A 113,092-nucleotide genomic window follows, 5' to 3' on the forward strand; every position below is an offset into this window, starting at 1 on the left:
GTCAGCGTGATCACCGACATGAACCTGCAGATCGCCAGCGCCGCCGAGGAGCAGAGCGCCGTGGCCGAGGAGATCAACCGCAACGTGGCAGGCATCCGTGACGTCACCGAATCGCTGTCGAGCCAGGCGCAGGAGTCGGCGCAGGTGAGCCAGTCGCTGAACAAGTTGGCGAATCACCAGCAGGGGTTGATGGATCAGTTCAGGGTTTGAGTTCCGGGCCTGCCATCTAAGGAAGGTAGGCCGCTCAGCCAGCGGCGGATAACGCTGGCGCGTTATCCACCCAACAAAAGCGCTCGCCGGGCTGTCCAATCCGCTCATCCAGATTGGCGGCTTTCGACATTGCCCGCGCGCCAGTGCAGCGGGAACATCAGGGGACTCCACACAAGAACAAACCCAGGAGTTCCGCGATGCGTTCCCATACCGCCGCCACGGCCGAGTTCGACTACTTCGCCGCCGCCGACGCCGTCCTGGCCGGCAACCTCGATGCCCTCAACGCCTGTGTCGAATGCTGCGACCGCCACGCCATTCCCGGCCGCGTCGCGCTGTTCTGGGAGGGCAAGGACGGTGACAGCGCCAGCTACACCTTCACCCAGCTGAAAGAACTTTCCGGCCGCTTCGCCAGCTTCCTGTACAGCCTCGGCGTGCGCCCCGGCGACTGCGTCTCCGGCATGCTGCCGCGTACCCCGGAGTTGCTGATCGCCGTACTCGGTACCTGGCGCCTCGGCGCGGTCTACCAGCCGCTGTTCACCGCCTTCGGACCCAAGGCCATCGAGCACCGTGTCAAGCTCGCCGGCAGCAAGGTGGTGGTCACCGACGGCGCCAACCGCGGCAAGCTCGACGAGGTCCCCGACGCCCCCACGCGGGTCACCGTCGGCGGGCCGAAGGGGCAGGGTATTCGTCATGGCGACTACAGCTTCTGGGCCGAACTGGAACGACACTCGCCGGACTTCGAACCTGTCCTGCGCAGCGGCGAAGATCCCTTCCTGCTGATGTTCACCTCCGGCACCACCGGGCTGGCCAAGCCGCTCGCCGTGCCATTGAAGGCCATCGTCGCCTTCGTCGGCTACATGCGCGATGCGGTCGGGCTTCGCGAGGAGGATTCGTTCTGGAACCTCGCCGATCCGGGCTGGGCCTACGGCCTCTACTATGGCCTCACCGGGCCGCTGGCCATGGGGCACCCGATCACCTTCTACGAAGGCGCGTTCACGGTGGAGAGCACTTGCCGCATCGTGCGCCAGTACGGCATCACCAACCTGGCTGGCTCGCCCACCGCCTACCGTCTGCTGATCGCGGCTGGCGAGGCAGCGTCCAAACCGCTCAAGGGCCGCCTGCGTGCCGTGAGCAGCGCCGGCGAGCCGCTGACGCCGGAAGTCATCCGCTGGTTCGCCAGCGAGCTGGGCGTGACCATCCACGACCACTACGGCCAGACCGAGCTGGGCATGGTGCTGGCCAATCACCACGAGCTGGAACACCCGGTGCACCTGGGCGCTGCCGGCTTCTCCATCCCCGGCCACCGCGTGGTGGTGCTGGACGAGCAGGGCAACGAGCTGCCCGCCGGCCAGCCCGGCGTGCTGGCCATGGACCGCAAGCGCTCGCCGATGATGTGGTTCGCCGGTTACCAGGACATGGAAACCAAATCCTTCGTTGGCGACTACTACCTCAGCGGCGACACCGTGGAGCTGAACGCCGACGGCAGCATCAGCTTCGTCGGCCGCGCCGATGATCTGATCACCACCTCCGGCTACCGCGTCGGCCCGTTCGACGTGGAGAGCGCGCTGATCGAGCACCCGGCGGTGATCGAGGCGGCGGTGATCGGCAAGCCGGACCCGGAGCGTACCGAACTGGTCAAGGCCTTCGTGGTGCTCTGCTCGTCCTACCGGCCGGGCGCGGAGCTGGCCGAGGAACTACAACAGTACGTGCGCAAGCGACTGTCGGCGCACAGCTACCCGCGGGAAGTGGAGTTCGTCGACGAACTGCCCAAGACGCCCAGCGGCAAGATCCAGCGCTTCCTCCTGCGCAACCAGGAGATCGCCAAGCAACGCGAAGCGGCCGAGAAAGCGGCGGCTCACTAAGTCCAGCGGAGAAACTTCATGCAGATCCAGAACAAGGTATTCCTCATCACCGGCGGCGGTTCCGGCCTCGGTGCGGCCACCGCGAAGCTGCTGGTGAGCGCCGGCGCCAAGGTGGTGCTGGCCGATATCAACGCCGAAGCCGGTGCGGCCCAGGCCGCCGAACTGGGCGAAGCCAATGCGCGCTTCATCCGCACCGACGTGTGCAGCGAGGCGGACGGCAAGGCTGCCGTGCAGCTTGCGCTGGATGCTTTCGGCGCGCTGCATGGGCTGGCCAACTGCGCGGGTGTGGCCCCGGCGGAAAAAGTCATCGGCCGCAATGGCGTGCATGGGCTGGAAAGCTTCGCCCGCACCATCAACATCAACCTGATCGGCACCTTCAACATGCTGCGCCTGGCCGCCGAAGCCATGGCGCAGAACCAGCCGGACGCCGGCGGCGAGCGCGGCATCATCATCAACACCGCCTCGGTGGCGGCCTTCGACGGGCAGATCGGCCAGGCCGCGTATTCCGCCTCCAAGAGCGCCGTGGTTGGCATGACCCTGCCGATCGCCCGCGAACTGGCGCGCTCGGGCATCCGCGTGATGACCATCGCCCCCGGCATCTTCGAGACGCCGATGATGGCCGCCATGCCCCAGGAAGTCCGGGACTCCCTCGGCGCCAGCGTGCCGTTCCCGCCGCGCCTCGGTCGTCCCGACGAGTACGCCGCGCTGGCCCGCCACATCATCGAGAACAGCATGCTCAACGGCGAAGTGATCCGCCTCGACGGCGCCATCCGCATGGCCGCGAAGTAAGCAGGAGAATTGCCATGAACGATCCCATCGTCATCGTCAGCGCCACCCGTACCCCCATGGGCGGCTTCCTCGGCGACTTCAAGGATGTCACCGCCGCCACCCTCGGCGCAGCCGCGATCCGTGCGGCCGTCGAGCGCGCCCGTCTGGGTGCCGAAGAAGTGGATGAAGCCGTACTCGGCTGCGTGCTCGCCGCCGGCCAGGGCCAGGCGCCCGCGCGCCAGGCGGTGCTGGGTGCGGGGCTGGCGCGTGGCACGCCGTGCTCCACGGTGAACAAGATGTGCGGCTCGGGCATGAAAGCCGCGATGATGGCCCACGACGCCATCCTCGCAGGTAGCGCCCGCGTCGCCTTGGCTGGTGGCATGGAGAGCATGTCCAACGCACCGTATCTGTTGGAGCGCGCCCGCAGCGGCTACCGCATGGGCCACGGCAAGGTGCTTGACCACATGTTCCTCGACGGCCTCGAGGACGCCTACGACAAGGGCCGCCTGATGGGCACCTTCGCCGAGGACTGCGCCGAGAAATACGGCTTCACCCGTGAGCAGCAGGATGACTACGCCATCACCTCGCTGAGCCGCGCGCAGAAGGCCATGAGCGAAGGCCGCTTCAAGGACGAGATCGTCGCGGTCACTGTGAAGGCTGGCAAGGAACTGCGTGCCATCAGTGAAGACGAGCAGCCGCCGAAGGCGAAGCTGGACAAGATTCCGAGCCTGAAGCCGGCCTTCCGCGAAGGCGGCACCGTGACGGCGGCCAATGCCAGCTCCATCTCCGACGGCGCCGCCGCACTGGTGCTGATGCGCCTGTCCGAAGCCGAGAAGCGCGGTTTGACCCCGCTGGCGGCGATCCGTGGCCATTCGTCCTACGCCGATGCGCCGAACCTGTTCCCGACTGCCCCGGTGGGCGCGGTTGAGCGCCTGATGCAACGCACCGGCTGGGCGATCGGCGACGTCGATCTGTTCGAGGTCAACGAAGCCTTCGCCGTCGTCGCCATGGCCGCCATGCGCGACCTGGTTATTCCCCATGACAAGCTCAACGTCCACGGTGGCGCCTGCGCCCTCGGTCATCCCATCGGTGCTTCCGGCGCGCGGGTGATCGTGACCCTGCTGTCGGCGCTCAAGCAGTACGACCTCAAGCGCGGCGTGGCCTCGGTGTGCATCGGTGGCGGCGAAGCCACGGCCATCGCGGTCGAGCGCCTGGCCTAAGGAGCGAGCCATGATTCCCAGCGAAGAAGACCTCCAGATCCGTGACGTTGCCCGCCAGTTCGCCCAGGAGCGGCTGAAACCCTTTGCCGCCGACTGGGACCGCGAGCACCGTTTCCCGGCCGAGGCCATCAAGGAAATGGCCGACCTCGGCTTCCTCGGCATGCTGGTGGCGGAGCAGTGGGGCGGCGCGCAGACCGGCCACCTGGCCTACGCCATGGCGCTGGAAGAGATCGCCGCCGGCGACGGCGCCTGCTCGACCATCATGAGCGTGCACAATTCGGTGGGCTGCATGCCCATCGCCAAGTTCGGCAACGACGAGCAGAAGCGCCAGTTCCTCGTGCCCCTGGCCCGTGGCGAGATGATCGGCGCCTTTGCCCTGACCGAGCCGCAGGCCGGCTCCGACGCCAGCTTCCTGAAAACCCGCGCACGCCGGGACGGCGACCATTACGTGCTGAACGGCAGCAAGCAGTTCATCACCTCCGGCAGCCATGCTGGTGTAGTGATCGTCTTCGCAGTGACCGATGCGGCGGCAGGCAAGAAAGGCATCAGCGCCTTCATCGTGCCGACCGAAACGCCTGGCTATCGCGTGGTACGCGTCGAGGACAAGCTCGGCCAGCACGCCTCGGACACCTGCCAAATCGCCTTCGACGACATGCGTATTCCTGCGAGCTACAGGCTGGGCGAAGAGGGGCAGGGCTACGCCATCGCCCTGGCAAACCTGGAAGGCGGGCGCATCGGTATCGCTTCGCAAGCTGTCGGCATGGCCCGCGCCGCGTTCGAGTACGCCCGCGACTACGCCCACGAGCGCGAAACCTTCGGCAAACCGATCATCCAGCACCAGGCCGTGGCTTTCCGCTTGAGCGATATGGCTACCGAGATCGCCGTGGCCCGGCAGATGGTTCACCACGCGGCCAGCCTGCGCGAAGCCGGCCTGCCGTGCCTGACCGAAGCCTCCATGGCCAAGCTGTTCGCCTCGGAAATGGCCGAGCGGGTGTGCTCCGCGGCGATCCAGACCCTGGGCGGTTACGGCTATCTGCAGGACTACCCGGTGGAACGCATCTACCGTGACGTGCGCGTGTGCCAGATCTATGAAGGCACCAGCGATGTGCAGCGACTGGTGATCGCGCGCAGCTTGTAAAGGGTTCGCCGGCAGACCCCGGCCTGTTCGTTGGACAGGCACTTCGGCAGGGCGGGGTCTGCAGGTGGCTTGTCGAGCATGACGCCTTCGCTTATGGCGGGGAGCGAAGCGATACCCATCAATGGGATCGCTCCAGGCATCAGGCGCGCTCCGCCGCCTCGCGCGCTTCGCGCGCCGTCACCTGCTGGCACAGCTCGATGATCTGCTCGCGCATCCAGCGGTTGGCCGGGTCCTGGTCGGTGCTCTCGTGCCAGTACAGGTGGGTTTCCAGCTTCGGCACGTCATTCACCGGCAGGTCGACGAAGTGCAGGCCGTGGTGGCGGGCAAAGCGCTCGGGCACGGTGACCACCATGTCGGTCTGCTGTACCACGGTGGAGGCCATCAGGTAGTGCTGCGAACGCAGGGCGATCTTGCGCTGCAGGCCCATCTTGCCCAGCGACAGGTCGACGTAGCCCAAGCCGCTGCGGCGGCTGGAAATCTGGATGTGCGCCACCGACAGGTATTCCTCCAGCGTTACCTTGTCCTTGGCCAGCGCATGGCCCTGGCGCATGGCGCAGACGTAGCGGTCTTCCATCAGCTTGACGTGGCGTACCTGCGGGTCGGTGTTCAGCGGCGCGTCGACGGCGAAGTCCAGGCGGCCGGCGGCCAGTTCCTTGGTGGTTTCGCGGCGCTTGGAGAGGAAGCTCTCGATGTGCACGTTCGGCGCCTGGCGGCGCAGGCGCTGGAACAGAGGCGGCAGGACGATGGCCTCGGTGAGGTCGGTCATGCTGATGCGGTAGGTCTTGTTCGCCTGGGTCGGGGTGAAGGTGCGGCTTTCCTGTACCGACACACGCAGCAGCTGCAGCGCGTTGCGTACCGGGCCGATGATGTTCTGCGCCATGGGCGTGGGCACCATGCCCTGCGCGGTGCGCACGAACAGCGGGTCGTTGAAGGTTTCGCGCAGGCGGGCGAGGGCGTTGGAGACGGCGGGCTGGGTAATGCCGACGATCTGTCCGGCGCGGGTCAGGTTGGCTTCGGTGTAGATCGCGTCGAAGACGATGAACAGGTTCAGATCGACCTTGCTGAGGTTCATTACCGGGGCTCCGCTTGTCATTGTTTTGGCCCGATCATACCCGAACCGACGCTCAGGTCCATACGGGTTATGAATGTTCATTGATTCGGATAATAGGCTGGGTAAATGCCCTTGGCTGTTCTAGCATCATCACCACACAAACAACCGCCGCCAGAAGGTTAGCCCCCATGGATTTCGCTTATTCCGCCAAGGTTCAGGACCTGCGTGAGCGCCTCACCGCGTTCATGGAAGCCAACGTCTATCCCGCCGAAAAGGTGTTCGAGGAGCAAGTGGCCCAGGGTGACCGCTGGCAGCCCACGCAAATCATGGAAGACCTCAAGGTCAAGGCGAAAGCCGAAGGCCTGTGGAACCTGTTCCTGCCCGAGTCCGAGCTGGGCGCTGGCCTGACCAACATGGAATACGCACCGCTGGCCGAGATCATGGGCCGCTCGCTGATCGGCTCCGAACCCTTCAACTGCGCAGCTCCCGACACCGGTAACATGGAAGTGCTGGTGCGCTACGGCTCCGAAGAACACAAGCGCACCTGGCTGGAGCCGCTGCTGCGCGGCGAGATCCGCTCCGCATTCGCCATGACCGAGCCGGGCGTTGCTTCTTCCGACGCCACCAACATGCAGGCCAACGCCGTGCGCGATGGTGACGAGTGGGTCATCAACGGCCGCAAGTGGTGGACCTCCGGCGCCTGCGACCCGCGCTGCAAGATCATGATCTTCATGGGCCTGACCAATCCGGATGCACCGCGTCACCAGCAACACTCGATGATCCTCGTACCCACCGACGCCCCCGGCGTGAAGATTCTCCGTCCGCTGCCTGTATTCGGCTACGACGACGCTCCGCACGGCCACGCCGAAGTGCTGTTCGAGAACGTCCGCGTGCCCTACGAGAACGTCCTGCTCGGCGAAGGCCGCGGCTTCGAGATCGCCCAGGGGCGCCTCGGCCCAGGCCGCATCCACCACTGCATGCGCTCCATCGGCATGGCCGAGCGCGCGCTGGAACTGATGTGCAAGCGCTCCGTCAGCCGTACCGCCTTCGGCAAGCCGCTGGCGCGCCTGGGCGGCAATATCGACCACATCGCCAACTCGCGCATCGAGATCAACCAGGCCCGCCTGCTGACCCTCAATGCCGCGTACATGATGGACAAGGCTGGCAACAAGTTTGCCCAGAGCGAGATTGCCCAGATCAAGGTCGTCGCGCCCAACGTCGCCCTGCAGGTGATCGACCGCGCCATCCAGATGCACGGCGGCGCCGGCGTCTCCAACGACTTCCCCCTGGCCTACTGGTACGCCATGCAGCGTACCCTGCGCCTGGCCGACGGCCCGGACGAGGTGCACCGTGCGGCAATCGGCAAGTACGAGATCGGCAAGTACGTACCGCGTGACGCGCTGCGCAGCAGTCACTGATCGCAACCTGCAATGAAAAAGCCCGCTGATGCGGGCCTTTTTCTTGGGCGGGACAGGGTGCTTTTCGTAGAAGCGGACTCCGTCCGGGATTGGCCTGCATCGTGCCGGACACCATCGCGGACGGTGGGGCGTCCCGCGCAGGGTGTCGGATATCGGTTGTGCAACGGTACACAGAACAAGGCCAGCTTGCGCTGGCCCTGTTCATTCACTGCTCCGGTGACGGCTCCGGCCCATCCGCCTGGCTCTGCTGCGTCAGCAACCACTCCCGGCGCGTGTGCAACTGGGCGGCGAAGGCCCGCGCAGCGGCCTCGTGGGGAAATCGCAGCGCGCGACGACCGAGACGGACCTGCCAATAGGCCCTGCCGCGAAACTCAACGGCTTCGATCCTCACCTCCAGCGCTTGCATGGATCCTCTCCTGGCTGACGATTTCCAGCGGTTCCTCGCCGGTTCTGCGCGTCTTGAGCAAGGATAGCAGTATGCCACCCGCCAAAAGGCCGAAGGTTACGCCAAGGGACAGTGCGGCGGGAACCTTGCCGATGAATCCGTGCAGGAAAATCTTCGTGCCGATGAACACCAGGACCAGCGCCAGGGCGTACTTGAGGTACACGAATCGATGGATCATCGCCGCCAGCGAGAAGTACAGGGCGCGCAGGCCCAGGATGGCGAAGATGTTCGAGGTGTAGACGATGAAAGGATCCTGGGTGATGGCGAAGATCGCCGGCACGCTGTCCACGGCGAATACCAGGTCGGCCAGCTCGATCAGGATCAGCGCCAGGAACAGCGGGGTGGCGTAGCGCACCAGCTTGCCCGAGGCGTCCGGCATCTTCACGAAGAAGTGGTGTTCGTGAATGGTGTCGGTCATGCGGATGCGCTTGCGCAGGAACTTCAGCACCGGGTTGTTGGCCAGGTCCGGCTCGGCATCATGTTTGCTGAACAGCATCTTCACGCCGCTGAACAGCAGGAAGGCACCGAATACGTACATGATCCACTCGAATTCCTTCACCAGCGCGGCGCCCAGGCCAATCATCAGCGCGCGCATGACGATGGCACCGAGAATGCCCCAGAACAGCACCTGGTGCTGGTAACGGCGAGGGATGCCGAAGAAGCCGAAGATCATCGCCATGACGAACACGTTGTCCATCGATAGCGACTGTTCGACGAGGAAGCCGGTGTAGTACTCCACCGCGCTGGTGGCGCCGAACTCGTACCAGACCCAGCCACCGAAGGCCAGGCCGCAGGCGAAGTAGCCGGCAGAGAGCATCAGGCTCTCGCGCACGCCGATCTCGTGGTGATCGCGTTGCAGGATGCCCAGGTCGAGTACGAGGAGAAGAATCACGATGGCCAGGAAGGCCAGCCAGAACCAGGTGGCGGTTCCGAGGAATGGTTCGGTTAAAAAGGCGTGCAGAGCTGTCATTTGGCCCCTCCCTTAGTGTCGTTGTCGAAAAGTGACTCCGACATGGCGGTTGGCAACCGTCAGAGGGGCCCGGCGTCACTGGCGGGAAAATAGCAGAGCGCCTGGCAGAGACAAGCGAAGGAACGTAACAAGTTCCTACAGTATTTCCAGACCGGGCGGTCAGCTTCCTTCAGACAGTCTAGACGCTGATCGCCAGGGGGATCAGTAGACCCAGACTTCGACGCGGCGATTCCTCACCCGTCCGTCATTGTCGCTGTTGGCTGCCACCGGCAGGGCATCGCCCATCCCGCTGATCTCGCGGAACATCACGCCTTCCTTGGCCAGCTCACGGCGCACGGCCATGGCGCGCAGCTTGGAAAGCAGTTCGGCGCGCGCCGGGTCCTGCTTGGGATCGCCGAAACCGACCAGCACGGCCTGCTTGTTCATCTTGCCGGCCTGCTGCAGGTAGGCGAGCAGTCGGTCGATATCGCGCTGTGCCTTGTTGTCCAGGGTTGCGCTGCCTTCGCGGAAACGGAAGTTCACCGACAGGCGCTCGGCGTCTCGCGCCAGGGCCTGATAGTTCTCCGGCATGCTGGCACGCGGTGCCATCTTCACTGCCTGTACGCGCTGGCCGACGAAGCCGCTGGTGCTGACCAGGGCCTGGCCCTTGTCACCCTGGGCGAACTGCAGCAGGGCGCGGGCCCAGCGGTTTGGCTCTTCGGGCTTCATGTAGAGGAACAGGCGGCGCGACAGTGGGTAGTCCTCGGTGGCGATCAGCGTTGTCGATGGCGGCATGGCCTGGGAGTCGCCGTCGGCAATGCGCAGCGCCTTGGCATTCTGGACGGACGACAGGCCGACGAAGCCAATGCCCTGCGGGTCCTTGCTCACTTCGGCGGACAACTGGTCGCTGGATTCGAAACGCTGGACGCCACTGGCCAGCGCCTTGCCGTGACTCGCGAGGACAAGCTCCTTGAAGGTATCGAAGGTGCCGGAGTTGTCGTCGCGGGAATACAGGCGAATGGCACCACCTCGCCCGCCAATCTCTTCCCAGGTTTTCACCTCGCCGGAAAAGATCTTCGCCAGCGTATCGGTGGTCAGTTCATCCAGTGGGTTGGCTGCATTGACGATGATCGCCAGGCCATCGATGCCGATCACCTGTTCGGCCTTGGCGCTGCGCAGGTTGCCCGATGCCGAGAGGCCTGCGACTTCGGCGTCCTTGATCGGGCGCGAGGCGGCTGCCAGCTCGGCACTGTTGTCCTTCAGGGCGAGGAAGCCGGTGCTGGAACCGTGGGCGGCCAGGTCGACGATGGCCTCCTTGCCGTCCTGGGTGCGACCGATGATTCGCTGTTCGTTCTCCGCCTTGCCCGGCTTGGCAGTGACGTCGCTGTAGCCCTCGCTGACCAGCAGGCCTTTCACCAGCTCCGGCAGCAGGTGCGCACCGATGGTGTTGGAGCCCTGGATGCGCAGTACCGGCTCGCCGCCCCGGGACGAAGGCAGAGCCGCGAACGCCGACCAGGGGAACGCATAGCAGATGAAGGCGATGGTGAGCCAGGCGATGGTCACGGGCCAGGGTTGGGCGTCGCTGGGGCTCGGCTTGTACTGCATGGGTCAACTTCCATTTGAGGCATCGTTGGCGCGGCAGATTAAGTCGGAATCATTGCACCGATATGACGCATCGCTGGGCTGCTGACTGCCTGCCGCTGCCTTCGGATATGACTGGCGGGTTGTCGGAGATTTCCGATTTCGACTCCGTGCGGGCGGGGTTATACAGATCACCTTGTGCGAGCAGGCCGGAGAGCAAAATGGACGAGATTCTCGACTTTTCGTCGCTTCTGATGAAGCTGGTGCTCATCCTGCTGGTGACGCTGATGGCTGCAACCCTGGTGGTGGCACCCGAAGCGATGGTGGAGAACGCCTTCGCGACGCTGTGGCTGGTCGCCCCGCTGTTTGTCCTGACGACACTGCTCGACCTGGCTGGCGCGCTGCGTCGCCACCCGCGGGGCCGCTATGCATCGAAGCCATTGCACGATTTTCGCTACCGTTGATCAACGCAGACCCAGAGGAAGGGTGATGGGAAAATACTTCAGGCTCATCAGGATTACCTGATAACGCCAGTTTTCCGGCCAAGCGAAACTTGCGCGGTTTTAACATCCCCGCCGGACATTAATCATGACTCACCCCCGTAGTGCACCAACGCCGGTCGGCCCCGAGCATCCTGTCAAGCTGATTTCCCTGGCTGTACACAACGCCTCTGCCAATCACTGGGGGCGCCCGTGGCGCCGGCGCACTTTGAGTGTGCTGTATCCGCGGGAGCTGACCTTCAAGGGGATCAGACTGCCGACGCAACAAGTGCACTCATGGTTGCACCTGCTGGCAAGGTCCGGGATGTTGAACCGGCGTAGGGCCGTGCCTGCAGTCAGTCCTCAAAGCGAGACGGCGAATCAGGCTCCGCTGCCGGTAGAGACGCCGCAAGCCAGTTCAGCACTGGCAGACCTGGCCTTCGAGTGGAGTTCGGAGATGATTCCGGATTTCGCACAGTTCGCCCGCTTGTCGCGATTGAAGAGAGAGCAGGAGCAGGCTTCCATAGTTGGTAGCGAGGATATGTCCGACTCCACCGGTGATCGGGAGCGGTTCGATGGCCTGCCCAGTGACGCCGATGCAGTTCTCAGCCAAGTCTCGATGGATGCCGTGTCATCGGATGTTTTGGATGCGGAATTCCTGGATCCCGTGAATAGCTCGGACACGGCAGATGAAGTGAGCAGCGAGACTACGCAACATGCGGAAGGCACTGCCGTGGAGCCAATTGAACAGCATGGCTCCGGTGGAACTGTGACGGATGAGCTGCAAGCCGTGGAATCGCCAGCTGTTACCGGCCATGAGACCGCCCCAGTTTCGGGGTCGGTGCCGATGTATTCAACGGTGGCTTCGGTGTCAGCCGCTTCCGCGACGGTGGAGGGCGTCGAGAGGATTGTGGCAGATGCCTCGGAACAGCCCGTTCGCGAAGAGTCGATACTAATCGAGCCGGACAGGCCTTTCCTGCCAGAGCGGGAAGTAGGCGCCGAGCCAATCGGCACACCGCCCGAGTCCGCCGAAGCAGAGCCTGTTCCGTCGACGTCCGTATTGACCGCGCAGCCGGATCGGCAAAACACCGAAATATCCCCCGGCATCTTCTCAGATGAGGTCGTAGTACACGCATCGCTGGCCCAGTCTCTGCCAGACGCCCCGGACATTCTGGAGCCGCTGGAGAGTCCGCACACCGAGGCCTTTGCCCACCACGAGTCCACCGTGGACGAGCGCTCTCTCGAATGGCAGTCGAATGATGTGACGGGTGGTGCCGACCTTGATGAACCTATCGACGACGCCCCCCTCGCGCCTGAGTTGGCTGTTCAGGTTCCGATCGAGTCTTCGGAGCTGTCGGTTGTTGATGCGACCGGTGCCGATGTCCCGGATGAGCCCGAACAGCAGGCATTGGTCGAGCAGGAAATTGTGCAGGTGGAGAAGTTCCCTGAGCCGGATGGTGCCAAGGTGGCGGATCTTCAAGAGGGGGCTGCAGCTGTCGAGCCTTTGTCGACCCCGATGGTGGAGCCAGCGGCGTCACCCGAATCGGCAGTGGCGGCCGGAGTTGGTGCAATGGATCTGCAGTCGCTGGACGAAGCGGTTTCCACAGTGCGAGTCGCAGCGGAGACGTTAGGGCATTTCGAGCCGGAAGAAGACACGTTGACGGAAGCCGTCCTGCCCCAGGAGAACCGGACCTCGGCAGGTCAATCCGACCACTTGATGGTGCAGCCTGCAATGGACGAGCAATCCAGTCATGGCGTTTCCGGCTGCGGCCCTGCTCAGAGCGACGTAGCCCTGGAGCCGATCATCGCGAGCCTTGAAGACGCGCTGGCGATGCTGGAGGCAGCCAGTACCAATCACGACGGCAAAAACAGCCTGCCGTGCGGCGGCAACGACGAAGAGTCCTCAGGGTCGGAGTTCCTCGTTACCACCTCGATCGATGTCGCGGCGGCGACCACTTCCCAGTCGAGCGTGGCCCCTGCAGTTCCCGCAGTCGAGCCCCAGCCACTGGCTGACAACCACCTTGAGGCAGCGGTGCTTCAGGGAGTCTTTATCCAGAAGGAAACTGAAATGACCCATGTGCACGATGAGTTACCTGAGGCCGATGTGCGGGAAACGGCTGTCCCAGTAACCTCGGTGGAGTTGCAGGAAGTGTCGGCTGTGCTGAACGTGCCTCAGCTCGAGGCGGACCCGGAAGATGTTCTCTCCGACGTCCAGAGTACCCTCAACTCCCTTGCCGGGATGGCCCAGGGACTGACCCAGCAGAAGCAGGCCGCCGGCCGTTTGCAGGAAGAGCTGGAGGAGTGGAGCACCCAGTTGCAGGAGCGCGAGCGCCTGGTGGGTGACAAGGAAGAGCGTCTGCTGCAGCTCGAGAACCACCTCAAGGAGGCCAAGGCCAATCTGGATCGCATGGCCGCCGAGAACAATCGCCTGCTGGCAGAACGCAGCGAAGCACTGAAGGAGCTGGCCCAGACAGTCGATATGCGCGACAAGGCGACTCTTAAACGTGCCGAGTCTATCCAGCTGGAGCAGCAGCGCATCGATGAGCACTCGGCCAGCCTGCGCGGCCGAGCGAGCGAATTGGATGAACTTGAAAGCGCACTCAAGCGCAAGACCGAGGAACTGGCGGTGCGGCTCAAGCAGTTGCAGAGCGCCAAGGATAAGTTCAGCACCATCGTCAAGAGTTTCAACGAGACGGTGCAGTTCAACAGCACCTTGTCGGCCATTTCCAAGACAGTGAGCGAGTAACCGAGCAGTCCGGTAGGTTGGAAAACCTGCTGGCCGAGCTGCTGTCACAGCGGGTGCGCTGTCGTATGGGCGTTGCCGAGACCCGGATTGGTCCGTTTACGTTCATTTGATTGCCATGAATACCGTTGCGGCAGCCATTCAATGACATTCTGCGGGAACGACTGCGGCGGCGATTTCTGTCGATGCGCCATGTCGCACCCGGCCCGTGGGGCCTTTGCTGCAAGGAGGAACATGGCCCGCGTAGTTCTCATCGAACCATTGCGACGTGACTTCGTCGCGCTTCGCCGGTTTCTGCTGGACCACGGTCATCAGTGTGACGTGCATTTCAAGTTTGCACGCCAAGCCTTGAGTGGCCTGGATACCAGCAGCTGTGATCTCCTGGTGGTGACCCTGGAGCTGCCCGACATCCATGGCATGGAACTGGTCACCATGCTTCGACGGGATGGCCGACTCAAGGCCACTACCCCGGTGCTGGTCTGCTCCAGCCTGGGATCGCCACTGAACATTCAACGGGCGATTCGCATCGGCGTGTCGGGGTTTCTGCTGATGGACGACCGTCCGACCCTGATCGGTCGGGCCGTCGACGCCGTTCTCGCGGGCGGAAAGGTATTTCCCGAGCACGCGCGTCTGCCGTTGGACCGTGATCCCCGACTGGAGTCCGCACTAGCACTTCCCACCCATTTGGTGGCCGTTCTCTATGGGTTACGCAGGGGACGCTCGGTCGGGGCGCTGGCCGATGTCCTGGCATTGTCGGGAGCAAGCATCGGCCAGCACAGGAGGCAACTGATGCGGAAACTGTCCGCCACGACTCTCGATGAGCTGTTCAGCATCAGCGAACAGATTGGGCTGCTCTAATGGCGGGGCGCTCGAGCTATCAGCCGGATCCTGGAGCCCAGTGGGTTGATTGTCTTGCGAGGCGTCGAATGATTCGGGTGGTCTTACATAGTTTTCCTTCGCCCATGCAGGAAATTACTGACATTCATGACGACATAGGGCTGTGAGAATCCTCCCCGCAACCTGTCCCGGTCTCAAACTATCAAGGTAGAGCGGGGCAGCCCATCGGCTCATCCAGTCGGCCTGATTGCCTCTGCTTTCGAAGCGCAATCACCATCAGATTCCAGGGCTCGTTCGCATTGTCGAGCGTTCTGTCGGGACGGTGGGGCTGACCACCCTTCAGGGTAGGACGTTTCATGACTTCAGATGCGAAGCGGTACGAAGGACATCAAGAAGAGGGCTTGTCAGCCATGACCGCCACTCAGCCGTCCGTTCAGGAAACCGCATTTCTTTCCCCAGATATCGAGGAGGATCTGCCCGGGCTCCTGTCTCCTCTGCCTGCGACCACTGAAGGCATGGTTCGTCCTTCCGTGTCGGTGGGATATATCCCAATCCAAGTGAACGCCGTGACTGGAGTTGGGGAACCGGCCGATCTCCATTCCGTGAAGGCTTTCGAAAACCTGGAGCGGGATCTCGACGATCTCGCCTCGGCCTGCTCGGGGCTGGGCCCTGTGGAGCCCAGTTGCTCCGACTCCATCGAGCCGTTGGCAATGATCAGCGACGCAGCATCTGCCTGTCCGGCGATCAATGAAGCTGAAGCCGTCACGACTCTGCTCGATTCGCTCCAACTGCCGGCATATGCGCATGACGCCGAATGCAATGTAGCTGACGCAGCAATCCTCTCGCCTGCCGGCGAGCCGGCCTTTCACTTTTCCAACGAGGAATCCTCCACCATGAATGCCCAAGCCCAATCCGTCAGCTCCGGAGTCGCAAATGCCCAGGCGCCCGTGGAGTCGGCTGTGACTGTACGTCAGTCGTCCTCCCTTGAAACCGACGGCGTACTGCACGACGTGCAGTCCACGCTCGATTCCCTGGCGGGAATGGCCCATGGCTTGTCGCAGCAGAAGCTGGAGATCGTGAAAATGCGCGAGGCGCTCGAGGAGCGTCGCCTGGCGGCGCTTGAGCGTGAGCGTCAGCTGGCCGAGCGTGAGGAACGCCTGAGCCAGCAGGAACAACGGTTGCAGGAAGAGAAGCACGGCATCGAACGTATTGCCGAGCACAATGCTGCCGTGCTCGCAGAGCGCAGCAGCGCGCTGCAGGCCCTTGCTGAAACAGTCGACAGCCGCGACCGCGCGACGACGAAACGTGCCGAGATCCTGAGCCAGGAGCAGCAAAGCATTGACCGCCAGTTGAATCAGCTACGCGCACGGGTGCAGGAACTGGATGATCGAGAGGTGGGGCTGCAACGTCAGGGCGCGGAGCTGTCCGATCGTTTCAAGCAACTGCTCGATGCCAAGGAGCGCTTTGGCGCCATCGTCAAGGGATTCAACGAAACCGTACGCTTCAACACCACCTACAGCGCTATCAGCAAGACTGTGGGAACCGGCACGGAAGAGGCCTGAGCCCGAAGCCGAGCCTGAGAATGAAATAGCCCGGCCCTTGCCGGGCTTTTCACTCAGGGTGTCACTTCAGCTGCAGCCAGATCGGCGCATGGTCGGACGGCTTTTCCATACCGCGGATGTCGTAGTCCACACCGGTATCGGCAATGCGCCCGCGCAGGGCCTCGGAGGCGAGGATGACGTCAATGCGCAGGCCGCGCTTGGGGGTGTCCTCGAAGCCGCGACTGCGGTAGTCGAACCAACTGAAGCGGTCATCCACGCTCGGGTTCTGCAGGCGGAAACTGTCCACCAGACCCCAGCCCTTGAGGCGTGCCAACCATTCGCGCTCTTCCGGCAGGAAGCTGCACTTGCCGGTCTTCAGCCAGCGCTTGCGATTCTCTTCGCCGATACCGATGTCGCAGTCTTCCGGCGAGATGTTGATATCGCCCATCACGATCAGTTGCTGGTCGGGCTGGAAGCGGGTTTCCAGCAGGTCCTGGAGGTCGGCGTAGAAGCGCTGCTTGGCCGGGAACTTCACCGGATGATCACGGCTCTCGCCCTGCGGGAAGTAGCCGTTCATCACGGTGATCAACTGACCCTGGGCGTCCTTGAAGGTGCCCCAGATGAAGCGGCGCTGGGATTCCTCGCCGTCGTTGGGGAAGCCGCGCTGCAGTTCCAGCGGCTCCTGACGGGAGAGCAGGGCGACGCCGTAGTGGCCTTTCTGCCCGTGGTAGTGCACGTGGTAGCCGAGGGCTTCGATTTCCTCGCGGGGGAACTGCTCGTCGGCGACCTTGGTTTCCTGCAGGCCGATCACGTCCGGCTGGTGGCGTTCGATGATCGCCTGGAGCTGGTGGGGACGTGCGCGCAAACCGTTGATATTGAAAGAGACGATTTTCATCCTGGGCGCCCTGGCAAAAGCACGATGCTAGCCCAGGTGGACGGACCCTGGCGACCCCGGCGAGGCGCTGCTAGGGTTTTGTGGCTGGACTCATAACCATAAGAAGAACTCACAAGAAGAGGCGTCCGCATGCCTGATACCCGCGCCGAAGTCCGTCTGCTGGACGGCAGCTACAGCCGTGAAGTCCGCTCGCTGCTGTACCACGCCTATCGTCACGAACCCACTTTTGCCTATCTGTTCGAGTCCGATCGCCCTGGATTCGACCAGCGCGTGCGAGCCACCATCCGTGAACTGGTCAACCAGCACTTCCTCGAGGAGTTGCCATCCATCGGGCTGCTGCTCGAGGACCGCTTGGTGGGCGTCGCGCTGATCGTTCCGCCGCAGCGCCGGCTGGATGTCACTGAAAGCTGGTTCTGGCGCATGCGCATGCTGCTGACCACCGGCCTGGGCTGCACCCGGCGCTATCTGGACTACCACGCCGCCGTGATTGGCTGCCTGCCGCCGGGGCCATACCACATCCTGCCGCTGATTGGCGTGCACCCGGAGTTCCAGGGCAAGCACCTGGGCGAACAGCTTCTCGACGCGCTGCATAACTGGTGCGCCGAGGATGGCGGCTCGCAAGGGCTGGTGCTGGATACGGGCAACGCACGGTACCTGGAGTTCTATAGGCGTCATGGCTACGAGGAACTCGGTGAAGTTGCCCTGGGACCGATCCGCGAGCATGTCCTGTTCCATCCGAATGCCGGGCGCGAGGCGGCAAAGGCAGCTGCGGGATAGGCCGGCGGTCAGTCGCTCAGACGTTTCCTACGCTCTAGGGTGAGGCATCGCGGGGAAAACCCGTGCTAGCATTTCGCGCCATGAGAGTTGTCCAAGGATTGCTTGGGCTGCTGCTGGTAATGGCCTTCTGCTTGCAGAGGGCGCTGGCGGTCGAAGCCCATCTCGACGTTCGTGTCACCCCCGCCAACGCTGCGCTCAAGGCCAATATCGAGGCCTATGTGGGCAGCCTTGGCGAGCGTGATCAGGCGGCCCTGCAAAGATTCCGGCGCAATGCCGTGGAGCAGGCGCAGAAGGCCGCCCAGGCTTTGGGTTACTACCAGGCGCGGATCCGTGGCCGGGTGACCGATGACAAGGTGCCCACGCTGCGGATCAATGTGCGGCCAGGCGAGCCCGTGCACCTGCGTAATGTGACGGTGCGAGTTGACGGGCCGGCCGCCAAGCTCAAGAGCTTCCGCGTTCCCGGCGGGGATTCCCTGAAGCCTGGCGCGCAACTCAACCACGGCGCCTATGAGGACGCCAAGCGGCTGATCCAGAACCAGGCTTCGCGCTTCGGTTTCTTCCGCGGGCAGTTCACCCAGCAGCAGTTGCGCATCGACCCCGAGGCGGGTGTGGCGGATATCGAGCTGGTCTACGCCAGCGGGCCGCGCTACCGGCTGGGCAAGGTCGACTTCGCCGGCGATTTCCCCTTCGACGAGGACCTGCTGCAGCGCATGGTGCCGTTCAAGGAAGGCAGCGACTACGATTCCGAGCAGATCGCCGATCTCAACCAGGCTCTGCAATCCAGCGGCTGTTTCGATGGCGTGCGGGTCGACGCTGCACCGACCAATGCCGATGGCGAGGTGGTGCCGGTGCACGTTCACCTGGAAGCGCGCAAGCCGCGCACCATGGGGCTTGGCCTCGGCTTCTCGACGGACGTGGGGCCGCGCGCACGGGCGACCTGGACCCGTCACTGGGTCAACCCGCAGGGCCACAGCCTGGGCTTCGAGGCGGAAGTTTCCGCGCCCCGGCAGAACGTCGGCGCCTGGTACGAGATCCCGCTGGACCCGCCGCTCACCGACAAGCTGCGCTTCACCAGCGGCTACCAGTACGAAGACCTGGTGGACACCGAGAGCAAGCTGCTCACGCTCGGTGGCGAGTGGCACCACAAGCTCGACAGCGGCTGGCAGCGAGTCGTCTCGCTGAACTGGCAGCGCGAGGAATACAAGCTGGGTGATGATTCGGGCCTGAGCAGCTTCCTGATGCCGGGGATCGGCTACTCGATCCTCGAAGCCGACAACAAGATCGACCCTGGCAAGGGCTACCGCCTGCAGTTCGAAGTGAAGGGCGCCAAGGAAGGTCTGCTGGCGGACGCCGATGTGGCGCACATCAACGCCATGGCCAAGGGCGTGACCAGTTTCTGGGGAGGGCAGCGCTTGCTTGGACGCATCCAGGTCGGCGGCATCGCCACCAATGACTACAGCGCGATCCCGCCGTCGCTGCGCTTTTTCGCCGGCGGCGACCAGAGCGTGCGTGGCTACGACTACCAGACGCTGTCGCCGAAGAATTCCGATGGCGACCGCATTGGCGGCCGCTACATGGTCGCCGGCAGCGTCGAATACCAGTATCCCATCGCCGAGCGCTGGCGCATCGCCGCCTTCGTCGACCAGGGCAACTCCTTCAACTCGCTGGACTTCCCCTCGATCAAGACTGGCGTCGGGATCGGCATCCGCTGGATTTCCCCGGTCGGCCCGCTGCGCCTGGACCTCGCCGATGGCCTGGATGAGGACGGCGGCATCCGCCTGCACTTCTCCATGGGGCCTGAGTTGTGAGTCGCGTGGGCTGGATGCGCGCACTGCGCTGGAGCCTGGGCGGCCTGCTCGGGCTGATTCTGCTGCTGGTTATCGCCGTGGCTGCCTTGCTCGGCACTCCAGCCGGCAGCCGTGCAGTGTTGAGCTGGGTGCCGGGCCTGAACGTGGAAGGATTCGACGGTCGCCTCGCCGGCGGTTTCAGCGCCAAGCGCCTGGAGTGGAGCGATGGTGCAACGCATCTGGTGCTCGATCAGCCGCAGATCGACTGGTCGCCCGCCTGCCTGCTGCGCATGACCCTGTGCCTGCACAAGGTGGTGGCCAACGAAGTGCTGCTGACCCTGCCGCCAAGCGAGCCGAGCGAGTCCTACGGCCCAATCGAGTTGCCCGACCTGAGCCTGCCGCTGTCGCTGGAGCTGGGTGACATCCGTATTGGTCGCTTCCTGCTGGATGGCCAGGAACAGCTGCGCGACGCCGAACTGGCGGCGCACTGGGACCGTGAAGGCCTGCATATCGACTCGATAAAGCTCGTCCGCGAAGGCCTGAATCTGTCGCTCAAGGGCTTGCTGAAACCCACGCAGGGCTGGCCGCTGGAGGCCGAGGGCACTCTCGGCCTGCCGGCGCCGGGCGAGAAACCCTGGACCCTGCGACTGCAGGCCAGTGGCGAGCTGATGGGCCACCTGAAGTTGCAGGCGCAGAGCAGTGGCTATCTGAACGGCACCCTGGAAGGTGACCTGCAACCGCTGGCGGAGAACCTGCCGGCCACCGCACTGGTGATTGCCGACGGCTTCAAGGCGGATGCCTCGCTGCCCGATACCCTGACGCTGAATCAATTGCGCCTGAACGCCAGCGGCAATCTCAAGGATGGCTACCAACTGGCCGGCGCTGCCGTGTTGCCCGCCGAGCAAAGCCCGGTGGTACTGACGCTGCGCGGCCGTGTCGACGCCCAGGGCGCGGATATCGCCGCGCTGGACCTGAGTGCCGCCAAGGACCAGCGCGTGGCGCTGACCGGCCGGCTCGACTGGAAGGATGCCTTCGCTGCCAACGCTCAGCTCGACTGGCTCGACTTCCCCTGGCGCCGCCTGTATCCGGCCATCGACGAGCCGCCGGTGAGCGTGCATACCTTCAAAGCCGAAGTGAGCTACAGCGAGGGTGCCTACCTGGGCAACTTCGATGGCGCCTTCAAGGGGCCTGCCGGCGATTTCACCCTGGCCAGCCCGGTGTCGGGCAACCTCTCGGAAGTCTTCCTGCCGTCGCTGAAACTGGTGGCGGGGCAGGGCAAGGCCGAAGGACACCTGAAGGTCGGCTTCGCCGACGCGGTGACCTGGGATGCGGCCCTCGGCCTGTCCGACCTCGACCCGGCCTACTGGCTGGAGGAGATGCCGGGCCGCCTTGGCGGGCCGCTGCGCAGCAAGGGCTCGCTCAAGGGCGAGGCGTTGAACCTTGATGCCAACCTCGACCTGCAGGGGCGCCTGCGCGGCCAGCCAGCCATTTTCAAGGCAAATGCCGTGGCGGCTGGTCAGGCGTGGAAGGTCGATGGACTGACGCTGCAACTGGGCGACAACCGCATCAGCGGGCAGGCTGCGCTGGACCAGCGGTTGTCCGGCCGCCTGGATATCGCGCTGAATCGCCTGGGCCAGTTGTGGCCGCAATTGTTCGGCAAGGTCAGCGGCCAGCTCGATCTTGCCGGCACGCTGAAGGCGCCGCAGGGGCAGCTCAAGCTCGACGGCCAGCGCGTCGCCTACGCCGACCAGGGCCTGCGCACGCTGGACCTGACCGCCTCCCTGGATGCCGCCCAGCGCGGCCGGGTCAACCTGACGGCCCAGGGCCTGCGCAGCGGCGATACGGATTTCGGCGTGCTCAAGCTGGACGGCAGCGGCGATCTCAAGCGCCAGCAGCTTGCCCTGAACCTGCAAGGCAAACCGGTGGTGCTCGACCTCGGCCTGGACGGCAACTGGAACGGCAAGGACTGGCGCGGGCGCCTCGCGAAAGGCGACATACAGAGCGGCGGACAGGACTGGCGCCTGCAGCAGCCGGCGCGCCTGGAGCGTCTGGCGGACGGGCGCATCAACCTTGGCGCCCATTGCTGGGCCTCCGGCCCGGCCAGCCTGTGCATGGAAGACCAGCGCCTGATGCCCGACCCGCGCCTGCGCATGCACCTGCGCGAGTTCCCGCTGGACAGCCTGGCGCGCTGGCTGCCGGAAGACTTTGCCTGGAAGGGCAAGCTCGACGGCGACGTGCAGCTCGACCTGCCTGGCAGCGGGCCGAACGGTTCGATCCTGATCAATGCCAATGACGGCACCCTGCGCATCAAGGAGCAGGAGGAATGGGTCGACTTCCCCTACCAGCGCCTGCAGCTGGAAAGTCGCCTGACGCCACGGCGCATCGACACCAACCTGCAGTTCCAGGGCGACAAGCTCGGCAGCCTGCAGGCCCAGGTCCAGCTCGATCCGCGCCCGAAGAACAAGCCGGTCAACGGCACCTTCAGCCTCAATGGCCTGGATATCTCTCTGGCCCGGCCGTTCGCGCCCATGGTGGAAACCCTGAAAGGCCATCTCAATGGCAGCGGGCAGATTTCCGGCGGCCTGCTGGCGCCCCGGGTGGATGGCGAACTGCGCCTGAGTGACGGCGAAATCTCCGGCGGCGATCTGCCGACGCGCTTCGAGCAGTTGCAGGTCACCGCGCGGATCGCCGGCGAGCAGGTCGACCTGAGTGGCGACTGGAAGGCGGGAGAGAACGGCAACGGCAGCCTGTCCGGACGCATCGCCTGGGCCAATGGCCTGGATGTCGACGTGAAGCTGCGCGGCAATCGTTTGCCGGTCACCGTGGAGCCTTACGCCAACCTGGAGGTCGAACCGGACCTCAGCGTGCAGATGGCGGGTGAGAAGCTCGCGGTTTCCGGTTCGGTGCAGGTGCCGCGCGGCGCCATCACCATTCGCCAGTTGCCGCCGTCCACGGTCAAGGTCTCCGACGACACCGTGATCGTCGGCGCGAAGCAGGAACCCAGGAGCGCCCTGGCGCTGAACATGGACATCGACGTCAAGGTCGGCAGCGACAAGCTGACCTTCAGCGGCTTCGGCCTGAATGCCGAACTGGCCGGCCAGGTGCACATTGGCGACAACATGGACACCCGCGGCGAGCTGCGCCTGAACAACGGCCGCTACCGCGCCTACGGTCAGAAGCTGACCATCCGCCGCGCGCGGCTGCTGTTCGCCGGGCCCATCGACCAGCCTTTCCTCGACGTCGAGGCGATCCGCAAGGTCGACGACGTGGTGGCCGGCCTGCGCCTGACCGGCAATGCCGAGCAGCCGCGCAGCGAGGTGTTCTCCGAGCCCGCCATGAGTCAGCAGCAGGCGCTGTCCTACCTGGTGCTGGGCCGGCCGATGTCCAGCGGCGAGGACAGCAACATGCTGGGCGAGGCGGCCCTGGCGCTCGGTCTGGCGGGCAGTGCGCCATTGACCGGCGAGGTGGCGCAGAGGCTGGGTATCCAGGACTTCCAGCTGGACACCGAGGGCACCGGCAACAGCACCAGCGTGGTCGCCAGCGGCCAGCTCTCCGACCGTCTCAGCCTGCGTTATGGCGTGGGCGTGTTCGAGCCGGCCAACACCATCGCGCTGCGCTACCTGCTGAGCAAAAAGGTCTACCTGGAGGCCGCTAGCGGCCTGGCCAGTTCGCTGGATATCTTCTACAAGCGCGACTTCTGAGTGCAGTCGGCAGCGTTGCTGCCGACTCTTCCGCCCTGGCCCCGCCAGCCTTCATGGCCCCTTAAGGTAGCCGGCACAGACTTCCCCCGCCGCCGGACGACGTGGCGCACAAGGGGAGAGTCATCATGCGCCTGGACCTCATCAGGACCCACCTGCTCGAATTCATCAACAAGGGCTTCCCGGCCCGTCAATTGCGCCGGCTGGCCGCGCGCGACCTGCTGCGGGGGGCCGCCGTCGGGCGCCAGGCGTCCAATGCGCTGACCGCGAGCCTGCTGGAATGGTCAGCGCTGGAGTCCGCCTCTGTGCTGGAGCGCCTGGAAAGCCGGCGCGAGGGCCTCAGCGAAACCGAGGCAGAGGAACGCCGCCAGCGCGACGGGCTGAACGAGGTCGACCAGGACCGGCCGATCGGCGCCTGGATGCACCTGTGGTACTGCTACTGCAATCCCTTCAACCTGCTGCTCACCGTGCTGGCGACCATCTCCTGGCTTACCGAGGACGTCGAGGCCGCCGTGGTGATCGGCAGCATGGTGGCTATTTCCACGTTGCTGCGTTTCATCCAGGAGAAGCGCTCCAACCGGGCCGCCGAAAAGCTCAAGGCGATGGTCAGCAACACCGCCACGGTATTCCGCAGCGCCGAGGACGATGGCCCCGCGCTGCGCGTGGAGGTGCCGATCCGTCAACTGGTGCCCGGCGATGTGCTGTGGCTGTCGGCCGGCGACATGGTGCCGGCGGACGTGCGCCTGCTGAGCGCCAAGGACCTCTTCGTCGGCCAGGCTGCACTGACCGGCGAATCCCTGCCGGTCGAGAAGTTCGCCCAGCTGCGCGATGCCCGCCAGGGCAATCCGCTGGAGCGCGACAGCCTGTGCTTCATGGGCACCACGGTGGTCAGCGGCTCCGCCCTGGCGGTGGTGATCGGCACCGGCACGCGCACTTACTTCGGCTCCCTTGCCGAGCGAGTGATCGCCAGCGATCCGACGCCGACCGCGTTCCAGACCGGGGTGAACCGCGTCAGTTGGCTGCTGATCCGCTTCATGCTGGTGATGGCGCCGGTGGTCCTGCTGATCAATGGCTTCACCAAGGGTGACTGGCTGGAGGCCGCGCTGTTCGCGCTGTCCATCGCCGTCGGCCTGACCCCGGAAATGCTTCCGATGATCGTCACCTCGACCCTGGCCAAGGGCGCGGTGGTGCTCAGCAGGCGCAAGGTGATCGTCAAGCGTCTGGACGCCATCCAGAACTTCGGCGCGATGGACATCCTCTGCACCGACAAGACCGGTACCCTGACCCAGGACCGCATCGTCCTCGAACGCCACACCGACGCCTTCGGCCAGGTGCAGGACCGCGTGCTGCAACTGGCCTTCCTCAACAGCCACTACCAGACCGGCCTGAAGAACCTGCTGGACGTCGCCGTGCTCGAACACGTCGAGCTGCGCCATGCGCTCAAGGTGGACAGCCGCTTCCGCAAGCTCGACGAGATTCCCTTCGACTTCGCCCGCCGGCGCATGTCGGTGGTGGTCAGTGAACGCGAGGACAACCACCTGCTGATCTGCAAGGGCGCGCTGGAAGAAGTGCTGGCGGTGTGCGAATCGGTGGAGACCGCCGAGGGTATCGAGCCGCTGACCGGTGCCCGCCTGGACAGCATTCGCGCGGTGGCCGACGAGCTCAACCAGGAAGGCTTGCGGGTGGTCGCCGTCGCCACTCGCGAGTTGCCGCCGACCCGCGATACCTACGGCGTGGCGGACGAGAGCCGGCTGTGCCTGGCCGGCTACATCGCCTTCCTCGATCCGCCCAAGGAAACCACCGCCCCGGCGCTGCGCGCGCTGGCACAGAACGGCGTGGCCGTGAAGGTGCTGACCGGCGACAACGAGCGGGTAAGCCTCAAGGTCTGCCGTGATGTGGGCCTGGTGGTCGAGGGTGTGCTGCTCGGCCCGCAGCTGGACGAACTGGACGATACCGCGCTGGGCGAACTGGCCGAGCGCACCACGCTGTTCGCCAAGCTCACCCCCAGTCACAAGGAGCGCCTGGTGCGCGTGCTGCGCGAGCGCGGCCATGTGGTCGGCTTCCTCGGCGACGGCATCAACGACGCTCCGGCGCTGCGCACGGCGGACATCGGCATCTCGGTGGATTCGGCGGTGGACATCGCCAAGGAAGCCGCCGACCTGATCCTCCTGGAAAAGAGCCTGATGGTCCTGGAGGAGGGCGTCATCGAAGGTCGCCGCACCTTCGCCAACATGCTCAAGTACATCCGCATGACCGCCAGCTCCAACTTCGGCAACGTGTTCAGCGTGCTGGTGGCCAGTGCCTTCATTCCGTTCCTGCCGATGCTGCCGCTGCAGCTGCTGGTGCAGAACCTGCTCTACGACCTGTCGCAGGTTGCCATTCCCTTCGACCATGTCGACGACGAGCTGCTGCGCAAACCGCAGCAATGGAACCCGGACGGGCTGGGGCGTTTCATGGTGTTCTTCGGGCCGATCAGTTCGATCTTCGACATCGCCACCTTCCTCGTGCTCTGGCATGTGTTCGGTGCGAGCTCACCCGTGCACCAGACGCTGTTCCAGTCCGGCTGGTTCGTCGAGGGGCTGATCTCGCAACTGCTGGTGGTGCACATGATCCGCACCCGGCGCATTCCCTTCCTGCAAAGCCGCGCCGCCTGGCCGCTGCTGGGCATGACCCTGGTGATCGTCGCGGTGGCGATCTTCCTGCCCATGGGACCGCTGGCGCACTCCTTCCGCATGGAGGCGTTGCCGCTGGGTTACTGGCCTTGGCTGGTGGCCATCCTGCTGGGCTACATGGCGCTGACCCAGGCGGTGAAGGGCTGGTTCGCGCGGCGCTACGGCTGGCAGTGAGAGAAACGGGACGAACGTCCGAACCCGATCACCGCTGGTCACGCGGGCATGGGGTTCAATACACTGCGGCGTCCGTCTTCTCCCGCTGTGAGTCGAGATATTGCCATCGCGAGCCGTTCGCCTGCCGTTGCTCCTGCCTGTGCGCTTCAAGCGCCTGGTCCTGCTGGGCCTGGTGCTGGCCAGCGTGCCGCTGGCTGCCTGCGAAAAGTCACTGCGCTGGGATGACGACCCGCCGTTCAGCATGCAGTTGCCCGACGGCCGCATCGGAGGTCTCTACGTCGAACTGAACCGTGCCGTGCTGGAGCGCCTGGGTTGCCAGGTGCGCATGGTCAAGCTGCCCTGGGCGCGGGCGTTGAAGGAGCTGGAGCTGGGCCGCCTCGACGTGTTGCCCGGCGCCTTCCGCAAGCCCGAGCGCGAGGTCTATGCCTGGTTCTCCGGTGCACTGTTGCCGCCCTCGCGCAACATCCTCTTTGTCCGACGCGGTTTGCCCCAGCGCGACAGCCTGCAGCAGCTGTCCGATCTGGCCGGCAGCGACTTCCGTCTCGGCGCACAGATCGATGTGTCCTACGGCGAACCCTTCCGCCAACTGATGGCCGATCCGGACTACGCCGCGCGGGTGTTCTTCAACCCAAACCGCAGCAACCTCTGGCATATGGTCGACAAGGGGCGCATCGACGGCATCATCGCCGACGAGCACAGCGGCCAGTACGAGCTTCAGCAACTGGGCCTGGCGCGGCGCATCGAACCTACGGGCGTGGTGGTGTCAGCGGAGTCGGCGGAGGTCGCGTTCAGCAAGCGCACCCAGGACGAGGGTTTCGTCCGTCGCTATGCGCAGATGCTCAAGACCCTGGTGGAAGAGGGCGAGGATCGGCGCATCCTGCAGCACTATGTCAGCAATTGACTTCAGGGCTTGCGCCAGAGGTTGATTCGGCGCGCCTTGGCTTCGTGTTCCTCGAACTGGTACTGGCCGACTTCCTCGGGCGTCTGCGCGTCGCTCTGCCGCCAGCGTGCGAGGCCGATGCTCAACTGGGCGCGGCCGATATCCAGGGTGTGGCCGCAGTTCGGGCACTCCGCCGGAGTGACCCACACCGCCGCGCGCAGGCTGCCGTCGGCCAGCGGTTCGGCGTGCTTGAGGGTGGCGCTCTTGCCCAGGGCAAGCTGCACCAGGGCTGCGCGGGAACGTTGGCCGAAGGGCTGCTCCAGTTCCGGAGCGGTCACGCCGCGCAGGTGGATGGTGGTGTCGCCACCGTCCGCGCGCTGGCAGGTCAACTGGTCGCCGCTGAAGACGGCCGTCACCTGGCATTCCTCATCCGCGTGGGCGGCGAGGGGAAGGAAGGATAGTACGAGCAGTGCGGCGGGAACGAATCGCATGGAGCCTCCGGTGGACCCCGTCAGCATAACCGCTGCGAGCGTCCACCGGAGCGCCGCTGCAGAGCTTTTACTGGATCAGCGCCATCACCTGTTCGCTGTAGCGCCCGCCGGCGGCGGCGCCGGCCGGGAAGATCGCGTCCAGTTCGAGCAGTTCAGCCTGGGTCAGCGCCAGGTTCACGGCGGCGACGTTCTCCTCCAGGTACTTGCGCTGCTTGGTGCCGGGGATGGGCACGAGGTGCTCGCCCTGGGCCAGCACCCAGGCCAGCGCCAGTTGCGAGGGTTTCACGCCCCGAGCGGCGGCCAGCTCGGCGACCTTGTCCACCAGTTGCAGGTTCTTCGCGAAATTCTCGCCGGTGAAGCGTGGGCTGGAGCGGCGATAGTCATCCTCGGCGAAGTCATCGGGGCTCTTCAACGCACCGGTGAGGAAGCCCCGGCCCAGCGGGCTGTAGGGCACGAAGCCGACTCCCAGGCGTGCACAGGCGGCCAGCACGCCGTTCTCCTCCGGGTCGCGGGTCCACAATGAGTACTCGCTCTGCAGCGCGGTGATCGGGTGGACCCGGTGCGCGCGCTCCAGGGTTTCTGCCGAGGCTTCGCTGAGGCCGAGGAAGCGCACCTTGCCGGCCTTCACCAACTCGGCCATGGCACCGACGGTTTCCTCGATGGGTACCTTCGGGTCGACGCGGTGCTGGTAGTAGAGATCGATGTGGTCGGTGCCCAGGCGCTGCAGGCTGCCTTCCACGGCCTGGCGGATGTACTCCGGGCTGCCGTTGGCGCCGCGTACCTGCGGCTGGTCCGGGGTGCGCACGATGCCGAACTTGGTGGCAAGGAAGACCTGTTCGCGCTTGCCCTTCAGGGCGCGGCCGAGCAGTTCCTCGTTGGTGTGCGGGCCATAGATGTCGGCAGTGTCGAGCAGCGTGACGCCCAGTTCCAGCGCGCGGTGCAGGGTGGCGATGGATTCGGCTTCATCGCTGCCGGTGGTGTAGAAGTCGGACATGCCCATGCAACCGAGGCCGATGGCGGAGACGATGGGGCCTTGCGGGCCCAGGCGACGGGTTTTCATGTGGGATTCTCCAGGTGAGGAAAGGGGCAGGACCATTCTTGTTGTTTGTCTGGCATGGATAAACCAGCGGATTACGGTTTAACTATTCGGTATGGATGAATAATCGGAGCGTGTTATGGACCGCTTGCAGGCCATGCAGGTCTACACCCGCATCGTCGAACTCAGGGCCTTCGGCAAGGCGGCGGACAGCCTCCAGCTGCCGCGCGCCAGCGTGACCCAGCTGATCCAGCAATTGGAGACGCACCTGGGCGTGCAACTGCTGCGCCGCACCACCCGGCAGGTGAGTGTCACCGCCGACGGGCAGGCTTACTACGAGCGCTGCGTGCGCCTGCTGGAGGATCTGGAGGAAGCGGAGAACTGCTTCTCCGACTCCCCCGACAACCCGCGCGGCAAGCTGCGCATCGACCTGCCCAGCTCGCTGGGGCGGCTGGTGGTGATCCCGGCGCTGCCGGAGTTCTGCCGGCGCTACCCGCAGATCGAGCTGGAGCTGAGCCTGAACGACCGCCAGGTGGACCTGGTTCGCGAGGGGGTGGACTGCGTGCTGCGCGCCGGAGAATTGCCGGATTCCAGCCTGGTCGGCCGGCGTATCGCCGAGCTCGAGCAACTCACCTGTGTGGGGCGCGCCTACGCGCAGGAGTTCGGGCTGCCCGAGCATCCGCAGCGGCTCGAAGGGCACTTGGCGGTGAACTATCAGTCGGCTTCCAGCGGGCGCATCTTCGACCTGGAGTTCCGCTTCGACGGCCAACTGCGTACCCAGCGGTTGCCCAGCCGGATCACGGTGAACAACGCCGATGCCTACATCGCCGCCTGCCGTGCCGGTTTCGGGATGATCCAGGCGCCGCGCTACCACTTGCGCGAGGGGCTGGCCAGCGGTGAGCTGCTCGAAGTACTGCGCGCCTGGCAGCCGCCACCGTTGCCGGTCAGCGTGCTGTATCCAGTGCGCCGGCAGATGTCGCGGCGCCTGCGGGTGTTTTCCGACTGGCTCGGCGGTTTGTTCGAGGCGGGCATCGGCTGAGCCGTCGCTCGTCGGAAAGCTGCCGGCGAAACCTGCCGCCGTCACTGTGCTGACTATGCTCAAGGCCGCCGTAGAGCGGTTTGCAGTCGCTGAAGTTGCGGCGTTTCTTTTCAACTACTCCCTGAAGGAAACGACCCAAATGAGCATCGTGAAAGCGAAAGATGGCACCGAGATCTTCTACAAGGATTGGGGCAGCGGGCAGCCAGTGGTGTTCTCCCATGGCTGGCCGCTCAATGCTGACGCCTGGGACGCGCAGATGCTGTTCCTGGTGCAGAAGGGCTACCGTGTCATCGCCCATGACCGGCGCGGCCATGGACGCTCGGGTCAGCCGGCCAATGGCAATGACATGGATACCTACGCCGACGACCTGGCGGCGGTGATCGAGGCACTTGACCTCAAGGGCGCCACATTGGTGGGCCACTCCACCGGTGGCGGCGAGGTGGCGCACTACATCGGCCGGCATGGCACCAAGCGGCTTTCCGGCGCCGTGCTGATCGGTGCGGTGCCGCCGCTGATGCTCAAGACCGCCGCCAACCCCGGTGGTTTGCCGATCGACGTGTTCGACGGCATCCGCAAGGGCGTGAAGGAAGACCGCTCGCAGTTCTTCAAGGACCTGGCGCTACCTTTCTACGGCTACAACCGGCCGGGTGTGAAGGTTTCCCAGGGAGTCATCGACAACTTCTGGCTGCAGGGCATGATGGGCGGGCACCTGGGCTTGTACCTGTGCGTCCGTGAGTTCTCCGAAGTGGATTACACCGAGGACCTGAAGAAGATCGACGTGCCGGCGCTGATCCTCCACGGCGATGACGATCAGATCGTGCCCATTGGCGCCGCCGGCCAGCGCTCTGTCGAGCTGGTGCAGAAAGGTGAGCTGAAGGTGTACAAGGGCGGGTCGCACGGCATGTGCACCACCATGGCCGACCAGGTGAACGCGGATCTGTTGGGCTTTCTCAATCGCTGAAGCCATTCGCGAGCAAGCTCGCTCCTGCAGGAGTAGCGCACAGGCAGTTGTAGGAGCGAGCCTGCTCGCACACCCACTTCTTAATGAACATGCTGGAGTGCGTTCACCAGCGTCCCCTGGGGATCGCGCACGAAGAACCGCCGCACGCCCCAGGGCTCGAGGGTCAACGCATAGACAATCTCGTGGCCGGCGGCCTGGGCACGCTGATACACCTCATCGAGATTGTCCACCTCGATGGACAGGCCTGGCACCGGCGCGCCGGAGCCCCCTTCGCTGGCCAGGCTCAACTGCGCGAGTGCGCTTTCGCCGCTGGCGAGCGTGATCAGCCAGCCGTGGTCCATCACGATCTCTAGGTCGAACAGTTCGCGATAGAAACGCGCGACTTCGGCAGGCTGGCCGGCGGCGAGGTTGGCGACGATGCGGCGGACGGTCATGGCGGAGCTCCGATAAGGACAACCGCCAGCATAGACCCTCAGTGTGCCGGGCGTGCCGGCGGCATCCGCCGACGATGGATGCGGTAGAACTGGTAGAGCACACCGACGACGAAGACCAGCAGCGCGATAGTCACCGCTGTTTGCACCGGTGGCGAATCCGGACCCTGGCCGATGGGGTTCGACGGCGGCAGGCGCGACAGCGATTCGTTGAGCGTCGGGATCATCATCAGGAAGAAGCTGAAGCTCATCGCCCCGGTTGCCAGGTACTCGCCGAGCCCGCCCAGCGCGCCGATCCGTTGCGCGTAGCTGCCGACCGTGATGGCGACCAGGCAGAGGATGCCGATGGCGTGCCCGGCATTGAAACCGCCGGTGCTGGACAGGCCGAAAGCGGTCAGCACGCCGAGGATCATGCCGTAGACGTAGCACTGGCCGACGCGGCTGCGCGGGTCGATGCGCCCCGCCTGATAGAACGCCCAGATGCCCGCGACCAGGGGCACCAGGCTGATGGCGGTATGCACGATACCCAGGGTGGAAAGGGGGTTGGCCATGACGAACGCCTCCGCAGTGAGCACAGGGACGCCACGCATCCACGAGCTGTGCCGGGGCACGGAGGGGCGGGTGTGTTGTCAGGTTAGACGCAACCCGCGTCGGAGCGGGGCCGTGGCGGATTCAGCCGACGAACGTCACAGCCGCTTGTTCAGCCAGCGCGCCAGGCGGTCGCCGCCGAACTGGATCAGGGTCACCAACGCCACCAGCAGGATGATCACGGTGAGCATCACCTGTGTATCGAAGCGCTGGTAGCCGTAGCGGTAGGCCAGGTCGCCGAGGCCGCCAGCACCGATGGCGCCCGCCATGGCCGAGGAGTTGATCATGGTCACCAGGGTGATGGTGAAGCCGGCGACGATGCCTGGCCGTGCCTCGGGCAGCAGCACGTTCCAGATGATGTGCCGGGGTTGGCAGCCCATCGCCTGCGCGGCCTCGATCAAGCCGTGGTCGACCTCGCGCAGGCTGACTTCGGCGATACGCGCAAAGAACGGCGTGGCGGCGATGGTCAGCGGCACGACCGCGGCCCAGACGCCGTAGCTGGTGCTGACGATCAGACGGGTGAAGGGGATCAGCGCGACCATCAGGATCAGGAACGGGATCGAGCGCAGCACATTGACCACGCTGCCCAGGCTCTGGTTGACCAGGCGCGCCTGGAAGATCCCACCGGGGCCGGTGGTGACCAGCACCAGGGCCAGCGGAATGCCCACCAGCAGGACGATGGCCGAGGATGCGCCGATCATCAGCAGGGTGTCGAGCAGGCCTTGCAGCAGGCGGTCAGGCATGGGTGAGCACCTCCAGGCGATCGGCAACATCGCGGGCGCGTTCGAGCAGTTGCGCAGCGCTGGTTGCGGGCGCGGCGACGCTCAGCAGCAGGCGACCAAGGGCGCGGCCCTGGATACGTTCGATGCCGCCGTGCAGCAGACTGATGCGGCTGCCCAGTGCCTGGGCAATGGCCAGCAGGTCGGGCTCCTGCTCGCGTACACCGGTGTAGTGCAGGTCGAGGATGACCTCGTCGTCCGACGGATTTTCCAGCCGCGCCAGCAGGTCCGGCGGCAGGTGCTGCTGCAGCGAGCCGAGCAGGGTGCGGCTGACTTCGTGCTGCGGGTTGCCGAAGACCTCCCAGACGTCGCCTTGCTCAACGATGCGGCCCCGTTCGAGCACCACCACGCGGTCGCAGATTTCCCGGATCACCGCCATCTCGTGGGTGATCAGCACGATGGTCAGGCCGAGGCGGCGGTTGATGTCGCGCAGCAGGGCGAGGATGGCCTGGGTGCTCTCCGGGTCCAGCGCCGAAGTGGCCTCGTCGCAGAGCAGGATTTCCGGCTGGTGCACCAGCGCGCGGGCAATGCCGACGCGCTGCTTCTGCCCGCCAGAGAGTTGCGCCGGGTAGGCGTGGCGCTTGTCCTGCAGCCCTACGAGCTGTAACAGTTCGTCCACCCGCTCGGCGATGCGCGCCTTGGGCACGCCGGCCACGCGCAGGGGCAGGGCGATGTTCTGCGCGACCGTCTTGGCCGACATCAGGTTGAAGTGCTGGAAGATCATGCCGACGCGGCGGCGCAGGCCGACCAGTTGCTGGGCGTCGAAGGCGCCGATGTCCTCGCCGTCGATCAGCACCTGGCCGACGCTGGGTTGCTCCAGGCGGTTGAGGGTGCGGATCAGCGAGCTCTTGCCGGCGCCGCTGCGGCCGATGATGCCGAACACTTCGCCACGGCGGACGGAGAGTTCGATATCGCTCAGTGCCTCCACCGGGCCGTGGTGGCCGGCGTAGGTCTTGCCCAGGCCGCGCAGGGCGATGTGCTGGGTGGCGAGTTCGAGGTTACGGTTGAAGCTGACCATGGTGGGGGCCTGTTCTGGAGTTCGGAGAAGGCTGGTTGCCCTCTCCCTTCAGGGAGAGGGCTGGGGATAGGGAAAAAGCTCCGCCTCGGCTTCGCAGAAGAAGACATTTACCCTTACCGATGAACGTCGGCGCTCTCACTGCCAGCCGGGTTGGTAGAGCGAGCCATGGGCCTTGTCCAGCGCGGCGCGCACCTGCGGTGAATGCTGGTAGAGGTCGACGAATTTCTTCAGCTTGCCGTCCGGGTCCTTGTAGTCATCGCGGGTGACGAACTGGATGACGTACTCCTTGTTCTCGATACCGTCGAACAGCAGCGCGCTGTTCGGATCGATGGTGCCGGCCAGGCGGATATAGTGCGGGTAGCCCTGGGCCAGGTCGACGTCATCCAGCGCGCGCACCAGCTGCACGGCTTCCAGTTCGATGATCTGAATGTGCCTGGGGTTGGCGACGATGTCGTCCAGCGTCGCCTTGTAGCCCACTCCATCCTTGAGCTTGAGCAGCCCGGCCTTCTGCAGCAGCTGCAGGCCGCGGCCGCCATTGATGGGGTCGTTGGCGATGGCGACCTTGGCGCCCTCGGGCAGGTCGGCGATGGCCTTGTATTTGGTCGAATACAGGCCGACGTTGTTGATGATCCCCGGTGCGAAGGCCTTCAGGTGCAGCCCGCCTTCGCGGTTGGCGTTTTCCAGGAAGGGCGTGTGCTGGAAGTAGTTGGCATCGATGTCGCCGTGGTCGAGGGTGATGTTCGGCGCATTCCAGTCGGTGAATTCCACCAGCTCGACCTTCAGGCCTTGTGCGGCGGCTTCCTTCACCGCCACCTCCAGCGGAGGGGCGAAGGCGGCGGTGGTGCCCAGGCGCAGGGTATCGGCGGCCTGGGCGAGGCCGGCGGCGAGGAGGCTCAGCGAGAGGCCGAGGGTGAGCTTGAAGCGTGCATGCATGGCAACGAATCCTTATGGGGTTTAGAGCCTGACGGCCTTTTAAAGAGAGAAGGCTGGAGTCGCTCCAGTGGCGGTTGCCTGGCGATAGCTCGCGCCGACGTGCCGCGCGGGCAGTCGGGCGCGGCCGGCGCCGAAGAGTTTTTCCCGCAGGGTGCCGGCCTCGTAGGCGGTCTTGTAGGCGCCGCGGTTCTGCAATTCGGGCACCACCAGCTCAATGAAGTCGGCGTAGCTTTCCGGCTCCACGGTGCGGGTGAGGTTGAAGCCGTCCAGGCCCGCCTCGTTGATCCAGCCCAGCAGCTCGTCCGCTACCTGCACCGGGTCGCCCACCAGCGTGGTGTAGCGGCCGCCGAGGGTGAACTGTTCCAGCAACTGGCGCACGGTGGCGTCGGTACGGGCCACGGTCAGGGCCTTGGTGGCGGACTCGATGGCATTGGTCTTTTCGTAGCGGATCGGCTCGTCCAGCGCGTAGCGCGAGAAGTCTATGCCGGTGGTGCTGGCGAAGTGCGCAAGCCCGGCCTCGGCGCTGGCGAAGCGGCGGTACTCGGCGAGCTTGTCGCGCGCCTCGGCCTCGGTCGGTGCGACGATGACGTTGATGCCCATGAACACCTTGATGTCGTCCGGCCGACGCCCCGCGTCCACTGCCGCCTGGCGGATGCGGTCCACCAGCACGCGGGTGGCTTCACGGCTCTGTGCCGAGACGAACACGCACTCGGCGTGGCGTGCTGCGAAGGCGAGCCCGCGATTGGACGCGCCGGCCTGGAACAAGAGTGGCGTGCGCTGCGGCGATGGCTGGCTGAGGTGGTAGCCCTCGACGTCGAAGAACTCGCCGTGGTGGCGGACCTTGTGCACCTTGCCCGGCTGCGCGTAGAGGCGGCGCTGGCGGTCGGCGATTACCGCGTCGTCTTCCCAGCTGCCTTCCCAGAGCTTGTAGAGCACCTCCAGGTATTCGTCGGCGCGGTCGTAGCGGCGGTCGTGGTCGATCTGCCGGTCCTGGCCCATGGCGCGGGCGGTGCTTTCCAGGTAACCGGTGACGATATTCCAGCCGACCCGGCCATCGCTCAGATGGTCGAGGGTGGAGAGGCGCCGGGCGAACGGGTAGGGTGCCTCGTAGGTGAGGTTGGCGGTGACGCCGAAGCCCAGATTTTGCGTAACGCCGGCCATGGCCGAGACCAGCATCAGCGGGTCGTTCACCGGCAGCTGGATGGCCTCCTTCGCGGTGAGCTCGATGCCGTTCTGGTAGACGTCGTAGACGCCGAGGATATCGGCCAGGAACAGGCCGTCGAACAGGCCTTTCTCCAGCAGGCGGGCGAGCTCGGTCCAGTGGCTGAGCCTGTTGAAGTCCGTCGAGCGGTCGCGCGGGTGGGTCCACAGGCCGTGGTTGATATGGCCGACGCAATTCATGCTGAAGGCGTTGAGGAGAATCTGTTTCTGGCTCATAGGGTTCCCCGGCGCGGCGGGAGCTTGCCGTTGAGGTAGTAGTTGCCCACCGCGAAATACTTCCAGCGCGCCGGGTCGTGCAGGGTGTGCACGCGTGCGTTGCGCCAGTGGCGATCCAGGCCCAGTTCGGCGAGGCTGGCGCGGCTGCCGCCCAGTTCGATCAGCTTGCTGCCGGCGAGCAGCGAGACTTCGGTGGTAATGGCGCGCGCCTCGGCCACGGCGATGGACGCGGCGGCAACGCTTTCGGCAGTCGGCTCGGCGGTGGCTGCGTCGAGCACTCGGCCGGAGCGGTCCAGCAGCGCTTCGGCGGCATGCAGGCGGATCGCCAGGCGGCCCACCTCGTTGATCGCCAGCGGATCATCGCTGGCCTTGTCCACCCCCGAATCGATCCACGGCCGTGCCTTCTCGCGCAGGAAGGTCAGCGTGTCTTCATAAGCGCCCCGAGCGATGCCGACATCGATGGCCGCGTGCAGAATCTGTGCGTAAGGGCCAACGGTGGTCGGGCGCTCGAAAGCAGCCTGGAACGAGACGATGTCGTCCTCGCCGACCTGCGCGCCATCGAACACCACGCTGCCGCTGCCGGTGGTGCGCTGGCCGAAGCCGGACCAGTCGTCGATGATCTCGACGCCCGGGGTGTCGCGCGGGATGAAGGCGAATTGCTGCAGGCCATCGTCATCGATCACCAGCGTCGGAATGCGCTGCGCATACAGCGCGCCGGTGCAGTAGAACTTGCGGCCGTGAATGCGCAGGCGGCCGCCCTCGCGCTTGAGGCGCGTGGTGCGATCATGGGCGGTACGGGTGCCGATCTCCGCCAGCGCATTGCCGAAGCGCACGCCGGCCAGCACCTCGGCGAACAGGCGGGCTTTCTGCTCGTCGTTGCCATTCACCCGCAGCAGTTCGATGGCATAGAAATGGTTCTGCGGAATCTACCCCAGTGAGCCGTCGGCGGCGGAGATGATGGCGATCACCCGCGCCACGGTGACGCGGGAGACGCCCGCGCCGCCATACTCGCGCGGCACGGTGATGCCCCACAGGCCGGAGCGGCTGAAGCGTTCTAGTTCGTCCCACGGCAGGCGCCGCTCGCGGTCGCGGGCGATGGCGCCTGCGCGGAAGTCGGCGGCCAAGGCGCGGGCGACGTCGAGGGCTTCGTCGTCGCTGCGGATGATGTGGACGGGATTTGGCTGTACGAGACTGTTCATCGGCGCTCCTCAGATCCAGGAATGTCGCGCCGGGCGGGCGCCGTTGAGGTGGTAGGCGCCAACCGCCTGGACCTTCCAGCGCACCGGGTCGTGCAGGGTGTGCACGCGGGCGTTGCGCCAGTGGCGGTCGAGGTTGAACTCGGCGAGGGTGGCGCGGCTGCCGGCCAGTTCGAAGAGCTTCTCGCTGGCGGCCAGGCTGATCTCGGTGGTCAGCACCTTGGCCTCGGCCACGGCGATGGACGCGCGGGCGGCGGACTCGTCGTCGACGGGGCGTGCGCTGACTTCGTCGAGCACATGGCCGGCGCGTTCCAGCAGCGCCTCGGCGGCGTGCAGTTCGACCTGCAGGCGGCCGATCTCGAAGAGGGTGAAAGGCTCTTCGCTGACCTGCTCGACGTTGGCGTCGATAAAGGGGCGGGTGCGCGTGCGGATGAAGTCGATGGCGTCTTCCAGGGCGTTCGCCGCGATGCCGGCATCAATGGCGGCCTGGATCAGTTGCGAGACGGCGCCCTGGATGTTCGGGATGTCGGCCAGGCGACCGTTGTGGATCACCAGCGAGTCGGCGACGGGTGCGTTATCCAGCAGCACGGTGCCGCTGGCGGTGGTGCGCTGGCCGAAGCCGGACCAGTCGTCGACGATGCGCAGGCCATCCACGCCACGTTCGACGAAGCCCATGACCGCGCGGCCGTCTTCGTCGATGGCTTTCACCGCGACCCAATGGGCGAACAGCGCGCCGGTTGAATAGAACTTCTCGCCACTGACGCGGAACTGCTCGCCGTCGCGCACCAGTCGTGCCTTGAGTTCGAGGGTGTTCCTGGTATTACGCTCGGGGCCGGCATTGCCGATGCGCCGGCCGTTGAGTACGCCGCCGAACAGCACGCGCTTCTGTGCCTCGCTGGCGACGTTGTCGATGACGTTGAGCAGGCCGAACTGGTTCTGCGGGATCTGCCCCAGAGCCGGGTCGGCGGCACAGATCACGCGGAAGACTTCGGCCACGGTGGCGTAGGAAACCTGCGCGCCGCCGTACTCGCGGGGAATGCTGATGCCGCCCAGGCCGAGGGCGGTGAAGTGTTCCAGTTCGCGCCAGGGCAGCGCGCGCTCGCGGTCGCGGGCGGCGGCTCCGGGTTTCGCCAGGCGGGCCACTTCGTGGGCGGCTTCGATGGCCTGGGCGTCGTTGCTGATACGGCGCGCCGGGAGTAGCCGGGGCGCCTGGTCACGAAGGTCCTTGGGTGCGGATTCGTTGGTCATGCGTTGCCTTCTTTTTTGCTTTTGTTGCTGCCGGTGGTATCGAGGTCTGGCGAGCTAGAGCCAGGCAAGGCGGGCAGGGACTCGGAAGTACTGTTCACTCCAGTGAATGAGCATTGCGAGTCCCTGCCCAGCGCGGCATGGCCGACGCGCAGCAGACCGTTTCCGGAGCTCGATCAGAACGCCGGCGCAATCTCGCCCTTGTAGCGGGTCAGGATGAACTGGCGGACCTCCGGCGAATTCAGCACCTTGGCCAGCTTCTGGATGCCTAGGTCCTGGATGTTGTCCGGACGCGCCACCAGGAACTCGGCGTAGAGGTCCTTGCCTTTCTCCACGATCAGCGCGCTCTTGGTGTCGATGCCTGCTTCCAGGGCGTAGTTGGCGAAGATGAAGGCCAGGTCCACCTGTTTCACGGCGCGGGCGAGCAGGGCACCTTCCAGTTCACGGATCTTCAGGTGTTTGGGGTTGTCGGTAATGTCGCGCTCGGTGGATTGCGGATTGCTCGGGTCCTTGAGCTTGATCAGGCCACTCTCGGCCAGCAGTACCAGGGCGCGGCCGGTGTTCACCGGGTCGTTGGGGATGGCCACGCTGGCGCCGTCGGGCAGTTCGGCGAGGGACTTGTACTTGGTGGAGTAGGCGCCGAACGGCTCGATGTGGATGCCCACCACCGGCACCAGGTCGGTGTGGCGGGTCTTGTTGAAGTCATCGAGGAACGGGCGGTACTGGTAGTAGTTGGCGTCGAGGTTCTTCTGCGCGAGTTGCAGGTTGGGCTGGATGAAGTCGGTGAAGACCTTGATGTCCAGGTCGACGCCTTCCTTGGCCAGTTCCGGTTTGACGAACTCGAGGATTTCCGCGTGCGGCACCGGGGTGGCGCCGACAACGAGTTTTTCCCCTGCGTGGGCGGAGAAGGCGACGACGGCCGCCAGAATGGCGATGGCCTTTTTCATGGGTGTTGCTCCTTGGCAATAGTGGGTGGGCCGTCGTGGTGTGGACGTGGGGCCTTGAGGGCAGCGGAGCCCGGCTGCCGGCGGGTGTTCTGGGTGCCGCTCCCGGAGAGGGAGTGGGCGGGGATTTCAGCGCCGGGTGTAGCGCGCCACCAGTCGGTCGCCGCTCATCTGCAGGGCCTGCACCAGCAGGATCAGCAGGGCGACGGTGATGATCATCACGTCGGTCTGGAAGCGCTGGTAACCGAAGCGGATCGCCAGGTCGCCGAGGCCGCCGCCGCCGATCACGCCGGACATCGCGGTGTAGTCCACCAGCACGATGGCAGTCACGGTGACGGCAGCGATCAGCCCGGTGCGGGCTTCCGGCAGCAGCGTGTGCCAGATGATCTGCCAGGTGCTGGCGCCCATCGCCTGGGTGGCTTCCACCAGGCCGCGGTCGACTTCGCGCAGGGCGGTTTCCACCAGCCGCGCGAAGAACGGCGTGCAGCCCACCACCAGTGGCGGGATGGCGCCGGGCACGCCCAGCGAGGTGCCGGTGACCAGCGTGGTGACCGGGATCAGCACGATCAGCAGGATGATGAACGGCAGCGAACGCAGCATGTTCACCACCACCGACAGGGCGCGGTACAGGCCGGGTTTCTCGTGCAGCTGGCGCTTGCCGGTGAGGTACAGCAACACGCCCAGCGGCAGGCCCAGCAGCACGGTGAAGGCCAGCGCGCCGCCGAGCATGGCCAGGGTGTCCAGGCAGGCCTGGGCGAGGTCGTGCCAGTCGAGGTTGCGGAACCAGCCGTCCATCATTCGCGGCCCCTGCGCAGCTTGGCGGCGCGGTGCGAAGCGCCCAGGCGGTCGCCCTGGCCGAACAGCTTGTTGCGTAGCGTGCCCTGTTCGTACTCGCGCTTGAACAGGCCGCGCGCCTGCAGTTCCGGAACAAGCAGGTCGACGATGTCGACGAAGGTTTCCGGCGCCACCAGGCTGGAGAGGTTGAAGCCGTCCACGTCGGTTTCCTCGACCCAGGCCTGCAGCTGGTCTGCCACGGTCTGCGGCGAACCCACCAGCAGCGGGCCGTCACCGCCCAGTGCGCAGTAGTCGGCGATCTCGGCGGCGGTCCACTGGCGCTGCGGGTCGGCAGCGCTGAAGGCGTCCACCGCGGACTGGATGGCGTCGCTCTGTACGTGGCGCAACACCTGGTCCGGCGCGTACTGGCCGAAGTCGATGCCGGTCCAGCCGGAGACCAGCGCCAGGGCGCCTTCGCGGTCGCTGTACTGGCGATAGTCTTCCAGCTTGGCCAGTGCCTCGGCGTCGGTCGGCGCGACGATCACGGTGAGCTGGTTCAGGACCAGCACGTCGTCGGGCTGGCGACCGGCTTCCACGGCGAGGCGTCGCAGATCGGCCACCTGGTCGCGGAGGATGTTCTTCGTCGGCGCGGCGACGAACACGCACTCGGCATTGCCGGCGGCGAAGGCCTTGCCGCGGCTGGAGGCGCCGGCCTGGTACAGCACCGGCGTGCGCTGCGGCGATGGCTGGCTGAGGTGGAAGCCGGGCACCTCGAAGTGTTCGCCCTTGTGCTCGATGGGGTGGACCTTGCGCGGGTCGGCGTAGACGCCGCTCTTGCGGTCGGCGACCACGGCGTCATCGTCCCAGCTGGCTTCCCAGAGCTTGTAGCAGACCTCCAGGTACTCGGCGGCCAGGGCGTAGCGCTGCTGGTGGTTGAGCTGCTGCTTCAGCCCCAGGTTGCGCGCGCCGCTGTTGAGGTAGGAGGTGACGATGTTCCAGCCGGCTCGGCCACGGGTCAGATGATCCAGCGTGGACATGCGCCGGGCGAACGGTAACGGGTGCTCGAACGACACCGAGGCGGTGATGCCGAAGCCCAGGTGCTCGGTGGCCGCGGCCATGGCCGTCGATCCTGCCGCGTTCGAGGGTTTTCGCCAGTTCGATCCAGTAGTGGATGTCGGTGTAGCGCGCGGCCTGCTGGTCGCGCGGGTGGCGCCAGAGGCCGGGCGAGAGGTGGCCGACGCAGTTCATGGCGAAGGCGTTGAGGCGAATCTGCTTGCTCATGGCGATGGCCTCAGTTCCAGTCGTGGCGCGGCGGACGCTTGTCGTTGAGCAGCCAGTTGCCGACCAGGTGGTACTTCCAGCGCACCGGGTCGTGCAGGGTGTGCACGCGGGCGTTGCGCCAGTGGCGGTCGAGGGCGTGGCGGGCGAGGGTGGAGCGGGTGCCGCCCAGCTCGAACAGCTTGTTGGCGGCATCGATGGCGACTTCGGTGGTCAGCACCTTGGCCTTGGCCACGGCAACCGAGGCGCGGGCCACGCTGTCTTCGTCCGGCGCCGGGCGAGCGGCGTCCATCACCCTGCCGGCGCGTTCCAGCAGGGCATCGGCGGCTTCGATGCGGATGCCCAGTTCACCGACCTGGATGATGGTCAGCGGGTCTTCGCTGGCCTTCTCCACGCCGGCGTCGATCCACGGGCGCGCCTGTTCGCGGACGAAGGCGATGGTGTCGCGCAGCGCAGCGCGGGCAATGCCGGCGTCGATGGCGGCGGTGGTGATCTGCGCGAACGGGCCGGCCAGGGTCGGCACGTCGTAGGAGCGGTGGGTAGGGAAGACGTTGAACGCCGGCACCCGCAGGCCGTCCACCAGCACGGTGCCGCTGGAGGTGGTGCGCTGGCCGATGCTGGCCCAGTCGTCGACGATCACCAGTCCCGGCGTGCCGCGCGGGACGAAGGCCAGCTGGGCGTTGCCCTGTTCGTCCAGGCCCAGCACGCCGAGCCAATGGGCGTAGAGCGAACCGGTGCAGTAGCCCTTGCGGCCGTCGAGCACGACATGATCGCCGTCACGGCGCAGGCGGGTCTGGATGTCCTGCACGGTCTTGCCGCCGGTTTCCGACAGCGCGTTGGCGAAGCGGTTGCCCTTGAGCGCGAGGTCGAAGAAGAAGCGCTTCTGTTCGTCGCTGCCCTGCAGGCGGATGTCTTCCAGCAGGCAGTAGTGGTTCTGTGGAATCTGTCCCAGCGACGGGTCGGCGGCGGAGATGATGGCGATGACTTCCGCCAGCGTGGCGTAGGACACCTCGGCGCCGCCAAAGGCGCGCGGCACGGTGATGCCCCACAGGCCGCTGTTGGAGTAGACCTCGACCACTTCCGGGGGGACTTCGCGGTTGCGGTCGCGCTCGGCGGCGCCTTCGAGCAGGAAGGCGGCGACCTTGTGGGCGACGTCGATGGCCTCGGCATCGGAGGTGATTACCTGGGCGTTCGGCTCACGGATGTCGTAGTGGGCGGATTCGGGGAGTTGGGACATGGCAGTACAGCGACCTCGGGGCAGATGAATCGGCCCGGTGTTCGGGCCTGTCTGTTCAGGTCATTGCACAAGCTGTGCCGTAATTTAAAAGTCTTTTAAATCAATAGTTTGTAGTTTTTGGTAAACAGTTGAGACGCTGGGCGAACAGCAAAGTGTTGGGCGAGTGTTGCTGTGGCAACAGTGGCGGAGCAGGGATATACCTTGGCGGATTGGAGCGGCCTGACGCCCATCGCGGATGGAGTCCGCTGCTAACGGAAGTTTCCATCGGGTGTAGCAGCGGACTTCGTCCGCGATGGTCGGCAAACCTAAACTGGTTGATCAACCCGCTCCTGGCAGACGTCGATCCAGTCCGCCGCCACCAGCTCCGCCATGCGCTGCGGCCCGATCCGCACGGCGCTGTGCACCGCGCCAGCGGCCGGCAGCACCTCGTCGAACGCCTGCAACGACACATCGCAATACACCGGCAACGGCGTCGCCAGGCCGAACGGGCAGACCCCGCCCACGGGGTGGCCGGTCAACTCCACGACTTCCTCGGCACCGAGCATCTTCGCCTTGCCGCCAAAGGCTTCCTTGAGCTTGCGGTTGTCCAGCCGCGCGTCGCCACGCGCCACGACCAGCACGGTGCGCTCGCCGATGCGCAGGGACAGCGTCTTGGCAATGCGGCCCGGCTCGACGCCGTGGGCCTCGGCGGCCAGGGCGACGGTGGCGGTGCTGGTTTCCAGCTCGATGATGGGGATGTCGGGGGCCTTTTCGGCGAAGAAGGCGCGAACCGATTCCAGGCTCATGGGGCAATGCTCCGTATCTTGCGAAAAGGTCTGAATCTAAGAAGCGCGGAGAAGACTGTCCAGCCCGGAAGGCTAGCGTCCGTGGATGAGCAGGGTTTCGATGTCCGGTACGTGCAGCGCCTGCTCGGCGTTCACCAATGCCAATCGCGCCGCGAAAATCCGTAGTTCCCGATCGGCGGCATGCACGGCGCGCATCAGTTCGCTCAATGGTACCGTGACCGAATGCAGCGGCGGGGGCGGGGCAAAGCCCTCGCCCGGCCCGTTGAAGTCGAAATGGGCGGACTGGTTGCGGCGACTGATGTCGGGCGAAGGGTGGCCGCTGTACAGGTAGGCACCCTTGCCAGCGGCGATGCGCTTCCAGCTGTGCAGGTCGCCCAGGTCGCTGCAGCACTGCGGGAACAGCACATCGAGACTGCCGATCCGCAATACATAGCCGCCGGGCAAGGGCTGGATCTGTTTCCAGTTCCCCGAGCCCGCCAGCCCCTCTTCACAGTGCAGCCGTATCAGGCGCGAAATGTCAGCATCGCTCAGCTCGGCGATACGGTGGAATGCGCTTCCCGGCCGGTAGGGCCTGAGGCTCGGATCGAAGCCGCTGGCCCTCAGATTGCGCTCATGGAAGGCCCGCCAGCTTTCCACGTGCTCCCAGTACGGCCCCTCGGTCGGCACCGGCACGGAGTCGACCAGGTAGAACAGTTCGATGACGGGAATGAGCTGGACCTGCATGGGGGCGCCCGGAGTTTTCCGAACGGCACGTTCTAATGGCGTTGGCCCTGGGCGTCCATAGCGAATTTTCCCATTTCTGCGGCTGCGGTCCTTGGCGCGACCTATGCTCAAAGCCCTCGCAGTACCCCTGAGAATATTTTTGCGTGGGCTGTCGATTCGCCGTCCTGCCCTTCGACTATTCGTCAGGAACCGGATGAAACCGGCCGCCACGCTGGCAATTACAAGAGAATGACAAGAGGAGAAAACCCATGCGTTTCATGGTGATCGTCAAAGCCACCGCCGACTCCGAGGCGGGTGTGATGCCCAAGGAAGAACTGCTCGCCGCCATGGGGGCGTTCAACGAAGAACTGGTCAAGGCCGGGGTGATGCTGGCGGGCGAAGGGCTGCACCCCAGCGCCAAGGGCGCGCGGGTACGCTTCGATGGCGCTTCGCGGCAGGTGATCGACGGCCCGTTCGCCGAAACCAAGGAGCTTATCGCCGGCTTCTGGATCATGCAGACCGCGTCGTTGCAGGAGTGCATCGACTGGGTCAAGCGCTCGCCCAATCCCTTCGATGGTGAGTCCGAGATCGAAATCCGGCAGATCTTCGAGGCCGAGGACTTCGGTGCCGAATTCACCCCTGAATTGCGTGAGCAGGAAGAGCGTCTGCGCGCCGAAATCGCCAGCAAATCCTGAATCTGGAGGATACCGCCATGTTGATGAATGCCTATCTGGTCTTCGATGGAAGCTGCGAGGAAGCCTTCCGTTATTACGCCGAGGTACTGCGCGCAGAGCTGCCGGCGCTGATGCGCTTCTCCGATGCGCCGGGTTGCGAGGACATGCCCGAGGCCTTGAAGAACCGCGTCATCCACGTCCGCCTGGAAGTGGATGGCCATGTGCTGATGGGATCGGACGCCTCGCCCCAATGCGGCCAGTACGAAGGAGTGAAGGGTGTGTCGATCACCCTGAACGTCGACAGCAAGGCCGAGGCCCGGCGCCTGTTCGAGGCGCTGGGCAAGGGCGGCAAGGTCACCATGCCGCTGGAGCAGACCTTCTGGGCCGAATTGTTCGGCGCAGTGGAGGACCGCTTCGGCGTGCCGTGGATGATCAACTGCGAGAAGGAAGCTTAAGCGCAACGGCGAGCCTGTCGCGGACGGAGTGCGCTCCTACACAAGGGCCAACCCTGGCGTAGGAGTGGACTCTGCCCGCGCTTGCCTATTCAGCTGAGATCCCGCCCGCTGCGCGGAATCGCTCCGGTGTCGTCCCGGTAAACCGCTGGAATGCCCGGTGGAAGCTGGTGACGTGTTCGTAGCCGAGGAGGAAGGCAATCTCCTGCAGCGCCATCCGGCTGGCCAGCAGATAACGCTGGGCCAGCGCCATCCGCACCTCCAGCACTATGCCCTTGAAGGTCAGCCCGTGCTCCCGCAGCCGGCGTTGCAGCGTATGTGGCGGCAGGCGCAACCAGGCGGCGGTCTGTTCCAGATCCGGTAGTGGGATACGCGCGTTCTGCAGCAGGTAATAGCGCACGTCATCCGGTAGCGCCTGACCACGTTCGAAACTGGCCAGGGTCGCCGCGCCCTGGGCTTGGCACAGCCGCGTCACGGAAGGGTTGGCGGTCGAGAAGGGGCGATCGTGGAATTCCCGTGGCATCCACAATTCGGCCCGCTCGGCATTGAAATGACAGAGGCCGGGGAAAATCTCGCCGTACAGCGCGGCATGCGCCGGCGGCGGGTAGGGCAGGTGCAACTGCATGCTGGCGCAGTTCTCCAGGTCCGGCAGGCGCTGGCACAACCAGCGCCAGGTGCTGCTCAGCCATTCCTCGCAGAGGGCGGTGCGCTCCACCTCACTGAAAGGCGGCAATTGCAGCGTCAGTCGAATGTGCTCGTCGACCTCCTCTCGGTGGGTGTGGATCGGGTGAGGCATCAGGCTCGACGGCTGGCCGAGGGAGATGTCCCAGGAGCGCCGCAGGTTGGCCGCGCTGATCAGCGCGTAGCCGATCACTCCCAGGTCATAGAGGTTGTAGCGCTGGCCCAGGCGCAGGAAGAAGTCGCTCGGGCCGAGCAGTCCGGCGGCCTGCTGCAGCAGGCGATAGTAGCGGGCGAAGTTCATCATGGTGGCTGCCGCTTCTCCGCTCGGCGGCAAGCCGAGGCCACCGAGCAGGGGAGCCACGGGTGGCAGGGCGGGGCGAGCGCGCCATTCGTCGATGAAATGGCGGAAAAGCTGACGCGCGGCGTAATCGATATCGAAGGAAGCGGTGGGCATTCGCGCGGTCAACCTGTTGTTTAGTGCTAGCGAGTTGTCATCTTGTGCTAGTCAATGGTTGAAAGTCGAGCCCTATACTGCCCCCACGGACAAGAACAACAAGGGCTTCCCATGACCGCTCCGGACCGCTTCCGCTCCTCCAATTCCCCAACCGGCCGCTTTGCCGAACTGCTGCTGCACAACGGCCGCTTCTACACCCTCGATCCCGCCCAACCCTGGGCCGAGGCCGTTGCCATCCGGGATGGTCGGTTGCTGGCAGTCGGCCTTCGCGAAGAGATGGAGCACCTGATCGGCCCGGACACCCTGGTGCATGATCTCGAAGGCGCCTTCTGCATGCCTGGCCTGCACGACATGCACACTCACCCGGACCTGGCGCTGAATCCGCGCTATGCCGACGACCTCGATGTCGGCATCGAGGACCCGACTCCGGAGCAGCTTGCCAAGGCCATTCGAGACTATGCCGACAGCCACCCGGGCGATGGCTGGGTCTACGGCCAGTACTGGGTGCGCTACACCTTCCGCGAAGCCGGGCTGAAGCCGGGCCGCGAGTGGCTCGACTCGGTGATGCCGGATCGCCCCGTGGCGCTGCTCGACCGCATGTGGGGCACCATGATGGTCAACTCCCGCGCGCTGGAACTGGCCGGCATCGACGCCAATACGCCCGATCCGCGCAATGGCTACCTGGAGCGCGACGAGCTGACCGGCGAGCCCAACGGCCTGTTGATCGACGGCGGTTACGCGCTGATCCACGCTGCCATGCCGCCGACCCCGGCCAAGGTGCTGCGCCAGTCCTACCGCGAAGGCGTGCACTTCCAGAGTTCTCGCGGCGTCACCGCGGCCAAGTACCTGCACGTCTGCGAGAACCGCCTGGATGCGCTTAAGTACCTCGATGACGCCGGCCAGCTGACCCTGCGAGTGGAAGCGGCAATCAGCTGGCAGGACGACATCTTCCCGGTGCGTCGCCGCTGGGAGCTGCTCGCCGGCGAACGCCACTACTACCGCAGTGCGCGGCTGTCGGCGAATGCGGTGAAATTCCACTTCGACGGCACCGTCGAGCCGCGCTCGTCCTTCCTTATCACGCCCTGGCCGGGCGAAGACGCCTGGCGCGGCAAGCTGAACCTGACGCCGGAGCACATCACTGACATGGTGGTGGACATGGACCGTCGCGGCATCCGCGTGATCGCCCATTGCACGGGTGATGCCGCGTCCGACGTATTCCTCGATGCGGTGGCCGAAGCGCGCCGGCGCAATGGCTTTTCCGGCGTGCGCCACCAGTGCGCGCACAGCACCATCCTGCATCCGGGCAACCTCAAGCGCTTCCGTGAGCTGGAGGTGATCGCCGAGTTCTCCCCGGCGGCCTGGTACCCGACGCCCTTCGCCAGCGGCGCGCGCTCCGGCTACGGCCCGGATCGCCTGAAGCGCATCTACGACTTCAAGGGCGTGCTGGCCGCCGGCGGCACCGCGGTGTTCGGCACCGACTGGCCGGTGGCGTCCATCGATCCCTGGCTGGCGCTGGAAACCCTGGTCACCCGGCAGAACCCGTGGAACGACGACCCTGCGTGCTTTGGCGAACCGATCAGCCTGGAACAGGCGATCCGCGTTGCGACCCTCAACGGTGCCTATGCCATGGGCCTGGAACATCTCACCGGCAGCCTGGAGGCGGGCAAGTCGGCGGACTTCATCGTCCTCGACCGCAACCTGTTCGAGCAGCCGGCGCGCAACTACATCCACCGCACCGAGGTGCAACTGACCTTCGTCGAAGGTCGCCCGGTGTACGACCGCCTCGGCCAGTTCAGCGATACCGCCCTGGCGGCGGTGTGGCAGGACGAGCCGCCGCGTATCGAAGGGGTCAACGCATGAATGCCGCGAGCATCCCGGTAACGGTGGTCGCCGGCTTCCTCGGCGCCGGCAAGACCACGCTGTTGCGCAACCTGCTGGAGCGCTGTGAAGGGCGGCGGCTGGCAGTGATCGTCAATGACTTCGGCGAGCTGAACATCGACGCCGGGATGATCGCCGAGCAGACCGAGGCCGTGTACAGCCTGGAGAACGGCTGCATCTGCTGCTCGGTGCAGGACGACCTGCTGGCGCAGCTGGAACGACTGGCGAATATGCACCCGCCGTTGGAGCAGGTGGTGATCGAGTGCAGCGGGGTGTCCGACCCGCAGCGCATCGTACAGACGCTCGGCTACCCGAAGCTGCGCAGGCGCCTGCACCTGGATGCGGTGCTGACCGTGGTCGACGCCGCCCGTCGTGAGCCGCTCGAAGGCGAGTATGCGCGGCTGGAACGCATGCAGGCGGCTGCCGCCGATCTGCTGCTGCTGAACAAGTGCGACCTGCTCGAAACCGATGAGCTGGCCGCCCAGCGCGAGCGCTTCGGCGGTGGCGCGCGGGTGCTGGAAACCATCCAGGCGCAGATTCCCGATGAGCTGCTGCTGGGCGAGCCGTCGCGCAAGCTGCGGCCCCATGGGCAGGAAGGTGTCGACCATGGCGACCTGTTCGACAGCTGGAGTTGGCAGGGGGATGAAAGCTTTGAGGGCGTGCGGCTGAAACTCTGGTTGGAGACGCTGCCGCGTGGCCTGCTGCGCCTCAAGGGACTGATCCGACTGTCTGGACAGAGGGATGCGTTGTGGCTGCAGTACGTTGGCGGGCGCTATCAGCTGCGGCCGGCGACGGCGGCCGAAGCGGCACAGGGATCGCGGCTGGTGTTCATCGCGGAAAAGGACGCAGGATTGCGGGCTGATCTTGCGGCCGGGTTATGCGGCTGCTTTTCGTAGGACAGAGCTCGACAGTTGTACCGGCAATAAAAAGCCGGCCTCAGGGCCGGCTTTTTCATGGAACAGCCGAACTCAGCGGTATTCGCAGAGGTAGGCGGTGTCCTGGGCGACTTTCAGCTGGAACTTGCTGCTGGCCGGTACGGTGAAGTTGCTGCCGCCTTCGAAGGTTTCCCAGCTGTCGCTGCCCGGCAGCTTGACGGTCAGCGCGCCGGCGACGACGTGCATCACCTCCAGCTGGCTGGTGCCGAATTCGTATTCGCCGGGAGCCATCACGCCGATGGTGGCGGGGCCTGCGGTCATGTCGAAGGCGATGGATTTGACGGTGCCGTCGAAGTACTCGTTGACCTTGAACATGGGCTTCTCCTGCTAGAGGGGTGAAAAAGGGCCCGTCAGTATGCCCAAGGGCGCAGGCTCCGTCACTAGAGCGGCGCAGGCGACCGTTCGGTCAGTGAATGGAGCCTTCTTTCAGCCGGCCACCGGCAGTGTCAGCGGCAACAGGCGGGCAGTATTGCGGGCATCCTCCAGGGCGCGGTGCGGCTGTCCCTGGAAGTTCAATCCGGCCAGGTGCAGCGCGGCATTCAGGCCCACCGGCCGCTTGAGCTGGCGGGCCTGGGCGAAGCGCTGTTTGAGGTTGACGTGAGGAACACGGGCCAGGTGGCTGTCCAGGTTCTGGCGGCGCCATTCCAGTTCCAGCTGGTGACGGTCGTAGTCGCCCCAGCTGGTCCAGCCGGCCAGGCGCGGGCGGTGCTGGGCCAGCCAGCGCTCGAATTGCGGCCAGACCTCATGCAGGGGCGCGGCGGCATCGACGTTGGCCTGGGTGATGTGGGTGAGTTCGCGACAGAAGGCGGTCAGCAGTGGTCGACGTTGCGGGCGCACGAACCGCTGGAAGTGATCCAGCTCGCGGCCGTCGGCCTCGGCCACCAGGCTGGCGCCGATCTCGATGATTTCCATTTCCTCGACCGGCCAGCCGCCTTCCTCGGTGGTGGCTTCCAGGTCGATCACCAGCCAGTGGGGCATAGTCGGTGCTCGTGGTTGGGTACGAATCGAGTATGGAAGGCGTTTGCGGGGCCGGCAAACCGCTGTGCTAGGCTGACCGGCTACCAGGACAAGGGGGATCAAGATGGCGAAAGTGGCATTCATCGGTCTGGGCGTGATGGGCTATCCCATGGCCGGGCATCTGGCGCGCGAAGGGCATGAGGTGTGCGTCTACAACCGCACCGCGAGCCGCGCGGCCCAGTGGGTCAGGCAGTTCGGCGGCAGTTCGGCGGACACTCCGCGCGAGGCCGCGCAGTGGGCTGAGTTCGTGATGTGCTGCGTCGGCAACGATGATGACCTGCGCAGCGTGGTGCTGGGCGAGGAAGGCGCGTTGGCCGGGATGCAGCCGGGCGCTGTGCTGGTGGACCACACCACCGCTTCGGCTGAGGTCGCCCGTGAACTGGCCGTGGCGGCGGCGGAGCGCGAACTGGGCTTCCTTGATGCGCCGGTCTCCGGCGGCCAGGCCGGCGCCGAGAACGGTGCGCTGACGGTGATGGTTGGCGGCGATGCGGACCTCTATTCGCGCGCCGAACCGGTGATCGCCACCTACGCGCGCATGGTGCGGCGCATGGGCTCGGTGGGCAGCGGCCAGCTGACCAAGATGGTCAACCAGATCTGCGTCGGCGGCTTGCTGCAAGGGCTGTCGGAGGCGCTGCACTTCGCCCGGAGCGCCGGCCTCGACGGCATGGCGGCCATGGAAGTGATCAGCAAGGGCGCGGCGCAATCCTGGCAATTGGAGAACCGCCACCAGAGCATGCTGGAAGGGCGCTTCGACTTCGGCTTCGCGGTGGACTGGATGCGCAAGGACCTGGGGATCGTGCTCGACGAGGCCCGCCGCAACGGCGCGCAACTGCCGGTCACGGCGTTGGTCGACCAGTTTTACGCCGAGGTGCAGGCTGCCGGAGGCGGGCGCTGGGATACCTCCAGCCTGATCACCCGTCTGCGGGACTCGTCCGAGTCCTGATCGGTCTTCTATTTCCCCGGGCGGTCGCGGAGATCGTCGTGTGCCGAGTCAGTCCGATTCAGGCGCGGAAGATGAAGTACACCGCGCCCAGCAGGCACAGCCCGGCCCATAGATAGTCGAGCTTCAGTGGCTGCTGCATGAAGTACACGCTGAACGGCACGAAGACCGCCAGCGTGATGACCTCCTGCATGATCTTCAGTTGCCCCACCGACATCACCGTGTAGCCGATGCGGTTGGCCGGCACCTGCAATAAATACTCGAAGAGTGCGATGCCCCAACTGACCAACGCCGCGATGATCCACGGCTTGCTGTTCAGGGTTTTCAGGTGGCCGTACCAGGCGAAGGTCATGAACAGGTTGGAAAGACACAGAAGAAAAGCGGTTTGCAGCCAGACCGGCATGGCAGAGGCTCCAGGGTTGGGGGCTGCGCATGAGCCTACTGGATGCGCCGCGATACAGCCAAGGGGCGGCGATCGCGGCACTGGGACGGCATGCTGTTGCTGTGAAGCTGACATCCCTGGGCCTGGTCGGGGTGAGACGGGAGTCCGAGAGTGTCCGATGGGCGAGCCGTTGCCGGAGTTTCCCGCTGATCTGGCCCGCTTGGCGGAATGCTCGACCCGCTATATGCTCGGCGGCCCCGTTCTGCTCGCCTCGGGATTGCCGCCCGCCGTGCATGTCCGCCCGCGGCGAAAGGGCTTGGCGGGCCTTGCTGGAGAGCTGCCCCCCCAAGATGCTGGCTCGCCGCGCGGTCGAAGTCGATATGTGAAGTGGCGAAGCTGCGCAAGCAGTGGCTGCTGAGCGACCAGCCCCGATGACGTCTTGATGTCGAATAGAGAGTAGATCCATGCAATGCCGTATCGGCTGTGGCGCCTGTTGCATAGCGCCGTCGATTTCCTCGCCCATCCCTGGCATGCCCGACGGCAAGCCGGCGGGTGTTCGCTGCGTGCAACTGGATGAGCGCAATCTGTGCAAACTATTCGGCGACTCGCGGCGTCCAAAGGTCTGTGCGGCCTTCGATGCGGACGCCGATGCCTGTGGCAGCAGCAACGAACAGGCCCTGCGGATCCTCACCGAGTGGGAGCGCATCACCGCCGCCTGATGTGACTTGGAAGTCACGATTTCGCGGTCCATACTGACGCCCCGATCCGCTCAAGACCGCGGATTGCGACAGGGCGCCGGCAATTGCCGACCCTACGAGACCAAGAATAAAGAGAGGTAAGACGATGCGTGGTGTATTGCGTATGACCCTGCTGGCCACTGCCGTGATGGGCTTTGCCGGTACTGCCCTGGCGGACGACTGGAAGCTGGAGAAGGAAGACGACGGTGTGAAGGTCTTCCTCAGCCCGGTCGCGGGCTCCAAGTACAAGGCCTACCGTGGCGTCGTCGATATCAAGGCCGATGTGGCCAAGATCAACGCCCTGCAGGAAGACGTGGCCGGCTCCTGCAAGTGGATCCACGCCTGCGCCGAGATGCGTCTGCTGAAGACCGAGGGCGACAATTCCTGGACCTACTCGAAGATCGACATGCCCTGGCCGGTGACTGGCCGCGACGTGGTGATCCACGTAACCACCGAGAAGACCGCCGACGGTGGCCTGATCCGTCATCTCAAGGCCGAGCCGACCTATATCCCGGAAGAGAAAGGCGAAATCCGCGTGCCGAAACTGATCGGCGAGTGGAAGCTGGTGCCCAAGGGCGCTGGCGTGACCGAGGTGACTTACCAGGTGCAGACCGAGCCGGGTGGCAGCATCCCGTCCTGGCTGGCCAACAGCTTCGTGGTCGATGCGCCGATGAATACCCTGAAGGGCCTGCGCAGCGCTGCCGAGAAGTAATCGGCGCTGTCGTTCCCTTTCGTGAAGAAGCCGCCCTCGGGCGGCTTTTTTGCTTTTGCAGGACCGAGGTGACGCCCAGTTCCTGCTCGCGAACCGAGGGGTGGGGAAGCTCGCAGCGGGGCTGTTCGCGAGCAAGCTCGCTCCTACAGAAAAGCTGTGGCAATAAAAAGGCCGCCCGAAGGCGGCCTTTTCTTTTACGCCATAGCGCTTAGCGGGCCTTGAGGTCCACGAAGTCGCGCTGGGTGGCGCCGGTGTACAGCTGGCGCGGACGGCCGATCTTGTACGGGCCGGAGAGCATTTCCTGCCAGTGCGAGATCCAGCCCACGGTACGTGCCAGGGCGAAGATCACGGTGAACATGCTGGTCGGAATGCCGATGGCCTTGAGGATGATGCCGGAGTAGAAGTCCACGTTCGGGTAGAGGTTGCGCTCCACGAAGTACGGATCGTGGCGGGCGATTTCTTCCAGCTTCATGGCCAGTTCCAGTTGCGGGTCGTTGATGCCCAGCTCCTGGAGAACCTCGTCGCAGGTCTGTTTCATGACCTTGGCGCGCGGGTCGAAGTTCTTGTACACGCGGTGGCCGAAGCCCATCAGCTTGAACGGATCGTTCTTGTCCTTGGCCTTGGCCACGAACTTCTCGATGTTCGACACGTCACCGATCTCGTCCAGCATGCGCAGAACGGCTTCGTTCGCACCGCCGTGAGCCGGTCCCCACAGGGCGGCGATGCCCGAGGCGATACAGGCGAACGGGTTGGCACCCGAGGAGCCCGCCAGGCGAACGGTGGAAGTGGAGGCGTTCTGCTCGTGGTCGGCGTGCAGGATAAAGATGCGGTCCATGGCCTTGGCCAGCACAGGGCTGATCGGCTTGGTCTCGCAGGGGGTGTTGAACATCATATGCAGGAAGTTTTCTGCATAGTTCAGGTCGTTGCGCGGGTACATCATCGGCTCGCCCTTGGAGTACTTGTACACCATGGCAGCGATGGTCGGCATCTTGGCGATCAGACGATGCGCCGAGACTTCCCGGTGCTTCGGATTATTGATGTCCAGGGAGTCGTGATAGAAGGCGGAGAGGGCACCGATTACGCCGCACATCACGGCCATCGGGTGCGCATCACGGCGGAAACCGTTGAAGAAGGTCTTCAGCTGCTCGTGAACCATGGTGTGGTTCTTGATGGTGCCGACGAACTTCTCTTTCTGCTCGGCAGTGGGCAGTTCGCCGTTGAGCAGCAGGTAGCAGGTTTCCAGGTAGTCGGACTTCTCGGCGAGCTGTTCGATCGGGTAGCCGCGGTGCAGCAGTACACCTTTATCGCCGTCGATGAAGGTGATCTTCGACTCGCAGGAGGCAGTGGACATGAAGCCGGGGTCGAAAGTGAAGTGACCCGTGGAGGTCAGGCCCCGCACGTCGACAACATCGGGACCCAGCGTGCCGGAGAGGACAGGCAGTTCGACGGGGGCAGCGCCCTCGATGATCAACTGCGCTTTTTTGTCAGCCATGATGGCCTCCTATTTATGCTTGAAATCATCTGTACGACCCCCCACGCAGGGCCCGCACCACTATAGAGAGATAAATCCGAATGTCAATTTGCACAATCGGAGAAGTTTGGCTCCTCCAAGCCCCTGTTTTGCCGGAAAAATTTGCCTGTTTACGCCTTTTATGGGGGTGCGGCAATTAGTCCTTAGGTGGAGGTCTTTCCGTTGTCATTAGGGGCCTAACTGTCTATACTCGGCGACCAGCCGCCAAGGGCCGTCCGGCCTCGCTTGATTGGTGGTTGTCACTCCCGAAGGTGATGGGTACCTGACAAGTGCACCTCCCGACAACTAGCCCTGATCCATAGAAGGGCTCTCAGTGTGAAAAAAGCCGTGAATAGCAAACGACCCGTAAACCTAGACCTAAGGACCATCCAACTCCCTATCACTGCTTACACGTCGATTCTCCACCGTATCTCCGGCGTCATTCTGTTCGTGGGTATCGCAGTGCTGCTGTTCGCACTGGATCGTTCCCTCGCATCCGAAGACAGCTTCGAGCAGGTGAAGGCGTGTCTGACCCATCCGTTGGTCAAGCTTGTGATTTGGGGCCTGCTGTCTGCGCTGCTGTACCACCTGGTAGCCGGTATTCGTCACCTCGTCATGGACGCAGGTATTGGCGAAACACTGGAAGGCGGTAAGCGTGGTTCGAAAATCGTCATCGCTGTCGCAGTGGTGCTGATCGTTCTGGCGGGGGTATGGGTATGGTAACTAACGTCACTAACTTGTCGCGTTCGGGTCTCTACGACTGGATGGTCCAGCGCGTCTCCGCGGTCGTTCTCGCGGCTTATGTTCTCTTCCTGCTGGGCTTCCTGATCGCTCACCCAGGTATCACCTACGCCGAGTGGCATGGTCTGTTCTCCCACAGCCTGATGAAGATCTTCAGCCTGTTGACGCTGGTGTCCCTGAGCGTGCACGCATGGGTCGGTATGTGGACCATCACCACCGACTACCTGACTCCGATGGCGCTGGGCAAGTCCGCGACCGTCGTGCGTTTCCTCGTCCAGGCGGTATGCGGCATGGCCATGTTCGCATTCTTCGTCTGGGGTGTGCAGATTCTCTGGGGTAACTGATCCATGGCTAGCATTCGCTCTCTTTCTTTCGACGCCATCATCGTGGGTGGCGGCGGTGCCGGCATGCGTGCCGCACTGCAACTGGCTCAGGGTGGTCACAAGACTGCCGTGGTGACCAAGGTCTTCCCGACCCGTTCGCACACCGTATCCGCCCAGGGCGGCATCACCTGCGCCATCGCTTCGGCCGACCCGAACGATGATTGGCGCTGGCACATGTACGACACCGTCAAGGGCTCCGACTACATCGGTGACCAGGACGCGATCGAATACATGTGCTCCGTCGGCCCGGAAGCCGTGTTCGAGCTGGAACACATGGGTCTGCCGTTCTCCCGTACCGAACAGGGCCGCATCTATCAGCGTCCGTTCGGTGGCCAGTCCAAGGACTTCGGCAAGGGTGGCCAGGCTGCTCGTACCTGTGCCGCGGCTGACCGTACCGGTCACGCCCTGCTGCACACCCTCTATCAGGCCAACCTGAAGAACGGTACTTCCTTCCTTAATGAGTGGTACGCAGTCGATCTGGTGAAGAACCAGGACGGTCATGTGGTTGGCGTCATCGCCATCGACATCGAAACCGGCGACACCGTTTATATCCGCTCCAAGGCCGTGGTCCTGGCCACTGGCGGTGCCGGCCGTATCTACGCCTCCACCACCAACGCCCTGATCAACACCGGTGACGGTATCGGCATGGCGCTGCGCGCTGGTGTGCCGGTGCAGGACATCGAGATGTGGCAGTTCCACCCGACCGGCATCGCCGGCGCTGGTGTACTGGTCACCGAAGGCTGCCGCGGTGAAGGCGGCTACCTGATCAACGCCCATGGCGAGCGTTTCATGGAGCGTTACGCTCCGAACGCCAAGGACCTGGCCGGCCGCGACGTGGTTGCCCGTTCCATGGTGAAAGAAGTGATCGCCGGCAACGGCGTGGGCCCGAACAAGGACCACGTACTGCTGAAGCTCGACCACCTCGGCGAAGAAGTTCTGCACAGCCGCCTGCCCGGCATCTGCGAACTGTCCAAGACCTTCGCCCACGTCGACCCGGTGGTCGCTCCGATCCCGGTTATTCCGACCTGCCACTACATGATGGGCGGCGTGGCCACCAACATCCATGGCCAGGCCCTGACTACCGATGCCAACGGCAACGAGCAGATCGTCGAAGGCCTGTTCGCCGTAGGCGAAGTGGCGTGCGTATCGGTCCACGGCGCCAACCGCCTGGGCGGCAACTCGCTGCTCGACCTGGTTGTGTTCGGTCGTGCCACCGGCCTGCACCTGGAGAAGGCGCTCAAGGATGGTATCGAGCACCGCCAGGCTTCCGAGTCCGACCTGGAATCCGCTTTCAAGCGCCTGAACGGTGTGAACGAGCGCACCAGCGGCGAAGAAGTCGCTCCGCTCAAGCGCGAGCTGCAATCCTGCATGCAGAACTACTTCGGTGTGTTCCGTACCGGCGAGTACATGCAGAAAGGTATCGCCCAGTTGGCTGATCTGCGTGAGCGTATCGCCACCGTCAAGATCAACGACAAGAGCCAGGCATTCAACACGGCGCGTATCGAAGCGCTGGAACTGCAGAACCTCCTCGAAGTGGCCGAAGCCACTGCGATTGCGGCAGAAGCCCGCAAAGAGTCCCGCGGCGCGCATGCCCGTGAAGACTTCGAGGAGCGCGATGACGAGAACTGGCTGTGCCACACCCTGTACTTCCCGGGTGAGAAGCGTGTAGCCAAGCGTGCCGTCAACTTCGCGCCGAAAACTGTTCCGGCATTCGAACCCAAGGTTCGTACTTACTAAGGGTGCCCGCCATGTTGCAAGTGAGTGTTTACCGCTACAACCCTGAGAAGGACGCTGCACCCTACATGCAGGACTTCCAGGTCGATACCGACGGCAAGGACATCATGGTCCTGGACGTGCTGGCGCTGATCAAGGAACAGGACGAGGGCTTCTCCTATCGTCGTTCCTGCCGTGAAGGCGTGTGCGGTTCCGACGGTATGAACATCAACGGCAAGAACGGCCTGGCCTGCATCACCCCCCTGTCGGCCGCTGGCCTGAAGGGCGGCAAGCTGGTTCTGCGTCCGCTGCCGGGCCTGCCGGTCATTCGTGACCTGGTCGTCGATATGCGCATCTTCTACAAACAGTACGAGAGCGTGAAGCCGTTCCTGCAGAACAAATATGCAGCGCCGGCCATCGAGCGTCTGCAGAGCCCGGAAGAGCGCGAGAAGCTGGACGGTCTGTACGAGTGCATCCTGTGCGCCTGCTGCTCGACCTCCTGCCCGTCGTTCTGGTGGAACCCCGACAAGTTCCTGGGTCCCGCCGCGCTGCTGCAGGCCTACCGCTTCCTGGCCGACAGCCGTGACACCGAAACTCAGGCGCGCCTGGCGAGCCTGGATGACCCGTTCAGCGTCTTCCGCTGCCGCGGGATCATGAACTGCGTGAACGTTTGCCCGAAGGGTCTGAACCCCACCAAGGCAATCGGTCACATCCGTAACATGCTGCTGCAGAGCGGTACTTGATCTGCGGGCCTTGCGCCCAAAGATCATGAAAGAGCGACACCTGTGCCGCCGGAACATTGTCCGGCGGTACAGTCCTTAGGACCCAAGCCCACAAAGCGGGGGTCCTGTTTTGAAAACGTATATATGACCAGCAGGGGCATCCGGGCTGGTACCCGGACTATCTGCGGGAATCGGTGGCTTGAAGTCGCTGTGTTTGACTTCGCGCCAGAGGTTCCACAGGTGGAGTCCCCTTACCGAGGGTGACCAAGCATGCACGAAAGCGTAATGCAGCGGATGTGGAACAGTGCCCATCTATCCGGTGGAAACGCTGCCTACGTCGAAGAGCTCTACGAGCTCTACCTGCACGACCCGAACGCTGTGCCAGAAGAGTGGCGCACGTACTTCCAGAAGCTTCCTGCCGACGGCAATCCTGCCCCCGACGTTTCGCATTCCTCTATCCGTGATCATTTCGTACTCCTGGCCAAGAACCAGCGCCGCGCCGCGCCTGTTTCCGCTGGCAGCGTAAGCACCGAGCACGAGAAAAAGCAGGTTGAAGTCCTGCGTCTGATCCTGGCATACCGTCTGCGTGGACATCAGGCAGCATCGCTCGATCCGCTGGGTCTCTGGGTGCGTACCGCTCCCTCCGATCTGTCGCTCGAACACTACGGGCTCACCGCTGCAGACCTCGACACTACTTTCCGGACCGGTGAGCTCTACATCGGCAAGGAAGAAGCGACCCTGCGTGAAATCATCGATGCGCTGAAGCAGACCTACTGCAGCACCATCGGCGCCGAGTTCATGCACATCGTCGATTCCGAACAGCGCCACTGGTTCGCCCAGCGCCTGGAAAGCGTCCGTGGCCGTCCGACGTATTCCGCCGACGCCCGCTCCCACCTGCTCGAGCGCCTGACCGCTGCTGAAGGCCTGGAAAAGTACCTGGGCACCAAGTACCCGGGCACCAAGCGCTTCGGCCTGGAAGGCGGTGAAAGCCTGATCCCGATGGTCGACGAGATCATCCAGCGCTCCGGCTCCTATGGCGTGAAGGAAATCGTCATCGGCATGGCCCACCGCGGCCGTCTGAACGTCCTGGTCAACACCCTGGGCAAGAACCCGCGCGAGCTGTTCGACGAGTTCGAAGGCAAGAAGCTGGTCGAGATGGGCTCCGGTGACGTGAAGTACCACCAGGGCTTCTCCTCCAACGTCATGACCACCGGCGGTGAAGTCCACCTGGCCCTGGCGTTCAACCCCTCGCACCTGGAAATCGTTTCCCCGGTGGTCGAGGGTTCGGTACGCGCCCGCCAGGACCGTCGCAAGGACGGCAGCGGCGACAAGGTCGTGCCGATCTCCATCCACGGTGATGCCGCCTTCGCGGGGCAGGGCGTGGTCATGGAGACCTTCCAGATGTCGCAGACCCGTGCTTACAAGACGGGCGGCACCATCCACATCGTGATCAACAACCAGGTCGGCTTCACCACCAGCCGTCAGGACGACGCTCGCTCCACCGAGTACGCGACCGACGTGGCGAAGATGATCCAGGCGCCGATCTTCCATGTGAACGGCGACGATCCGGAAGCGGTCCTGTTCGTGACCCAACTGGCCGTCGACTACCGCATGCAGTTCAAGCGTGACGTGGTCATCGACCTGGTCTGCTACCGCCGTCGCGGCCACAACGAGGCCGACGAGCCGAGCGGCACCCAGCCGCTGATGTACCAGCAGATCGCCAAGCAGCGCACCACCCGTGAACTGTATGCCGACGCGCTGATCGCTGCCGGCGTGCAGAGCACCGAGCAGGCCCAGGAGAAGGTCGACGAATACCGCGACGCTCTCGACAACGGTCAGCACGTGGTGAAGAGCCTGGTCAAGGAGCCCAACAAGGAGCTCTTCGTCGACTGGCGTCCGTACGTGGGGCACGCCTGGACCGCGCGTCACGACACCCGCTTCGACCTGAAGACCCTGCAGGACCTCTCCGCCAAGCTGCTGGAAACCCCGGACGGCTTCGTCATGCAGCGTCAGGTGCAGAAGATCTACGAAGACCGCGCGAAGATGGCTGCCGGCGGCATGCCCATCAACTGGGGCTTCGCCGAGAACCTGGCCTACGCCACCCTGCTGTTCGAAGGTCACCCGGTGCGCATGACCGGCCAGGACGTCGGCCGCGGTACCTTCTCGCACCGCCATGCGGCGCTGCATAACCAGAAGGACGACTCGGTCTACATCCCGCTGGCTCACCTGTTCGACGGCCAGCCGCGCGTCAGCCTGTACGATTCCTACCTCTCGGAAGAAGCCGTACTGGCCTTCGAATACGGCTACGCCACCACCACGCCGAACGCGCTGGTGATCTGGGAGGCCCAGTTCGGTGACTTCGCCAACGGTGCGCAGGTCGTGATCGACCAGTTCATCACCAGCGGCGAGACCAAGTGGCAACGTCTGTGTGGTCTGACCATGCTGCTGCCGCACGGTTACGAAGGCCAGGGTCCGGAGCACTCCTCCGCGCGTCTGGAGCGTTACCTGCAGCTGTGCGCCGAGCAGAACATCCAGGTCTGCGTGCCGACTACCCCGGCTCAGGTCTACCACATGCTGCGCCGTCAGGTGATCCGTCCGCTGCGCAAACCGCTGATCGTGATGACTCCGAAGTCGCTGCTGCGTCACAAGTTGGCCATCTCGACCCTGGAAGATCTGGCAGACGGCTCTTTCCAGACTGTGATCAACGAGATCGACAGCCTGGATCCGAAGAAAGTCGACCGCATCGTGCTGTGCAGCGGCAAGGTGTACTACGACCTGCTGGAGAAGCGTCGTGCCGAAGGTCTCGAGAACATCGCGATCGTTCGTCTCGAGCAGCTGTATCCGTTCCCGGAAGACGATCTGGCCGAGGTGCTGTCGCAGTACAAGAACCTCAAGCACATCGTCTGGTGTCAGGAAGAGCCGATGAACCAGGGTGCCTGGTTCTGCTCGCAGCACCATATGCGTCGTGTCATCGCCGCGCACAAGAAAGGTCTCAACCTGGAATACGCGGGCCGCGAAGGCTCGGCAGCTCCGGCTTGCGGCTACGCTTCGATGCACGCCGAGCAGCAGGAAAAACTGCTGCAGGACGCCTTCACCGTTTAACGCCAACGCGCAGTTGATACCGAATTTAAGGAAACACACATAATGGCTATCGAAATCAAAGCCCCAACCTTCCCGGAATCGGTTGCCGACGGCACCGTTGCAACCTGGCACAAGAAGGTCGGTGAAGCCGTCAAGCGCGACGAACTGATCGTCGACATCGAGACCGACAAGGTCGTGATCGAAGTACTGGCCGAGGCTGACGGCGTCCTGGCAGAGATCGTCAAGAACGAAGGCGACACCGTTCTCTCCAACGAACTGCTGGGCAAGCTGAGCGAAGGCGGTGCTGCCGCTGCCGCTCCGGCTGCTGCCTCGGCTCCCGCTGCTGCACCTGCTGCCGCTGCACCGGCCGCCGCTGGCGACGACAACATCCTCTCGCCGGCTGCCCGCAAGCTGGCCGAAGAGAACGGCATCGACCCGAACAGCCTGGCCGGTACTGGCAAGGGCGGTCGCGTGACCAAGGAAGACGTCGTCGCTGCCGTTGAAGCGAAGAAGAACGCCCCGGCCGCCGCTCCGGCTGCCAAGGCTGCAGCTCCGGCTGCCGAGGCTCCGGTCTTCGCCGCTGGCGACCGCGTCGAGAAGCGCGTTCCGATGACCCGCCTGCGCGCCAAGGTTGCCGAGCGTCTGGTCGAGGCCCAGTCCTCCATGGCCATGCTGACTACCTTCAACGAAGTCAACATGAAGCCGATCATGGACCTGCGCAACAAGTACAAGGACCTGTTCGAGAAGAAGCACAACGGCGTACGCCTGGGCTTCATGTCCTTCTTCGTCAAGGCGGCCACCGAAGCCCTGAAGCGCTTCCCGGGCGTCAACGCCTCGATCGACGGCAACGACATCGTCTACCACGGCTACCAGGACATCGGTGTGGCAGTTTCCAGCGACCGCGGCCTGGTCGTTCCGGTTCTGCGTAACGCCGAGTTCATGAGCCTGGCCGAGATCGAAAACGGCATCGCCACCTTCGGCAAGAAAGCCAAAGACGGCAAGCTGTCCATCGAAGACATGACCGGCGGTACTTTCACCATTTCCAACGGTGGCGTATTTGGATCGCTCCTGTCGACTCCGATCGTCAACCCGCCGCAGACCGCCATCCTCGGCATGCACAAGATCCAGGAGCGCCCGATGGCCGTTAACGGCCAGGTTGTGATCCTGCCGATGATGTACCTGGCGCTGTCCTACGATCACCGCATGATCGATGGCAAGGAAGCGGTAAGCTTCCTGGTCACCATGAAGGATCTGCTGGAAGATCCGGCTCGCCTGCTGCTGGACGTCTGATACGTCAGTTCACACGACGGCCCCGTACTACACGACGGCCCCGCGAGGGGCCGTCCGCTTCACCGGAATAAGGATTGAGACATGAGCCAGAAATTCGACGTGGTTGTGATTGGTGCCGGCCCCGGCGGCTACGTAGCCGCCATCCGTGCCGCCCAACTCGGCCTGAAGACCGCTTGCATCGAGAAGTACATCGGTAAAGAGGGCAAGGTTGCCCTCGGCGGTACCTGCCTGAACGTAGGCTGCATTCCGTCCAAGGCACTGCTGGACAGCTCCTGGAAGTACAAGGAAGCCAAAGAGGGCTTCGAGGTCCACGGCATCTCCACCGGCGGCGTGAAGATGGACGTTCCGGCGATGGTTGCCCGCAAGGCCACCATCGTGAAGAACCTGACCGGCGGCATCGCCACCCTGTTCAAGGCCAACGGCGTGACTTCCTTCGAAGGCCACGGCAAGGTCCTGGCCAACAAGCAGGTCGAAGTGACCGGCCTGGACGGCAAGACCCAGGTTCTGGAAGCCGACAACATCATCATCGCTTCGGGCTCCAAGCCGGTTGAAATCCCGCCGGCTCCGCTGACCGAAGACGTGATCGTCGACTCCACCGGCGCCCTGGAATTCCAGAGCGTACCGAAGAAGCTCGGCGTGATCGGCGCTGGCGTCATCGGCCTGGAACTGGGTTCGGTCTGGGCTCGCCTGGGCGCTGAAGTCACCGTACTGGAAGCTCTGGACAAGTTCCTGCCGGCTGCCGACGAGCAGATCGCCAAGGAAGCGCTGAAAGTCCTGACCAAGCAAGGCCTGAACATCCGCCTGGGCGCTCGCGTCACCGGTTCGGACGTGAAGAAGAAGCAGGTCACCGTGACCTTCACCGACGCCAATGGCGAGCAGAAGGAAACCTTCGACAAGCTGATCGTGGCCGTGGGCCGTCGCCCGGTGACCACCGACCTGCTGGCCGCCGACAGCGGCGTGACCCTGGACGAGCGTGGCTTCATCTACGTCGACGACCACTGCAAGACCAGCGTTCCGGGCGTCTACGCCATCGGTGACGTGGTCCGCGGCGCCATGCTGGCGCACAAGGCCTCGGAAGAAGGCGTGATGGTTGCCGAGCGCATCGCCGGTCACAAGGCCCAGATGAACTACGACCTGATTCCGTCGGTGATCTACACCCACCCGGAAATTGCATGGGTCGGCAAGACCGAGCAGCAACTGAAAGGCGAAGGCGTTGAAGTCAACGTCGGTACCTTCCCGTTCGCCGCCAGCGGCCGTGCCATGGCTGCCAACGACACCACCGGCCTGGTCAAGGTCATCGCCGATGCCAAGACCGACCGCGTACTGGGCGTCCACGTGATCGGCCCGAGCGCCGCCGAGCTGGTACAGCAAGGCGCGATCGGCATGGAATTCGGCACCAGCGCCGAAGACCTGGGCATGATGGTCTTCTCCCACCCGACTCTGTCCGAAGCGCTGCACGAAGCGGCACTGGCAGTGAATGGCCACGCCATCCACATCGCCAACCGCAAGAAGCGCTAAGGAACGGGACCACGGCGGGGAGGGCGGCAGTCTTTTGCGAGGGGCTGCCCCCGTCCCGCCGGATCGTTTCTCCCCCGAGGGGGACTCGGTCACAGGTGGCGTGGCGCCACGAGCGCCGCGCCGAATGCGCAATACCCAAGACGAAAACGGTAGACAAGCATGAATCTCCACGAATATCAGGGTAAGCAGCTGTTCGCTGAGTACGGCCTGCCCGTATCCAAGGGCTTCGCCGTCGACACACCCGAAGAGGCCGCAGAAGCCTGTGAAAAAATCGGTGGTACCGAGTGGGTCGTTAAAGCCCAGGTACACGCCGGTGGCCGCGGTAAAGCGGGCGGTGTGAAGCTGGTCAAGAGCAAAGAGGACGCCAAGGCGTTCGCCGCCAACTGGCTGGGCAAGCGTCTGGTGACTTACCAGACTGACGCCAACGGCCAGCCGGTCAGCAAGATCCTGGTGGAATCCTGCACCGACATCGACAAGGAGCTGTACCTCGGCGCCGTCGTCGACCGTTCCAGCCGTCGCATCGTCTTCATGGCCTCCACCGAAGGTGGCGTGGACATCGAGAAAGTGGCGCACGAGACCCCTGAGAAGATCCTGAAAGCCACCATCGATCCGCTGGTTGGCGCTCAGCCGTACCAGGGTCGCGAGCTGGCCTTCCAGCTGGGCCTGAAGGGCGACCAGATCAAGCAGTTCACCCACATCTTCGTTGGCCTGGCCAAGCTGTTCCAGGATTACGACCTGGCGCTGCTGGAAGTGAACCCGCTGGTGATCAAGAAAGACGGCAACCTGCACTGCCTGGACGCCAAGATCAACATCGACTCCAACGCCATGTACCGTCAGCCCAAGCTGCGCGCCATGCACGACCCGTCCCAGGACGACGCTCGTGAAGCCCATGCGCAGAAGTGGGAACTGAACTACGTCGCGCTGGAAGGCAACATCGGCTGCATGGTCAACGGCGCTGGCCTGGCCATGGGCACCATGGACATCGTCAACCTGCACGGCGGCAAGCCGGCCAACTTCCTCGACGTTGGCGGCGGTGCCACCAAAGAGCGCGTGACCGAAGCGTTCAAGATCATCCTGTCCGACAGCAACGTCGCTGCCGTTCTGGTGAACATCTTCGGCGGCATCGTTCGCTGCGACATGATTGCCGAAGGCATCATCGGCGCCGTGAAAGAAGTCGGCGTGAAAATCCCGGTTGTCGTTCGTCTGGAAGGCAACAACGCCGACCTCGGCGCCAAGGTCCTGGCCGAAAGCGGTCTGAACATCATCGCGGCGACCAGCCTGACCGACGCTGCCCAGCAAGTCGTCAAGGCCGCGGAGGGTAAGTAATGAGCGTCCTGATCAATAAAGACACCAAAGTCATCTGCCAGGGCTTCACTGGCTCGCAGGGTACCTTCCACTCCGAACAAGCCATCGCCTACGGCACCAAGATGGTTGGCGGCGTGACCCCCGGCAAGGGCGGCACCACCCACCTGGGCCTGCCGGTGTTCAACACCGTCAAGGAAGCCGTGGAAGCTACCGGCGCCGACGCTTCGGTCATCTACGTTCCGGCTCCGTTCTGCAAGGACTCGATCCTGGAAGCGGCCTTCGGCGGTATCAAGCTGATCGTCTGCATCACCGAAGGCATCCCGACCATCGACATGCTGGAAGCCAAGGTCAAGTGCGACGAGCTGGGCGTACGCCTGATCGGCCCGAACTGCCCGGGCGTGATCACTCCCGGCGAGTGCAAGATCGGCATCATGCCGGGTCACATCCACCTGCCGGGCAAGGTAGGCATCGTGTCGCGTTCCGGCACCCTGACCTACGAAGCCGTGAAGCAGACCACCGACGCCGGCTTCGGCCAGTCCACCTGCGTGGGCATCGGTGGCGACCCGATCCCGGGCTCCAACTTCATCGACATCCTGAAGCTGTTCCAGGAAGACCCGAAAACCGAAGCTATCGTCATGATCGGCGAGATCGGTGGTTCGGCTGAAGAAGAAGCGGCTGCCTACATCAAGGCCAACGTGACCAAGCCGGTGGTGTCCTACATCGCTGGTGTCACCGCACCGCCCGGCAAGCGCATGGGCCACGCCGGCGCCATCATCTCCGGCGGCAAGGGCACTGCGGACGAGAAGTTCGCCGCCCTGCAGGACGCTGGTGTGAAAACCGTGCGTTCCCTGGCCGACATCGGCAAGGCCCTGGCCGAGCTGACCGGCTGGCCGGTCAAGTAAGCGCCTCGCTTATTTAACCGTTCGTCAACAGAGGCCACCTTCGGGTGGCCTCTGTCGTTTCCGCCTCGTCTGAAAAGTGTCGTTCAAGCGACATCGCCGATCATTGCGCGGACGATCTGACGTATGTCAGTGCAGCTCATCGGAATAGATCGTTAGGCTAGCAACTATATGAAGCGTCGCGTTCCCCACAAGGGAGGGCTCGCTCACCGTCCATTCCTACCCGGAAGCGACGGCGATTCCTGACCGTCAAGGATGGCGGGATAACCAGAATGCAGGAGCAAACGGGCCACGAGCCCATGGAAAACCTCTGCTATCGGACTTCCAAGAACAACTCTCCGTACCGATGACAGCAGCATCACAGGATGCGCAGGCTCGCCCCGAGTGAGTCGGCCAGTCCCGTTCGATGCGGCTTTGTCACGTCCGTACGGCGTGCGTGCCTTGGGAGACCACAAACCCGCTAAAGCACTGTGGTATTTCCCTTCATGAAAGTCTTGAAAGGCCAGGACATCCTGGCATTGGGTTTTATGACCTTCGCGCTGTTCGTCGGCGCGGGCAACATCATCTTCCCGCCGATCGTGGGCCTGCAGTCGGGGCCGCACGTTTGGATGGCCGCGCTGGGTTTCCTCATCACCGCGGTCGGCCTGCCGGTAATCACCGTGGTCGCGCTGGCCAAGGTCGGTGGTGCGATGGATACCCTGAGCCACCCGATCGGCAAAGTCGCCGGTGGGTTGCTGGCGGCTGTCTGCTACCTGTCGGTCGGACCGCTGTTCGCCACCCCGCGTACCGCCACGGTCTCCTTCGAAGTCGGCCTGGCGCCGCTGACCGGGGAGGGCGCTCTGCCGCTGTTCCTCTACAGTCTGGTGTACTTCCTGATCGTGCTGGTGATCTCGCTGTATCCGGGCAAGCTGCTGGATACCGTCGGCCGCTTCCTCGCGCCGCTGAAGATCATCGCCCTGGCCGCCCTGGGCATCGCCGCCTTCATGCTGCCGGCGGGCCCCATCGGCGTTGCTGAGCCGGCCTACCAGGCCGCGGCGTTCTCCCAGGGTTTCGTCAATGGCTACCTGACCATGGACACCCTGGGTGCGCTGGTCTTCGGTATCGTCATCGTCAACGCCATCCGTTCCCGTGGCGTGCAGTCGCCGCGGCTGATCACCCGCTATGCCGTCATTGCCGGGCTGATCTCCGGGGTTGGCCTGGCGCTGGTGTACATCAGCCTGTTCCGTCTGGGCGCTGGCAGCCACGACATCGCCGCCGGTGCCGCCAACGGCGCAGCCGTCCTGCACGCCTATGTGCAGCACACCTTCGGCTCGCTGGGCAGCACCTTCCTCGCCGTGCTGATCGCGCTGGCGTGCCTGGTCACCGCCGTAGGCCTGACCTGCGCCTGCGCCGAGTACTTCTGCCGCATCCTGCCGCTGTCGTACCGCAGCCTGGTGATCATCCTGGCGGGCTTCTCGCTGCTGGTGTCGAACCTGGGGCTGACCAAGCTCATCCAGTTCTCCATCCCGGTGCTGACCGCCATCTACCCGCCGTGCATCGTGCTGGTAGCGCTGAGCTTCTGCGCCAGCCTGTGGCGCTCGCAGACCCGCATCGTCGCTCCGGTGATGGTGATTTCCTTCGCATTTGGCATCATCGACGCGCTCAAGGGCGCCAAGCTCGACGCCTGGATGCCGTCCTGGATGGAGCATCTGCCGTTGGCCGAGCAGGGCCTCGCCTGGCTGATCCCCTCGGTCGCCATGTTGGCCGTGATGGTGGTGATCGACCGTCTGCTGGGCAAACCCCAGGAAGCGATGGCCTGATCCCGCCGTACTGAGCCACCAATGAAAAAGGCCGCCCACAAAGCGGCCTTTTTCATTGCTCCAGCAGATGCTTGGCGGCGTCCTTCGTGGACTCGTCGGGTACTATTTGTGCTTCAACTGCTCGTAGGACTTGACCATGTCCCGCGCCCAGCCATCGAGCAGGGCCTTGGCGTCGTTGGCGGTCATGACCTGGGAGGAGTTTTCCAGCTCGGTGCCGGCGCCCTTGCGGACCACCTGGGCGACCACCGTGCCGTTGCTGCCATCGAGGAAGGCGGCTTCGGTGGCGATGCTGGTGTCCTGGTCGCGGATGCCGGTAGCGGTGCTGACGCCGGCAGCGATCAGGGCGATGGGGATGACCTCATAGGGCTGCAGCCCCTTGGTCGAGGCGCTGACGGCGGTGATCGCCGGACGCACGATCAGCACGCCCGGGCCGGGGCCGCTGGCCAGCGGCAGGGCCTTGGAAAATTGCGTCTGCAGGGCCTGATCATAGTACTTGGTGATGCCATCCAGGGTGCTCTGCGGAATCTTCTCGCTGGCTTGTGGTTGTGGATAGAGCTGGCTCGGCTCGACGTACACGCTGGTGAACTGGCTGACGTCGATACCGGGTTTGATCCAGCGCATCACCGGCGCACCGGAAGGGGACTTCTCTTCCTTGAGGACCTTGTAGTCCTTGAGGAAGCCGGAGTAGTTCTCGGGCTCGACGTACTTGCTTGCGCAGCCGGCGAGCGTGATGGAAGCCAGGCACAGGGCCAGGAGTTTGGTGTGCATCGAGTCGCTCCTTGTAGGTACAGCAGGGGTTGGATCGCGTTCTACGTCGCGTGAATGCTTCGTTTGGCGTGAGTGGTCAGAATCGCCAGGTCGCACCGCCGCCAAGAATGTGCAGGGCCGCATTGCGATAGGTGCCGGATAGGGTTTCACCAGAGCGGGACTTGGTCTGCTCGTCGTCCATGTCGCCGAGCCACACCAGGGTGTAGGCGAGATGCAGGTCGAGGCCTTCCTCCAGCTCGTAGTTCACCCCGGTCGCCAGGCGCCAGGCCTCGCCCATGGGGTTGTCGACGGTGCGGTCCTTGTCGTCCACCGCCGAGCTGTCGTAGCCCAGGCCCATGCTCCAGCGCAGGCGTGGGTTGGCCTGATACTGCGCGCCGACGGAGGCGTGCCAGGTGTCCTTGTACTGACGGTCGACGGTGCGGTCGACGCCGCCGGCGTTGGCGTCGACTTCCACGCCGATCTGGCCGAAGTCGCTCCAGTCCTGCCAGCCCAGGCTGCCCAGCAGCTTCCATTGCGGTTCGAGCTGGTGGGCGATGCTCAGGGTCGCCGTCTGCGGGATGTTCATGTCCAGTTCCAGGGAGTCGACATCCAGGCGATTCAGGGCGGCATTGATGATCGGGTTGCTGACCTTGCGTACATCCGGGCTGTCCCTGAACTCCAGCTTGACCTTGCTGGTGTAGGCGAGGCCGATCTGCGTACGGTCGCTCACGTGGTAGAGCAGGCCCAGGTTGACCCCGGTGCCGACGTCGGTGTCCTTGTATTCCAGCTGGCCGTCCGGCCGGTCCGCCAGCCCGAGCAGGTTGTTGTTGATGGCCATCTCGGTGCGGTAGTAGCCGTAGACGAAGCGCGGACCGATGCCCACCGTGAGGTCGTCGGTGAACTTGTGCGCCAGGGTCGGCTGGAAGGACACGCCGATCACTGCCGCCTCCTGCGTGAAGTAGCGGCCGGCCCAGTCGTCGTCGTAATCGAGCGCCAGGCCGAAGTTGCCGTACATGCCGAAACCGATGGCGGAGCGGTCGTCGATCTGGTGGCTGATGAACAGGCTGGAGCCCGGCAGCCATTGCAGGGCGTTGCCGCCTTCGTTGCCATCGAACTGGTTGTCGCTGTCACGGGAAAAGCGGATATCGCCGAGGATCACCTGGGCGTTGACGCTGATCTGCGTGCCCTTGAGTTCGGCGATTCCGGCCGGGTTGCTCATCAGCACGCTCGGATCGGCAGCCAACGCAGCAGAGCCGGCGTTGGCAAGGCCATTGCCTTCCTGCCCGGCCTCGTAGATCAGGATGCCGCCCGCCAGAGCAGGGCTGCTCAGGCAAGCCAGGAAGACTGTCGATAGCAGATAAACAGAAGCAGGCTTGGTTCGTAGGTGATCCGCGTTCATCTGGCGCTCCGGGTGCATACCGTTAGCCACCGCCCCAGATTCAGGTCTGTGGTGGCTCAATGCTCCGAATGCTGTCTGGAGTCGACTGCTGATTCCCCATTGAGTGGGGGACTGTGAAATCAGCCTAGATAGCCAAATGCGATGTGCAAGCCGACTTTAAATTCTTAGTGAAATTAATGCCCACCGCATCCCCCTTCAGATGCAAACCGCTTGCTCAGCTCTGCCGGGGAGTGCGTGAGCCAGGATGAATCTCTCGGACGTGAAATGAAAAAAGCCGACGTAGTGCCGATTGTAGGAGATCGCCAGCTGGGGAAATCATGCACTACCAGGAGCGGTGACCGTTCCCCAGCTCTGCTGCACGAGGCCCGCCAGCATTGCTGTGCATGCTCGAAGTGGCGATGGCAGAAGCCAAGGCTGCAGAGCACGCCGCCAGCCTCCCTGGTTTTGCCTGCCCGCATCATGGCAACCCGCTTCCATAGCGAAGTATTACCGGTGGGCTACTGTTATCCAGCAGGCCGTGGCACGGCAGTGTGGCTGGAGGGCAGCTCCAGCACGCCATCGGCAAGGAACCCGAACCCACGGTACAAGGATCATCCCCGTGTCCACGCGTGAGCAGATTGCTGGCCTGGAAGCCGCCGTGTCGGCGCAGGTGCTCGGCCAGGAAGAAACCGTCCGCCACATCCTGCTGGGCCTGCTGGCCAACGGTCACGTCCTGCTGGAAAGCCTGCCCGGGCTGGCCAAGACCCGCACCGTCAAGGCGCTGTCGAAGCACCTCGATGCACGCATGAGCCGCGTGCAGTTCACCCCCGACCTGTTGCCGTCGGACATCACCGGTGCCGAGATCCTCCAGCAGACCGAGCAGGGCAACCAGCTCAGGTTCCAGCCGGGGCCGCTGTTCGGCAATGTCATCCTCGCCGACGAGATCAACCGCGCGCCGGCCAAGGTGCAGGCGGCGTTGCTCGAAGCCATGGAAGAGCGCCAGATCACCGTCGCCGGACAAACGCATCGGATGCCTGGCCTGTTCATGGTGCTGGCGACGCAGAACCCCATCGAGCAGGAAGGCACGTACCCGTTGCCCGAAGCGCAGATGGACCGCTTCCTGATGAAGCTGCTGATCGACTATCCCAAGGTCGAGGACGAGTCCCGCATATTGCAACTGGTGCGCGCCGAGGAGCGCAGCCAGCAGTCCGGCACCGAGCCGCTGGAGATCACGCCGCTTGCCCAGGACGCCGTGTTCGCGGCGCGCCGGGAAGTGGGCGACGTGCATGTCTCGGACGCCATCGACCGCTACCTGATCGACCTCATCCATGCCTCCCGCCGACCCGCCGACTATGACGCCGACCTGGCCCGCTGGTTGAAGGTCGGCGCCAGCCCGCGCGGCGGCATCAGCCTGGACCGCGTTTCCCGCGCCCACGCCTGGATGGCCGGCAATGATTACGTCACGCCCGACGATGTACGCGCTGTCGTGCATCCCGTTCTGCGCCATCGCCTGCTGCTGTCCTATGACGCGGTGGCCGATGGCGTCGGTGCCGATCAGGTGATCGACCGGCTGCTCGACAAAGTCGCGATTCCGGCCTGAGGAGGAGGGCGTCGATGGCGGATCAGCAGCCGGTCGCCGATGGTTTCGTCTACGCCTCGCTGGACCAGCTGATGCTGCTGGAACATCGCGTGCGCGGCCTGAGCTTCCTGTCGCGGCAACCGTTGTCCAGCATCCTTTCCGGCAGCCACGCGGCGCGCCTGCGCGGCCGGGGGCTGAGCTTTGACGAGCTGCGCCAGTACAACCCTGGCGACGACCTGCGTCATCTGGACTGGCGTGCCTCGCTGCGTTACGGCAAGCCCTTCGTGCGCAGCTATACCGAGGAGCGCGACCGTCCCACGCTGCTGCTGGTGGACCAGCGCATGAGCATGTATTTCGGCTCCAAGCGCAGCTTCAAGTCCGTGACCGCCGCGGAGATTGCCGCGCTTGGCGCCTGGATGGCCCTGCAGGCGGGTGACCGGGTCGGTGGCCTGGTGTTCGGCGACCGCCAGATCGAGTACATCCGCCCCTTGCGCAGCCGGGCCAGAGTCGAGGCGCTGTGTGCGGCCGTCGTGCGGCACAACCATGCACTGCAAGCCACCCGCAGCGACGACGATGCACCCGGCCAGCTCGACCGGGCGCTGCGCCAATGCCTGGGGGTAGCGGGGCACGACAGCCTGGTGGTGATCATCAGCGACTTTGCCGGCGTGACCGACCAGACGCTGCAGCTGTTGCGGCAGCTGAGCTCGCATAACGACGTGCTGGCCTTGCAGGTATTCGATCCGCTTGCCCTGCGCCTGCCGGACCGCGGCCGCGTGACCGTGACCCAGGGCGAGCTGCAGGTGGAACTGGAGGTTGGCCGGCGGCAGGTGCACCGGCCGCTGGGCGAGTTCCTATCCGGCCGCCTGAAGGACGTGGCGACCCTGCTGCGCCGCAGCCAGGTGCCCTTGATGATGTTCAGCAGCGGCCGCGACAGCCTGGAGCAACTGCGCGGCGAGCTGGGGCGCCTGGCCCGATGAGCACTCCGCGCATCGACCAGCTCCAGGAACTGCCGCCGCCACCGACGCTGGTCAGCTACTGGCCGCAGACCTGGGCCTGGGCGGCACTTGCCCTGCTGCTCGTGGCGGCCTTGGCCGTGTGGGCGCTATGGCGCTACCGGCGATGGCGGCGCGACCGCTATCGGCGCGAGGCGCTGCTGCTCCTGGATGATCTGGGCGAGGCCCTGGCGGACCCACAGCGTCGTCTTGCCGCGCTGCGCCAGCTGCCTTCGCTGCTCAAGCGTGTGGCGTTGTCGATGCCCGGTGGCGAAGCCACGGCGGCGCTGGGTGGCCGCGCCGGCGCAGCTATCTGCAAGGCCGCAGCCCGGCGCAGCTGCCGGCCGATCTGGATCAGCGGCTGGCCATGCTGGCCTATGCGCCGGATGAGCGCGTCCAGGCACTGGGTGAGCAGGAGGCGCAGGCCCTGCTGGCGGTCTGCCGGGAATGGATCGAGGTGCACCATGTGGCAGTTTGACCTGCCCTGGCTGCTGCTCCTGCTGCCGTTGCCCTGGCTCGCCTGGCGCTACCTGCCGGCCTACCGGGAATCGCGCAGCGCCTTGCGGGTGCCGTTCTTCGCCGCCATGAGCCGCGCCGTGGGACAGGAACCCAGCCGCGGCGGAGCCGCCGGCGGGCGCTGGCAACTCCCGCTGAACCTGCTGGTGTGGGGACTGGTGCTGGTGGCGTGCGCGCGTCCGGTGCTGGTGGAGAAACCCATCGAGCGGGTGCGGCCGATCCGCGACCTGATGCTGGCCATCGATATCTCGCAGTCCATGGAGACCAACGATTACCTCGATGCCGGTGGCCAGCGGGTGGACCGCCTGAGCATCGTCAAGGACGTGGTGCGCGACTTCATCGGCGAGCGCAAGGATGACCGTATCGGCCTGATCGTCTTCGGTACCGGCGCCTTCGCCCAGGCGCCGCCGACGCAGGACCACGCCAGCCTGCTGATGTTGCTGGACGAAGTCGGCATCGGCATGGCGGGGCCGAACACCGCCCTGGGCGATGCCATCGGCCTGACGCTCAAGCTGCTCAAGGACGCGCCGGAGCAGGAAAAGGTGCTGATCCTGCTCACCGACGGCAACGACACCGCCAGCGCCATCACGCCCAGCCACGCGGCGGCCATGGCCCATGAGCGCGGTGTGGTGGTGCACACCATCGGCATTGGCGACCCCGCGGCCAGCGGCGAGTCGAAGGTGGACCTGAAGACGTTGCAGTATATCGCCCACAGCACCGGCGGGCGCTACTTCCGAGCCGGCGACCGCGAGGCGTTGAAGGCCGTCTACGTGACGCTGGACCAGATCACGCCGCACCAGGTGAAGACCCTCAGCCACCAGCCCAAGCTCGACCTGTTCTGGGTGCCGCTTGGCGCTGCATTGACGCTGCTGGTGCTGTCGCACCTGTTGGCGGCCATCGCCGGACGATTGGCCGTGCCAGGCGATTCGCGCGCCAACCGGGAAGTGGAGGGCTGATGGACATCGACCTCAGTGCCTTTCATTTCCTGCGGCCGTGGTGGTTGCTGCTCCTGCTGCCGGGAGTGCTGCTGCCGCTGCTGTGGAGCCGGCGTCACGATCTGGCCCGCCGCCTCGACGGCATCATTGCACCCCATCTGCTGGCGCACCTGGTGATCACGCCCACCGAACGCCAGCGTGTGCGCCCGGTACAGCTGCTCGGCGCCGTGCTGGTGCTAGGCGGCGTGGCGGCGGCCGGGCCGACCTGGGAGCAGGACCGCCCGGCCTTTCTGGAGAATCGTGCGCCGCTGATCCTGGCGGTGGACCTGTCGCCCTCCATGGCCGCCAGCGATGTTCCGCCGTCACGCATCGAGGCGGTGAAGCACAAGCTCCACGACCTCATCGTGCGGCGGCCGGGCAGCCCGACGGCGCTTATCGCCTATGCCGGCAGCGCACACCTGGTGCTGCCCGCCACCGACGATGGCGGCTTGCTCGACAGCTTCCTGCAGGCGCTGTCCCCCGGCCTTATCCAGCGCAGCGGCAAGGACGCGCTGGGTGCCATCGAGATCGCCAAGCGACTCCTGGCGGCCGAGCAGTCGCCGGGTACCCTGGTATTGCTGACCGATGGCGCCGACCAGCAGCAGTTCGACGCCATCGACAAAGCCCTGCGCGGCAGTGATCTGCAAGTGCTGGTGCTCGCCGTAGGTAGCCAGGATGGCGGCTTGCTCGACGGTGGCCAGCAGGACGCCGCCGGCCGCCCCTTGTTGGCCAGCTTCGACTCGGACGCCTTGAAGGGCCTCGCGGAGGCGGCGGATGCGCCACTGGGCAGCCTGACCCTGGGGGATGACGACCTGGACTGGATCGAATTGCACGCCCAGCAACATTTCCAGGCGGCCCAGGGGGACGAGCAGCAATTGCACTGGAAGGATGCCGGATACTGGCTGTGCTGGCCGCTTTTGCTGCTCGCGCTGCTGAGCGTGCGCAAGGGCTGGAAGGTGCACTGGATGAGCGCACTGTTGCTCGCCGTCGGGCTGAGTGGCGCCCCGGAACCGGCGCGTGCCGGCGCGCTGGCCGATGCCTTTTTTACGGCGGACCAGCAGGGGCGCTGGGCTTTCGAACACGGCCATTATCCGCAGGCGGCTGCGCATTTCCGTGATCCATTCTGGAGGGGGCTGGCCGCTTATCGCGCCGCAGACTACCCGCTGGCCCTGAGCAGTTTCGCCCGGCTGGATTCGTCCGAGGCGTACTTCTACCTGGGCAATACCTATGTGCGCCTGTCGAAGTTCGATCAGGCCATCGACGCTTATCGTCAGGCGCTGCAGCGCCAGGCGGACTTTCCAGCCGCCACCGCCAACCTCGCCCTGGCGCTGGCCCTGCAGAAGGACCGCGAAGACCAGCAGGAAGCCGGCCCGCCCGACGAAAAGCCCGACCAGGAGGTCTTCGACAACACCGCCGGCAAGGGCAAGAGCGTGCCCCGCGCACGCGCCAAGGCCGACTCGGACGAGCAGTGGCTGAACAACCTGAGCACCTCGCCGGCACAGTTCCTGCGCCGCAAGTTCCTGCTGCAGGACGCCGCAGTGGGGACAGGGTCATGACGCGCGCGCTGCTGCTGTTGCTGTTGTGCTGGCCGTGGCTGGGCTTCGCCGCCGAGCCGGAGGTGAAGGTCCGTACCCAGTTGCTGCCGGGCGATTCGGTGCTGGTCGGTGGGACGCTCACGTTGCAGGTCGATCTGCTGGTGGACACCTGGTTCGCCCAGCCGCCGCAACTGCCCGCGCTGAAGGTTGCCGGCGCGGTGGTCTCCGAGCCGAGCAGCGAGGCTGCCCATCTCAACGAGAAGATCGCCGGGAAGCCGTTCTTCGGCCTGCGCTACGGCTACCAGATCACCCCGCAGAATGCCGGGGAATTCACGCTGCCTGCGCTGGATATCCAGGTGCAGCCAGGGCAGGGCAGCGGTCCGCTGAAGATCACCAGCCAGCCGCTGCACTTCACCGCCAAGGCCCCCGCTGGCGTTGCTGCCGACGGCGGTCAGCGCCTGGTCGCCAGCCAGGTGCAGATGACCCAGCAGCTCAAGGCTTCCCGCGAGCCACTGCGGGTGGGCGACAGCGTGACCCGCAGCCTGCACATCACCGCCGAAAACGCCCAGGCCATGCTGATTCCCGCGCCGGACTTCGCCGAGGTGAAGGGGCTGCGCCGCTACGTGCAGTCCCCGACGGTGCAGGCCTTGAGCGATGGGCGTGGCGGCAGCAGCGGCGGTGAGCGCATGGATGCGGCCACCTACGTGGTCAGCCAGGCCGGCGATTTCCAGCTGCCGCCCATCGAGTTGCACTGGTGGGCGGCGGACAGCGGGGAACAACGTACTGTTTCGGTCCCTGCGCTGGAGCTGTCGGCCCAGGCTGCGGCCGTCTACAAGGCGCCTTTCTCCATCAGCGATGACCTGCGCGAGCTGGGGCGCCATGCCCAATTGCGTATCGCCCGTCACTGGTTGCTGCTGGCCGTGTTACTGGCGGTTCTGGTGGGCGCGGGTTACGCCGCGCATGCGTGGGGCGCGCCGTTGCGTACCGGCGTGATGAATGCCATCGAACGCCGCCGCCAGGCATGGCGCGAGTCGCCTGGCTACGCCTGGCGCCAGGTTCGCTCCCAGCTCAAGGGCGACCCGCCGCAGCTCGGTGCGCTGTACCTGTGGCTGCGGCGGACAACCGGAGGTCGTGAATTAAGCACGGCAGTGCCTGATGGTTCCGTCAAACCCGGCAATTCTTTGCTAGCGTTTCTCAGGGCCCGTTACGGCCGGGCCGATGCGCAGGTGCGTAGCGCTCCCGCCCAACTGATACAGGCGTTGCCGGAAATCCACCGGGAGATGGGCCGCGGCAAGCCGGCGAGCCTGCCGGCCCATGCCCTCAAACCTTTGAATCCGTGATCCAGGGATGTGACATGCCTTCGTACCTTGCGCGACCGATTGCCCGCTGGATGCTCCTGCTGCTCTGCCTGCCGCTGCTGGTTCAGGCGGCGGACGAGTTGCCATCGTGGAACGAAGGACCCTCGCGGCAGGCGATCATCGAATTCGTCGAGGCCGTGACCCACGAGGGCGGCAAGGACTTCGTGCCGCCGGCCGAGCGCATCGCCGTGTTCGATAACGACGGTACGCTGTGGAGCGAGCAGCCGATGTACTTCCAGGTGCTCTTCGCCCTGGACGAGGTGAAGCGGCAGGCGCCGCAGCATCCGGAGTGGAAGCAGAAGCAGCCGTTCAAGGCGGTGCTCGAGGGCGACCAGAAGACCCTCGCCGCCAGCGGCATGAACGGCATCCTGGAGATAGTCGCCGCCACCCATTCGGGGATGAGCACCGAAGATTTCATCGCCAACGCCCGCCGCTGGCTCGCCAGCGCCAAGCACCCGCGCAGCCAGCGGCCCTACACCGAGATGGTGTTCCAGCCGATGCTGGAGCTGCTGGGCTACCTGCGGGCCAACGGCTTCAAGACCTACATCGTCTCCGGTGGCGAAGTGGCGTTCATGCGCGCCTTCGCCGAAGAGGTCTACGGCATTGCGCCGGAGCAGGTGATCGGCACCACCCTGGGCAGCCGCTTCGAGGACCGCGACGGCAAGTTGTCGATCCAGCGCCTGCCCAAGCTGGTGCACAACGACGACGGCCCCGGCAAGCCGGAGAGCATCGACAGCATCATCGGCCGCCGGCCGATCCTGGCCTTCGGCAACTCCGACGGCGACCTGCAGATGCTGCAGTGGACGACCGCCGGCAAGGGGCTGCGCTTTGCCGGCCTGGTGCACCACACCGATGCCCGGCGGGAGTGGGCCTATGACCGGGAGAGCAAGGTCGGGCGCCTGGACAAGGCGCTCGATGAGGCGAAGAGCAAGGACTGGGTGGCAGTGGACATGGCAAAGGAGTGGAAGCGTATCTACCCGTTTGATCAGTAAGACCAACAAGTGAAAACCGCAGGGGCATGGGGATCTCCAGTCGAGCAGTCGGTATCTCCAGTGACGCAGTCGTGGCAAACGATGAGTAACTGGAATGGAGAGACAACAATGAAGCGCACGGGAAGATGGTTATCGCAGTTCGCCCTCGCGGCGACCGCGATAGTGGGGTGTACGGTCGCCAGCGCTGCTGACAAGCCGAACATCCTGGTGATCTTCGGCGACGATATCGGCCAGACCAATATCAGCGCCTATTCGTTCGGCGTGGTCGGCTACCAGACGCCGAACATCGATCGCATCGCCAAGGAAGGCATGATGTTCACCGACTACTATGCGGAGAACAGCTGCACCGCGGGGCGTTCGACCTTTATCACCGGGCAGTCGATCCTGCGTACCGGGCTGTCGAAGGTGGGCATGCCGGGCGTCCCGGTCGGCCTGCAGGACCGCGACGTCACCATCGCCCAGGCGCTCAAGGCCCACGGCTATGCCACCGGCCAGTTCGGCAAGAACCACTTGGGCGACAAGGACGAGTACCTGCCGACCAAGCACGGCTTCGACGAATTCTTTGGCAACCTGTACCACCTCAATGCCGAAGAAGAGCCCGAGCGCCCGTACTGGCCCAAGGACGACCCGGACTTCGTCAAGGCCGCCTCTCCGCGCGGCGTGCTCAAGGCCACCGCCGACGGCAAGATCGAGGACACCGGTGCGCTGAACAGCAAGCGCATGGAGACCATCGACGACGACACCACCCAGGCCGCCATCAACTTCATCGACAAGCAGGTCAAGGCCGACAAGCCGTTCTTCGTCTGGATGAACACCACGCGCATGCACGCCTTCACCCACGTGCGCGAGTCCATGCAAGGGCAGAGCGGCATGCCGGGCAACGAGTATGCGGATGGCATGATCGAGCACGACGGCGACGTCGGCAAACTGCTCAAGGCGGTGGATGACCTGAAGATCGCCGACAACACCATCGTCATCTACACCACCGACAACGGGCCGAACCAGTGGTCCTGGCCGGATGCGGCAACGACCCCGTTCCGCAACGAGAAGAACTCCAACTGGGAAGGCGCCTACCGTGTACCGGCGATGATCCGCTGGCCGAACCACGTCAAGCCGGGCAGCGTGTCCACCCAGATGTTCTCCGGGCTGGACTGGTTCCCGACGCTGCTGGCCGCCATCGGTGACACCGACATCAAGGACCGCCTGCTCAAGGGCGCCGATATCGGTGGCAAGAACTTCAAGGTGCACCTGGACGGCTACAACCAGCTCGACTACCTGACCGGCAAGACCGACAAGGGTGCGCGAAACGAGTTCTACTACTTCAACGACGACGCCGAGCTGGTGGGCATGCGCTTCGGTGACTGGAAGATCGTCTGGTGCGAGCAGCGTGCACCGGGCGGGCTGAAAGTCTGGAGCGAGCCGTTCACCTGCCTGCGGGTACCCAAGCTGTTCAACCTGCGGATGGACCCCTACGAGCGGGCGGACGTGGTGTCGGACCAGTACTACGACTGGCTGACCAAGAACGATTACCTGATCTTCCAGGGCACTCGCAAGGCCGCAGCCTTCCTGCAGACGTTCGTCGATTACCCGCCGAGCCAGCGCCCGGCCAGCTTCAGCATCGATCAGATTCGCAAGGATGTGGACGCGAAGATCGAAGCGAAGATGAAGCAGGGCAGCAAGTAGTGATCCACGCATTGGGCAGCGCTCCGGCATTGCCCACCTCGATCCCCGCGACAGCTGTGCTGTCGCGGGGATTCTTCTGTTCGACAAGGTTGTCTCGATGCCGTCACCTGTCAGTTCGTCGACCATGAATGCTCGCCCCGCCAGACAGGCCGCCATTGGCGTTCCGCGCCGGCTGGCCATGTGGATGCCGGCTCTGCTGCTGTTTGCTTCCGGCGGTGCGGCGCTGGTGTTCCAGGTGCTGTGGGTGAAGCAGTTGTCGCTGGTGGTCGGTGTGGAGGTGTACGCCGTGACCACGGCGATCAGCGCCTTCTTCGCCGGCCTGGCGCTGGGAGGACTGGCTTTCGGGCGGCTCGCCGATCGGCTGGCGCGGCCTTTGCGTCTCTATGCAGCGCTGGAGGTCCTGGTGGCGCTGCTGGCCGTCGCGTCTACCGTGGCGCTGGCCAATGCCGCCAGCGCTTTCGCGTTTCTGGAGGAAGCCTTCGGCATCCTGGCCTGGGCGCTGCCGTTGGTGCTGGTGGGCGTGCCGGCATTCTTCATGGGCGGCACGCTGCCGGTGCTGGTGCGCGCCGTGGAGCCCGCCGACGGGCAGATGGGACGCGCGGGCGGCAGTTTGTACGCCGCCAATACCGCCGGCGCCATCGCCGGCACGCTGATGGCGGCGTTCGTCTTCCTGCCGATGCTTGGCGTGTTGGCGAGCGCCTTTGCGGCAGCCGTGTTCAATCTGATCGCTGCCGCAGGCGCGCTGACGCTGCGGCGCGAGCCCGCCACGCCAGTGATCGCAGGTGAATCGCTGGCCGCTCCGCGCGGCAAGGCGGCGCGCCTGGCCATCGCCCTTTACTGCGTGGCGGGTGGCGTCGCGCTGGGTTACGAGGTGGTCTGGACGCAATCCATCGTCCAGTTCATGAGCACCCGTACCTTTGCCTTCGCCGTGGTGCTGGCCACCTATCTTTGCGGCCTGGTGCTGGGCAGCGCCCTGTATGCCCGACGCGCGGACCGCCTTCGCGACCCCTGGGGCCTGTTCGGCCTGCTCATCGCGGCGGCCGGGTTGCTGGCCATCCTGCAGGTCGCCGGGCTGGGTACCTGGCTGGTCGGCCTGCAGACCCGCGCCGAATGGCTGGTGCTGCAGGCCGGTGGCAGCGAACTGGCGGGCATGTGCGCGCGCTTCGCCGTGGCCGCGCTGTGCGTGGTGTTCCTGCCGACCACCCTGCTGGGGGCGGCGTTCCCCATCGCCCTGCGCCTGGCGGTGGACCAGCAGCACGTGGGGCGCGATGTGGGCATGGTGGTGGCGCTCAATACCCTGGGCGGCATCGTCGGCGTGATGCTGACGGGGTTCGTCCTGGTGCCGGGGATCGGCCTGGTACGCACCCTGGCGGTCCTCGGAGCTTTGGCTGCGTTCATCGGCCTGCTGGCAGTCTGGCGGGGGGAGGGCGTGGGCAAGGTCCCGCGCATTGGCGTCGCCATGGTCGCGGTCCTGACACTGGCCATCGGCGCAGTGACGCCAGCGCAGCATCTGGCGCAGCTGATGCCGGGGGCGCGCAACGGTCAGATCAGCTTCTATGCCGAGGGCCGCGGCGGCACGGTGGCGGTGATCGAGCAGGGCCGGGGCGACAACCGCTTCAGCCGTCTCTACATCCAGGGCGTTTCCAACACCGGCGATGCCATGCCGTCGCTGCGCTACATGCGACTGCAAGCGCTGTTGCCGCTACTGATCCATAACGGCGAGCCGCGTTCTGCGTTGGTCATCGGTTTCGGCACGGGCATTACCGCCGGAGCGATGCTGCGTTATCGCGACCTGCAGCACCCGGTGGTGGCCGAGTTGCTGCCCGAGGTACTGGCCGCCGCCCCGCGCTTCAAGGGAAACTTCGACGCGATCCACGACCCGCGCCTGGATATCCGCCTGCGCGATGGGCGGCGTGAGCTGCTGCGCAGCGCCGAACGCTACGACATGATCACGCTCGAACCGCCACCGCCCTCGGCTGCCGGGGTGGTCAACCTGTATTCGCGGGACTTCTATGAGCTGGCGGCGTCGCGGTTGGAGGAGGACGGCATAGTCGCCCAGTGGTTGCCGCTGCCGACGCAGAACGATGAGGAAAGCCGCTCCCTGGTGCGCAGCTTCATCGATGTCTTCCCCAATGCCACGCTCTGGACGACCGAGTTCCATGAAATGCTCCTGGTGGGCTCGCAGCAGCCTCTGCATCTGGACGTGACGACCATCCGCCAACGCTTCGAACAGCCCGATGTGGCCGCTGCGCTGGGAGAGGTGGGGATCGATTCGGTCGAAGCGCTGCTGGCCACCTGGGTGACCGACCGCGCGGGCCTTGAACGCTATGCCGGCGATGCGTTGCCGGTCACCGACGACCAGCCGCGAATCGAATATGCGCCGTGGGTACGTTCCAAGGAAATCGCCCGTGTGCTGCCAACGCTGCTGGCCCTGCGCACGGCACCGCCACTGGAGAACGCCGTGCCATCGGTCCGCGCGTCAGTCGACGATTACTGGGCCCGGCTGCGGCGCTTCTACGATCTGAGCCTGCACGCGTACCGGGGCGACCGCCAGGCCTGGGCACGGGATGCGCGGCAGGTGGCGGTCGATGACGGCGACAATCCCTATTACCGATGGTTCCTGGGCTCGCCTTGAGCGTCAGGCTCAGCCGGGTTCATGTGCCGTGCCGCCAGTTCCAGCGCGCCTCGGCCACCACGGCGCAGGCAAGCTAGTAGGGGCAGCCAGGGAATGTCGGTGACACGCACCGAGCCGGCCGGCACCATCCGCACTTCCCCGGCGGTGCCACCGGCAGGGCCGCCATCGGGCAGGTAGACCAGCAGCCAGTCGTCCCGAGTTTCCAGGATCAGCGCGAAACGAAACCCGACGTCCTCCCCCACCAGGCCGACCTTGGCGCCTTCCACTTCGTCCATTCCGGCGAAGCGCGCCGTGGCGTCCTTGAGCAACTGGTAACCCGGCAAGTTGCTCAGCAACCGGTCTTCCAGCGTGCGCAGCGAGGCCGCCGCGGCGCGGGTCCTTGCCAGCAACCCGGCGAGAAAGCACAGCAACAGGAGCAGAACGATGCAGGCCAGCGTTACCGAGGTGACACCCCAGGCGGTGAAGCCGGTGAATAGTGGCAGGATCTTCTGCACCGGTGGAGTGAGCAGGTGGATGGCCTTTTCGATCAGAATGAAGAGCAGCACCAGCGGCAGGATGAACAGCAGCCCACCGGCGATGGTGGTGCGGATGAACTTCAGCATTTCGACCTCCTTGGGGAAGCCGGCCGACGACAGCGCAACGCAGCCGGTGAATCGATGGCGGGCTCAGCCTGCCGTGACGGCGACGATGATCGGACCGCACACCGCCAGCAGTACGTTGGAAATGGCGTAGCACACCGTGAAGCCAATGACCGGTGTATTGCTGCCGGACTGCTCGATGATCTTGTTCATCGAGGCCGCTTCGGTCTGCGCGCCGGCCAGGGCGCCGAACAGGATCATCGGGTGCAGCCCCAGTACGTAGCGGCCGAAGTAAAGCGTCACCAGCGGCGGGATGATGGTCACCAGGGCGCCGGAGAGCAGCAGCGCCGCGCCCTGGCTCTGGATCGCGGCGATGGCGGCGGGGCCGGCCAGCAGCCCCACCACGGCGCCGAAGGCGGTCAGCCCGAACTCCGAGAAGGCCCATTGTGCGGCCGGGGGCAGGGCGCCCACTTCGGGATGCCGCGAGTTGTACCAGCCGATCAGCAGGCCGGCGAGGAGCATGCCGCCACCGATGCCGAGTTCCACCGGAATCATGCCGATGTGGGTGGAGAGCATGCCGACCAGCGACCCCACGACCATGCCCAGGGTATGGATGGCGATATCGCTCTTGTAGTTGCTCGCCCGGATGCGGCCGATCTGCGCGGCAAGCGCCTCGACGCTGGCCGTGCGGCCGACCAGGGTGATGACGTCGCCACGGCGCAGCACGGTGTCGGGCAGCAGCGGCAGCTCCAGGCCTTGCCGGGTGATGGAGCGGATGTAGCAGCCCATTCGGTCGGCGCCGACCAGCAGCGTCTTGATCTGGTGGATGGTCTTGCCGGCCAGCCGGGGCGAGGTCAGGACGATATCGGCATCGCGGGTGGCGAAGGACATGCTGTCGGGGTTGTCGATTTCCGGGCCGATCCAGTCGTTGAGGTCGGCCACGGCTTCGCGCAGGGCGTAGACGCCGAGGATGTCGCCGCTCTCCAGTCGCAATTGCGGGTCGCGCTCGAGAATCTGACCGCCACGGATGACCCGCTCCACGCTCAGCGCGGCGTGCAGCGCCTCGACATCGGCGATGCGCTGGCCGATCGCTGCCGCCGACTGGGCACGATGGGCACGGACGACGATGCGGGTGTAGGGAATGCTGATGGCGTTCTCTTCGCGCTCGATGCCCAGCTCCCGTTCCAGCTCGCGCGCGCTCTGGCGCAGGTCGACGCGCAGCAGCTTCGGCGCGATGCTGCCGACGAAGACGATCAGGCCGATGGTGCCGAACAGGTAGGTAATGGCATAGGCCACCGCCATGTGGCTATTGAGCTGGCTCTTGGCGGCATCGTCGATGGCCAGCTGGGAAATGGCGCTGCTGGCGGTGCCCATGATCGCCGTGTCGGTCAGCGCTCCCGCGCCCAGGCCGGCGGTGAAGCCGGCGTCGAAGTGGAACAGGTGATACATGCCGAGGATGACGCCCAGGGCAGTGGCGCAGAGCACCACGGAAAGCAGTACCAGCTTCAGGGTGCCGCGATTGAGGCTGCCGAAGAACTCCGGGCCGCTCTTGAAACCGACGGCATAGATGAACAGCGCGAAGAACACCGACTTCAGCTCATGGGGCACTTCCAGGCCGATCTGCCCGATCAGCAGGCCCATCAGCAGCGCGCCGGCGACCGAACCCAGGTGAAAGCTGCCGATCTGGATCCGCCCCAGCAGAACCCCCAGGGAGATCGCCAGGAACACCGCAATCTCGGGGTTGGCGCGCAAGGCGTGGAGGAAAAAATCGAGCATCGACGCGGCTCCCTGTCGAAGTGGCGTCCGTGCAGTATGGACGGTGAATGCCGAGCTGCCGTTATGCAGTGGAGTGTGGAACGAGTTTCTCTTTAGTGCGATTTCGCCGCGCGACCCCCACCATCGAAAATCCTCGACTAGTCTTGTGCAGACTTCATGTGGATCGCTCCAGAGCCTGTGCCCAGGCTCTCGTCGTGGATAGCGATTTCCCTGGCCGGCGCCGTGCGCCGGCTCACCACGAGAGCGCCCATGGCAGCAGCCAGCGACCTGATCATCTGTGAGTACTGCGATGCGGTGTACGAACGCCAGCCGCTGCAGCGACACCAGCGTGCACTGTGCGTGCGCTGCGGCGGGGTACTGCATCGGCACAACTCACTGTCCGTGCAGCAACGCCTGGCGCTGGCGCTGACCGGCGCGGTGCTGCTGGCCTTCGCCAACAGCTACCCGGTGATGACCATCAGCATGCAGGGCCTGAGTAATTCGGCGACGCTGTGGGACGCGGTGATGATCCTGAGCAGCGGCCCCATCACCTTCATCGCACTGGTGACAGCGCTGGCCATCATCCTCGCGCCGGCGCTGCAGGTAGCGCTGCTGATCTGGGTACTCGGCTTCGCCCTGGCCGGGCACCGCGCGCCGGCCTTTGCCGGGTGCATGCGCTGGCTGGAGTCGTTGCGCCCCTGGAGCATGCTGGAGGTCTGCCTGCTGGGCACCATGGTCGCGGTGATCAAGCTGGCCGGCCTGCTCGATGTGATACCCGGCATCGGCCTGCTGGCGATGGCCGCCCTGAGCGTGCTGATCATCTACATCGCCGGCAAGGACATCCGCGATCTCTGGGAGCGGGTATGAATACGCCCCCGCTCGCCGCTCAGCTGAACCTGTGCCTTTGCCACGGCTGCGGCGCCGCCTGCGATACGCGCAGCGGCGGCCATCATTGCCAACGCTGTGGTGCCCCCCTGCACCCGCGCAAGGCCGATGCCATCACCCGCGGCTGGGCGTACCTGGTGGCGGCGCTGATCTTCTACGTGCCGGCCAACCTGTTGCCGGTCATGCACACCGAGATGCTCGGCCAGGGCATCGACAGCACCATCGGTGGCGGCGTGCTGGAGTTCTGGGAAAGCGGCGCCTGGGACATCGCGCTGATCATCTTCATTGCCAGTATCGGCGTGCCGGCGATCAAGTTCTTCTCCCTCGGGCTGCTGCTCTGGACTGCCCAGCGCCGCAGCAACTGGGCACGCCGCCAGCGTTCGCAGCTATACCGTTTCGTCGAGCTGATCGGCTACTGGTCGATGCTCGACGTGATGGTCGTCGCACTGGTGGCGGCCCTGGTGCAGATGCATGAACTGGGCACCATCGAGCCGCGCGCCGGCATCCTGTTCTTCGGCATGGTGGTGGTCCTCACCATGCTTTCCGCCATGAGTTTCGATCCACGACATATCTGGGACGACGGAGATCCGATTGATGGAGCAGGACACCCCTAAGCACGCCGCCCCCGGACAGCCGCAGGTACGCACGCGGCGCTGGAATGTATCGCTGGTCTGGATCGTGCCGATCGTGGCGCTGCTGGTGGGCGCTTCGCTCATCGTGCGCAACTGGATGGAGCAGGGGCCGACCATCGAGATCTCCTTCCGCACGGGGGAGGGCCTGGTCGCGCACAAGACCCAGGTGAAGTACCGCAGCGTGGTGATCGGCGAGGTCGAAGGCGTCGAGCTGGCCAAGGACAAGAAGAGCGTCACCGCCAGCGTCAAGTTGAACAAGGAGGCCGAATCCTTCGCCACCGAGGGGGCGAAATTCTGGGTCGTGCGGCCACGCATCGGCGCTGGCGGCGTGACCGGCGTCGACACGCTGTTGTCGGGCAATTTCATCGGTGCCGACGCCGGTGAATCGAGTGCGCCGAAGAAGCGCTTCACCGGCCTGGAGCTGCCGCCGCCGATCACCTACGGGGAGAAGGGCAAGAGCTTCGTCCTGCGCGCCGACGACCTGGGCTCGCTGGATATCGGCTCGCCCATCTACTACCGCAAGATTCCGGTGGGCCAGGTGACTTCCTACGCCTTGCGCAGCGATGGCAAGGGCGTGGACCTGGGCATCTTCATCGAGTCGCCCAACGACGCTTTCGTGACCCAGAACACAAGGTTCTGGAATGCCAGTGGCGTCGACGTCAACGTCAGCGCCAACGGCCTGAAGGTGAACACCGAATCGCTGTCCGCGCTGCTGGTCGGCGGGCTGGCCTTCGGCACGCCCGAGGGCAGCGAGGAAACGGCCGCCGCCCAGGACAACGAAGCCTTCGACCTCTACGTCGACCGCGACAATGCCCTGGCTCCGCCCACCGGCCTGCCGCAGTACCTGCGCCTGCGCTTCGACCAGTCGATGCGCGGCCTGAGCGTGGGCGCACCCGTGGAGTTCATGGGTGTCGAGTTCGGCAAGGTCACCAACATCCAGCTGGACTACGACGAGAAGCTGCAGATTTTCCCGGTGGTGGTCGATGCGGTGATCTACCCGCAGCGTCTGGGGCCCGTGCACCAGAAGATGCTCAAGGTCTTCAACAGCAGCGTGGGCGACCAGGGCGGCGTCACCCGCGTGATCGGCAGCTTCGTCGAGCACGGCATGCGTGCCCAGGCGCGCAGCGGCAACCTGCTGACCGGGCAGCTGTACATCTCGCTGGACTTCTATCCCGACGCCAAGCCGGTGGCCTTCGATGCCAGCGCGCGGCCGCTGCGCATCCCGACGGTGCCCAGCAGCCTGGCGAAACTCCAGGAACAGTTGCAGGCGGTGGTCGACCGCATCGGCAAGCTGCCGCTGGAGCGCATCGCCAACAACCTCGACGGCAACCTGCGTGAGCTGCAGGGCAGCCTCAAGCAGTTCAATACGCAGACGTTGCCGGGCGTCACCCGGACGCTCGATGAGGTGCGCACCACGCTCGCCACGGCCAACTCGGCGCTGGGCGAGAACTCGCCGCAACGGGAAAAGCTCAGCGACACCCTGGATGAGCTGGACCGCATGTCGCGCTCGTTGCGTGACCTGTCCGACTACCTCGGTCGCCACCCGGAATCCTTGATCCGTGGTCGTCCGAAGAACGCCAACGCCGACAACCTGCAGCCCTGATTCGCGTACAAGGAGAGACTTCAGATGCCGAAGCTGCCCATGCTGCTCCTGGCCGCACTGTTCCCCGTGTTGTCGGGCTGCAGCAGCGCTCCGATCCACTACCACACGCTGGTTCCCGCACAGCCGGGCAGCCCCGCCAGCGGCCAGGTACGCGTCGAACGGGTGGAGATGCCGCCGCAGGTCGATCGCTCGCAGATTGTCGTCCGCCAGGGCGGCAGCGGGCTGTCGATCCTGGAAACCGAGTGGTGGGGCGCCAACCTGGTGGACGAGTTCCGCAATGCCCTGGAGGACCAGCTCGGCGCTCCGGGGCCAGGCGCTGCATTGCTGCGCGTGGAAGTGCAGCGCTTCGATTCGGTGCCGGGCCAGTACGCGTTGCTCGATGCCCGTTGGCGCCTGCAGCGGCCCGGCTCGAACAAACCGCTGAGCTGCCGTAGCAGCCTGCAGACGGCGGCCAACGGTACCGTGGACGGGCTGGTGGTCGCGCACCAGGCCAATGTGCGCAAGTTCGCCGAACTGGTGGCGCAAGCGAACGCCAGCGGCGGCACGCGTTGTCCTTGATGTTCGGGGCAGGGTGCCAACCGAATCTTTACGAGTACTGAACGCGATACCCTTGGACCGGTGTGCCGCCACGCACGCCGGGGCTTGCAGGTTGGCGCGCGCGATGTCGTTGCACAGGAGAAACCTTCCCGATGAGCTCATCCGGCAAGCCAAGGACAACGCTGAACCCTCCGGTCTTCTATACCAGCGCGGCGCTGATTCTGCTGCTGGTGCTCTACGCCGTGCTCTTCAAGAGCCAGGCCCAGACGCAGTTCGAACACATCCAGCAGTGGATCTTCACCAACGCCAGTTGGTTCTACATCCTCGCGGTGGCGCTGATCCTGATCAGCGTGGTGTTCCTCGCGGTCAGTCGCTACGGCGACATCAAGCTCGGGCCTGATCACAGCGAGCCCGAGTATCGCAGCAGCAGCTGGTTCGCCATGCTGTTCTCCGCCGGCATGGGCATCGGCCTGATGTTCTTCGGCGTGGCCGAACCGGTGATGCACTTCACCAGCCCGCCGGTGGGCGAGGCGGGCACGGTCACCGCGGCTCGCGAAACGATGAAGATCACCTTCTTCCACTGGGGCCTGCATGCCTGGGCGATCTACGCCATCGTCGGGCTGATCCTGGCCTACTTCAGCTTCCGCAAGGGCCTGCCGCTGACATTGCGCTCGGCGCTGTATCCGCTGATCGGCGAGCGCATCTACGGCCCGATCGGCCATGCAGTGGACATCTTCGCCATCCTCGGCACGGTGTTCGGCGTCGCCACCTCACTGGGTTATGGCGTGCTGCAGATCAACAGTGGCTTCCACCACCTGTTCGGCCTGCCGGTGAATGCGACGGTGCAGATCATCCTCATCGCCGCGACCTGCGCCCTGGCGACACTCTCGGTGGCCAGCGGCCTGGACAAGGGCATCCGCATCCTTTCCGAGCTGAACCTGGCGCTGGCGGTGATCCTCATGCTGTTCGTGCTGCTGCTCGGCCCGACCGTGTTCCTGCTGCAGACCTACGTGCAGAACACCGGTGCCTACCTCTCGGACATCGTCAACAAGACCTTCAACCTCTATGCCTACGAGCCGACCGACTGGATTGGCGGCTGGACCCTGCTGTACTGGGGCTGGTGGCTGTCCTGGTCACCGTTCGTGGGGCTGTTCATCGCACGCATCTCGCGCGGGCGGACGATACGCGAATTCGTCTGCGGCGTGCTCTTCGTCCCGGCCGGCTTCACCCTGCTGTGGATGACCGTGTTCGGCGATTCGGCGATCCACATGATCCTCAACGAGGGCGTGACCACCCTGGCGGCGGTTGTTGATCAGGACAGTTCCCTGGCGCTGTTCGCCTTCCTCGAGCACTTCCCGCTATCCAGCGTGGTGTCGATGGTGGCGGTGCTGATGGTGGTGGTGTTCTTCGTCACCTCGGCAGACTCCGGGGCGCTGGTGGTGGACATGCTCGCGTCCTCGGGGCACTCCCACTCGCCGTTGTGGCAGCGCATTTTCTGGTCGGTGAGCATTGGCGTGGTGGCGGTGGCATTGCTGCTGGCGAACGGGCTGAAGGCCCTGCAGACAGCGACCATCGCCAGTGCGTTGCCATTCTCGGCGATCCTGCTGGCGTCCATCTGGGGACTGTTCCGCGCGCTGCACCTGGATGCCACGCGGCGCGGCCTGCGCCACCAGTCGCTACCTGCGCCGCGGCATGCGCCACACCACGAAGGCGGTTGGCAACGGCGCCTGCGCAGTATTGCCATGCGCCCCCGGCGCGCCCACGTGACTCGCTTCATTGCCGAGGTCGTGCGGCCGGCTTGCGAGGAAGTGGCCGCCGAGTTGCGCAAGCAAGGCCATGACGTGCAGGTGCTGGAGCGCGAGGATGGCCGCGTGGCCCTGGAGCTGGTGCAGCCGGGGGAGGGCCATTTCCTCTATGAAGTCCGCCCGCGGGCCTTCACCAGCCCCAGCTTCGTTCTACTGGAGGAGGACGAGGGCACCGAGGCGCGCAAGTACTTCCGCGCCGAGGTTCACCTGCGCGAAGGCGGGCAGGATTACGACGTAATGGGGTGGAACCGCGACGATGTGATCTCCGACATCCTCGACCAGTACGAGCGGCACCTGCATTACCTCCATGTCGTGCGCTGAACTCAGGGCTTGTTCGGCGCCACCTTGTCGAGAATCTGCCGGGCCAGGGCATGGTAGAGCGACACCGGCGCTATCCAGCCGGAAATGGCCGCGGCCAGCAGCGTGGCGGCGAGCATGGGAATGGCCAGGTCCGGGCTGTGGGAAAGCTCCAGCACGATCACCGAGGCGGTCAATGGCGAGCGCGTAACGCCCGCCAGATAGGCGCCCATGCCGAGCAGTGCACAGGTCTGCGGGTTGACGCCCGGCAGCAGGGAGAGCAGGGGCGCGAACCCCGCGCCGACGCTCAATGATGGCGAGAACAGGCCGCCAGGAATTCCGGCCAGGTACGAGACCACGTTGGCGAGGAACTTCCAGAGCAGGAAGCTGGCGTCGGTCACCGGGTTGCCGTCGAGCAGGGCGCGGGTTTCCTCGTAGCCGGTGCCGAACACGTGGTTGCCGGAAATCACGCCGAGCAGTGCCAGTGCAAGCCCGCAGACAGCAGCGAAGCGCACCGGGAAGCGCTCTCGCACGGCGCACATCCGGCCGATCCAGCCGTGCTGCGCCGGCAGTACCAGCTTCACGTAGAGCCCACCGAGCACGCCGCCCAGCAGCGCGCAGGCGGGCACTTCACTCCAGCCCCAGCCCGTGGGCAACCCGCCGCTGATGTCGCCAAAGTAGGAGTAGTGCCCCATCAGGCCCAGGGTGACCACGCCGCCGATCAGTACGGCGGTCAGCACCAGCCCGCTGAAGCGCTGCTCGTAGGTGCGGCTCAATTCCTCGATGGCGAAAACCACCCCGGCAAGGGGTGTGTTGAAAGCTGCCGCGATGCCGGCGGCGCCGCCCGCCAGGATCAGCCCTGCCACGGTGCGTCGGCCGTGGAGGCCCAGGCGCGTGCCGAAGGCGTAGATCACCGCGGCGCCCACGTGCACGGTAGGCCCCTCACGGCCGACCGAGCCACCGACCAGCAGGGCGCCGAGGGTGAACAGCATCCGTACCAGCGCCACCGGCAGGGCGAGCACCTGCGCACGGAATCGCCGCGATGGCGATTCCAGCGCGGCAATCACCTGCGGGATGCCACTGCCTTTCGAGTTCACGAACCAGCGCTGGGTGATCCAGGCCAGCAGCGCAAAACCCAGCGGTGTCGCCAGTAGCGGCAACCACGGGGATACCTGCAGCATCCGCTGGAACAACCCGAAGGAGCGATCCGCCAGCCAGGCAAAAGCCAGGGCCACCAGCCCCACCAGCAGGGCGCCGACCCAGAACGCGAGGTGCTGCCGCCATTTCAGCCAGCGCGAGCGAAGCAGTCGCCGCGTGCGCTTGCTCGCGGCGGAAACGCTTCGTGCATCGGGTTCATCTTGGAGGTCAGAGTCGGACATCGGCGGGTAGAGGTTTCGTCCCAGAAAGACCGAGTATGACCGCTACCGGCTGAACCGGGAAAGCCAGGATGACCGTCGACGAGAGCCGCCATGCCGTCAGCCGATCTTCAATGCCCGGTCCAGCGACCAGGCGCCCGCGCCGCGACCAGTCAGCAGCAGGAGCAGGCCGGCCCAGGACAGGTGCGTCGGCCAGGCATCGGGGTAGACGAACACTTCGATCACGGCAGTCATGCCCAGCAGGGCGAGGGCGGAGAGGCGGGTGAACAGGCCCAGCACCAGCAGGACCGGGAAGAAGTGTTCTGCGTAGGTCGCCAGGTGCGCGGCTATATAGGGTGGCACCAGCGGCAGCACGTATTCGGTCTGGAACAGCTCGTAGGTACTCGGCGTGATGGTCAGGATGCCCTCGACCTTGGTGCGCCCGGACAGGAAGAAGATCGAGGCGATCCCCAGGCGCGCCACCAGGCACAACAAAGAGTCGCTGAGCAGGGACTGCAGGCGGCTGGCGATGGTGTTCCAGTGCTGGCGAAGGGCGCCGCCCGGGTAGTGGCTGCGGGAGATGTCCATGGCGGCTTCCTCAGGTGAGTTTCAGCGGTTGGAACACGGCGGCGCCGAGCAGGTTGCCCAGCAGTACCGTGAAGTCGAGGTCGGCTTGCGCCCTGAGCGCCAGGGTCGATGCCTGATCGAGGTCATGACCGCTGGCGCAGGCATCGAGGAAGGCGCAACCGCCCACGTCCAGTGCCTGCCAGGTGACGCCCTCGGCATGGCCGACCAGCAGCGCGCCTTCAGCGTGCCAGGGCAGCTCTTCGGGCAATGGCAGCGCTTCGCGGTTGTAGCGCCAGATGCTGTAGATCGGCTGTTGATCGAACCAGCGCCAGCGCGCGCTGGCGCGGGGTTGCAGGTGACAGGGGGCAAGGTCGGAAGCGGTCATGCCCGCCAGGTCGGACCACTGCAGCGCAGGCTCCTGTGGCGCGGTGTAGGCTTCCAGCCACAAGCGGTCGAGGCGCGCCACGCCGGCCAGGTAGGGCAACTCGCGCGCGGGTTCGAAGGCGTCGAGGAAATCGGCGAAGTCTTCGCCGTAGAGCACCAGGCGAGCGTCGTTCGGCGGTGTCTGCTGTGCGTGGATGGTCGCCGCGCCGCGCAGCCAGTCGGTGCCGACCAGGCGTTCGACACTGGGGAAGTTGTCGCACAAGGCGTCGGTGCAGCCCTTGAGCACGGTGTTGCGGTAGACGCTGAAGCCGGCCTGCTCGGTCAGACCTTGCAGTCCGGGGGGAGAGCGCTGGTACAGCGCTTCGACGAAAGCTTCCTGGAATCTGCCGAGGGACGTCTTCATGCGGCCACCTTCGCCCGGTTGAGGATACCCTGGGCGATTTCGCGCTCGGCCAGCAGTTCGCTGAAGGCGGGGATCTGGTCGTCGCGCTCGATCAGCGTCGGGCGCGGGCCGATGCGCCGGATCAGGTGCTGGTAGAGCTCCCAGACCGGTTCGGCGATGGGGGCGTCGTGGGAGTCGATCAGCAGCTCGCCGCGCTCGTCGTGGCTGTGCCCGGCCAGGTGGACTTCCAGGATGGCCGCGGCGGGGAATCGGTCGAGATAGCGCTTGGCATCGAAGCCGAGATTGTGCGCGCTGACATGCACGTTGTTGATGTCCAGCAGCAGGCCGCAGCCGGTGCGCAGCGCCAGTTCGGTGAGGAATTCGATCTCGTCCCAGTCGTGGCCGTCGAGGCGAAGGTAGTGGCTGGGGTTCTCGATGGCGATGCGCCGGCCCAGGGCATGCTGGGTGCGCTCGATGTTGTCGACGATGCGGGCCAGGGCCGCGTGGCTGCGCGGGAAGGGCAGCAGGTCCGGCAGGTACCGGCCGCGCCAGGTGGACCAGGCCAGGTGCTCGGAGATCAGCACGGGCTGCACGCGCTCAACCAGCGCGCGCAGCCGCAGCAGATGAGCCTTGTCGGGGGCGGCGTCCGCCGCCAGGGACAGCGAAACCCCGTGCAGCGACAGCGGATGCCGTTCGGCGATCCGCTCCGGCCAGGCAAGGCGAGGGCCGCCGACCATGTAGTTTTCCGGATGCACTTCGAACCAGAGCCCTCGCGCGCAGCAGTCGAGCGCCTGGGTGTAGTGCTCGGCCTTGAGCCCAAGCCCGGCACCCGGTTGAGTCGATACGTTCATGGTCGGCAGCCTGCACTCAGGACTTCATCGGGGTCAGCGAGCCCATGCCGTGCGGCGTCTTGATCGAGGCGCAGGTGCCGGCCGGGACGTTCTTCCAGTGCATGCCGTCGTAGTCCTTCTTGGCGCTGCCTGCGCAGGTGGTGCCGGCGCCGGCCTTGCAGTCGTTCTTGCCGGCCAGGGCCACGCCGTAGCATTTCTCCATGGCCGCGCCCGTGCTGGCCTTGGTATTCATGTCGTCGGCCAGCGCGTTCCCGGCAAGGGCGGCAAGGGCAAGGGCGGCGGTGGCGAGGGTGAGGTTTTTCATGGTGCGGTCTCCCGTTGGGTGGTGGGGCCGCACAGAGACTTCCGGCGGCTTGTCGAGTAGTTCGCCGGGAGTGGTGATCCGGTTACAGCCGCCTGAAGATTTTTTTGAGATTTCCCTGGGGCGGCCCTAAGGTATTGAACAGCTGCCTGTTTTTTCTGCGGGCCGGCGATCTGCCAGCAAGTGTGGGGCAGACTCGGGAAGATTTTCCTTGCGCGCTGTAACCAGGACGGTCGATGCAACGAACTACCAGCCAGGACGTGTTGATCGCGCGCGAAGCGCAGCTTCAGACACTGCTGATGCAGGGCATGGCCGGTGACGCGGTGGCCTACCGCGAGTTCCTCGCCGCCCTTGGCCCGCACTTGCGCGCGTTCCTGCGCCGCCGTCTGGCGCAGCGCCCCGGCGAGGTGGAGGACCTGGTGCAGGAAGTCCTGCTGGCCGTGCACAACGCCCGCCACACCTATCGCGCAGAACAGCCACTGACGGCCTGGGTGCAGGCGATTGCGCGCTACAAGCTGGCTGACCATTTCCGCGCTTTTGCCCGTCGCGAGGCGCTGCATGATCCGCTGGACGACGATGAGGGCGAGCTGTTCGCCACCGAGGACGACCAGCCGGCGCAGGCCAGCCGCGATCTGGGCAAACTGCTGCAGCAGTTGCCGGACAAGCAGCGCCTGCCGATCGTCCATGTGAAGCTGGAAGGGTTGTCTGTAGAGGAAACGGCAAACCTGACCGGGCTTTCCAGTTCCGCCGTGAAGGTCGGCATCCACCGCGGGCTGAAGGCCCTGGCGAATATGATCCGAGGGTTGCGAAGCGATGAAGACCAATGAACTGATCGATCTGCTGGCTGCCGGCGAAAGCGCGGTCGATCGGCGAGCGCTGGGCAAGCGCTTTGCTCTGGCCCTGCTGGGCGGCGGCCTGGGCGCGATACTGCTGATGGCCGCGCTCTATGGGGTGCGCGCGGACCTCGCTGACGTCGCGCGGACTCCGCTGTTCTGGGCCAAGGTCGCGCTGCCCGGCAGCCTGGCGCTGATCGCGTACGGGTTGAGCAGCCGCCTGGCGCGGCCGGGGGTCAAGGGCGGTGCTGCGTGGCTGCTGCTCGGGCTGCCGGTGCTGCTGGTGTGGCTGGGTGGCGCGGTGGAGCTGGCCGCGGTGCCTGCCGAAGCGCGCGCCGGGCTGATACTGGGCAAGACCTGGCGCACCTGCCCGCTGAACATTGCGTTGCTCTCGATACCTACATTCATCGCCGTCTTCTGGGCGCTGCGTGGGTTGGCGCCCACCCGGCTGCGCCTGGCCGGTGCTGCTGGCGGTCTGCTCGCCGGGGCTACCTCGACCCTGGCGTACTGCCTGCACTGCCCGGAGATGGGCATTCCCTTCTGGGGCGTGTGGTACCTGCTCGGCATGCTCCTGCCTACGCTGCTGGGCCTGGCCCTGGGTCCGCGTCTGTTGCGCTGGTAGGGGCGTGCCGGGCAACACGCCCACCGGGCGCGGCTGCGAAGGCTTGTGAACGCCCGGCGGCCCCCGCGCCCGGACATGCGCCACATACCGGTAAGCCTGCGCAGGGGGCGCGTGTCCTGGCGGGATAAACTGGCGTCTATCGGCTGCGTACCGACTTCATTCCGTCTCCAATCGCAAGGAAATCCATGACCGACGTCGTCGACCTGTTCGACATCCAGTATTTCTGGAACCTGCTTGCCATCCTCTGGTTCCTCTTCTGCTGGATCGGCTACACCCGCTACGCCAAGACCAAGGCCCGCGACACCGCGTGCCTGGCCAGCGTGTTGCATCTCTACCGCCAGGACTGGATGCGTCGCGTGCTGCTGCGCGACAACCGCGTGGCGGACGCCAGCGTGATCGGCAACCTGGAGCGCAACGCCTCGTTCTTCGCTTCCAGCACCCTGATCATCCTGGCCGGTATCCTCACCCTGCTGGGCTCGGCCGAGCGCACGATATCGGTGCTCGCCGACCTGCCATTCGTAACGCCGCCCACCCGCGGACTTTCAGAGCTGAAGCTGCTGTGCCTGGCGGTGGTGTTCGTCTATGCCTTCTTCACCTTCAGCTGGTGCATGCGCCAATACAACTTCGCGGCGGTGCTGATCGGTTCGGCGCCCATGGTGGGGGAGCGCAACGTCGGCGAGCTGGAGCGCAAATCCTTCGCCGAGCGCGCGGCACGCGTGGTGTCGCTGGCGGCGCACCAGTTCAACCAGGGCCTGCGCACCTACTACTTCGGCCTGGCGATGCTGGCCTGGTTCATCAACCCCTGGATCTTCATGCTGGTGACGGCGGGTGTAGTGGGCGTGCTGTACCAGCGTGAATTCCACTCCAGCGTGCTCCATGTGATGGTCTACACGCCGACGCCCCAGGGCGACGCGCCACGGGACAACGACATTCCTCCCAGCGGCTGAGCGGCAAACGGCAGAAACGACAAGGCCCGCAAAATGCGGGCCTTGTCTTGTGCAGCGCAAGCGACTTACTGTTTCTGCTCGTCGCCGGCGGGCTCCTGCGGCGCAGTGGCCGGGGCAGCCGGAGTGGCCGGGGAGGCTTCAGGTGCCGGTGGAGTGGTCGGCGCCGGAGTAGCCGGCTGCTCGGTCGCGGCCGGTGCCGGCGGCGCTTTCGGCTCTTCTTTCTTGTCGCAGGCGGCAAGGCCCAGACCTGCAACGATCAGCAGAGCGAAGGGAAGGGTTTTTTTCATGCGGAGCCTCCATGTGCGGCTTTCCTGGTGTTAGCCCTTTGAACCAGGCTTGTGTGAATTAGTTCAATGAATATTCCTGCGCCCCTGTATTCCATCACTGCAGGAGTGACAACGACCGGGGTATGATGCGGCCCCGTGCAGTCAATCGGTCGACCCTCCCATGTCCGAAAACCCACTCCTGGAGCGCGCCCAACGCTTCCTTTCGGCGCTGCGTCACTGCCAGTTGCTGGGCATCAGCGCGCATGCGGCAGACGCCTCCGGCCTGACCCTGCGGCTTCCCTACAGCGAGGCCATTGTCGGCAACCCGGAAACCGGCGTGATTCATGGCGGCGCCATCACCACGCTGATGGACACCACCTGCGGCATTTCCACCGTCTGCGTGCTGCCGCAGTTCGAGATCTGCCCGACCCTGGACCTGCGCATCGACTACATGCACCCGGCGCAGCCGCACAAGGATGTCTACGGGTTCGCCGAGTGCTACCGGGTCACCCCGAACATCATCTTCACCCGTGGCTATGCCTATCAGGACGACCCCAGCGAACCCATCGCCCATGTGGTCGGGACCTTCATGCGCATGGGTAAGGCGGTATCCGCCGGCTCGGTGAAGCGCGACGTCGATGGGGGCCAGGGATGACCACGGTGAACATCGAGGCCATGGTGCGCGCCGCGCACGAGAGCAAGGACTACGACCCGCTGATCGACGCGATCCCCTATGCCCGGCTGCTCGGCATCCGCTGCCTGCGCCTGGGCGACGATGCGATCTTCCACCTGCCGGCCAACCCGGACAACATCGGCAACCCCACGCTGCCGGCCCTGCATGGCGGGGTGATCGCCGGTTTCATGGAGCACTCGGCGCTGCTGCATTTGCTGATGTTCATGGGCATCCCGCACATGCCCAAGATCATTGACTTCTCCATCGACTACCTGCGCGCCGGGCACTTCCGCGATACCTACGCACAGTGCCAGGTCTGGCGCCAGGGCCGGCGCGTGGCGAACGTCGCCATTACCGCCTGGCAGACCACTCGCACCGAACCCATCGCCACCGCTCGCGCGCACTTCAAGGTCGATGGCGCCTGAATGGATACGCTGCTGATCCTGCTCGGCCTGCTGCTGATCCTCGCGGGGTACGTCTGGCTGATTGCCCGCGCGTTCGAGCGCAGCCTGTTCTGGGGGCTTGCCAGCCTGTTGCCGCCGCTGGCCGTGCTGTTCGTCCTGATCCACTGGCGCCTGGCCCGCAGCGCCGTGGCCCTCGGGGCCCTGGGCTGCATTCCGCTGGTGGTCGGCCTGACGATGCTGGCCAGCCGCGACAGTGCGCGCCTGGAGGCCATCCTCCGCCTGGAGTGGCTCAAGCCCGAGGCGGTCGCCAAGCCTGAACTGGCGATCAACCTGCGCGGGGAGCTGAATGGCCAGCCCTTCGTGCCCGAACAGGCCGAGTTCATCGACGGTGTGCTCAGCCTGCGCGAAGGCCAGGACTTCTACGCTCACCGCGAAATCCAGGTGCGCCTGGCTGCGCCGGTCAGCGGCCCGCTCAGGCTGGACGTGCTGCCCGACGACAAGGGACGCCTGCCGGAAATCGAAGTCAGCTGGCTCGCGCCAGGCCAGGACCTGCCCGAAGCGGTCCGTCTGCAGCGTGGCTACAGCCTGCACCTGGACCTGACGCCGAAGGCTCCCAACCGCCTGGAGGGCGCCTTCCACCTGGTGCTGCCGGCCCAGATGCAGACTACGCTTTCGGGCACCATCGAAGTCTTCACCGACCGCCTGCGCTATCGCGATGGCGAGGTGGATACCCGCTTCGACTCCCGCGATACCTTGCGTTATGTACTGCAGGACTACCTGCAGCGCCGCTTTGCGCGTCGTGATGTCGCCGTCACCCGCATGCCTGCCCTGGATACCCAGCGTGCCTCCCAGGAGGTTGCACTGACCGTCGAGGTTGGCGGCGCGCCGCAGGACCTGCAGGTCACGCTGGAGAAGACCCCCACGCGCGGCTGGGGTGTGCGGGACGACCGCTACCCGCGGATGAAGGCGTCGAACGTCGCTGCTGCCCCCCTTGCGGCCGCCACGCCGGCGAAATCCAGTGCCCCTGTGCCGCAGGCGCCGGAAAGCGGTCGCCTGGCCATCGAGCGCCTGCTGTCCGCACCGCAGCGCTACGTCAACCGCAGCATGCGCGTGACCACCGAGCGCGGCCGGGTTGCCGAGGGCGTCTTCGTCGGCCTCGATGTCGACGGCCGCATCGTCATCCGCCAGGTCATCGATGGCCCGGGCGAGGCGAGCTACACGCTGCGTCCCAGCGAAGTGACCGACATCGAACTGCCGGCGCGCTGACCTTTCGCCGGTCATTTGCCGGCGAATTTTCTCCAACCCCTTGAATTGGTTCGGGAAGCCCCCATCTCGCTGACATCGGCCGCACGACGCGGCATTTGTCACCCTCGGAGCGAGAAACGATGAGCGCGGAGACTCAAAAAGAAACACTGGGCTTCCAGACCGAAGTGAAGCAGCTGCTTCACCTGATGATTCACTCCCTGTATTCGAACAAGGAAATCTTCCTTCGCGAACTGATTTCCAACGCCTCCGACGCGGCCGACAAGCTGCGTTTCGAGGCCCTGGCCAAGCCCGAGTTGCTCGAAGGCGGCGCCGAGCTGAAGATCCGTGTGAGCTTCGACAAGGACGCCAAGACCGTCACCCTCGAAGACAACGGCATCGGCATGAGCCGCGAGGAAGTCATCGCGCACCTGGGCACCATCGCCAAGTCCGGTACCGCCGACTTCCTGAAGAACCTCTCCGGTGACCAGAAGAAGGATTCCCACCTGATCGGCCAGTTCGGCGTGGGCTTCTACAGTGCCTTCATCGTCGCCGACCAGGTCGATGTGTTCAGCCGCCGTGCCGGTGCGCCGGCCAGCGAAGGCGTGCACTGGTCGTCCAGGGGCGAGGGCGAGTTCGAAGTTGCCACCATCGAGAAAGCCGAGCGCGGCACCCGCATCGTCCTGCACCTGAAGGACGGCGAGGACGAGTTCGCCGACGGCTGGCGCCTGCGCAACATCATCAAGAAATACTCCGACCACATCGCGCTGCCCATCGAGTTGCCGAAGGAGCACCACGGGGAAGAGGCCGACAAGCCGGCTGAAACCGAGTGGGAAGTGGTCAACCGTGCCAGCGCCCTGTGGACCCGTCCGCGCACCGAGGTGAAGGACGAGGAATACCAGGAGTTCTACAAGCACATCGCCCATGACTTCGAGAACCCGCTGACCTGGAGCCACAACAAGGTCGAGGGCAAGCTCGAGTACACCTCGCTGCTGTACGTCCCGGCCCGCGCGCCGTTCGACCTGTACCACCGCGAGGCGCCGCGCGGCCTCAAGCTGTACGTGCAGCGCGTGTTCATCATGGACCAGGCCGACCAGTTCCTGCCGCTGTACCTGCGCTTCATCAAGGGCGTGGTGGACTCCAATGACCTGTCGCTGAACGTCTCCCGCGAGATCCTGCAGTCCGGCCCCATCGTCGATTCGATGAAGTCCGCGCTGACCAAGCGCTCCCTGGACATGCTGGAAAAACTCGCCAGCAATGACGCCGAGGCCTACAAGGGCTTCTGGAAGAACTTCGGCCAGGTGCTCAAGGAAGGCCCCGCCGAGGACTTCGCCAACAAGGACAAGATCGCCGGCCTGCTGCGCTTCTCTTCCACCAGCGACGAGAGCGGCGAGCAGAGCGTTTCCCTGGCCGACTACATCGGCCGCCTGAAGGAAGGCCAGGACAAGATCTACTACCTCACCGGCGAGAGCTTCGCCCAGGTGAAGAACAGCCCGCACCTGGAAGTCTTCCGCAAGAAAGGCATCGAAGTGCTGCTGCTCACCGACCGCATCGACGAGTGGCTGATGAGCTACCTGCCGGAATTCGACGGCAAGCAACTGGTCGACGTCGCCCGCGGCGACCTGGACCTGGGTAGCCTGGACTCGGAAGAGGACAAGAAGGCCCAGGAAGAGATCGCCAAGGCCAAGGAAGGTCTGGCCGAGCGCCTGAAAGCCGCACTGGGCGATGAAGTCGCCGAGGTGCGTGTCTCCCACCGCCTGACCGACTCGCCGGCGATCCTCGCCATCGGCGAGCAGGACCTGGGCCTGCAGATGCGCCAGATCCTCGAGGCCAGCGGGCAGAAGGTGCCGGAAGCCAAGCCGATCTTCGAGTTCAACCCGGCCCACCCGCTGATCGAGAAGCTCGACGCGGAAGCCGACGAAGACCGCTTCGGCGAACTGACCCACATCCTCTTCGACCAGGCCGCCCTGGCCGCGGGGGACAGCCTGAAGGACCCGGCCGCTTATGTGCGCCGCCTGAACAAGCTGCTGGTGGAACTTTCCGCCTAAGCTGAACCAGCCCAAAGCCCGCTTCGGCGGGCTTTGTGTTTTTCCAGTACTCGATCAACTACACCGACAAGCGAAAGGGGACTACCCGAATGAGCCAGATCAGCGTGCAACCTGTCGCCTACAGCCTCGATGGCGTGTCCTTCGAAGGCCAACTGGTATTCGATGCCGCCAGCAACGCGCCGCGTCCCGGCCTGCTGATGGCGCCGAACTGGATGGGCGTCAGCCAGGGCGCAGTGGATATCGCCCGCAAGGTCGCCGAGCGCGGCTATGTGGTGCTGGTGGCCGATCTCTACGGCAAGGATGTGCGCCCCAATGGCACGGAACAGGCCGGCGCCGCCATGATGCCGCTGAAGAACGACCGTGCATTGCTGCGCAAGCGCATGCAGCTTTCGCTGAAGACCCTGCTGGAACAGGCCGACAAGGCGCCGCTGGATACCGCGAAGCTGGCCACCTTCGGCTTCTGCTTCGGCGGCTGCTGCTCCCTGGAGCTGGCCCGTGACGGCGCGCCGCTGGCGGCTGCGGTGTCCTTCCACGGCACCCTGGATACGCCGAACCCGGCCGATGCGAAGAACATCCAGGGCGCAGTGTTGGTGCTCGACGGCGCTGTCGACCCGTTCGTGCCGCGCGAGCAGCTCAGCGGTTTCGCCAAGGAAATGATCGATGCCGGGGTGGACTGGACCCTGACCAGCTACGGCGGCGCCGCGCATTCCTTCACCGACCCGCACGCGCAGATTCCCGGCAAGATGCAGTACGACGCCAAGGTGGCGCGCCGTGCCTTCGCCGCGATGTTCGACCTGCTGGAGGAGCGCTTCGGCGCCTGACGGCATCGGGGGGAGGGCGGTCGCGCCGCTCCCCACGCCGGGCTCAGCGCAGCTTGGCGACCTTGAATTCGAGGTCCGGCCAGGCTGGCAGGCCGGCGAAGTCCTCCCGCAGGAAGCGCGCCAGCGCGACAATCTGTTCGTCGTTGAGGCTGTGACGGAACGCCGGCATGTAGCCCAGCTCCGGTCGGGCGGGTTCGCCGATGCCATCCAGGATCACCCTCAGCAGATTGTCCGGCGTGGCCGCATAGAGTTTGTTGCTCACCGCCAGTGACGGCCGCACGCCATTGAGCTTCGGGCTGTCGCCGTCATGGTGGCAGGCCATGCAGGCGCCATTGAATAGCCTGGCGCCAGTACCGCTGACCGGTTGCAGGGTGCCGTAGGTACGCTCTTCCAACTCGCTCGCCTGCTTCTGTGGCGAGAAGTCGACGGGCTGTTCCGGCCGGAGGCTCGCGAGGTAGCGCGCCATGGCTTGCAGGTCCGCGTCCGGTTGCTGCGCAAGGCCTGCAGCTACCGCTGCCATGGGGCCGGCGGCGCCGCCGTGGTAGCGCGAGAAGCCGTTGCGCAGATAGTCGTACAACGTCGCCTGGGTCCAGGGAATCGCCGTCTGGCCGCTGCCGTCGAGAGGGGGCGCCTGCCAGCCGTCCACTGTCGCACCGGTGAAGCGTTGCTTGCCGGCACGCTCGGCGCCCAGTGCGTTGCGCGGTGAATGGCAGACGCTGCAGTGGCCGAGCCCCTCCACCAGATAGGCGCCGCGGTTCCAGGCCGCATCGCGCTGCGGCTGAGGCTGGAAGCGGCCCTGGTCGAAATACAGCAGGTTCCAGGTGGCCATCAGCCTGCGCTGGCTGTAGGGGAAGCGCAGGCGGTTGGCCCTGGGCTGCGCCTTCACCGGCGGCCGGCTCATCAGATAGGCGTAGAGGTCGCGCAGGTCTTCGTCGCCAATGCGGGTGAAGGCGGTGTAGGGGAAGGCCGGGTAGAGGTAGTCGCCCTCCCGCGAGACACCTTCGCGCATCGCTCGCTCGAAGGCCTCGAAGGACCAGCTGCCCAGCCCGGTATCGCGGTCTGGGGTGAGGTTGCTGGTGTAGAGCGTGCCGAACGGTGTGGCCATCACACGGCCACCGCTCAGCGGCGCGCCACCTTCACGGGTGTGGCAGGTGGCGCAGTCGCCCAGGGCCGCCAGTTTCTGCCCGCGGGCGATGGACTCGGCACCGAAGCTGTCGACGGCCGGCGGGTCGGCTGGTGCAATGCTCCCTTTCCAGGTAATGGCCAGCGCTACCAGGCTTGATGCGGCCAGCGCTGCGATGACGCCCGGTGAGTGGTTTTTCATTTGGGTTGTTTCTCGTTCAGGGCAGCCAGTACCCGTTCTGGCGTGAACGGCGGGCGGGTGAAGCGCACGCCGGTCGCGTCGTGCAGGGCATTGGCGATGGCGGCGGCGCTGGGTACCGAGGCAGATTCGCCGGCCCCCAGCGGCGGTGTACCGGGGCGGTCGAGCAGCAGCGCGGTGATCCTGGGCACCTGGGGGAATCCGAGGATCGGGTAGCTACCCCATTCCAGGCTGGTGACACCGCTGCGGTCGAAGGTCGAGCACTCCATCAGTGCACGGCTGGTGGCCTGGATCACGTTGCCGTGGACCTGGTGGCGTACCCCGTCGGGATTCACCATCTGCCCGCAGTCCTGCGCCACGTGGACCTCGGTCACGCGGACGGCGCCGGTGTGCGGCTCGACCTCGACGTCGACTATCCACGCCGCCCAGGCCGCACCGAATCCTGGGAAGGTACTGTGGAAGTAGCGCGCGTAGGCGAAGCCGCGGCCGACCAGCAGGTTGCCTTGGCGTGCCCGCGGGTTGGGCGAGACGCGCGGCTGCCACTGGGCGGCGGTGGCCAGCGCGTTGATCAGCGCTATGGCACGTTCGTCATGCAGGTAGCGCAGGCGGAATTCGATGGGGTCGGCGCCGGCCATCTGCGCCAGTTCGTCGATGTAGGACTCATGGGCGAAGACGTTGGGCAGTGCCGATACGCCGCGCATCCACGAGGCGCGAACGATGGGGGCTGCGTCGTTGCAGACCACCCGCATGTGCGCAAAGGCGTATTGCGGGACGGCGGTGCGATCGCCCATCTGGGTTATCTGGGGCTTGGCGTCCACCCGCGAGGTGAGCAGCAGGGCCAGGTTGACCGCGTTATTGGAGGGGTAGCAGGTTGAGAAGTCGTACGCCGCCACGTCGCCGTTCTCATCCAGCCCGCCGCGGACTTCGATCAGTTGCGCCGAACCCTTGGGCTCCCAGCCGTGTTCCTGTTCGCGCATCAGTTGCACGCGCACCGGTCGGCCGACGGCCAGGGCGAGCAGCGCGGCATCGGCGCTCACGTCGTCGGCGCAGTTGCGGCCATAGCAGCCCGACGTTTCCATCCGGATGACCTCGACCTGTTCCGGCTGCATGCCCAGCAAGGTCGCCAGGTCGGCACGCAGGTCGTGGGGGTTCTGGCTGCCCGACCAGACCTTCATCAGGCCATCCTCGAAGTGCGCGAGCGCGCAGGATGGGCCGATGGAGGCGTGCTGCTGATAGGGCCAGACGTAGGTGCGCTGCAGTGGGCGGTGGAGCTGCGCCAGCGCGGCATCCATCTGCGTGTCGTCCTGGAGCATGCGTGGTTGCTTGGGATGGGCGCGCAGGGTGGATTCCAGTTCGTCCAGGCCCAGGGGTGGCAGGCCGCTCCAGTGCTTCCAGCGTACTTTCAGCTGGCGGGCAATGTGGATCGCCTGCTCTTCGCGCTCGGCTACCACGCCGATGAAGTCACCTATTATCACCAGCCGGACAAAACCGGGCAGGTGGGCTACGGACTGCTCATCCACTTCCGCCCGGCTCCTGCCCAGCGGCGCGCTGACATCCGCACCGGTGTAGGGCGGCCGCACCACGCGGCCATGGAGCATGCCCGGCAGGCGCATGTCGTGTACGTAGGTCAGCCCGCCCGTGACCTTGGCCGGGATGTCCAGGCGCGGCACCGAGCGGCCGACCACGCGGTAATCGCTGTGGGCCTTGAGCGGCGCGCTGGCATCGACCTTCAGTTCGAAGCGCTCGCCACGCAGCAGTTCGCCGTAGCCGATACTGCGGGTGGGTTTGCCCCTGACGAAGATTGCCCCGCCGGCGCAGTCGAGCTGGCGAATGTCCACCTTGAGGTGCTGCGCCGCGCGCTGCATCAGGAACTCCCTTGCCTCGGCGGCTGCCCGGCGCAGCGGAATGGCGCTGACCTGCAGGGTCGAACTGGCGATGGTCGGCCCCTGGTCGGGCGTGTAGCGGGTGTCACCCAGCAGCAGGGTGATCTGCTGCAGGTCGACATTCAGCTCCTCGGCGACTATCTGGGTCAGGGCAGTGCGTATGCCGGTGCCGAGGTCGACATGGCCGCAGGCAGCGGTGATGGTGCCGTTGCCGGCGATGGCAATGAAGCTGTCGACCTCGTCGAGGGTCAACACGCCATCGGCGCTTTGCGCCAGCAATGGGTCAGGCAGTTGAGTGCTGACCAGCAGGGCCGCGCCGGCCTTCAGGAACTCACGGCGGCCGAGCAGGCTCATGCCGGGTTTTCCTGGCCGCGGTTGCCGATTCGCTCGGCGGCCCTGCGCACGGCACTGAGGATCTGCACGTGGGTACCGCAGCGGCACAGGTTATAGGCCAGTTCCTGGCGGATCTCTTCGTCGCTGGGCGAACTGTTGCGCGCGAGCAGGGCTGCGCTGGTCATGATCATGCCGTTGCTGCAGTAACCGCACTGCGCCGCCTGCTCGTCGATGAAGGCCTGCTGGACCGGGTGCGGGGCATCCAGTGTGCCGAGACCTTCCAGGGTGGTGACCTGGCGCCCCACAGCCGCGGAGACCGGCGTGACGCAGGAGCGGGTGGCGATGCCGTCGAGATGCACGGTACAGGCGCCGCACTCGCCCAGGCCGCAGCCGAACTTGGGGCCATTGAGCTGCAGGTCGTTGCGCAGGACGTACAGCAGCGGCGTATCGGCGGCCACGGCGAGGTGCCGGGGCTGGCCATTGACGACCAGCGAGAGGGGGTCAGCCACGGGGTGTGCTCCTTCCGGGGAAATCGGTCCCTTGCGCCGAAGAGGGTCGGCGGAGGGAAACGGAAGGCAGTCTTCGGGAACGAGCTGACGCCAGCTAGGGCGAGGGGGCCGATAGGCCTGTAGGAATCAGGTGAAAGGGGCGCGGACACCGCGCCCCGTCGCAGGGTGGTTTCAGGGGGTACCGGCAGGGGCGGAGGCTGATTGGTCGGCACGATAGCCGCGCGCACCGAACCAGATGATGTACAGGTAGCACACCAGCGGCACGGCAAAGGAGGGCAGCAGGCCGATACGGTCGGCGAAGAAGGCTTGCACCAGCGGCATCAGCGCGCCGCCGACGATGGCCATGCAGAGCAGGCCGGAGCCTTTGCTGGTGAGGTTGCCCAGGCCCTCCAGAGCGAGAGAGAAGATGGTCGGGAACATGATCGAATTGAACAGGCCGATCAGGATCAGCGCCCACATCGCCACGTGCCCGCCCAGGGTCAGCGCTATGCCGATCAGCACCGCGATGGCCACGGCGTTGAAGGCCAGCAGGCGGTTCGGCGCGATCGCGCGCATCAGGGCGCTGCCGATGAAGCGACCGACCATGGCGCCACCCCAGTAGAACGACAGGTACTTGCCGGCCTGCTCCGCCGGCAGCCCGGCGATGTCCGGCTGGCCCATCAGGCTCACCAGGTAGCTGCCGATGGAGACTTCGGCGCCGACGTAGCAGAAGATCGCGATGACCCCGAACACCAGGTGCCGGTGGGCGAGGATCGACTGGCGGCCTGCCGCGCCATCGGTGGGTTCGCCGTGATGGATCTTCGGCAGGCGGAACAGGGCGATCAGCACGGCGATGGCGAACAGCAGCCCGGCCAGCACCAGGTAAGGCGTCTTCACCGAGTCGGCTTCGCTGGCGGCGGAACCACCGATCTGCGAAGCGGCACCGGCTCCGATGGCGAGGATGGTCACCGAACCCAGCAGCGGGCCGACCGTCGTGCCCAGGGAGTTGAACGCCTGGGTCAGGTTCAGCCGGCTGGCCGCGGTGGCGGCGGGGCCGAGCACATTCACGTAGGGGTTGGCCGCAACCTGCAGCAGGGTGATGCCCGAGGCGAGGATGAACAGCGCGGCGAGGAAGAACGGATAGGACTGCGAGCCGGCCGCCGGGTAGAACAGCAGGCAGCCGAGGCCGGCCGTGGACAGGCCGACGATGATGCCGCTCTTGTAGCCGACCTTCTCCACCAGCCGCCCGGCGGGGAAGGACATGATGAAGTAGGCGCCGAAGAAGCAGAACTGCACCAGCGAGGCCTCCACGTAGGACAGCGTGAAGACGGCCTTGAGGTGCGGCACGAGGATGTCGTTCAGCGAAGTGATCAGGCCCCACATGAAGAACAGCAGGGTCAGCACGGTGAGGGCGCTGGTGTGGCGTTGGGCGGTCGACTGGTCCATCGCGGACTCCTCGGGCCAGAGGTAGCGGGCTTGCCGGGGGCAAGGGTTCAGGGCGCGCGATGCTACAGCAGGCCTTCGCGCGAGTCCTCAAGCATTCGCCGGTGTTCGACAGCGCGGCGGCGATGTCCGATAGGTTTCTCTGTTCGGCTAGCGCGGCAACTCGATGCGTTCCTGCTCACCCGGCACCGTCGGCCAGTCGTGGGCGGCCCAGCGGGCACGAGCGTTGTCGATCAGTGCCGGGTCGCTGGCGACGAAGTTCCAGTTCATCCGTCGCGGACCATCCAGCGGCTCGCCGCCGACGATCACGGCATGGCAGTCGCCGCAGGCACTGAGGGTGAAGGTTTCACCTTCGGGCAGCACCACCAGCTCGTGCGGTGACAAGGGCTCGTCGTCCAGGAGGGCCTCTCCCTCGATGAGGTAGAGCGCCCGTTCGGGGTGTTCGTCGGGTATCACCAGGGTCGCGCCAGCACTGAGTTGCAGGTCGGCGTAAAGCGTTCTGGAGTGCACCGGCACCGGTGACTCCAGGCAGAAGCCGGTGCCGGCGATCATGCGGATGCGCACGCCCAGGTGGTCGCTTTCCGGCAGGCTGGCGCTGGCGTGGTGGCTGTAGCTGGGCTCGCAACTCTCGAGCTCGCGCGGCAGAGCCAGCCAGACCTGCAGGCCGTGCAGGCGCGAGCCGCTGTGCAGCAGGTCGGCGGGGGTTCGCTCGACGTGGGCGACGCCGCGGCCGGCGGTCATCCAGCTGACGTCGCCGGGCAGTACCCGCTGGTCCGAGCCGAGGCTGTCCTTGTGCTGCACCTGGCCCTCGAACAGGTAGGTGAGGGTGGACAGGCCGATGTGCGGGTGCTGGCGGATGTCCATGCCATGCTCCGGCGCGAAGCTGCTTTCGAGCATGTGGTCGAAGAACACGAAGGGGCCGATGCTGCGCCGCTGTGCAGACGGCAGGGGCCGCAGGATGGGCACGCCCTCGACGTCTTCGGCGCGCGGGCGGATGGCTAGCAGGCTGTCGCTCATGATGATGTCCAGTGGTCCGATCCACGCATGATAGACGCTTGGCGCCATGCCTACCCACGCGGCGCCAAGCTGTCATCAGGCTGTCACGGCGATGTCATAGCCTCGCGCGGACCCCAACAAGGAGCGCGACATGCCCATTTCCCGCCTGCCAGCAGTCCTGGCTCTCTCCCTGGCTTCTGCCTTCGCCTCCTCGGCCTTTGCCGAAGTGCGCGTCAACGGCCCGGTCGAGTACGGCGTCTTCGTCAGCAACTACAAGGATTACCAGCCGGGCGAGCGCGTGCTGACGCGCAGCGAGCAGGAGCTCGAGTCCACCACCCGCGTGCCGGCCAAGCTGGGCACCAAGTTCGGCCTGCGCTACCAGCTCAGTGGCAAGGTCGAGGGCGATACTCCGCTGACGCTGCTGTACTTCACTCCCGGCGTGGTCAGCCCCGATGGCCAGCGCCACGACAAGTTCGAAGTGGTGCAGAAGCTGGTCGTGGGCGCGCCCACCGATGTGATGGCCTACCAGTTCACCGAGAATCATGAAGTGGTACAGGGCCAGTGGCGCTTCATGGTGTTTCAGGGCGATCGCCTGCTGGCAGAAAAGACCTTCACCGTCGAACAAATCACGCAGTAATAACCCTCTGTAAGAGAAGGGCCCGGTCATATGCCGGGCTTTTCTTTGCCTGTTGAAAGAGACGGATTACATCCTTTCCATTGGCAGAGGGGAAACAGTTTGTTACTTTGCCTGCACGATAGTCCCAACTCCAGCGTGCAAGCAGAAGAGGAGGGGGGGCCATAGCGCCCGCAAGCGCTCTGGCAGGAGTGTTACTGCACGGCGGCCCGGTTTTGTCCGAGGCTGGCGGCAGCCGAGAAACGAATAAGAACAGCTCTGGCCGCAATGACCGGGGCGATAAATCTTGGCCATGGAGGTAATGCTGTCTATGAACAGTCGATTGGGTGCGCGCTCGTCCATTTTCTGGGCGCCGCGGCGGGCGGGGGCGGTGATGGGACTCTTGCCGCTGCTGGTGGCGGGCTCGGCCCAGGCTCTGGAGTTCAAGCTGGCCGACAACGAGATCACCGGCTCGCTGGACAGCACGCTGTCCTACGGCGCCATGTGGCGCGTGCAGGGCCGCGACAAGAGCAACATCAGCGACATCAACGCCGACGACGGCAACCGCAACTTCGACACCGGCCTGGTTTCCCAGGTCTTCAAGCTCACTTCCGACCTCTCGGCCAAGTACCAGAACTATGGCCTGTTCATGCGTGGCACCGCGTATTACGACACGCAGATCATGGACAAGCGCAACGACTACTACGACACCACCAATGGCGTGGAGCGTCCCAGTCAGTCGTACCCGCAGGACGACCACTTCACCGACGACACCCGGCATATCGCCGGCCGCAAGGCCGAGCTGCTGGATGCCTACCTGTCCGGCAGCTGGGATGTCGACGAGCACCCGCTGACCGGCCGCGTCGGCCGCCAGGTGCTGAACTGGGGCGAGGGCGTGTTCTACCGTGGTGGGGTCAACACCATCAACCCGGTCGACGCCGCACGCTTCCACCTGCCGGGTTCCGAACTCAAGGAAGTGCTGGTGCCGGTGGAGGCCCTGAGCTTCAACCTCGGCCTGACCGACGACCTCTCCATGGAAGCCTTCTACCAGTGGAAGTGGAAGGAAACCCGCCTCGACTCGGTCGGTACCTACTTCTCCGATACCGACCTGTTCAGCGATGGTGGCGAAACCGCCTATACCACCGAAACCGACCCGCTGATCAAGGAACTGCTGGCCGGCTACCCGACGGTCGCCTCTCTCGGCCTGCTGGGCAACGGCCCGCATGGGCCGAACGCCTTCCTCGATCCGAACACCGGCACCTTCAAGGTGGCAAACATCGGCAAGGACATCGAGGCGCGCGACGACGGCCAGTTCGGCGTGGCGTTCCGCTACATCGCCGAGGAGCTCAACTCCACCGAGTTCGGTTTCTACTTCGTCAACTACCATGCCAAGGAGCCGCAGGTCGCGGTCGATCTGCGCAACTACCAGGGTGTCGATGTCGACGCGTTGAACAGCCTGCTCGGCCCGCTGGGCCTGGGCGAGGCGGTGCCGGGCCTGGCCACGCTGGACATGGCGAGCAACGCCGAAGCCCGCCGTGACTATGTCGAAGACATCCGCATGTACGGTTTCAGCTTCAACACCACCCTGGGCGATGCCTCGGTATCCGGCGAGATCGCCTACCGGCCGAACATGCCCATCAGCATTTCCGCCACCGACGACCTGCTCGGCGACCTGCTGACCCAGGGCGTGCTGGGCCAGACCAACCTCTACGACGGCAATGTGGCCGCCGGGCAGGCCTGCGCCCAGGTGGCCGGCAAGCAGCTGTGCCGCGGCAGCCTGTTCGAGAACTATGAACGCGCCGAGACCTACAACATCTCGCTGTCGACCATCTACAACTTCGGCCCGCACCTGACCTTCGACTCCATGACCGGCGTGGCGGAGCTCGCCTCCGAGCACATCCGTGGCAGCAGCCTGAAGTACACCGCCTGGGACGGCACCGAGCGCAAGTTCGTCGGCGCCCAGGACAAGGCCTACGTCGGCGGCAACGACGACGACGTGCAGATCAGCCGCGACAGCTACGGCTACACGCTGCTGCTCACCGGTAGCTGGAACGACGTCTACGCTGGGGTGAAACTTTCGCCCTACGCCGTCTACCAGGAGGACTTCAGCGGCAACTCCGACCGCACCGGCAACTTCATCGAAGGCCGCAAGGCCTACACCCTCGGCATCGACGCCAGCTACCTGAACACCTTCGAAGTCGGCACCCAGTACACCAACTACTACGGCGCCGGCTCCAGCAACTCCATGCGCGACCGCGACAACGTCTCGATCACCGCGAAATACTCGTTCTGATCCGGAGAGGACCATGTACAAGAAGAGTTCCCTGATCGTCCTTGCCACGCTGACAGCCCTCGCCGTCACCGATGCGCGCGCTGCCGTCTCGGCCGACCAGGCTGCCCAGCTGAAGAGCAGCCTGACGCCCATGGGCGCGGAGAAGGCCGGCAACGCCGCTGGCACCATTCCTGCCTGGAGCGGCGGCCTGACCTCGGCACCCGCCGGCTACAAGGGGCCGGGTGCGCACCATGTCGATCCGTTCGCTGGGGAGAAGCCGAAGTTCGTCATCACCAAGGCCAACCTTGACCAGTACAAGGCCAACCTGACCGCGGGGCAGATCGCACTGTTCAACGCCTATCCGGACAGTTACCAGATGCCGGTCTACGAGACCCACCGTACCGGTTCGGCGCCACAGTGGATCTACGACAACATCTACAAGAACGCCACCAGTGCCAAGCTGGTGGAGGGCGGCAACGGCTTCTCCGACGCCTACGGCGGCGTGCCGTTCCCGATCCCGAAAAGTGGCGTGGAAGCGGTGTGGAATCACATCGCCCGCTACCGCGGCACCTATATCGTGCGGCGTTCGTCCCAGGCCGGCGTGCAGCGTAACGGCGCTTACTCGCTGGTGACCTCCCAGGACGAGGCGCTGTTCCGTTTCTACGACCCCAAGGGCAGCTACGACAAGCTCGGCAATACACTGTTCTACTACATGACCTTCACCACCGCGCCGGCTCGCCTGGCCGGCAACGGCGCACTGGTCCAGGAGACCCTCGACCAGGTCAAGGAACCGCGCCAGGCCTGGGGTTACAACCCCGGCCAGCGCCGCGTGCGCCGCGCCCCGACGCTGGCCTACGACACTCCGATCGAAGACTCCGACGGTCTGCGCACCGCCGACGACACTGACATGTACAACGGCGCGCCGGACCGCTACGACTGGACACTGGTGGGCAAGAAGGAAATCTACATTCCCTACAACAACTACCAGATCACCAGCCCGGAGGTTAAGTACAAGGACCTGCTCACCCCGGGCCACGTCAATCCCAAGTACACCCGTTACGAACTGCACCGCGTGTGGGTAGTGGACGGCAAGCTGAAGCCCGGCGCGCGGCACATCTACTCGCGCCGCACCCTCTACCTCGACGAGGACAGCTGGGGCGCCGCCGTGGTGGACCAGTACGACGGCCGCGGCGAGCTGTGGCGCGTGTCGCTGGCCTACCTGAAGAGCTTCTACGAGCAGCCGATGGTGTGGACCGCCCTGGACACCTTCCATGACCTCCAGGCGCACCGCTACAGCATCCAGTGGCTGGACAACGAGGAGCCTGGCACCGCCGACTTCAGCCAGCCGGCCCCGGACGACTCCAATTTCAGTCCCTCGGCGTTGCGCCGCAAGGCCTCTCGCTAAGCGAGCAAACGACAAAGGCCCCGCAAGGGGCCTTTGTTTTTCGGCTAGCGCGGAGATGCTCCGTGCTTGCCGGCAGCCCAGGCGCTTTGTGGCTCGCCAGCCGCTAGCAGATCCGCGGTAGTTGCTCTCCTGCGAGCCAGTCGACGATGCGGCGGCCACCGAAACGGGTTTGCATCTGTACGAAGCCGTGCCCGTCCTCGATGACGCTGCCGATTCGCGCCGCCTGTGCGCCCAGCGGATGGGCGCGCATCACTTGCAGCAGGGTGTCGGCGTCGCGCGCGTCGCAGATCGCCACCAGCTTGCCTTCGTTGGCGACGTACAAGGGATCGAGCCCGAGCA

97 protein-coding genes and 4 pseudogenes (1 of these 101 cut by a window edge) are annotated in these 113,092 nt (G+C 65.2%); 59 read left to right on the plus strand and 42 right to left on the minus strand.

Annotation, left to right across the window (positions count from 1 at the left end):
* From A9513_RS10710 to A9513_RS10730, 5 genes and pseudogenes are all read left to right on the plus strand, one after another.
* Positions 1 to 210: pseudogene (locus tag A9513_RS10710) on the plus strand (hypothetical protein); the annotation flags it as partial.
* A gap of 197 nt (positions 211 to 407) precedes the next feature.
* A complete protein-coding gene (locus tag A9513_RS10715; RefSeq protein ID WP_065084725.1) occupies positions 408 to 2,072 on the plus strand; it encodes an acyl-CoA synthetase in 1,665 nt (554 codons plus the stop codon).
* An 18-nt stretch (positions 2,073 to 2,090) separates the two neighbouring features.
* Positions 2,091 to 2,861, plus strand: coding sequence for a 3-hydroxyacyl-CoA dehydrogenase (locus A9513_RS10720; protein ID WP_054907902.1), 771 nt, complete (start codon positions 2,091 to 2,093; stop codon positions 2,859 to 2,861).
* Positions 2,862 to 2,869: 8 nt separating this feature from the next.
* A complete protein-coding gene (locus A9513_RS10725; RefSeq protein WP_089285774.1) occupies positions 2,870 to 4,060 on the plus strand; it encodes an acetyl-CoA C-acyltransferase in 1,191 nt (396 codons plus the stop codon).
* 10 nt (positions 4,061 to 4,070) lie between these two features.
* The gene (locus A9513_RS10730; RefSeq protein ID WP_065084727.1) at positions 4,071 to 5,198 is read left to right on the plus strand and encodes an acyl-CoA dehydrogenase family protein; all 1,128 of its coding nucleotides are present in this window, start codon (positions 4,071 to 4,073) and stop codon (positions 5,196 to 5,198) included.
* Positions 5,199 to 5,337: 139 nt separating this feature from the next.
* Here the strand turns inward: A9513_RS10730 and A9513_RS10735 are convergent, their stop codons facing one another.
* Complete coding sequence (locus tag A9513_RS10735; RefSeq protein WP_024765514.1) at positions 5,338 to 6,270, minus strand: LysR family transcriptional regulator; 933 nt, start codon at positions 6,268 to 6,270, stop codon at positions 5,338 to 5,340.
* A 167-nt stretch (positions 6,271 to 6,437) separates the two neighbouring features.
* Here A9513_RS10735 and A9513_RS10740 point away from each other — a divergent pair, with 167 nt between their 5' ends.
* On the plus strand, positions 6,438 to 7,667 hold the full coding sequence (locus tag A9513_RS10740) for an acyl-CoA dehydrogenase (RefSeq protein WP_024765513.1): 1,230 nt from the start codon (positions 6,438 to 6,440) through the stop codon (positions 7,665 to 7,667).
* Positions 7,668 to 7,872: 205 nt separating this feature from the next.
* Here the strand turns inward: A9513_RS10740 and A9513_RS10745 are convergent, their stop codons facing one another.
* The 3 genes from A9513_RS10745 to A9513_RS10755 all read right to left on the minus strand — a co-directional run bounded on the left by A9513_RS10745 (position 7,873) and on the right by A9513_RS10755 (position 10,666).
* Positions 7,873 to 8,073, minus strand: coding sequence for a hypothetical protein (locus tag A9513_RS10745; RefSeq protein ID WP_037015017.1), 201 nt, complete (start codon positions 8,071 to 8,073; stop codon positions 7,873 to 7,875).
* Entirely contained in the window at positions 8,039 to 9,082 is a 1,044-nt protein-coding gene (locus A9513_RS10750) for a TerC family protein (RefSeq protein WP_065084728.1), read from the minus strand. Before A9513_RS10750 ends, A9513_RS10745 begins: the two co-directional genes overlap by 35 nt.
* Before the next feature lie 201 nt (positions 9,083 to 9,283).
* Entirely contained in the window at positions 9,284 to 10,666 is a 1,383-nt protein-coding gene (locus A9513_RS10755; protein WP_065084729.1) for a substrate-binding domain-containing protein, read from the minus strand.
* 197 nt (positions 10,667 to 10,863) lie between these two features.
* On the opposite strand from A9513_RS10755, the gene A9513_RS10760 reads away from it, so the two are divergent.
* The 4 genes from A9513_RS10760 (at position 10,864) to A9513_RS10775 (ending at position 16,263) form a co-directional block, all read left to right on the plus strand.
* Entirely contained in the window at positions 10,864 to 11,106 is a 243-nt protein-coding gene (locus A9513_RS10760; RefSeq protein WP_065084730.1) for a hypothetical protein, read from the plus strand.
* Positions 11,107 to 11,230: 124 nt separating this feature from the next.
* Entirely contained in the window at positions 11,231 to 13,867 is a 2,637-nt protein-coding gene (locus tag A9513_RS10765) for a hypothetical protein (protein ID WP_141678376.1), read from the plus strand.
* A 231-nt stretch (positions 13,868 to 14,098) separates the two neighbouring features.
* Positions 14,099 to 14,722, plus strand: coding sequence for a response regulator transcription factor (locus A9513_RS10770; protein ID WP_065084732.1), 624 nt, complete (start codon positions 14,099 to 14,101; stop codon positions 14,720 to 14,722).
* A gap of 389 nt (positions 14,723 to 15,111) precedes the next feature.
* On the plus strand, positions 15,112 to 16,263 hold the full coding sequence (locus A9513_RS10775) for a hypothetical protein (protein WP_141678377.1): 1,152 nt from the start codon (positions 15,112 to 15,114) through the stop codon (positions 16,261 to 16,263).
* A 61-nt stretch (positions 16,264 to 16,324) separates the two neighbouring features.
* On the opposite strand, the gene xthA is transcribed toward A9513_RS10775, so the two are convergent.
* Positions 16,325 to 17,137, minus strand: coding sequence for an exodeoxyribonuclease III (gene xthA, locus A9513_RS10780; protein ID WP_054907912.1), 813 nt, complete (start codon positions 17,135 to 17,137; stop codon positions 16,325 to 16,327).
* Between the two features lie 129 nt (positions 17,138 to 17,266).
* On the opposite strand from xthA, the gene A9513_RS10785 reads away from it, so the two are divergent.
* The 5 genes from A9513_RS10785 (at position 17,267) to A9513_RS10805 (ending at position 27,146) form a co-directional block, all read left to right on the plus strand.
* Positions 17,267 to 17,914, plus strand: coding sequence for an N-acetyltransferase (locus A9513_RS10785; protein WP_065084734.1), 648 nt, complete (start codon positions 17,267 to 17,269; stop codon positions 17,912 to 17,914).
* 119 nt (positions 17,915 to 18,033) lie between these two features.
* On the plus strand, positions 18,034 to 19,722 hold the full coding sequence (locus A9513_RS10790; RefSeq protein ID WP_141678380.1) for an autotransporter assembly complex family protein: 1,689 nt from the start codon (positions 18,034 to 18,036) through the stop codon (positions 19,720 to 19,722).
* 14 nt (positions 19,723 to 19,736) lie between these two features.
* The gene (locus tag A9513_RS10795) at positions 19,737 to 23,402 is read left to right on the plus strand and encodes a translocation/assembly module TamB domain-containing protein (protein ID WP_065084791.1); all 3,666 of its coding nucleotides are present in this window, start codon (positions 19,737 to 19,739) and stop codon (positions 23,400 to 23,402) included.
* 125 nt (positions 23,403 to 23,527) lie between these two features.
* Positions 23,528 to 26,245, plus strand: coding sequence for a magnesium-translocating P-type ATPase (gene mgtA, locus A9513_RS10800; protein WP_065084736.1), 2,718 nt, complete (start codon positions 23,528 to 23,530; stop codon positions 26,243 to 26,245).
* Between the two features lie 100 nt (positions 26,246 to 26,345).
* Complete coding sequence (locus tag A9513_RS10805) at positions 26,346 to 27,146, plus strand: ABC transporter substrate-binding protein (RefSeq protein WP_255302840.1); 801 nt, start codon at positions 26,346 to 26,348, stop codon at positions 27,144 to 27,146.
* A gap of 2 nt (positions 27,147 to 27,148) precedes the next feature.
* On the opposite strand, the gene A9513_RS10810 is transcribed toward A9513_RS10805, so the two are convergent.
* Together A9513_RS10810 and A9513_RS10815 are read right to left on the minus strand one after the other, a co-directional pair.
* Complete coding sequence (locus A9513_RS10810) at positions 27,149 to 27,616, minus strand: thermonuclease family protein (protein WP_024765501.1); 468 nt, start codon at positions 27,614 to 27,616, stop codon at positions 27,149 to 27,151.
* A 67-nt stretch (positions 27,617 to 27,683) separates the two neighbouring features.
* Positions 27,684 to 28,676, minus strand: coding sequence for an aldo/keto reductase (locus A9513_RS10815; protein ID WP_024765500.1), 993 nt, complete (start codon positions 28,674 to 28,676; stop codon positions 27,684 to 27,686).
* 115 nt (positions 28,677 to 28,791) lie between these two features.
* On the opposite strand from A9513_RS10815, the gene A9513_RS10820 reads away from it, so the two are divergent.
* Together A9513_RS10820 and A9513_RS10825 are read left to right on the plus strand one after the other, a co-directional pair.
* A complete protein-coding gene (locus tag A9513_RS10820; RefSeq protein WP_024765499.1) occupies positions 28,792 to 29,691 on the plus strand; it encodes a LysR family transcriptional regulator in 900 nt (299 codons plus the stop codon).
* Between the two features lie 139 nt (positions 29,692 to 29,830).
* Complete coding sequence (locus A9513_RS10825; protein WP_024765498.1) at positions 29,831 to 30,652, plus strand: alpha/beta fold hydrolase; 822 nt, start codon at positions 29,831 to 29,833, stop codon at positions 30,650 to 30,652.
* A gap of 80 nt (positions 30,653 to 30,732) precedes the next feature.
* Here the strand turns inward: A9513_RS10825 and A9513_RS10830 are convergent, their stop codons facing one another.
* From A9513_RS10830 to A9513_RS10895, 14 genes and pseudogenes are all read right to left on the minus strand, one after another.
* Positions 30,733 to 31,086 carry a VOC family protein gene (locus tag A9513_RS10830; RefSeq protein WP_065084738.1) on the minus strand — a complete coding sequence of 118 codons (354 nt, stop codon included), beginning with the start codon at positions 31,084 to 31,086 and terminating at the stop codon, positions 30,733 to 30,735.
* A gap of 38 nt (positions 31,087 to 31,124) precedes the next feature.
* The gene (locus tag A9513_RS10835; protein WP_024765496.1) at positions 31,125 to 31,634 is read right to left on the minus strand and encodes a hypothetical protein; all 510 of its coding nucleotides are present in this window, start codon (positions 31,632 to 31,634) and stop codon (positions 31,125 to 31,127) included.
* A gap of 135 nt (positions 31,635 to 31,769) precedes the next feature.
* Positions 31,770 to 32,444, minus strand: a complete 675-nt coding sequence (locus tag A9513_RS10840; RefSeq protein WP_176707233.1) for a methionine ABC transporter permease — start codon at positions 32,442 to 32,444, stop codon at positions 31,770 to 31,772.
* Positions 32,407 to 33,468, minus strand: coding sequence for a methionine ABC transporter ATP-binding protein (locus A9513_RS10845; protein WP_024765494.1), 1,062 nt, complete (start codon positions 33,466 to 33,468; stop codon positions 32,407 to 32,409). The genes A9513_RS10840 and A9513_RS10845 overlap by 38 nt, the downstream gene beginning before the upstream one ends.
* Positions 33,469 to 33,603: 135 nt before the next feature.
* Entirely contained in the window at positions 33,604 to 34,401 is a 798-nt protein-coding gene (locus A9513_RS10850; protein ID WP_037015040.1) for a MetQ/NlpA family ABC transporter substrate-binding protein, read from the minus strand.
* 39 nt (positions 34,402 to 34,440) lie between these two features.
* Positions 34,441 to 35,838: an LLM class flavin-dependent oxidoreductase gene (locus A9513_RS10855; protein WP_065084740.1), complete on the minus strand. Its 1,398-nt coding sequence runs from the start codon at positions 35,836 to 35,838 to the stop codon at positions 34,441 to 34,443.
* A pseudogene (locus tag A9513_RS10860) lies at positions 35,835 to 37,037 on the minus strand (SfnB family sulfur acquisition oxidoreductase). The gene A9513_RS10855 and the pseudogene A9513_RS10860 overlap by 4 nt, the downstream one beginning before the upstream one ends.
* 9 nt (positions 37,038 to 37,046) lie before the next feature.
* Complete coding sequence (locus tag A9513_RS10865; RefSeq protein ID WP_065084741.1) at positions 37,047 to 38,282, minus strand: SfnB family sulfur acquisition oxidoreductase; 1,236 nt, start codon at positions 38,280 to 38,282, stop codon at positions 37,047 to 37,049.
* A 173-nt stretch (positions 38,283 to 38,455) separates the two neighbouring features.
* Positions 38,456 to 39,226, minus strand: a complete 771-nt coding sequence (locus A9513_RS10870) for a MetQ/NlpA family ABC transporter substrate-binding protein (RefSeq protein ID WP_065084742.1) — start codon at positions 39,224 to 39,226, stop codon at positions 38,456 to 38,458.
* Positions 39,227 to 39,352: 126 nt separating this feature from the next.
* Positions 39,353 to 40,018: a methionine ABC transporter permease gene (locus tag A9513_RS10875; protein WP_024765489.1), complete on the minus strand. Its 666-nt coding sequence runs from the start codon at positions 40,016 to 40,018 to the stop codon at positions 39,353 to 39,355.
* Positions 40,018 to 41,278: pseudogene (locus A9513_RS10880) on the minus strand (LLM class flavin-dependent oxidoreductase). The gene A9513_RS10875 and the pseudogene A9513_RS10880 overlap by 1 nt, the downstream one beginning before the upstream one ends.
* A gap of 10 nt (positions 41,279 to 41,288) precedes the next feature.
* Positions 41,289 to 42,512 (minus strand): SfnB family sulfur acquisition oxidoreductase, encoded by a 1,224-nt coding sequence (locus A9513_RS10885; RefSeq protein ID WP_065084743.1) that lies wholly within the window; start codon positions 42,510 to 42,512, stop codon positions 41,289 to 41,291.
* Between the two features lie 305 nt (positions 42,513 to 42,817).
* Positions 42,818 to 43,297 (minus strand): YbaK/EbsC family protein, encoded by a 480-nt coding sequence (locus A9513_RS10890; RefSeq protein WP_065084744.1) that lies wholly within the window; start codon positions 43,295 to 43,297, stop codon positions 42,818 to 42,820.
* 72 nt (positions 43,298 to 43,369) lie between these two features.
* Complete coding sequence (locus A9513_RS10895; RefSeq protein ID WP_024765486.1) at positions 43,370 to 44,020, minus strand: hypothetical protein; 651 nt, start codon at positions 44,018 to 44,020, stop codon at positions 43,370 to 43,372.
* A gap of 248 nt (positions 44,021 to 44,268) precedes the next feature.
* Between A9513_RS10895 and A9513_RS10900 the strand changes: the two genes are divergently transcribed.
* Both A9513_RS10900 and A9513_RS10905 read left to right on the plus strand, forming a co-directional pair.
* Positions 44,269 to 44,694 carry a YciI family protein gene (locus tag A9513_RS10900; RefSeq protein WP_024765485.1) on the plus strand — a complete coding sequence of 142 codons (426 nt, stop codon included), beginning with the start codon at positions 44,269 to 44,271 and terminating at the stop codon, positions 44,692 to 44,694.
* A 17-nt stretch (positions 44,695 to 44,711) separates the two neighbouring features.
* Positions 44,712 to 45,128 (plus strand): VOC family protein, encoded by a 417-nt coding sequence (locus tag A9513_RS10905; protein ID WP_065084745.1) that lies wholly within the window; start codon positions 44,712 to 44,714, stop codon positions 45,126 to 45,128.
* Between the two features lie 85 nt (positions 45,129 to 45,213).
* Here the strand turns inward: A9513_RS10905 and A9513_RS10910 are convergent, their stop codons facing one another.
* Positions 45,214 to 46,260 (minus strand): AraC family transcriptional regulator, encoded by a 1,047-nt coding sequence (locus A9513_RS10910; protein WP_065084746.1) that lies wholly within the window; start codon positions 46,258 to 46,260, stop codon positions 45,214 to 45,216.
* 111 nt (positions 46,261 to 46,371) lie between these two features.
* On the opposite strand from A9513_RS10910, the gene A9513_RS10915 reads away from it, so the two are divergent.
* Both A9513_RS10915 and A9513_RS10920 read left to right on the plus strand, forming a co-directional pair.
* On the plus strand, positions 46,372 to 48,120 hold the full coding sequence (locus A9513_RS10915) for an amidohydrolase (RefSeq protein ID WP_065084747.1): 1,749 nt from the start codon (positions 46,372 to 46,374) through the stop codon (positions 48,118 to 48,120).
* The gene (locus A9513_RS10920) at positions 48,117 to 49,034 is read left to right on the plus strand and encodes a GTP-binding protein (RefSeq protein WP_065084748.1); all 918 of its coding nucleotides are present in this window, start codon (positions 48,117 to 48,119) and stop codon (positions 49,032 to 49,034) included. The genes A9513_RS10915 and A9513_RS10920 overlap by 4 nt, the downstream gene beginning before the upstream one ends.
* Before the next feature lie 72 nt (positions 49,035 to 49,106).
* On the opposite strand, the gene A9513_RS10925 is transcribed toward A9513_RS10920, so the two are convergent.
* A complete protein-coding gene (locus A9513_RS10925; protein ID WP_065084749.1) occupies positions 49,107 to 49,388 on the minus strand; it encodes a pyrimidine/purine nucleoside phosphorylase in 282 nt (93 codons plus the stop codon).
* Positions 49,389 to 49,499: 111 nt separating this feature from the next.
* Positions 49,500 to 50,051, minus strand: coding sequence for an exonuclease domain-containing protein (locus tag A9513_RS10930; protein WP_024765479.1), 552 nt, complete (start codon positions 50,049 to 50,051; stop codon positions 49,500 to 49,502).
* A gap of 97 nt (positions 50,052 to 50,148) precedes the next feature.
* Between A9513_RS10930 and A9513_RS10935 the strand changes: the two genes are divergently transcribed.
* The gene (locus A9513_RS10935; RefSeq protein ID WP_304362936.1) at positions 50,149 to 51,033 is read left to right on the plus strand and encodes an NAD(P)-dependent oxidoreductase; all 885 of its coding nucleotides are present in this window, start codon (positions 50,149 to 50,151) and stop codon (positions 51,031 to 51,033) included.
* 58 nt (positions 51,034 to 51,091) lie between these two features.
* Here the strand turns inward: A9513_RS10935 and A9513_RS10940 are convergent, their stop codons facing one another.
* Positions 51,092 to 51,433 carry a DMT family protein gene (locus tag A9513_RS10940; RefSeq protein ID WP_024765477.1) on the minus strand — a complete coding sequence of 114 codons (342 nt, stop codon included), beginning with the start codon at positions 51,431 to 51,433 and terminating at the stop codon, positions 51,092 to 51,094.
* 443 nt (positions 51,434 to 51,876) lie between these two features.
* On the opposite strand from A9513_RS10940, the gene A9513_RS10945 reads away from it, so the two are divergent.
* Both A9513_RS10945 and A9513_RS10950 read left to right on the plus strand, forming a co-directional pair.
* Positions 51,877 to 52,131, plus strand: coding sequence for a YkgJ family cysteine cluster protein (locus A9513_RS10945; protein ID WP_037012901.1), 255 nt, complete (start codon positions 51,877 to 51,879; stop codon positions 52,129 to 52,131).
* A gap of 124 nt (positions 52,132 to 52,255) precedes the next feature.
* Positions 52,256 to 52,861 (plus strand): START domain-containing protein, encoded by a 606-nt coding sequence (locus A9513_RS10950; RefSeq protein ID WP_024765475.1) that lies wholly within the window; start codon positions 52,256 to 52,258, stop codon positions 52,859 to 52,861.
* 208 nt (positions 52,862 to 53,069) lie between these two features.
* Here the strand turns inward: A9513_RS10950 and gltA are convergent, their stop codons facing one another.
* Positions 53,070 to 54,353, minus strand: coding sequence for a citrate synthase (gene gltA / locus A9513_RS10955; protein ID WP_024765474.1), 1,284 nt, complete (start codon positions 54,351 to 54,353; stop codon positions 53,070 to 53,072).
* A 354-nt stretch (positions 54,354 to 54,707) separates the two neighbouring features.
* On the opposite strand from gltA, the gene sdhC reads away from it, so the two are divergent.
* The 10 genes from sdhC (at position 54,708) to brnQ (ending at position 67,822) form a co-directional block, all read left to right on the plus strand.
* Positions 54,708 to 55,094: a succinate dehydrogenase, cytochrome b556 subunit gene (sdhC, locus tag A9513_RS10960; protein WP_162483999.1), complete on the plus strand. Its 387-nt coding sequence runs from the start codon at positions 54,708 to 54,710 to the stop codon at positions 55,092 to 55,094.
* On the plus strand, positions 55,088 to 55,456 hold the full coding sequence (gene sdhD, locus A9513_RS10965; RefSeq protein ID WP_024765472.1) for a succinate dehydrogenase, hydrophobic membrane anchor protein: 369 nt from the start codon (positions 55,088 to 55,090) through the stop codon (positions 55,454 to 55,456). The genes sdhC and sdhD overlap by 7 nt, the downstream gene beginning before the upstream one ends.
* A 3-nt stretch (positions 55,457 to 55,459) precedes the next feature.
* A complete protein-coding gene (gene sdhA, locus A9513_RS10970; protein ID WP_024765471.1) occupies positions 55,460 to 57,232 on the plus strand; it encodes a succinate dehydrogenase flavoprotein subunit in 1,773 nt (590 codons plus the stop codon).
* 11 nt (positions 57,233 to 57,243) lie between these two features.
* On the plus strand, positions 57,244 to 57,951 hold the full coding sequence (locus A9513_RS10975) for a succinate dehydrogenase iron-sulfur subunit (RefSeq protein WP_024765470.1): 708 nt from the start codon (positions 57,244 to 57,246) through the stop codon (positions 57,949 to 57,951).
* A gap of 249 nt (positions 57,952 to 58,200) precedes the next feature.
* Entirely contained in the window at positions 58,201 to 61,032 is a 2,832-nt protein-coding gene (locus tag A9513_RS10980; protein ID WP_024765469.1) for a 2-oxoglutarate dehydrogenase E1 component, read from the plus strand.
* Between the two features lie 42 nt (positions 61,033 to 61,074).
* Complete coding sequence (gene odhB, locus A9513_RS10985) at positions 61,075 to 62,301, plus strand: 2-oxoglutarate dehydrogenase complex dihydrolipoyllysine-residue succinyltransferase (protein ID WP_038803159.1); 1,227 nt, start codon at positions 61,075 to 61,077, stop codon at positions 62,299 to 62,301.
* Positions 62,302 to 62,382: 81 nt separating this feature from the next.
* The gene (lpdA, locus tag A9513_RS10990; protein WP_065084750.1) at positions 62,383 to 63,819 is read left to right on the plus strand and encodes a dihydrolipoyl dehydrogenase; all 1,437 of its coding nucleotides are present in this window, start codon (positions 62,383 to 62,385) and stop codon (positions 63,817 to 63,819) included.
* Positions 63,820 to 63,978: 159 nt separating this feature from the next.
* Positions 63,979 to 65,145 (plus strand): ADP-forming succinate--CoA ligase subunit beta, encoded by a 1,167-nt coding sequence (sucC, locus tag A9513_RS10995; RefSeq protein WP_015477516.1) that lies wholly within the window; start codon positions 63,979 to 63,981, stop codon positions 65,143 to 65,145.
* The gene (gene sucD / locus A9513_RS11000) at positions 65,145 to 66,026 is read left to right on the plus strand and encodes a succinate--CoA ligase subunit alpha (protein WP_038803160.1); all 882 of its coding nucleotides are present in this window, start codon (positions 65,145 to 65,147) and stop codon (positions 66,024 to 66,026) included. Before sucC ends, sucD begins: the two co-directional genes overlap by 1 nt.
* Before the next feature lie 482 nt (positions 66,027 to 66,508).
* Positions 66,509 to 67,822: a branched-chain amino acid transport system II carrier protein gene (brnQ, locus tag A9513_RS11005; protein WP_065084751.1), complete on the plus strand. Its 1,314-nt coding sequence runs from the start codon at positions 66,509 to 66,511 to the stop codon at positions 67,820 to 67,822.
* Between the two features lie 102 nt (positions 67,823 to 67,924).
* Here brnQ and A9513_RS11010 read toward each other — a convergent pair whose 3' ends face one another.
* Both A9513_RS11010 and A9513_RS11015 read right to left on the minus strand, forming a co-directional pair.
* On the minus strand, positions 67,925 to 68,590 hold the full coding sequence (locus A9513_RS11010; protein ID WP_065084752.1) for a DUF3313 domain-containing protein: 666 nt from the start codon (positions 68,588 to 68,590) through the stop codon (positions 67,925 to 67,927).
* A gap of 76 nt (positions 68,591 to 68,666) precedes the next feature.
* On the minus strand, positions 68,667 to 69,968 hold the full coding sequence (locus tag A9513_RS11015; RefSeq protein WP_065084753.1) for an OmpP1/FadL family transporter: 1,302 nt from the start codon (positions 69,966 to 69,968) through the stop codon (positions 68,667 to 68,669).
* A 598-nt stretch (positions 69,969 to 70,566) separates the two neighbouring features.
* Between A9513_RS11015 and A9513_RS11020 the strand changes: the two genes are divergently transcribed.
* From A9513_RS11020 to A9513_RS11055, 9 genes and pseudogenes are all read left to right on the plus strand, one after another.
* Positions 70,567 to 71,547 (plus strand): MoxR family ATPase, encoded by a 981-nt coding sequence (locus tag A9513_RS11020; protein WP_065084754.1) that lies wholly within the window; start codon positions 70,567 to 70,569, stop codon positions 71,545 to 71,547.
* A gap of 14 nt (positions 71,548 to 71,561) precedes the next feature.
* A complete protein-coding gene (locus tag A9513_RS11025; RefSeq protein ID WP_065084755.1) occupies positions 71,562 to 72,503 on the plus strand; it encodes a DUF58 domain-containing protein in 942 nt (313 codons plus the stop codon).
* A pseudogene (locus A9513_RS36750) lies at positions 72,500 to 72,760 on the plus strand (DUF4381 family protein); the annotation flags it as partial. The gene A9513_RS11025 and the pseudogene A9513_RS36750, both read left to right, overlap by 4 nt.
* A 222-nt stretch (positions 72,761 to 72,982) precedes the next feature.
* Positions 72,983 to 73,990, plus strand: coding sequence for a VWA domain-containing protein (locus tag A9513_RS11030; RefSeq protein ID WP_065084792.1), 1,008 nt, complete (start codon positions 72,983 to 72,985; stop codon positions 73,988 to 73,990).
* The gene (locus A9513_RS11035; protein ID WP_065084756.1) at positions 73,990 to 75,564 is read left to right on the plus strand and encodes a VWA domain-containing protein; all 1,575 of its coding nucleotides are present in this window, start codon (positions 73,990 to 73,992) and stop codon (positions 75,562 to 75,564) included. The genes A9513_RS11030 and A9513_RS11035 overlap by 1 nt, the downstream gene beginning before the upstream one ends.
* The gene (locus tag A9513_RS11040; protein ID WP_065084757.1) at positions 75,561 to 76,883 is read left to right on the plus strand and encodes a BatD family protein; all 1,323 of its coding nucleotides are present in this window, start codon (positions 75,561 to 75,563) and stop codon (positions 76,881 to 76,883) included. Before A9513_RS11035 ends, A9513_RS11040 begins: the two co-directional genes overlap by 4 nt.
* Positions 76,884 to 76,897: 14 nt before the next feature.
* On the plus strand, positions 76,898 to 77,893 hold the full coding sequence (locus A9513_RS11045; protein WP_065084758.1) for an HAD family phosphatase: 996 nt from the start codon (positions 76,898 to 76,900) through the stop codon (positions 77,891 to 77,893).
* Positions 77,894 to 78,001: 108 nt separating this feature from the next.
* Positions 78,002 to 79,576 (plus strand): arylsulfatase, encoded by a 1,575-nt coding sequence (locus A9513_RS11050; protein WP_054907956.1) that lies wholly within the window; start codon positions 78,002 to 78,004, stop codon positions 79,574 to 79,576.
* A 124-nt stretch (positions 79,577 to 79,700) separates the two neighbouring features.
* Positions 79,701 to 82,211, plus strand: a complete 2,511-nt coding sequence (locus tag A9513_RS11055; protein WP_065084759.1) for a fused MFS/spermidine synthase — start codon at positions 79,701 to 79,703, stop codon at positions 82,209 to 82,211.
* Here A9513_RS11055 and A9513_RS11060 read toward each other — a convergent pair.
* Complete coding sequence (locus tag A9513_RS11060; RefSeq protein WP_065084760.1) at positions 82,184 to 82,813, minus strand: hypothetical protein; 630 nt, start codon at positions 82,811 to 82,813, stop codon at positions 82,184 to 82,186. The genes A9513_RS11055 and A9513_RS11060 overlap by 28 nt on opposite strands.
* A gap of 63 nt (positions 82,814 to 82,876) precedes the next feature.
* On the minus strand, positions 82,877 to 84,565 hold the full coding sequence (gene aspT / locus A9513_RS11065) for an aspartate-alanine antiporter (RefSeq protein WP_065084761.1): 1,689 nt from the start codon (positions 84,563 to 84,565) through the stop codon (positions 82,877 to 82,879).
* 249 nt (positions 84,566 to 84,814) lie between these two features.
* Between aspT and A9513_RS11070 the strand changes: the two genes are divergently transcribed.
* The 5 genes from A9513_RS11070 (at position 84,815) to A9513_RS11090 (ending at position 90,327) form a co-directional block, all read left to right on the plus strand.
* Complete coding sequence (locus A9513_RS11070; RefSeq protein WP_024762438.1) at positions 84,815 to 85,411, plus strand: paraquat-inducible protein A; 597 nt, start codon at positions 84,815 to 84,817, stop codon at positions 85,409 to 85,411.
* Positions 85,408 to 86,043: a paraquat-inducible protein A gene (locus A9513_RS11075; RefSeq protein WP_024762437.1), complete on the plus strand. Its 636-nt coding sequence runs from the start codon at positions 85,408 to 85,410 to the stop codon at positions 86,041 to 86,043. Before A9513_RS11070 ends, A9513_RS11075 begins: the two co-directional genes overlap by 4 nt.
* A complete protein-coding gene (locus A9513_RS11080; protein ID WP_024762436.1) occupies positions 86,024 to 87,664 on the plus strand; it encodes an intermembrane transport protein PqiB in 1,641 nt (546 codons plus the stop codon). Before A9513_RS11075 ends, A9513_RS11080 begins: the two co-directional genes overlap by 20 nt.
* Positions 87,665 to 87,688: 24 nt before the next feature.
* The gene (locus A9513_RS11085; protein ID WP_024762435.1) at positions 87,689 to 88,222 is read left to right on the plus strand and encodes a membrane integrity-associated transporter subunit PqiC; all 534 of its coding nucleotides are present in this window, start codon (positions 87,689 to 87,691) and stop codon (positions 88,220 to 88,222) included.
* 131 nt (positions 88,223 to 88,353) lie between these two features.
* Positions 88,354 to 90,327: a choline BCCT transporter BetT gene (locus A9513_RS11090; RefSeq protein ID WP_065084762.1), complete on the plus strand. Its 1,974-nt coding sequence runs from the start codon at positions 88,354 to 88,356 to the stop codon at positions 90,325 to 90,327.
* 2 nt (positions 90,328 to 90,329) lie between these two features.
* On the opposite strand, the gene A9513_RS11095 is transcribed toward A9513_RS11090, so the two are convergent.
* The 5 genes from A9513_RS11095 to A9513_RS11115 form a co-directional block, all read right to left on the minus strand.
* A complete protein-coding gene (locus tag A9513_RS11095; RefSeq protein WP_065084763.1) occupies positions 90,330 to 91,682 on the minus strand; it encodes a chloride channel protein in 1,353 nt (450 codons plus the stop codon).
* 96 nt (positions 91,683 to 91,778) lie between these two features.
* Entirely contained in the window at positions 91,779 to 92,246 is a 468-nt protein-coding gene (locus tag A9513_RS11100; protein WP_065084764.1) for a DoxX family protein, read from the minus strand.
* Positions 92,247 to 92,256: 10 nt separating this feature from the next.
* A complete protein-coding gene (locus A9513_RS11105; RefSeq protein WP_024762432.1) occupies positions 92,257 to 93,012 on the minus strand; it encodes a DNA-binding domain-containing protein in 756 nt (251 codons plus the stop codon).
* The gene (locus A9513_RS11110) at positions 93,009 to 93,842 is read right to left on the minus strand and encodes a DUF692 domain-containing protein (RefSeq protein ID WP_065084765.1); all 834 of its coding nucleotides are present in this window, start codon (positions 93,840 to 93,842) and stop codon (positions 93,009 to 93,011) included. Before A9513_RS11110 ends, A9513_RS11105 begins: the two co-directional genes overlap by 4 nt.
* Before the next feature lie 16 nt (positions 93,843 to 93,858).
* The gene (locus A9513_RS11115; protein ID WP_024762431.1) at positions 93,859 to 94,146 is read right to left on the minus strand and encodes a DUF2282 domain-containing protein; all 288 of its coding nucleotides are present in this window, start codon (positions 94,144 to 94,146) and stop codon (positions 93,859 to 93,861) included.
* 233 nt (positions 94,147 to 94,379) lie between these two features.
* Between A9513_RS11115 and A9513_RS11120 the strand changes: the two genes are divergently transcribed.
* The 3 genes from A9513_RS11120 to A9513_RS11130 all read left to right on the plus strand — a co-directional run bounded on the left by A9513_RS11120 (position 94,380) and on the right by A9513_RS11130 (position 96,545).
* Positions 94,380 to 94,970: a sigma-70 family RNA polymerase sigma factor gene (locus tag A9513_RS11120; protein WP_065084766.1), complete on the plus strand. Its 591-nt coding sequence runs from the start codon at positions 94,380 to 94,382 to the stop codon at positions 94,968 to 94,970.
* Entirely contained in the window at positions 94,957 to 95,598 is a 642-nt protein-coding gene (locus A9513_RS11125; protein ID WP_037013133.1) for a DUF1109 domain-containing protein, read from the plus strand. The genes A9513_RS11120 and A9513_RS11125 overlap by 14 nt, the downstream gene beginning before the upstream one ends.
* 185 nt (positions 95,599 to 95,783) lie before the next feature.
* Complete coding sequence (locus A9513_RS11130; protein WP_024762429.1) at positions 95,784 to 96,545, plus strand: DUF599 domain-containing protein; 762 nt, start codon at positions 95,784 to 95,786, stop codon at positions 96,543 to 96,545.
* A gap of 65 nt (positions 96,546 to 96,610) precedes the next feature.
* On the opposite strand, the gene A9513_RS11135 is transcribed toward A9513_RS11130, so the two are convergent.
* Positions 96,611 to 96,832, minus strand: coding sequence for a hypothetical protein (locus tag A9513_RS11135; RefSeq protein ID WP_024762428.1), 222 nt, complete (start codon positions 96,830 to 96,832; stop codon positions 96,611 to 96,613).
* Positions 96,833 to 96,992: 160 nt separating this feature from the next.
* Between A9513_RS11135 and A9513_RS11140 the strand changes: the two genes are divergently transcribed.
* From A9513_RS11140 to A9513_RS11160, 5 genes are all read left to right on the plus strand, one after another.
* A complete protein-coding gene (locus tag A9513_RS11140; protein ID WP_024762427.1) occupies positions 96,993 to 97,466 on the plus strand; it encodes a PaaI family thioesterase in 474 nt (157 codons plus the stop codon).
* A complete protein-coding gene (locus A9513_RS11145) occupies positions 97,463 to 97,909 on the plus strand; it encodes a PaaI family thioesterase (RefSeq protein WP_024762426.1) in 447 nt (148 codons plus the stop codon). Before A9513_RS11140 ends, A9513_RS11145 begins: the two co-directional genes overlap by 4 nt.
* The gene (locus A9513_RS11150; RefSeq protein ID WP_065084767.1) at positions 97,910 to 99,154 is read left to right on the plus strand and encodes an MFS transporter; all 1,245 of its coding nucleotides are present in this window, start codon (positions 97,910 to 97,912) and stop codon (positions 99,152 to 99,154) included.
* Between the two features lie 119 nt (positions 99,155 to 99,273).
* Complete coding sequence (gene htpG / locus A9513_RS11155) at positions 99,274 to 101,178, plus strand: molecular chaperone HtpG (protein WP_024762424.1); 1,905 nt, start codon at positions 99,274 to 99,276, stop codon at positions 101,176 to 101,178.
* Positions 101,179 to 101,267: 89 nt separating this feature from the next.
* On the plus strand, positions 101,268 to 101,999 hold the full coding sequence (locus A9513_RS11160; RefSeq protein WP_065084768.1) for a dienelactone hydrolase family protein: 732 nt from the start codon (positions 101,268 to 101,270) through the stop codon (positions 101,997 to 101,999).
* A gap of 43 nt (positions 102,000 to 102,042) precedes the next feature.
* On the opposite strand, the gene A9513_RS11165 is transcribed toward A9513_RS11160, so the two are convergent.
* From A9513_RS11165 to A9513_RS11185, 5 genes are all read right to left on the minus strand, one after another.
* A complete protein-coding gene (locus tag A9513_RS11165; RefSeq protein ID WP_065084769.1) occupies positions 102,043 to 103,323 on the minus strand; it encodes a cytochrome c in 1,281 nt (426 codons plus the stop codon).
* Positions 103,320 to 105,557, minus strand: coding sequence for a molybdopterin cofactor-binding domain-containing protein (locus tag A9513_RS11170; RefSeq protein ID WP_065084770.1), 2,238 nt, complete (start codon positions 105,555 to 105,557; stop codon positions 103,320 to 103,322). Before A9513_RS11170 ends, A9513_RS11165 begins: the two co-directional genes overlap by 4 nt.
* Complete coding sequence (locus tag A9513_RS11175) at positions 105,554 to 106,045, minus strand: (2Fe-2S)-binding protein (RefSeq protein WP_065084771.1); 492 nt, start codon at positions 106,043 to 106,045, stop codon at positions 105,554 to 105,556. The genes A9513_RS11170 and A9513_RS11175 overlap by 4 nt, the downstream gene beginning before the upstream one ends.
* Positions 106,046 to 106,216: 171 nt before the next feature.
* Positions 106,217 to 107,470: a sugar MFS transporter gene (locus A9513_RS11180; protein ID WP_024762419.1), complete on the minus strand. Its 1,254-nt coding sequence runs from the start codon at positions 107,468 to 107,470 to the stop codon at positions 106,217 to 106,219.
* Positions 107,471 to 107,617: 147 nt separating this feature from the next.
* The gene (locus A9513_RS11185; RefSeq protein ID WP_065084772.1) at positions 107,618 to 108,484 is read right to left on the minus strand and encodes a pirin family protein; all 867 of its coding nucleotides are present in this window, start codon (positions 108,482 to 108,484) and stop codon (positions 107,618 to 107,620) included.
* Positions 108,485 to 108,614: 130 nt separating this feature from the next.
* Between A9513_RS11185 and A9513_RS11190 the strand changes: the two genes are divergently transcribed.
* From A9513_RS11190 to A9513_RS11200, 3 genes are all read left to right on the plus strand, one after another.
* Positions 108,615 to 109,100 (plus strand): DUF3859 domain-containing protein, encoded by a 486-nt coding sequence (locus A9513_RS11190; protein WP_065084773.1) that lies wholly within the window; start codon positions 108,615 to 108,617, stop codon positions 109,098 to 109,100.
* A gap of 307 nt (positions 109,101 to 109,407) precedes the next feature.
* Entirely contained in the window at positions 109,408 to 111,369 is a 1,962-nt protein-coding gene (locus A9513_RS11195) for a DUF1302 domain-containing protein (RefSeq protein WP_089285751.1), read from the plus strand.
* A 13-nt stretch (positions 111,370 to 111,382) separates the two neighbouring features.
* Positions 111,383 to 112,753, plus strand: a complete 1,371-nt coding sequence (locus tag A9513_RS11200) for a DUF1329 domain-containing protein (RefSeq protein ID WP_024762416.1) — start codon at positions 111,383 to 111,385, stop codon at positions 112,751 to 112,753.
* A gap of 103 nt (positions 112,754 to 112,856) precedes the next feature.
* Here the strand turns inward: A9513_RS11200 and hypE are convergent, their stop codons facing one another.
* Positions 112,857 to 113,092: the 3' end of a hydrogenase expression/formation protein HypE gene (gene hypE / locus A9513_RS11205; RefSeq protein WP_277369433.1), read on the minus strand. 799 nt of this gene lie beyond the right edge of the window; only the last 236 of its 1,035 coding nucleotides appear in the window; the start codon falls outside the window, past its right edge; it ends in the stop codon at positions 112,857 to 112,859.

This window comes from Pseudomonas sp. AU12215 (genome assembly GCF_001675465.2).
GTDB classification, from domain to species: domain Bacteria; phylum Pseudomonadota; class Gammaproteobacteria; order Pseudomonadales; family Pseudomonadaceae; genus Pseudomonas; species Pseudomonas nitroreducens.

What these genes read in the sequence shown, in the direction of transcription:
- mgtA (WP_065084736.1), top strand. Translation starts at nt 23,528, where the DNA reads ATGCGCCTGGACCTCATCAGGACCCACCTGCTCGAATTCATCAACAAG.
- A9513_RS10885 (WP_065084743.1), bottom strand. Translation starts at nt 42,512, where the DNA reads ATGTCCCAACTCCCCGAATCCGCCCACTACGACATCCGTGAGCCGAAC.
- A9513_RS10855 (WP_065084740.1), bottom strand. Translation starts at nt 35,838, where the DNA reads ATGAGCCAGAAACAGATTCTCCTCAACGCCTTCAGCATGAATTGCGTC.
- A9513_RS10775 (WP_141678377.1), top strand. Translation starts at nt 15,112, where the DNA reads ATGACCGCCACTCAGCCGTCCGTTCAGGAAACCGCATTTCTTTCCCCA.
- A9513_RS10760 (WP_065084730.1), top strand. Translation starts at nt 10,864, where the DNA reads ATGGACGAGATTCTCGACTTTTCGTCGCTTCTGATGAAGCTGGTGCTC.
- A9513_RS10930 (WP_024765479.1), bottom strand. Translation starts at nt 50,051, where the DNA reads ATGCCCCACTGGCTGGTGATCGACCTGGAAGCCACCACCGAGGAAGGC.
- A9513_RS11015 (WP_065084753.1), bottom strand. Translation starts at nt 69,968, where the DNA reads ATGAACGCGGATCACCTACGAACCAAGCCTGCTTCTGTTTATCTGCTA.
- A9513_RS11085 (WP_024762435.1), top strand. Translation starts at nt 87,689, where the DNA reads ATGCCGAAGCTGCCCATGCTGCTCCTGGCCGCACTGTTCCCCGTGTTG.
- A9513_RS11170 (WP_065084770.1), bottom strand. Translation starts at nt 105,557, where the DNA reads ATGAGCCTGCTCGGCCGCCGTGAGTTCCTGAAGGCCGGCGCGGCCCTG.
- aspT (WP_065084761.1), bottom strand. Translation starts at nt 84,565, where the DNA reads ATGCTCGATTTTTTCCTCCACGCCTTGCGCGCCAACCCCGAGATTGCG.
- A9513_RS11150 (WP_065084767.1), top strand. Translation starts at nt 97,910, where the DNA reads ATGGATACGCTGCTGATCCTGCTCGGCCTGCTGCTGATCCTCGCGGGG.
- A9513_RS11105 (WP_024762432.1), bottom strand. Translation starts at nt 93,012, where the DNA reads ATGAAGACGTCCCTCGGCAGATTCCAGGAAGCTTTCGTCGAAGCGCTG.
- A9513_RS10765 (WP_141678376.1), top strand. Translation starts at nt 11,231, where the DNA reads ATGACTCACCCCCGTAGTGCACCAACGCCGGTCGGCCCCGAGCATCCT.
- A9513_RS11095 (WP_065084763.1), bottom strand. Translation starts at nt 91,682, where the DNA reads ATGTCCGACTCTGACCTCCAAGATGAACCCGATGCACGAAGCGTTTCC.
- A9513_RS10835 (WP_024765496.1), bottom strand. Translation starts at nt 31,634, where the DNA reads ATGGCCAACCCCCTTTCCACCCTGGGTATCGTGCATACCGCCATCAGC.
- A9513_RS10740 (WP_024765513.1), top strand. Translation starts at nt 6,438, where the DNA reads ATGGATTTCGCTTATTCCGCCAAGGTTCAGGACCTGCGTGAGCGCCTC.
- A9513_RS10895 (WP_024765486.1), bottom strand. Translation starts at nt 44,020, where the DNA reads ATGCAGGTCCAGCTCATTCCCGTCATCGAACTGTTCTACCTGGTCGAC.
- A9513_RS10945 (WP_037012901.1), top strand. Translation starts at nt 51,877, where the DNA reads ATGCAATGCCGTATCGGCTGTGGCGCCTGTTGCATAGCGCCGTCGATT.
- A9513_RS10950 (WP_024765475.1), top strand. Translation starts at nt 52,256, where the DNA reads ATGCGTGGTGTATTGCGTATGACCCTGCTGGCCACTGCCGTGATGGGC.
- A9513_RS10890 (WP_065084744.1), bottom strand. Translation starts at nt 43,297, where the DNA reads ATGAGCCTGGAATCGGTTCGCGCCTTCTTCGCCGAAAAGGCCCCCGAC.
- A9513_RS10795 (WP_065084791.1), top strand. Translation starts at nt 19,737, where the DNA reads ATGCGCGCACTGCGCTGGAGCCTGGGCGGCCTGCTCGGGCTGATTCTG.
- A9513_RS10745 (WP_037015017.1), bottom strand. Translation starts at nt 8,073, where the DNA reads ATGCAAGCGCTGGAGGTGAGGATCGAAGCCGTTGAGTTTCGCGGCAGG.
- A9513_RS11050 (WP_054907956.1), top strand. Translation starts at nt 78,002, where the DNA reads ATGAAGCGCACGGGAAGATGGTTATCGCAGTTCGCCCTCGCGGCGACC.
- A9513_RS11010 (WP_065084752.1), bottom strand. Translation starts at nt 68,590, where the DNA reads ATGCACACCAAACTCCTGGCCCTGTGCCTGGCTTCCATCACGCTCGCC.
- A9513_RS11125 (WP_037013133.1), top strand. Translation starts at nt 94,957, where the DNA reads ATGAAGACCAATGAACTGATCGATCTGCTGGCTGCCGGCGAAAGCGCG.
- A9513_RS11200 (WP_024762416.1), top strand. Translation starts at nt 111,383, where the DNA reads ATGTACAAGAAGAGTTCCCTGATCGTCCTTGCCACGCTGACAGCCCTC.
- A9513_RS11035 (WP_065084756.1), top strand. Translation starts at nt 73,990, where the DNA reads ATGGACATCGACCTCAGTGCCTTTCATTTCCTGCGGCCGTGGTGGTTG.
- A9513_RS11160 (WP_065084768.1), top strand. Translation starts at nt 101,268, where the DNA reads ATGAGCCAGATCAGCGTGCAACCTGTCGCCTACAGCCTCGATGGCGTG.
- A9513_RS11185 (WP_065084772.1), bottom strand. Translation starts at nt 108,484, where the DNA reads ATGAGCGACAGCCTGCTAGCCATCCGCCCGCGCGCCGAAGACGTCGAG.
- A9513_RS10900 (WP_024765485.1), top strand. Translation starts at nt 44,269, where the DNA reads ATGCGTTTCATGGTGATCGTCAAAGCCACCGCCGACTCCGAGGCGGGT.
- A9513_RS11180 (WP_024762419.1), bottom strand. Translation starts at nt 107,470, where the DNA reads ATGGACCAGTCGACCGCCCAACGCCACACCAGCGCCCTCACCGTGCTG.
- A9513_RS11120 (WP_065084766.1), top strand. Translation starts at nt 94,380, where the DNA reads ATGCAACGAACTACCAGCCAGGACGTGTTGATCGCGCGCGAAGCGCAG.
- A9513_RS11165 (WP_065084769.1), bottom strand. Translation starts at nt 103,323, where the DNA reads ATGAAAAACCACTCACCGGGCGTCATCGCAGCGCTGGCCGCATCAAGC.
- A9513_RS10940 (WP_024765477.1), bottom strand. Translation starts at nt 51,433, where the DNA reads ATGCCGGTCTGGCTGCAAACCGCTTTTCTTCTGTGTCTTTCCAACCTG.
- A9513_RS11115 (WP_024762431.1), bottom strand. Translation starts at nt 94,146, where the DNA reads ATGAAAAACCTCACCCTCGCCACCGCCGCCCTTGCCCTTGCCGCCCTT.
- sucD (WP_038803160.1), top strand. Translation starts at nt 65,145, where the DNA reads ATGAGCGTCCTGATCAATAAAGACACCAAAGTCATCTGCCAGGGCTTC.
- A9513_RS11060 (WP_065084760.1), bottom strand. Translation starts at nt 82,813, where the DNA reads ATGCTGAAGTTCATCCGCACCACCATCGCCGGTGGGCTGCTGTTCATC.
- A9513_RS10920 (WP_065084748.1), top strand. Translation starts at nt 48,117, where the DNA reads ATGAATGCCGCGAGCATCCCGGTAACGGTGGTCGCCGGCTTCCTCGGC.
- A9513_RS11045 (WP_065084758.1), top strand. Translation starts at nt 76,898, where the DNA reads ATGCCTTCGTACCTTGCGCGACCGATTGCCCGCTGGATGCTCCTGCTG.
- A9513_RS11145 (WP_024762426.1), top strand. Translation starts at nt 97,463, where the DNA reads ATGACCACGGTGAACATCGAGGCCATGGTGCGCGCCGCGCACGAGAGC.
- gltA (WP_024765474.1), bottom strand. Translation starts at nt 54,353, where the DNA reads ATGGCTGACAAAAAAGCGCAGTTGATCATCGAGGGCGCTGCCCCCGTC.
- A9513_RS10925 (WP_065084749.1), bottom strand. Translation starts at nt 49,388, where the DNA reads ATGTTCAAGGTCAACGAGTACTTCGACGGCACCGTCAAATCCATCGCC.
- A9513_RS11075 (WP_024762437.1), top strand. Translation starts at nt 85,408, where the DNA reads ATGAATACGCCCCCGCTCGCCGCTCAGCTGAACCTGTGCCTTTGCCAC.
- A9513_RS11080 (WP_024762436.1), top strand. Translation starts at nt 86,024, where the DNA reads ATGGAGCAGGACACCCCTAAGCACGCCGCCCCCGGACAGCCGCAGGTA.
- A9513_RS10790 (WP_141678380.1), top strand. Translation starts at nt 18,034, where the DNA reads ATGGCCTTCTGCTTGCAGAGGGCGCTGGCGGTCGAAGCCCATCTCGAC.
- A9513_RS11135 (WP_024762428.1), bottom strand. Translation starts at nt 96,832, where the DNA reads ATGAAAAAAACCCTTCCCTTCGCTCTGCTGATCGTTGCAGGTCTGGGC.
- A9513_RS10850 (WP_037015040.1), bottom strand. Translation starts at nt 34,401, where the DNA reads ATGCATGCACGCTTCAAGCTCACCCTCGGCCTCTCGCTGAGCCTCCTC.
- lpdA (WP_065084750.1), top strand. Translation starts at nt 62,383, where the DNA reads ATGAGCCAGAAATTCGACGTGGTTGTGATTGGTGCCGGCCCCGGCGGC.
- A9513_RS10910 (WP_065084746.1), bottom strand. Translation starts at nt 46,260, where the DNA reads ATGCCCACCGCTTCCTTCGATATCGATTACGCCGCGCGTCAGCTTTTC.
- A9513_RS10915 (WP_065084747.1), top strand. Translation starts at nt 46,372, where the DNA reads ATGACCGCTCCGGACCGCTTCCGCTCCTCCAATTCCCCAACCGGCCGC.
- A9513_RS11100 (WP_065084764.1), bottom strand. Translation starts at nt 92,246, where the DNA reads ATGGACATCTCCCGCAGCCACTACCCGGGCGGCGCCCTTCGCCAGCAC.
- A9513_RS10750 (WP_065084728.1), bottom strand. Translation starts at nt 9,082, where the DNA reads ATGACAGCTCTGCACGCCTTTTTAACCGAACCATTCCTCGGAACCGCC.
- A9513_RS10735 (WP_024765514.1), bottom strand. Translation starts at nt 6,270, where the DNA reads ATGAACCTCAGCAAGGTCGATCTGAACCTGTTCATCGTCTTCGACGCG.
- A9513_RS10820 (WP_024765499.1), top strand. Translation starts at nt 28,792, where the DNA reads ATGGACCGCTTGCAGGCCATGCAGGTCTACACCCGCATCGTCGAACTC.
- A9513_RS10715 (WP_065084725.1), top strand. Translation starts at nt 408, where the DNA reads ATGCGTTCCCATACCGCCGCCACGGCCGAGTTCGACTACTTCGCCGCC.
- A9513_RS10905 (WP_065084745.1), top strand. Translation starts at nt 44,712, where the DNA reads ATGTTGATGAATGCCTATCTGGTCTTCGATGGAAGCTGCGAGGAAGCC.
- brnQ (WP_065084751.1), top strand. Translation starts at nt 66,509, where the DNA reads ATGAAAGTCTTGAAAGGCCAGGACATCCTGGCATTGGGTTTTATGACC.
- A9513_RS10870 (WP_065084742.1), bottom strand. Translation starts at nt 39,226, where the DNA reads ATGAAAAAGGCCATCGCCATTCTGGCGGCCGTCGTCGCCTTCTCCGCC.
- A9513_RS11110 (WP_065084765.1), bottom strand. Translation starts at nt 93,842, where the DNA reads ATGAACGTATCGACTCAACCGGGTGCCGGGCTTGGGCTCAAGGCCGAG.
- A9513_RS10720 (WP_054907902.1), top strand. Translation starts at nt 2,091, where the DNA reads ATGCAGATCCAGAACAAGGTATTCCTCATCACCGGCGGCGGTTCCGGC.
- A9513_RS11025 (WP_065084755.1), top strand. Translation starts at nt 71,562, where the DNA reads ATGGCGGATCAGCAGCCGGTCGCCGATGGTTTCGTCTACGCCTCGCTG.
- A9513_RS11090 (WP_065084762.1), top strand. Translation starts at nt 88,354, where the DNA reads ATGAGCTCATCCGGCAAGCCAAGGACAACGCTGAACCCTCCGGTCTTC.
- A9513_RS10770 (WP_065084732.1), top strand. Translation starts at nt 14,099, where the DNA reads ATGGCCCGCGTAGTTCTCATCGAACCATTGCGACGTGACTTCGTCGCG.
- A9513_RS10785 (WP_065084734.1), top strand. Translation starts at nt 17,267, where the DNA reads ATGCCTGATACCCGCGCCGAAGTCCGTCTGCTGGACGGCAGCTACAGC.
- A9513_RS10825 (WP_024765498.1), top strand. Translation starts at nt 29,831, where the DNA reads ATGAGCATCGTGAAAGCGAAAGATGGCACCGAGATCTTCTACAAGGAT.
- A9513_RS10980 (WP_024765469.1), top strand. Translation starts at nt 58,201, where the DNA reads ATGCACGAAAGCGTAATGCAGCGGATGTGGAACAGTGCCCATCTATCC.
- A9513_RS10865 (WP_065084741.1), bottom strand. Translation starts at nt 38,282, where the DNA reads ATGACCAACGAATCCGCACCCAAGGACCTTCGTGACCAGGCGCCCCGG.
- A9513_RS11070 (WP_024762438.1), top strand. Translation starts at nt 84,815, where the DNA reads ATGGCAGCAGCCAGCGACCTGATCATCTGTGAGTACTGCGATGCGGTG.
- htpG (WP_024762424.1), top strand. Translation starts at nt 99,274, where the DNA reads ATGAGCGCGGAGACTCAAAAAGAAACACTGGGCTTCCAGACCGAAGTG.
- A9513_RS11190 (WP_065084773.1), top strand. Translation starts at nt 108,615, where the DNA reads ATGCCCATTTCCCGCCTGCCAGCAGTCCTGGCTCTCTCCCTGGCTTCT.
- A9513_RS11055 (WP_065084759.1), top strand. Translation starts at nt 79,701, where the DNA reads ATGAATGCTCGCCCCGCCAGACAGGCCGCCATTGGCGTTCCGCGCCGG.
- A9513_RS11195 (WP_089285751.1), top strand. Translation starts at nt 109,408, where the DNA reads ATGAACAGTCGATTGGGTGCGCGCTCGTCCATTTTCTGGGCGCCGCGG.
- A9513_RS11140 (WP_024762427.1), top strand. Translation starts at nt 96,993, where the DNA reads ATGTCCGAAAACCCACTCCTGGAGCGCGCCCAACGCTTCCTTTCGGCG.
- sucC (WP_015477516.1), top strand. Translation starts at nt 63,979, where the DNA reads ATGAATCTCCACGAATATCAGGGTAAGCAGCTGTTCGCTGAGTACGGC.
- sdhD (WP_024765472.1), top strand. Translation starts at nt 55,088, where the DNA reads ATGGTAACTAACGTCACTAACTTGTCGCGTTCGGGTCTCTACGACTGG.
- A9513_RS10755 (WP_065084729.1), bottom strand. Translation starts at nt 10,666, where the DNA reads ATGCAGTACAAGCCGAGCCCCAGCGACGCCCAACCCTGGCCCGTGACC.
- sdhA (WP_024765471.1), top strand. Translation starts at nt 55,460, where the DNA reads ATGGCTAGCATTCGCTCTCTTTCTTTCGACGCCATCATCGTGGGTGGC.
- A9513_RS10830 (WP_065084738.1), bottom strand. Translation starts at nt 31,086, where the DNA reads ATGACCGTCCGCCGCATCGTCGCCAACCTCGCCGCCGGCCAGCCTGCC.
- A9513_RS10730 (WP_065084727.1), top strand. Translation starts at nt 4,071, where the DNA reads ATGATTCCCAGCGAAGAAGACCTCCAGATCCGTGACGTTGCCCGCCAG.
- odhB (WP_038803159.1), top strand. Translation starts at nt 61,075, where the DNA reads ATGGCTATCGAAATCAAAGCCCCAACCTTCCCGGAATCGGTTGCCGAC.
- xthA (WP_054907912.1), bottom strand. Translation starts at nt 17,137, where the DNA reads ATGAAAATCGTCTCTTTCAATATCAACGGTTTGCGCGCACGTCCCCAC.
- A9513_RS10840 (WP_176707233.1), bottom strand. Translation starts at nt 32,444, where the DNA reads ATGTTGCCGATCGCCTGGAGGTGCTCACCCATGCCTGACCGCCTGCTG.
- A9513_RS11040 (WP_065084757.1), top strand. Translation starts at nt 75,561, where the DNA reads ATGACGCGCGCGCTGCTGCTGTTGCTGTTGTGCTGGCCGTGGCTGGGC.
- A9513_RS10810 (WP_024765501.1), bottom strand. Translation starts at nt 27,616, where the DNA reads ATGCGATTCGTTCCCGCCGCACTGCTCGTACTATCCTTCCTTCCCCTC.
- A9513_RS10845 (WP_024765494.1), bottom strand. Translation starts at nt 33,468, where the DNA reads ATGGTCAGCTTCAACCGTAACCTCGAACTCGCCACCCAGCACATCGCC.
- A9513_RS11130 (WP_024762429.1), top strand. Translation starts at nt 95,784, where the DNA reads ATGACCGACGTCGTCGACCTGTTCGACATCCAGTATTTCTGGAACCTG.
- A9513_RS10975 (WP_024765470.1), top strand. Translation starts at nt 57,244, where the DNA reads ATGTTGCAAGTGAGTGTTTACCGCTACAACCCTGAGAAGGACGCTGCA.
- A9513_RS10875 (WP_024765489.1), bottom strand. Translation starts at nt 40,018, where the DNA reads ATGGACGGCTGGTTCCGCAACCTCGACTGGCACGACCTCGCCCAGGCC.
- A9513_RS11030 (WP_065084792.1), top strand. Translation starts at nt 72,983, where the DNA reads ATGTGGCAGTTTGACCTGCCCTGGCTGCTGCTCCTGCTGCCGTTGCCC.
- A9513_RS10815 (WP_024765500.1), bottom strand. Translation starts at nt 28,676, where the DNA reads ATGAAAACCCGTCGCCTGGGCCCGCAAGGCCCCATCGTCTCCGCCATC.